This is a genomic window from Agrobacterium sp. 10MFCol1.1, assembly GCF_000381165.1.
GTDB classification, from domain to species: Bacteria; Pseudomonadota; Alphaproteobacteria; order Rhizobiales; family Rhizobiaceae; genus Agrobacterium; species Agrobacterium tumefaciens.
Window position 1 is genome coordinate 227,230 of sequence record NZ_KB906074.1, and the last position, 113,402, is coordinate 340,631.

109 protein-coding genes (2 of these 109 only partly in view) are annotated in these 113,402 nt (G+C 59.1%); 62 read left to right on the plus strand and 47 right to left on the minus strand.

Features of this window, described 5'->3' with window-relative positions; translation table 11 throughout:
- Positions 1–306 carry the beginning of an alpha-E domain-containing protein gene (locus F617_RS0109440; protein ID WP_003513700.1) on the minus strand. The gene continues 636 nt to the left of window position 1, outside the view, so only the first 306 of its 942 coding nucleotides appear in the window; its start codon is at positions 304–306; its stop codon lies off the left edge, out of view.
- Between the two features lie 3 nt (positions 307–309).
- The gene (locus F617_RS0109445) at positions 310–1,719 is read right to left on the minus strand and encodes a circularly permuted type 2 ATP-grasp protein (RefSeq protein ID WP_003513699.1); all 1,410 of its coding nucleotides are present in this window, start codon (positions 1,717–1,719) and stop codon (positions 310–312) included.
- Positions 1,720–2,201: 482 nt separating this feature from the next.
- Here F617_RS0109445 and F617_RS0109450 point away from each other — a divergent pair, with 482 nt between their 5' ends.
- The 4 genes from F617_RS0109450 to F617_RS0109465 all read left to right on the plus strand — a co-directional run bounded on the left by F617_RS0109450 (position 2,202) and on the right by F617_RS0109465 (position 5,497).
- A complete protein-coding gene (locus tag F617_RS0109450; RefSeq protein WP_019565149.1) occupies positions 2,202–3,098 on the plus strand; it encodes a DMT family transporter in 897 nt (298 codons plus the stop codon).
- 78 nt (positions 3,099–3,176) lie between these two features.
- Positions 3,177–3,794 (plus strand): L,D-transpeptidase, encoded by a 618-nt coding sequence (locus F617_RS0109455; RefSeq protein WP_003513696.1) that lies wholly within the window; start codon positions 3,177–3,179, stop codon positions 3,792–3,794.
- A 235-nt stretch (positions 3,795–4,029) separates the two neighbouring features.
- Entirely contained in the window at positions 4,030–4,425 is a 396-nt protein-coding gene (locus F617_RS0109460; protein ID WP_019565150.1) for a DoxX family protein, read from the plus strand.
- A 163-nt stretch (positions 4,426–4,588) separates the two neighbouring features.
- Positions 4,589–5,497, plus strand: a complete 909-nt coding sequence (locus tag F617_RS0109465; RefSeq protein WP_013636669.1) for a DMT family transporter — start codon at positions 4,589–4,591, stop codon at positions 5,495–5,497.
- A gap of 86 nt (positions 5,498–5,583) precedes the next feature.
- On the opposite strand, the gene F617_RS0109470 is transcribed toward F617_RS0109465, so the two are convergent.
- Positions 5,584–7,062: a DEAD/DEAH box helicase gene (locus F617_RS0109470; protein WP_003513690.1), complete on the minus strand. Its 1,479-nt coding sequence runs from the start codon at positions 7,060–7,062 to the stop codon at positions 5,584–5,586.
- A gap of 465 nt (positions 7,063–7,527) precedes the next feature.
- On the opposite strand from F617_RS0109470, the gene F617_RS0109480 reads away from it, so the two are divergent.
- Positions 7,528–11,226: a response regulator gene (locus tag F617_RS0109480; RefSeq protein WP_019565152.1), complete on the plus strand. Its 3,699-nt coding sequence runs from the start codon at positions 7,528–7,530 to the stop codon at positions 11,224–11,226.
- Positions 11,227–11,259: 33 nt separating this feature from the next.
- Here F617_RS0109480 and mnmD read toward each other — a convergent pair whose 3' ends face one another.
- The gene (mnmD, locus tag F617_RS0109485; protein ID WP_013636666.1) at positions 11,260–12,003 is read right to left on the minus strand and encodes a tRNA (5-methylaminomethyl-2-thiouridine)(34)-methyltransferase MnmD; all 744 of its coding nucleotides are present in this window, start codon (positions 12,001–12,003) and stop codon (positions 11,260–11,262) included.
- Here mnmD and F617_RS0109490 point away from each other — a divergent pair.
- The 9 genes from F617_RS0109490 to F617_RS0109530 all read left to right on the plus strand — a co-directional run bounded on the left by F617_RS0109490 (position 12,002) and on the right by F617_RS0109530 (position 17,968).
- Positions 12,002–13,228, plus strand: a complete 1,227-nt coding sequence (locus tag F617_RS0109490; protein WP_026330760.1) for an FAD-binding oxidoreductase — start codon at positions 12,002–12,004, stop codon at positions 13,226–13,228. The genes mnmD and F617_RS0109490 overlap by 2 nt on opposite strands.
- 93 nt (positions 13,229–13,321) lie before the next feature.
- Entirely contained in the window at positions 13,322–14,029 is a 708-nt protein-coding gene (locus F617_RS0109495) for a DUF1045 domain-containing protein (RefSeq protein WP_019565154.1), read from the plus strand.
- Between the two features lie 209 nt (positions 14,030–14,238).
- Complete coding sequence (gene puuE / locus F617_RS0109500) at positions 14,239–15,162, plus strand: allantoinase PuuE (RefSeq protein ID WP_019565155.1); 924 nt, start codon at positions 14,239–14,241, stop codon at positions 15,160–15,162.
- Entirely contained in the window at positions 15,162–15,659 is a 498-nt protein-coding gene (gene uraD / locus F617_RS0109505) for a 2-oxo-4-hydroxy-4-carboxy-5-ureidoimidazoline decarboxylase (RefSeq protein ID WP_003513681.1), read from the plus strand. Before puuE ends, uraD begins: the two co-directional genes overlap by 1 nt.
- Positions 15,660–15,712: 53 nt before the next feature.
- Complete coding sequence (locus tag F617_RS0109510; RefSeq protein ID WP_003513679.1) at positions 15,713–16,003, plus strand: nucleotidyltransferase family protein; 291 nt, start codon at positions 15,713–15,715, stop codon at positions 16,001–16,003.
- Positions 16,004–16,035: 32 nt separating this feature from the next.
- Entirely contained in the window at positions 16,036–16,362 is a 327-nt protein-coding gene (locus F617_RS0109515) for a DUF86 domain-containing protein (protein ID WP_256379940.1), read from the plus strand.
- A 3-nt stretch (positions 16,363–16,365) separates the two neighbouring features.
- On the plus strand, positions 16,366–16,866 hold the full coding sequence (locus F617_RS0109520; RefSeq protein WP_019565157.1) for an ureidoglycolate lyase: 501 nt from the start codon (positions 16,366–16,368) through the stop codon (positions 16,864–16,866).
- Complete coding sequence (gene uraH / locus F617_RS0109525) at positions 16,863–17,219, plus strand: hydroxyisourate hydrolase (protein ID WP_003513673.1); 357 nt, start codon at positions 16,863–16,865, stop codon at positions 17,217–17,219. The genes F617_RS0109520 and uraH overlap by 4 nt, the downstream gene beginning before the upstream one ends.
- Before the next feature lie 5 nt (positions 17,220–17,224).
- Positions 17,225–17,968: a metallophosphoesterase gene (locus tag F617_RS0109530; RefSeq protein WP_019565158.1), complete on the plus strand. Its 744-nt coding sequence runs from the start codon at positions 17,225–17,227 to the stop codon at positions 17,966–17,968.
- A 3-nt stretch (positions 17,969–17,971) separates the two neighbouring features.
- Here the strand turns inward: F617_RS0109530 and F617_RS0109535 are convergent, their stop codons facing one another.
- Positions 17,972–19,249 (minus strand): D-alanyl-D-alanine carboxypeptidase, encoded by a 1,278-nt coding sequence (locus tag F617_RS0109535; protein WP_019565159.1) that lies wholly within the window; start codon positions 19,247–19,249, stop codon positions 17,972–17,974.
- A gap of 190 nt (positions 19,250–19,439) precedes the next feature.
- Between F617_RS0109535 and F617_RS0109540 the strand changes: the two genes are divergently transcribed.
- Together F617_RS0109540 and F617_RS0109545 are read left to right on the plus strand one after the other, a co-directional pair.
- On the plus strand, positions 19,440–20,024 hold the full coding sequence (locus F617_RS0109540) for a TetR/AcrR family transcriptional regulator (RefSeq protein ID WP_019565160.1): 585 nt from the start codon (positions 19,440–19,442) through the stop codon (positions 20,022–20,024).
- Complete coding sequence (locus F617_RS0109545; protein ID WP_019565161.1) at positions 20,021–20,365, plus strand: multidrug efflux SMR transporter; 345 nt, start codon at positions 20,021–20,023, stop codon at positions 20,363–20,365. Before F617_RS0109540 ends, F617_RS0109545 begins: the two co-directional genes overlap by 4 nt.
- Before the next feature lie 203 nt (positions 20,366–20,568).
- Here the strand turns inward: F617_RS0109545 and F617_RS0109550 are convergent, their stop codons facing one another.
- Positions 20,569–21,702, minus strand: coding sequence for an alpha-hydroxy acid oxidase (locus F617_RS0109550; RefSeq protein ID WP_019565162.1), 1,134 nt, complete (start codon positions 21,700–21,702; stop codon positions 20,569–20,571).
- 148 nt (positions 21,703–21,850) lie between these two features.
- Between F617_RS0109550 and F617_RS0109555 the strand changes: the two genes are divergently transcribed.
- Positions 21,851–22,465, plus strand: a complete 615-nt coding sequence (locus F617_RS0109555; protein WP_245260776.1) for a hypothetical protein — start codon at positions 21,851–21,853, stop codon at positions 22,463–22,465.
- Positions 22,466–22,484: 19 nt separating this feature from the next.
- On the opposite strand, the gene F617_RS0109560 is transcribed toward F617_RS0109555, so the two are convergent.
- The 3 genes from F617_RS0109560 to puuD form a co-directional block, all read right to left on the minus strand.
- On the minus strand, positions 22,485–23,207 hold the full coding sequence (locus F617_RS0109560) for a sulfite exporter TauE/SafE family protein (protein ID WP_019565164.1): 723 nt from the start codon (positions 23,205–23,207) through the stop codon (positions 22,485–22,487).
- 209 nt (positions 23,208–23,416) lie between these two features.
- Positions 23,417–24,727: a guanine deaminase gene (guaD, locus tag F617_RS0109565; RefSeq protein WP_019565165.1), complete on the minus strand. Its 1,311-nt coding sequence runs from the start codon at positions 24,725–24,727 to the stop codon at positions 23,417–23,419.
- Positions 24,724–25,986, minus strand: a complete 1,263-nt coding sequence (gene puuD, locus F617_RS0109570) for a urate hydroxylase PuuD (RefSeq protein ID WP_019565166.1) — start codon at positions 25,984–25,986, stop codon at positions 24,724–24,726. Before puuD ends, guaD begins: the two co-directional genes overlap by 4 nt.
- 557 nt (positions 25,987–26,543) lie before the next feature.
- Between puuD and F617_RS0109575 the strand changes: the two genes are divergently transcribed.
- Positions 26,544–26,882: a hypothetical protein gene (locus F617_RS0109575; protein ID WP_026330762.1), complete on the plus strand. Its 339-nt coding sequence runs from the start codon at positions 26,544–26,546 to the stop codon at positions 26,880–26,882.
- On the opposite strand, the gene F617_RS0109580 is transcribed toward F617_RS0109575, so the two are convergent.
- From F617_RS0109580 to F617_RS0109600, 5 genes are all read right to left on the minus strand, one after another.
- Complete coding sequence (locus tag F617_RS0109580) at positions 26,858–27,784, minus strand: LysR substrate-binding domain-containing protein (RefSeq protein WP_013636655.1); 927 nt, start codon at positions 27,782–27,784, stop codon at positions 26,858–26,860. The genes F617_RS0109575 and F617_RS0109580 overlap by 25 nt on opposite strands.
- A 238-nt stretch (positions 27,785–28,022) precedes the next feature.
- A complete protein-coding gene (xdhC, locus tag F617_RS0109585) occupies positions 28,023–28,871 on the minus strand; it encodes a xanthine dehydrogenase accessory protein XdhC (protein WP_019565168.1) in 849 nt (282 codons plus the stop codon).
- An 11-nt stretch (positions 28,872–28,882) separates the two neighbouring features.
- Entirely contained in the window at positions 28,883–31,222 is a 2,340-nt protein-coding gene (gene xdhB / locus F617_RS0109590) for a xanthine dehydrogenase molybdopterin binding subunit (protein WP_019565169.1), read from the minus strand.
- Positions 31,223–31,225: 3 nt separating this feature from the next.
- Complete coding sequence (gene xdhA, locus F617_RS0109595) at positions 31,226–32,695, minus strand: xanthine dehydrogenase small subunit (RefSeq protein WP_019565170.1); 1,470 nt, start codon at positions 32,693–32,695, stop codon at positions 31,226–31,228.
- Between the two features lie 124 nt (positions 32,696–32,819).
- On the minus strand, positions 32,820–33,596 hold the full coding sequence (locus tag F617_RS0109600; protein WP_019565171.1) for a 3-hydroxybutyrate dehydrogenase: 777 nt from the start codon (positions 33,594–33,596) through the stop codon (positions 32,820–32,822).
- A gap of 232 nt (positions 33,597–33,828) precedes the next feature.
- On the opposite strand from F617_RS0109600, the gene F617_RS0109610 reads away from it, so the two are divergent.
- From F617_RS0109610 to sbmA, 4 genes are all read left to right on the plus strand, one after another.
- On the plus strand, positions 33,829–34,890 hold the full coding sequence (locus F617_RS0109610) for an LLM class flavin-dependent oxidoreductase (protein ID WP_003513642.1): 1,062 nt from the start codon (positions 33,829–33,831) through the stop codon (positions 34,888–34,890).
- A gap of 54 nt (positions 34,891–34,944) precedes the next feature.
- Positions 34,945–35,697, plus strand: a complete 753-nt coding sequence (gene map, locus F617_RS0109615) for a type I methionyl aminopeptidase (protein WP_003513640.1) — start codon at positions 34,945–34,947, stop codon at positions 35,695–35,697.
- Positions 35,698–36,021: 324 nt separating this feature from the next.
- Complete coding sequence (locus F617_RS0109620; RefSeq protein ID WP_019565173.1) at positions 36,022–37,212, plus strand: MFS transporter; 1,191 nt, start codon at positions 36,022–36,024, stop codon at positions 37,210–37,212.
- A gap of 192 nt (positions 37,213–37,404) precedes the next feature.
- On the plus strand, positions 37,405–38,673 hold the full coding sequence (gene sbmA / locus F617_RS0109625; RefSeq protein WP_003513636.1) for a peptide antibiotic transporter SbmA: 1,269 nt from the start codon (positions 37,405–37,407) through the stop codon (positions 38,671–38,673).
- Positions 38,674–38,729: 56 nt separating this feature from the next.
- Here the strand turns inward: sbmA and F617_RS0109630 are convergent, their stop codons facing one another.
- Positions 38,730–39,713, minus strand: a complete 984-nt coding sequence (locus tag F617_RS0109630; protein ID WP_019565175.1) for a polysaccharide deacetylase family protein — start codon at positions 39,711–39,713, stop codon at positions 38,730–38,732.
- A 151-nt stretch (positions 39,714–39,864) separates the two neighbouring features.
- On the opposite strand from F617_RS0109630, the gene F617_RS0109635 reads away from it, so the two are divergent.
- The 4 genes from F617_RS0109635 to F617_RS0109650 all read left to right on the plus strand — a co-directional run bounded on the left by F617_RS0109635 (position 39,865) and on the right by F617_RS0109650 (position 43,555).
- The gene (locus tag F617_RS0109635) at positions 39,865–40,449 is read left to right on the plus strand and encodes an NnrU family protein (RefSeq protein ID WP_003513633.1); all 585 of its coding nucleotides are present in this window, start codon (positions 39,865–39,867) and stop codon (positions 40,447–40,449) included.
- A 154-nt stretch (positions 40,450–40,603) separates the two neighbouring features.
- Complete coding sequence (locus tag F617_RS0109640; RefSeq protein ID WP_003513632.1) at positions 40,604–41,275, plus strand: tetratricopeptide repeat protein; 672 nt, start codon at positions 40,604–40,606, stop codon at positions 41,273–41,275.
- Between the two features lie 33 nt (positions 41,276–41,308).
- Positions 41,309–42,739 (plus strand): ribosome biogenesis GTPase Der, encoded by a 1,431-nt coding sequence (gene der, locus F617_RS0109645; protein ID WP_019565176.1) that lies wholly within the window; start codon positions 41,309–41,311, stop codon positions 42,737–42,739.
- 207 nt (positions 42,740–42,946) lie between these two features.
- Complete coding sequence (locus tag F617_RS0109650; RefSeq protein WP_019565177.1) at positions 42,947–43,555, plus strand: DUF2026 family protein; 609 nt, start codon at positions 42,947–42,949, stop codon at positions 43,553–43,555.
- 190 nt (positions 43,556–43,745) lie between these two features.
- On the opposite strand, the gene F617_RS0109655 is transcribed toward F617_RS0109650, so the two are convergent.
- Together F617_RS0109655 and F617_RS0109660 are read right to left on the minus strand one after the other, a co-directional pair.
- Positions 43,746–44,795, minus strand: coding sequence for a bifunctional monoglucosyl/glucuronosyl diacylglycerol synthase (locus F617_RS0109655; protein WP_013636642.1), 1,050 nt, complete (start codon positions 44,793–44,795; stop codon positions 43,746–43,748).
- A 210-nt stretch (positions 44,796–45,005) separates the two neighbouring features.
- Positions 45,006–45,926, minus strand: a complete 921-nt coding sequence (locus F617_RS0109660) for a sugar kinase (RefSeq protein ID WP_003513625.1) — start codon at positions 45,924–45,926, stop codon at positions 45,006–45,008.
- 155 nt (positions 45,927–46,081) lie between these two features.
- Here F617_RS0109660 and F617_RS0109665 point away from each other — a divergent pair, with 155 nt between their 5' ends.
- From F617_RS0109665 to F617_RS0109675, 3 genes are all read left to right on the plus strand, one after another.
- Complete coding sequence (locus tag F617_RS0109665) at positions 46,082–47,746, plus strand: alpha-glucosidase family protein (RefSeq protein ID WP_019565178.1); 1,665 nt, start codon at positions 46,082–46,084, stop codon at positions 47,744–47,746.
- Entirely contained in the window at positions 47,743–48,198 is a 456-nt protein-coding gene (aac(6'), locus tag F617_RS0109670; RefSeq protein ID WP_019565179.1) for an aminoglycoside 6'-N-acetyltransferase, read from the plus strand. Before F617_RS0109665 ends, aac(6') begins: the two co-directional genes overlap by 4 nt.
- Before the next feature lie 376 nt (positions 48,199–48,574).
- Positions 48,575–49,129 carry a hypothetical protein gene (locus tag F617_RS0109675; protein ID WP_026330763.1) on the plus strand — a complete coding sequence of 185 codons (555 nt, stop codon included), beginning with the start codon at positions 48,575–48,577 and terminating at the stop codon, positions 49,127–49,129.
- Positions 49,130–49,198: 69 nt separating this feature from the next.
- Here the strand turns inward: F617_RS0109675 and ade are convergent, their stop codons facing one another.
- Positions 49,199–50,893 carry an adenine deaminase gene (gene ade / locus F617_RS0109680; RefSeq protein WP_019565181.1) on the minus strand — a complete coding sequence of 565 codons (1,695 nt, stop codon included), beginning with the start codon at positions 50,891–50,893 and terminating at the stop codon, positions 49,199–49,201.
- 276 nt (positions 50,894–51,169) lie between these two features.
- On the opposite strand from ade, the gene F617_RS0109685 reads away from it, so the two are divergent.
- On the plus strand, positions 51,170–52,114 hold the full coding sequence (locus tag F617_RS0109685) for an HD-GYP domain-containing protein (protein WP_019565182.1): 945 nt from the start codon (positions 51,170–51,172) through the stop codon (positions 52,112–52,114).
- A 76-nt stretch (positions 52,115–52,190) separates the two neighbouring features.
- Here the strand turns inward: F617_RS0109685 and F617_RS0109690 are convergent, their stop codons facing one another.
- On the minus strand, positions 52,191–54,380 hold the full coding sequence (locus tag F617_RS0109690) for an anthranilate synthase (protein ID WP_003513614.1): 2,190 nt from the start codon (positions 54,378–54,380) through the stop codon (positions 52,191–52,193).
- Positions 54,381–54,662: 282 nt separating this feature from the next.
- On the opposite strand from F617_RS0109690, the gene F617_RS0109700 reads away from it, so the two are divergent.
- Positions 54,663–55,559, plus strand: a complete 897-nt coding sequence (locus F617_RS0109700; protein WP_013636636.1) for an extensin family protein — start codon at positions 54,663–54,665, stop codon at positions 55,557–55,559.
- Positions 55,560–55,614: 55 nt separating this feature from the next.
- On the opposite strand, the gene F617_RS0109705 is transcribed toward F617_RS0109700, so the two are convergent.
- Positions 55,615–57,855, minus strand: a complete 2,241-nt coding sequence (locus F617_RS0109705) for a TonB-dependent hemoglobin/transferrin/lactoferrin family receptor (RefSeq protein WP_013636635.1) — start codon at positions 57,853–57,855, stop codon at positions 55,615–55,617.
- Positions 57,856–58,214: 359 nt separating this feature from the next.
- On the opposite strand from F617_RS0109705, the gene F617_RS0109710 reads away from it, so the two are divergent.
- Entirely contained in the window at positions 58,215–58,736 is a 522-nt protein-coding gene (locus tag F617_RS0109710) for a TIGR00645 family protein (protein WP_013636634.1), read from the plus strand.
- Between the two features lie 100 nt (positions 58,737–58,836).
- Complete coding sequence (locus F617_RS0109720) at positions 58,837–59,553, plus strand: helix-turn-helix transcriptional regulator (protein WP_013636633.1); 717 nt, start codon at positions 58,837–58,839, stop codon at positions 59,551–59,553.
- Between the two features lie 26 nt (positions 59,554–59,579).
- On the opposite strand, the gene F617_RS0109725 is transcribed toward F617_RS0109720, so the two are convergent.
- From F617_RS0109725 to F617_RS0109735, 3 genes are all read right to left on the minus strand, one after another.
- Complete coding sequence (locus F617_RS0109725) at positions 59,580–60,737, minus strand: DUF2333 family protein (protein WP_026330764.1); 1,158 nt, start codon at positions 60,735–60,737, stop codon at positions 59,580–59,582.
- A gap of 238 nt (positions 60,738–60,975) precedes the next feature.
- Positions 60,976–61,428 (minus strand): pseudoazurin, encoded by a 453-nt coding sequence (locus tag F617_RS0109730; RefSeq protein ID WP_019565186.1) that lies wholly within the window; start codon positions 61,426–61,428, stop codon positions 60,976–60,978.
- A gap of 114 nt (positions 61,429–61,542) precedes the next feature.
- Positions 61,543–62,124 (minus strand): thymidine kinase, encoded by a 582-nt coding sequence (locus F617_RS0109735; protein ID WP_003513599.1) that lies wholly within the window; start codon positions 62,122–62,124, stop codon positions 61,543–61,545.
- A 287-nt stretch (positions 62,125–62,411) separates the two neighbouring features.
- Here F617_RS0109735 and F617_RS0109745 point away from each other — a divergent pair, with 287 nt between their 5' ends.
- The 4 genes from F617_RS0109745 to F617_RS0109760 all read left to right on the plus strand — a co-directional run bounded on the left by F617_RS0109745 (position 62,412) and on the right by F617_RS0109760 (position 66,347).
- Entirely contained in the window at positions 62,412–63,314 is a 903-nt protein-coding gene (locus F617_RS0109745; RefSeq protein ID WP_233283658.1) for a choline ABC transporter substrate-binding protein, read from the plus strand.
- Between the two features lie 292 nt (positions 63,315–63,606).
- Positions 63,607–64,458: a choline ABC transporter permease subunit gene (gene choW / locus F617_RS0109750; RefSeq protein ID WP_003513593.1), complete on the plus strand. Its 852-nt coding sequence runs from the start codon at positions 63,607–63,609 to the stop codon at positions 64,456–64,458.
- On the plus strand, positions 64,455–65,501 hold the full coding sequence (gene choV, locus F617_RS0109755) for a choline ABC transporter ATP-binding protein (RefSeq protein WP_003513591.1): 1,047 nt from the start codon (positions 64,455–64,457) through the stop codon (positions 65,499–65,501). Before choW ends, choV begins: the two co-directional genes overlap by 4 nt.
- Before the next feature lie 522 nt (positions 65,502–66,023).
- The gene (locus F617_RS0109760) at positions 66,024–66,347 is read left to right on the plus strand and encodes a helix-turn-helix transcriptional regulator (RefSeq protein ID WP_003513586.1); all 324 of its coding nucleotides are present in this window, start codon (positions 66,024–66,026) and stop codon (positions 66,345–66,347) included.
- Positions 66,348–66,466: 119 nt separating this feature from the next.
- Here the strand turns inward: F617_RS0109760 and F617_RS0109765 are convergent, their stop codons facing one another.
- Entirely contained in the window at positions 66,467–67,642 is a 1,176-nt protein-coding gene (locus F617_RS0109765) for a DUF3095 domain-containing protein (protein ID WP_019565187.1), read from the minus strand.
- A 287-nt stretch (positions 67,643–67,929) separates the two neighbouring features.
- Here F617_RS0109765 and F617_RS0109770 point away from each other — a divergent pair, with 287 nt between their 5' ends.
- From F617_RS0109770 to queF, 4 genes are all read left to right on the plus strand, one after another.
- On the plus strand, positions 67,930–69,036 hold the full coding sequence (locus F617_RS0109770; protein ID WP_013636629.1) for a branched-chain amino acid ABC transporter substrate-binding protein: 1,107 nt from the start codon (positions 67,930–67,932) through the stop codon (positions 69,034–69,036).
- A gap of 69 nt (positions 69,037–69,105) precedes the next feature.
- Positions 69,106–69,534 (plus strand): glyoxalase superfamily protein, encoded by a 429-nt coding sequence (locus tag F617_RS0109775; RefSeq protein ID WP_019565188.1) that lies wholly within the window; start codon positions 69,106–69,108, stop codon positions 69,532–69,534.
- 156 nt (positions 69,535–69,690) lie between these two features.
- Complete coding sequence (locus F617_RS0109780; protein ID WP_003513576.1) at positions 69,691–70,593, plus strand: cation diffusion facilitator family transporter; 903 nt, start codon at positions 69,691–69,693, stop codon at positions 70,591–70,593.
- A 17-nt stretch (positions 70,594–70,610) separates the two neighbouring features.
- Positions 70,611–71,075: a preQ(1) synthase gene (gene queF, locus F617_RS0109785; RefSeq protein ID WP_013636627.1), complete on the plus strand. Its 465-nt coding sequence runs from the start codon at positions 70,611–70,613 to the stop codon at positions 71,073–71,075.
- A gap of 25 nt (positions 71,076–71,100) precedes the next feature.
- On the opposite strand, the gene F617_RS0109790 is transcribed toward queF, so the two are convergent.
- A complete protein-coding gene (locus tag F617_RS0109790; RefSeq protein WP_019565190.1) occupies positions 71,101–71,856 on the minus strand; it encodes a DUF2076 domain-containing protein in 756 nt (251 codons plus the stop codon).
- 100 nt (positions 71,857–71,956) lie between these two features.
- On the minus strand, positions 71,957–72,547 hold the full coding sequence (locus tag F617_RS0109795) for a HupE/UreJ family protein (protein ID WP_003513569.1): 591 nt from the start codon (positions 72,545–72,547) through the stop codon (positions 71,957–71,959).
- Positions 72,548–72,780: 233 nt separating this feature from the next.
- On the opposite strand from F617_RS0109795, the gene F617_RS0109800 reads away from it, so the two are divergent.
- Positions 72,781–73,362, plus strand: a complete 582-nt coding sequence (locus F617_RS0109800) for an ATP-dependent Clp protease proteolytic subunit (protein WP_003513567.1) — start codon at positions 72,781–72,783, stop codon at positions 73,360–73,362.
- Positions 73,363–73,478: 116 nt separating this feature from the next.
- Here the strand turns inward: F617_RS0109800 and F617_RS0109805 are convergent, their stop codons facing one another.
- Positions 73,479–73,727, minus strand: a complete 249-nt coding sequence (locus F617_RS0109805; RefSeq protein ID WP_019565191.1) for a pentapeptide MXKDX repeat protein — start codon at positions 73,725–73,727, stop codon at positions 73,479–73,481.
- 218 nt (positions 73,728–73,945) lie between these two features.
- On the opposite strand from F617_RS0109805, the gene F617_RS0109810 reads away from it, so the two are divergent.
- From F617_RS0109810 to leuA, 4 genes are all read left to right on the plus strand, one after another.
- Positions 73,946–74,461, plus strand: coding sequence for a sigma-70 family RNA polymerase sigma factor (locus F617_RS0109810; RefSeq protein WP_003513560.1), 516 nt, complete (start codon positions 73,946–73,948; stop codon positions 74,459–74,461).
- On the plus strand, positions 74,458–75,102 hold the full coding sequence (locus F617_RS0109815) for an NrsF family protein (RefSeq protein ID WP_019565192.1): 645 nt from the start codon (positions 74,458–74,460) through the stop codon (positions 75,100–75,102). The genes F617_RS0109810 and F617_RS0109815 overlap by 4 nt, the downstream gene beginning before the upstream one ends.
- 88 nt (positions 75,103–75,190) lie before the next feature.
- Positions 75,191–76,378, plus strand: coding sequence for a benzoate/H(+) symporter BenE family transporter (locus F617_RS0109820; protein ID WP_026330766.1), 1,188 nt, complete (start codon positions 75,191–75,193; stop codon positions 76,376–76,378).
- Positions 76,379–76,677: 299 nt separating this feature from the next.
- Entirely contained in the window at positions 76,678–78,387 is a 1,710-nt protein-coding gene (gene leuA, locus F617_RS0109825; protein WP_013636621.1) for a 2-isopropylmalate synthase, read from the plus strand.
- Positions 78,388–78,596: 209 nt separating this feature from the next.
- On the opposite strand, the gene F617_RS0109830 is transcribed toward leuA, so the two are convergent.
- The gene (locus F617_RS0109830) at positions 78,597–79,547 is read right to left on the minus strand and encodes a metallophosphoesterase (RefSeq protein ID WP_013636620.1); all 951 of its coding nucleotides are present in this window, start codon (positions 79,545–79,547) and stop codon (positions 78,597–78,599) included.
- A gap of 66 nt (positions 79,548–79,613) precedes the next feature.
- On the opposite strand from F617_RS0109830, the gene F617_RS0109835 reads away from it, so the two are divergent.
- On the plus strand, positions 79,614–80,105 hold the full coding sequence (locus F617_RS0109835) for an NUDIX domain-containing protein (RefSeq protein ID WP_019565194.1): 492 nt from the start codon (positions 79,614–79,616) through the stop codon (positions 80,103–80,105).
- Positions 80,106–80,122: 17 nt separating this feature from the next.
- Here F617_RS0109835 and F617_RS0109840 read toward each other — a convergent pair whose 3' ends face one another.
- A complete protein-coding gene (locus F617_RS0109840; RefSeq protein WP_019565195.1) occupies positions 80,123–81,115 on the minus strand; it encodes a glutathione S-transferase family protein in 993 nt (330 codons plus the stop codon).
- Between the two features lie 295 nt (positions 81,116–81,410).
- On the opposite strand from F617_RS0109840, the gene F617_RS0109845 reads away from it, so the two are divergent.
- Both F617_RS0109845 and F617_RS0109850 read left to right on the plus strand, forming a co-directional pair.
- On the plus strand, positions 81,411–81,980 hold the full coding sequence (locus F617_RS0109845) for a GNAT family N-acetyltransferase (RefSeq protein ID WP_013636617.1): 570 nt from the start codon (positions 81,411–81,413) through the stop codon (positions 81,978–81,980).
- 242 nt (positions 81,981–82,222) lie between these two features.
- Positions 82,223–83,536 (plus strand): MFS transporter, encoded by a 1,314-nt coding sequence (locus tag F617_RS0109850; RefSeq protein ID WP_019565196.1) that lies wholly within the window; start codon positions 82,223–82,225, stop codon positions 83,534–83,536.
- 33 nt (positions 83,537–83,569) lie between these two features.
- Here F617_RS0109850 and F617_RS0109855 read toward each other — a convergent pair whose 3' ends face one another.
- The 5 genes from F617_RS0109855 to F617_RS0109875 form a co-directional block, all read right to left on the minus strand.
- Positions 83,570–83,983: a GNAT family N-acetyltransferase gene (locus tag F617_RS0109855; RefSeq protein WP_019565197.1), complete on the minus strand. Its 414-nt coding sequence runs from the start codon at positions 83,981–83,983 to the stop codon at positions 83,570–83,572.
- A gap of 87 nt (positions 83,984–84,070) precedes the next feature.
- Positions 84,071–86,158 (minus strand): membrane protein, encoded by a 2,088-nt coding sequence (locus F617_RS0109860; protein WP_019565198.1) that lies wholly within the window; start codon positions 86,156–86,158, stop codon positions 84,071–84,073.
- 1 nt (position 86,159) lies between these two features.
- The gene (locus F617_RS0109865) at positions 86,160–88,970 is read right to left on the minus strand and encodes a DUF4159 domain-containing protein (protein WP_019565199.1); all 2,811 of its coding nucleotides are present in this window, start codon (positions 88,968–88,970) and stop codon (positions 86,160–86,162) included.
- Positions 88,967–89,881, minus strand: coding sequence for a DUF58 domain-containing protein (locus F617_RS0109870; protein ID WP_003513542.1), 915 nt, complete (start codon positions 89,879–89,881; stop codon positions 88,967–88,969). Before F617_RS0109870 ends, F617_RS0109865 begins: the two co-directional genes overlap by 4 nt.
- Positions 89,882–89,992: 111 nt before the next feature.
- Entirely contained in the window at positions 89,993–91,003 is a 1,011-nt protein-coding gene (locus F617_RS0109875) for a MoxR family ATPase (RefSeq protein WP_003513541.1), read from the minus strand.
- A 175-nt stretch (positions 91,004–91,178) separates the two neighbouring features.
- Here F617_RS0109875 and F617_RS0109880 point away from each other — a divergent pair, with 175 nt between their 5' ends.
- Genes F617_RS0109880 through F617_RS0109890 form a run of 3 tightly spaced genes read left to right on the plus strand, consistent with a single transcriptional unit; the run spans position 91,179 to position 93,696 of the window.
- The gene (locus F617_RS0109880) at positions 91,179–91,808 is read left to right on the plus strand and encodes a DUF1285 domain-containing protein (RefSeq protein ID WP_013636611.1); all 630 of its coding nucleotides are present in this window, start codon (positions 91,179–91,181) and stop codon (positions 91,806–91,808) included.
- Positions 91,805–92,443 (plus strand): CoA pyrophosphatase, encoded by a 639-nt coding sequence (locus F617_RS0109885; protein WP_003513539.1) that lies wholly within the window; start codon positions 91,805–91,807, stop codon positions 92,441–92,443. Before F617_RS0109880 ends, F617_RS0109885 begins: the two co-directional genes overlap by 4 nt.
- Positions 92,440–93,696: a CCA tRNA nucleotidyltransferase gene (locus tag F617_RS0109890; RefSeq protein WP_019565200.1), complete on the plus strand. Its 1,257-nt coding sequence runs from the start codon at positions 92,440–92,442 to the stop codon at positions 93,694–93,696. The genes F617_RS0109885 and F617_RS0109890 overlap by 4 nt, the downstream gene beginning before the upstream one ends.
- Positions 93,697–93,722: 26 nt before the next feature.
- Here F617_RS0109890 and F617_RS0109895 read toward each other — a convergent pair whose 3' ends face one another.
- The 3 genes from F617_RS0109895 to hemF all read right to left on the minus strand — a co-directional run bounded on the left by F617_RS0109895 (position 93,723) and on the right by hemF (position 95,328).
- Positions 93,723–93,908, minus strand: a complete 186-nt coding sequence (locus tag F617_RS0109895; RefSeq protein ID WP_003513537.1) for a DUF1059 domain-containing protein — start codon at positions 93,906–93,908, stop codon at positions 93,723–93,725.
- 119 nt (positions 93,909–94,027) lie between these two features.
- Complete coding sequence (locus F617_RS0109900; RefSeq protein ID WP_003513532.1) at positions 94,028–94,294, minus strand: hypothetical protein; 267 nt, start codon at positions 94,292–94,294, stop codon at positions 94,028–94,030.
- 122 nt (positions 94,295–94,416) lie between these two features.
- Positions 94,417–95,328 (minus strand): oxygen-dependent coproporphyrinogen oxidase, encoded by a 912-nt coding sequence (gene hemF / locus F617_RS0109905; RefSeq protein WP_003513531.1) that lies wholly within the window; start codon positions 95,326–95,328, stop codon positions 94,417–94,419.
- 129 nt (positions 95,329–95,457) lie between these two features.
- On the opposite strand from hemF, the gene F617_RS0109910 reads away from it, so the two are divergent.
- A complete protein-coding gene (locus F617_RS0109910; protein WP_019565201.1) occupies positions 95,458–95,733 on the plus strand; it encodes a hypothetical protein in 276 nt (91 codons plus the stop codon).
- 3 nt (positions 95,734–95,736) lie between these two features.
- On the opposite strand, the gene F617_RS0109915 is transcribed toward F617_RS0109910, so the two are convergent.
- The gene (locus F617_RS0109915; RefSeq protein WP_019565202.1) at positions 95,737–97,389 is read right to left on the minus strand and encodes a Na/Pi cotransporter family protein; all 1,653 of its coding nucleotides are present in this window, start codon (positions 97,387–97,389) and stop codon (positions 95,737–95,739) included.
- A 172-nt stretch (positions 97,390–97,561) separates the two neighbouring features.
- On the minus strand, positions 97,562–98,035 hold the full coding sequence (locus F617_RS0109920) for a tRNA (cytidine(34)-2'-O)-methyltransferase (RefSeq protein ID WP_003513525.1): 474 nt from the start codon (positions 98,033–98,035) through the stop codon (positions 97,562–97,564).
- Positions 98,036–98,260: 225 nt separating this feature from the next.
- Here F617_RS0109920 and F617_RS28680 point away from each other — a divergent pair, with 225 nt between their 5' ends.
- The 3 genes from F617_RS28680 to F617_RS0109935 all read left to right on the plus strand — a co-directional run bounded on the left by F617_RS28680 (position 98,261) and on the right by F617_RS0109935 (position 102,879).
- Positions 98,261–98,416, plus strand: coding sequence for a hypothetical protein (locus tag F617_RS28680; RefSeq protein ID WP_019565203.1), 156 nt, complete (start codon positions 98,261–98,263; stop codon positions 98,414–98,416).
- Positions 98,417–98,799: 383 nt separating this feature from the next.
- Entirely contained in the window at positions 98,800–100,650 is a 1,851-nt protein-coding gene (locus F617_RS0109930) for an ABC transporter ATP-binding protein (RefSeq protein WP_003513520.1), read from the plus strand.
- 252 nt (positions 100,651–100,902) lie between these two features.
- Complete coding sequence (locus F617_RS0109935; RefSeq protein ID WP_003513518.1) at positions 100,903–102,879, plus strand: ABC transporter ATP-binding protein; 1,977 nt, start codon at positions 100,903–100,905, stop codon at positions 102,877–102,879.
- 13 nt (positions 102,880–102,892) lie between these two features.
- On the opposite strand, the gene F617_RS0109940 is transcribed toward F617_RS0109935, so the two are convergent.
- Entirely contained in the window at positions 102,893–103,825 is a 933-nt protein-coding gene (locus tag F617_RS0109940; RefSeq protein WP_019565204.1) for an endonuclease/exonuclease/phosphatase family protein, read from the minus strand.
- Positions 103,826–104,135: 310 nt separating this feature from the next.
- Here F617_RS0109940 and petA point away from each other — a divergent pair, with 310 nt between their 5' ends.
- The 5 genes from petA (at position 104,136) to F617_RS0109970 (ending at position 108,024) form a co-directional block, all read left to right on the plus strand.
- Positions 104,136–104,714 carry a ubiquinol-cytochrome c reductase iron-sulfur subunit gene (gene petA, locus F617_RS0109950; RefSeq protein ID WP_003513514.1) on the plus strand — a complete coding sequence of 193 codons (579 nt, stop codon included), beginning with the start codon at positions 104,136–104,138 and terminating at the stop codon, positions 104,712–104,714.
- A gap of 14 nt (positions 104,715–104,728) precedes the next feature.
- Positions 104,729–106,012, plus strand: coding sequence for a cytochrome b N-terminal domain-containing protein (locus F617_RS0109955; RefSeq protein ID WP_019565206.1), 1,284 nt, complete (start codon positions 104,729–104,731; stop codon positions 106,010–106,012).
- A gap of 22 nt (positions 106,013–106,034) precedes the next feature.
- Complete coding sequence (locus F617_RS0109960) at positions 106,035–106,919, plus strand: cytochrome c1 (RefSeq protein ID WP_003513510.1); 885 nt, start codon at positions 106,035–106,037, stop codon at positions 106,917–106,919.
- Between the two features lie 79 nt (positions 106,920–106,998).
- Positions 106,999–107,391 (plus strand): GFA family protein, encoded by a 393-nt coding sequence (locus F617_RS0109965; protein ID WP_019565207.1) that lies wholly within the window; start codon positions 106,999–107,001, stop codon positions 107,389–107,391.
- 90 nt (positions 107,392–107,481) lie between these two features.
- A complete protein-coding gene (locus F617_RS0109970) occupies positions 107,482–108,024 on the plus strand; it encodes an adenine phosphoribosyltransferase (protein ID WP_019565208.1) in 543 nt (180 codons plus the stop codon).
- Between the two features lie 13 nt (positions 108,025–108,037).
- Here the strand turns inward: F617_RS0109970 and F617_RS0109975 are convergent, their stop codons facing one another.
- The 4 genes from F617_RS0109975 to ychF form a co-directional block, all read right to left on the minus strand.
- Positions 108,038–108,673 (minus strand): bifunctional 2-polyprenyl-6-hydroxyphenol methylase/3-demethylubiquinol 3-O-methyltransferase UbiG, encoded by a 636-nt coding sequence (locus tag F617_RS0109975; protein WP_019565209.1) that lies wholly within the window; start codon positions 108,671–108,673, stop codon positions 108,038–108,040.
- 63 nt (positions 108,674–108,736) lie between these two features.
- Positions 108,737–109,204 (minus strand): MaoC family dehydratase, encoded by a 468-nt coding sequence (locus tag F617_RS0109980; protein ID WP_003513502.1) that lies wholly within the window; start codon positions 109,202–109,204, stop codon positions 108,737–108,739.
- Positions 109,201–109,674 carry a MaoC family dehydratase gene (locus F617_RS0109985; protein ID WP_019565210.1) on the minus strand — a complete coding sequence of 158 codons (474 nt, stop codon included), beginning with the start codon at positions 109,672–109,674 and terminating at the stop codon, positions 109,201–109,203. The genes F617_RS0109980 and F617_RS0109985 overlap by 4 nt, the downstream gene beginning before the upstream one ends.
- A 318-nt stretch (positions 109,675–109,992) precedes the next feature.
- The gene (gene ychF / locus F617_RS0109990) at positions 109,993–111,096 is read right to left on the minus strand and encodes a redox-regulated ATPase YchF (RefSeq protein ID WP_003513497.1); all 1,104 of its coding nucleotides are present in this window, start codon (positions 111,094–111,096) and stop codon (positions 109,993–109,995) included.
- 253 nt (positions 111,097–111,349) lie between these two features.
- Between ychF and clpS the strand changes: the two genes are divergently transcribed.
- Complete coding sequence (gene clpS / locus F617_RS0109995) at positions 111,350–111,661, plus strand: ATP-dependent Clp protease adapter ClpS (protein WP_003513495.1); 312 nt, start codon at positions 111,350–111,352, stop codon at positions 111,659–111,661.
- An 11-nt stretch (positions 111,662–111,672) separates the two neighbouring features.
- Here clpS and F617_RS0110000 read toward each other — a convergent pair whose 3' ends face one another.
- The 3 genes from F617_RS0110000 to F617_RS0110010 form a co-directional block, all read right to left on the minus strand.
- Positions 111,673–112,125 (minus strand): GNAT family N-acetyltransferase, encoded by a 453-nt coding sequence (locus F617_RS0110000; RefSeq protein ID WP_026330767.1) that lies wholly within the window; start codon positions 112,123–112,125, stop codon positions 111,673–111,675.
- Between the two features lie 6 nt (positions 112,126–112,131).
- Positions 112,132–112,848 (minus strand): aminoacyl-tRNA hydrolase, encoded by a 717-nt coding sequence (pth, locus tag F617_RS0110005; protein WP_003513491.1) that lies wholly within the window; start codon positions 112,846–112,848, stop codon positions 112,132–112,134.
- A gap of 102 nt (positions 112,849–112,950) precedes the next feature.
- Positions 112,951–113,402: the 3' portion of an ABC transporter substrate-binding protein gene (locus F617_RS0110010; protein ID WP_019565212.1), read on the minus strand. It continues 262 nt past the right edge of the window; the window shows 452 of its 714 coding nt (coding positions 263–714); its start codon lies beyond the right edge, outside the window; its stop codon occupies positions 112,951–112,953.

Sequence of the window (113,402 nt, forward strand, 5' to 3'; positions counted from 1 at the left end):
CGTCAACGCGGTGCGCACCATGCGGGCATTGTTGCGGCCTGCCTCGATGCAGGACATGACGCTCGAAGGGTTTGCCTTGTCCCGCAGGAGATAATCGATCGCATTGGCCGCCGTCACCTTCTCGCGCGTTTCGAGAAAGGCTTCGTGCACGCCGGCACTCTGCAACACGCCGTCCCAGTCCTCATCGCCGCTGCCGCTGCGCGTCAGGGAAACGCGCAGGCCCGCATCGATAAGCCGGGCGATGTTTTCAGCGCGCTCAATATACCGGAACATCCAGTAGAGCCCGTTTGCCGTTCTGCCCAGCATGGCTTAGTCCTCCAGTACCCATGTATCCTTGGTGCCGCCGCCCTGGCTGGAATTGACCACCAGGGAGCCCTGCTTGAGGGCAACACGGGTCAGTCCGCCGGGAATGATCTTCACCTTGTCTGAAACCAGCACATAAGGACGCAGATCGACATGGCGCGGCGCGATGCCGTTTTTCACCATGATCGGCACGGTGGAAAGCGACAGCGTGGGCTGCGCGATGTAATTGGAGGGGCGGGCTTTCAGCTTTTCGGCGAAAAGCGCCCGTTCCTTTTTCGACGCGGTGGGACCGACCAGCATGCCGTAACCGCCCGAACCGTGAACTTCCTTGACGACCAGTTCGGCAAGGTTGTCGAGAACGTATTTCAGGCTGTCCGGCTCCGAACAGCGCCATGTCGGCACGTTTTCCAGAAGCGGTTTGCGGCCGGTGTAGAACTCGACGATCTCAGGCATGTAGGAATAGATTGCCTTGTCGTCGGAAATGCCGGTGCCCGGCGCATTGGCGATGGTGATGTTGCCGGCGCGGTAGACATCCATGATGCCGGGTACGCCGAGCGCCGAATCCGGCCGGAAGGTGAGCGGATCAAGGAAGTCGTCGTCGACGCGGCGGTAAAGCACGTCGATGGCCTCGTAGCCACGGGTAGTGCGCATCTTGACCTTGCCGTCCATGACGCGCAGGTCGGACCCTTCCACCAGCTCCACGCCCATCATGTCGGCCAGGAAGGAATGTTCGTAATAGGCGGAATTGTAGATGCCAGGGGTCAGCACCGCGACGCGCGGCTTGCCGGTGCAGCCTGGGGGTGCAAGCGAGGCGAGCGATTGGCGCAGCTGATAGGGATAATCCTCCACCCGCTGCACCCGGTTTTCATGGAAGAGTTCCGGGAACATCTGCATCATCGTTTCACGGTTTTCCAGCATGTAGCTGACACCTGAAGGCGTGCGTGCGTTGTCTTCCAGAACATAGAACTGGTCTTCGCCTGTGCGGACGATATCCGTGCCGACAATGTGGGTATAAACGCCGCCGGGTGGCGTGAAACCGATCATTTCCGGGAGGAATGCGACGTTCTTCTCAATAATTTCGCGTGGAATTCGCCCGGCGCGAATGATTTCCTGCTTGTGGTAGATATCGTCGAGGAAAGCGTTGAGAGCGAGAACGCGCTGTTCGATACCCTGGGCCAGTTTGCGCCACTCGCGCCCGGAAATGATGCGCGGAATGATATCGAAGGGGATCAGTTTTTCTGAACTGTCGGCGTGGCCGTAGACTGCGAAAGTAATACCGGTTTTTCGAAAGATGTTTTCCGCGTCTTTAGACTTCTGGATCAGGTGTGCCCTGTCCTGCCGGCTGTACCACTCGTTATAGTTTTCATATGGGCTTCGCGGCGCGTTGTCCGCATTTATCATTTCGTCAAATGCCAACTTCGATGTCCCCTTTTTTGCCATATGAATACAACGACAAATGCAATGCAAGAACTATGCGGAGGCCTCCGTGAAGATTTTTTACCGCCCTAGAGTTTTAAAAAAGAAGCGTTTTTTCGCTTTCAGCCTATAAATGCGGCATTGGCAAATTGGTTGCAGGGCAAGGTGGGGTGGAACGGGGTGGTGGCACTGTGTGCGCCGTGGGCGAATGCACAAATTTTGTTCGTTCGCTTTCGGTTGATGGGTTTTGGGTGTGGCATCAGAAAATCTGAAAGATGCGATCACCAAAACACTTTTGACCTTTTGCGGGGATGGGGATACCGGCTAGCTTGGACGGCTGTGTTTCGCCAAGGGGTGCGCGCCGAGATCCGGCCGGGCAGTTCACCGGTTGCTTCAAGTCGTAAAAATGTCAATTCGCCGCATGCCTTATGTCCCGGGCCCATGTCCGGTTGCGGGGCATCACGCGGCACAGGGGAATTCCCATGTCGCTCGACCGTCTGGCTCCGGCCATCTTCGTCTTTCTCTGGTCGACCGGCTGGGTCACCGCGAAATATGCCGTTTATTATACTGGTCCGCTGACCTTCCTCTGTCTGCGTTACCTGTTGGCGGGTGCGATATTGTGGGCGATCTGCCGGTTTTCCTCCATTCAATGGCCTGAACGGCGCATCGATGTTGTCCGGGCAATCTTGTCCGGCGTGTTCCTGCACGGCCTTTACCTTGGCATGATCTGGTGGGCGATAGGGCAGGGCGTGCCGGCGGCGATCGGCGGCATTATTGCCGGTTTGCAGCCATTGATGACGGCGGTTGCCGCCCGTTACATGATCGGCGAAAAGATCTCTCCGGTGCAGCGTGCCGGCTTGCTTCTCGGCTTTGTCGGCATTGCCATCGCCGTGCTGCCGAAGGTCATGGCGTCAGGCGCGCTCGGCCTTTCTGTGCCGCTTTATGCCGTGGCGGTGAATGTGCTGGGCATGACGTCGGTGACCTATGGCACCCTTTACCAGAAGAAATACGTCCATGGCGGAAACATCATGGCGGTCGCCACGCTGCAATATGTCGGCGCCCTCATCGTCACCGTTCCCTTCGCGCTGTTGCTGGAGGATGGTCATGTGGACTGGAGCCTCGGGCTTGCCGCCACGCTCGTCTGGTCGGTAGGCGCGATCTCCATCGGTGCGGTGGCCCTGCTGCTCTATCTCATCCGGCGCGGGCAGGTCTCGCGCGCTGCCTCGCTGATCTATCTCGTGCCGCCGCTTGCCGCCGTCGAAGCGGCCCTGCTTTTCGGGGAAACGCTGACGCCTGCCATGATTGCCGGCACGGTCCTGGCGGTAACGGGTGTGTATCTGGCCAACCGCCGGCCCGCAGCGCCGGTTGAGGCACGTTAATTCCTACAACCTCATATTAGAGATTTGTTAACCATAAAATTATACCTCTCGTTAATCTAGAGATTTGGCGGGGGTTACATGTCTATTTCACGTCGTGGTGTTCTGTTCGGATTGCCGCTGTTGCTGGCCGGCTGCGCAAGTTCCGGCATCGGGCAGCAAAGGCTTAATTATGCGGCGAAGCCGGACGAGAAGTTTCCGCTTCCGGAAATGCATCTCGACAAGGTGAAGCCCGAGCTGCGCCGGCAGGAAGTGGCATACGATACCGCGCATCCGGCCGGAACGGTGATCGTGGATACGCCCGCGCGGCGTCTTTACTACGTACTGGGCGATGGACGGGCAATGCGTTACGGCGTCGGCGTCGGTCGCCAGGGGCTTGCGCTGAAGGGCGACGCCTATATCGGCCGGAAGTCGGAATGGCCTTCCTGGACGCCGACCGCAAACATGATGCGCCGTGATCCGCGCAATCTGAAATACGCCGGCGGCATGGAGGGGGGGCCTAACAACCCGCTCGGCGCACGGGCGCTCTACCTCTATCGCGGCGGCAACGACACCATGTTCCGTCTGCACGGCACCAACCAGCCGCAATCCATCGGCCACGCCATGTCAAGCGGCTGTATCCGGATGCTGAACCACGACATCATCGATCTTTACAGCCGCGTGCCGGTTGGCTCCAGGGTCGTGGTGTTGCAGGCCTGACGGAGAGGCGGATTTTTCCGCCTTTGCCACTCGAAAAAATGCCTGTATCCTTGGGTTGATTTTTTCCACATGAGCGCAGTTTTATGGTGGAAAATCAACCATGTGTAGAATGACTCCCTTTATGTATTTAAGGGAGTTCTGCTATATCGGAAATGTGATTTTCGGTGTTCGAGACGTGTATCCATAAAGGCATGATTGCGCTGTATCGAGCGTCGCACCACTTCAACGGGGACACATGAACATGGCAATTTTAGACAATCTCTCCCGCTACCGCCCGCAGGCACTCGGGGCGCTGCGCATCATGACGGCGCTGCTTTTCATTTCGCATGGAACGCAGAAGCTGTTCGGTTTCCCGGCATCACAGATGGACGGCTCCCTGCCGACGATGCTGCTGGTGGCGGCGCTTCTGGAAGCCGTTGGCGGCATTCTCGTGCTGGTCGGCCTTTTCACGCGTCCGGTTGCCTTCATCCTGTCTGGCCAGATGGCTGTTGCCTATTTCATTGCGCACGGGCCTAAGAGCTTCTTCCCCGCTCTCAATGGGGGCGACGCCGCGATCCTGTTCTGCTTCATCTTCCTTTATCTCGTGTTTGCCGGTCCGGGTGCTTTCTCGGTGGATGAACGCCGGGCCTGATCGGCCGCTGCAATCACCGGTCTGTCATTGAAGCCCCGCATGGCTGGTACCGTGCGGGGCTCCATGCTTTTGAAGCGGTGGAAACTTCGGCCGTCACCGAAGCATAGATGCTTGTTTTCGGGTTAGGAACGGTTCATCCTGAACGCAGTTGGAAAATTGATCCGTGACCAGTCAAAACCCTATCGCCCGCGAATTGCTGCTGCTTGCCCTGTTGTCCACTCTGTGGGCCGCATCCTACACTTTCATCAAGATCGGGGTGGAGACCATACCACCGCTGACCTTCATTGCCGCAAGAACCCTGATTGCCGGTCTGTTGCTGCTGGCGGTCATTCGCCTGCGCGGGCTGCGGTTGCCGCGGGATTTCGCCACATGGCGGCTCTTCTTCGTTCAGGCGTGCATCAACAGCGTATTGCCTTTCACGCTGATCGCGTGGGCGGAGCAGAGCATCGATGCCGGTCTCGCCGTCATCCTCAATGCGACGACGCCGATCTTCACCTTTCTTCTCACCGCGCTGATCATCCGGCATGAGCAGGTCAGCGGGCGCAAGCTGTTCGGCACTGTTGCGGGCATGACAGGTGTCTGTCTCATCATCGGTCTGGATGCGTTGAACGGGGCGGGTGAGGCGCTGTGGAGCCAGATTGCCGTGCTGACTGCGGCCTTTTCCTACGCCTGTGCCGCCATCTTCAGCAAAAACTTCAGGGGTCTCGATCCCGTCATGCCTGCCGCCGGCTCGCTGATCTGCGGCGCCGTGCTTCTGCTGCCGGTGAGCGTGATCGTTGACCGCCCCTGGACATTGTCGCCATCTCCGGCGTCGCTCACCGCACTTGTGTGCCTCAGCGTCTTTTCAACCGCGCTCGCCTTCATGGTCTATTTCCGGCTGATGCAGACGCTCGGTTCGGTCGGTACCACGTCGCAGGCGTATCTGCGGGTTCCGATCGGTGTCGCCATTGGCATGGTGTTTCTTGGAGAAGTGCCGACGCCTGCCATGTGGGTGGGTCTTGTCTGCGTGATTGCCGGGGTGCTGGCCATGACCCTGCCGTCGCGGCGCCGGTCTTTGGCGCAGGGCGGTTGAGAGCAAAAAGAAAACCCCGCAAGCCTGCGCTTGCGGGGTTTGAAGGTAGACACGCGATACCGAGGAATCGGCTCGCGCAGAGTTACTTAGCGGTTACGGCCGCGATTGCCGTTTCCGTTGCCGGAAGCGCGCTTTTCCTGACCGTTGCCGCCAGCAGGAGCGTGACGGTTGCCACCGCTGCCGCCGGGCTTGCGGGCAGGGCGGCGCTGCTTGCGAGGGCCGGCCGGGCGACCTGCGTCACCTTCCGCCGTCTTCACGCGCTTGAAGTCTGACGTGACTTCCAGATCGTTGTCCGCATCACGCGGGGCGTGGTGACGCGAGGGACGGGGCTCGCCATTGTGGCGTCCGCCTTCGCGGGGTCCACGCGGCTGGCCGCCATTGTTGTTGCGACCACGGTTGTTGTTGTTCGGGCGCGTCGGGCTGGCAAGACCGGCCGGACGTTCACCGGATGCAACCGGGATATCGATCTTCATCAGCTTTTCGATATCGTGCAGCAAACGCGTTTCGTCCGGTGCGCAGAACGCGATGGCAATGCCGTCGCGGCCGGCACGGGCGGTACGGCCGATGCGGTGGACATAGGCGTCGGGCACTTCCGGCAGGTCATAGTTGAAGACGTGCGTCACGGCCGGAATATCGATGCCGCGGGCAGCGACGTCGGTTGCGACCAGAACCTTGATCTCACCGTCCTTGAAGCCCTTCAGTGCCCGCTCGCGCTGGCCCTGGCTCTTGTTGCCGTGGATGGAGGCGACCTTGAAGCCGATATGTTCCAGATGCTTGTAGAGCTTTTCCGCGCCGTGCTTGGTGCGCAGGAAAACGATAGAGCGGCCATCCGGGTTTTCGTTGAGCGACTTCTTCAGAAGGTCGGTCTTGTCGTTCTTGCCGGCGACGAAATGCACGTACTGCTCGACCTTGTCGGCGGCCTTGCCCGGAGGTGTTACCTCGACTTTGATCGGGTCCGTCAGGAAGTTGCTGGCAAGCTCGGAAATCGCCTTCGGCATCGTTGCCGAAAACAGCAGGGTCTGGCGCTTGGCCGGAACCATCTTGGAAATCTTGCGCAGATCGTGAATGAAGCCCAGATCGAGCATCTGGTCGGCTTCATCAAGCACCAGATAGGTGACCTTGGAAAGCGAGATCGCGTTGCGGGCGATGAGGTCCAGCAGGCGGCCGGGTGTCGCCACCAGGACGTCCGTGCCTTTTTCGAGCTGAAGCTGCTGCTTGTTGATCGACGCGCCGCCGACAACCTGGTTGATGCGCAGCGGCGTCTTCTTCACGAAGGAGCGCAGGTTTTCGCCGATCTGGTTCACCAGTTCGCGGGTCGGTGCAAGGATGAGGGTGCGGGTGGTGCGGTTTGCCGGGCGGTCGGCTTGCTTCATCAGCATTTCGATGATGGGCAGGCCGAATGCTGCCGTCTTGCCCGTGCCGGTCTGTGCGAGGCCGATGAGATCACGGCCTTCAAGCAGCAGCGGAATGGCCTTTGCCTGAATGGGGGTGGGGGTTGTGTAGCCGAGCTGGGTAACGCTGGCCACAATCTTTTCAGAGAGGCCGAGTTCGCTAAAACTGGTCAATAGTAATGCCTTTCGGGGCGCCAAAAACCAATCGTCCGGAGCAGTTGCTGCTGTCCGGCGGTTTCGGCGTCAAGAACCCCGCGTGAATTGGGAACTTGTGGGTTGGAATAACTTTCTGCGCATCAGTGCGGCAAAACGCCGTCTTCTGTATTCGTTGCGCTTTTCCTTCATGCGGGCCAAGTCATCTTGGTCATGTGCTGCAGCTCACGCGGCTGCCGAAGGTGAAAGCTTGACCGGCATGTGGGCGTTTTATGGCGTAAAGTCAAGCAATAGTTTTGTAACGCTGCCGTCCCGCGGCGCATGGCTGCCATGCAGAAGGCAGGCTGGCGATTACCGGCGAGGCGCGGAGGCTTGCGAATAATTATGGTTAAAAAAGGGTAAAGCGACCATTCCGCACATAGCAAATAGCGGTTTTCTCACATAACGTTTTTGCAACGACGTCTGGAAATATTTGATTCGACAAGGATGGAACTGCACGGTGTGGAGTATCGCTTGACCCAAGGATGCGGGTTGCTGGAAAAAGCTTACGGGGCAATCGCCGCCCTGGATTTGCCCGCGTGCATCAAGGACAGCGAGCTTCGCTACCTCATGGTCAATGCAGCCTATGGCCGGGTCATGGGGCGTCCGCCCGCCGCGTTCACGGGCCACACCAGCCTTGCCCTTTCCGCCGATATTCGCGATGCCGAGCGCGAGGACAGGGAGCGCCGCTCGCTGGTCTTTGCCACGGACGAAGTGATTTCATGCCATGGTGCAGCGTCTTCAGGGCCTTACAAGCTGCGTTGCGAACGTTTCACCGGCGATGACGGCAGTCTGTTCCTGTTTGAGGTGTTCGAAGAAATGCCCTCTGTCGTGAAGGGTGTTTCGGACGGCGGCAGCGCCGACCTGCTGTTCGACAGCGGCGTTATCGACCTCATCGATGCCGGTATCGTAATTTATGACCGTGAAAACCGGCTCGTCTATTGCAATGCGCGTTTCGTGGAATTCTACAGTGATTTCAACCTCCAGCTAAAGCCCGGCACCCGGCTTGAGACGCTGATGGAGGCGGTCTATTTCTCGAGCGGCTACCGCGGCGTGAAATCGGACGATCCGGATTACCAGGCATGGCTGCAGAAGCAGTTGCGGGATTTTTCCCTACCCTATCTCGAAAGGGTGGAGCAGTTTGCCGATGGCCGGTGGGTGCGTATGGTCAACAAGCGGCTGGAAAACGGCATGCTGGTGGGGCTTCGCGTCGATGTGACGGAGTTCAAGGCGCATGAGACCCTGCTTAGCAAGCAGATCCGCGAGACCTGGCTGCTGCGCGCCGCGCTTGAGCAATTGCCCGTGGGCGTGTTCCTGCGGGATCAGGACAGGCGACTGACCTTTGCCAATGCGGCCTTTGAGAAATTCCGGGGCGGCAGCCTCGCCGACTATTTGGGCAAGACCGAATGCGAGATGTTTCCGCAGGAGGGCGCAGAGTTCCAGCGGGAAAACGAGCATATCCTGCAAACCGGAGAGGCGATTGAAAAGACGGGAACCATTCCGCTTTCGGATGGCGGCGCCGTTCCGGTCATAACCCGGCTCGGCCGGGTCACGACGCCCGATGACGAATATTATCTGGTGGGTTCAGTCACAGATGTCAGCCTGCTGAAGGAGCGGGAAAATGCGCTGATCGCGGCGCAGGCGCAGGCCGAAGCGCTGCATCGCCAGTTCGAAACGGTTCTTCATGCCCTGCCGGTTGGCGTACTACTCCTCAACGCGGATCTCGTCATCGAATATGTCAATCCGTGCTTCGACACGTTATGGGGCGAAATCGGCGGCGAGAAGTCGCTTGTCGGTAAAAGCTATCGCGAATTCATGGAGGCGAATTTCGAAAGCGGCCTTTATGACTATGGCGATATACCCTTCGAGGAGCTCTACAACCAGCGCGCAGAACGGCTGCTCAACGACAAGGTCTTCACGCCGCGCGAGGTGCGCAGCAAAAGCGGCAAGGTCACCGTCATTTCCAAGACCCGCCTCGACGGCGGAAAAATCCTCAGCACCTATGCCGATGTGACCGACGTGCGCATGCGCGACGCCGAGATCAGTGAGGCAAAGGCCGAACTTGAGCGTGTCGGCGAATATATGCAGGGCGCCACGCGCGCCATGGCGCAGGGGCTGGTGCTGGTCGAGCAGGGAACCATCATCATGTCCAACGAGGCTGTGGCGCGAATGTTCGATGTGCCGCCGCAGCTGCTGGAAAAGGGCTGCAACTGGTCGGGGTTCTTTGCCCATTGTGCCGGGCGCGGAGATTTTGGCACCAAAGAGGAGGCGGCCGCGACGCTGACCGCCTGGAGAGAGCACATAGCCGCCAACAGGCCGTTCTCCTGGCTGATCCATATTGCCGGAAAGACGTGGCTCAATCTGGAAGCGACCAACAGTTCCGGCAATTACTGGCTCATCATCGTCACCGACGTCACCGAGATGAAGATGCGCGAGGAGGAGTTGCAGCGGCTGCTTTCCCGCGCGGAAGCGGCAGATCGCGCCAAATCTGAATTCCTTGCCAATATGAGCCATGAAATCCGCACGCCGATGAATGGCGTGCTCGGCATGGCGGAACTTCTGGCCAAATCCAATCTGGATACACGCCAGAAAACCTTCACCGATATCATCGTCAAATCCGGCAATGCGCTCCTGACGATCATCAACGACATTCTCGACTTCTCCAAGATCGAGGCCGGGCAGATGAAGCTGCGCAGCGTGCCTTTCGATCCGGCGGAAGCGGTGGAGGATGTGGTTTCCCTCCTGTCCTCAGCGGCGCTGGAAAAGAACATAGAACTTGTCGTCCGGATCGATCCGTCGGTTTTCGGCAAGGTCATGGGGGACGCCGGGCGGTTCCGCCAGGTCGTCACCAATCTTGTTGGAAACGCCGTCAAGTTCACGGAAATGGGGCATGTACTGATCGAACTTTCGGCGCAGTCGGCAGAAGCGTCGGAGACCATTCTGTCGCTGCGCGTCGAAGATAGCGGCATTGGCATTCCCGCAGACAAGCTCGAAACCATCTTCGACAAATTCAGCCAGGTCGACGGCTCAGCGACACGGCGGCACGAGGGAACGGGATTGGGACTGGCGATCACGGTCGGTCTTGTCGGTCTTTTCGACGGTACGATCAATGTGGTGAGCGAAGTCGGCAAGGGATCGACCTTCGAGGTCAATATTCCGTTTCACGTTACGGAAAAGCGGCGCGACGCTCCGCTTCTTGCCATGGCGATCGAGGATATACGCGTACTCGTCATCGACGATAACGACGTCAATCGCCGCATATTGGCGGAGCAGTTGAAGACATGGGGAATCGACGGCCATGCTGTGCAGGACGGGCCATCAGGCATTGCCGTGCTGCAGGAGGCTGCATCCCTCGGTTTTGCCATCGACGCCATCATTCTCGATTATCACATGCCTGTTATGAACGGGCTGGATGTGGTCGAGCGGATCAGGGCGGATAGCCGTTTCGACGATATCGCCATCGTGTTCCTGACGTCTATGGATGTCGTGGGTGACGAGAGCCTTTTCACCGATCTCAGCGTGCAGGCGCATCTGATGAAGCCGGCGCGGGCGCGTCTGTTGCGTTCCACCCTGTTCGATGTGGTGCGGGATGTGCGGCAGAAGCGCGCCCGGCAGGATCCGCAGGGGCTGGCGTCAGGCGGCAGCGATGCGCCGGTGCAGCCAGACAATGGCCCCACGGACAAGAAGCGGCGGGTTGTGTCACCTCCGACGACGGTTCCAGACCGGCGCCGACCCTGCCTTGTCGATGTGCTGGTGGCCGAGGACAACGACGTCAATCAGATCGTCTTCACCCAGATATTGCAGCAGGCGGGTTTGCGGTTCCTGATCGTCGGCAATGGCAAGAAGGCCGTTCAGGCGTGGGAGGAGCACAATCCCGCCGTCATCCTTATGGATGTGTCGATGCCGGTGATGAACGGGCATCAGGCGACACTGGCAATCCGCGCCGCCGAACAGGCGGCTGCCGACGGCCGGCATGTTCCGATCATCGGCGTTACCGCGCATACACAGGACGCGGACCGCGAGCTCTGCATCGCAGCAGGCATGGATGATTATCTGTCGAAGCCCATCAGCCCCGAAATTCTCGAGGACAAGATCGCGCAATGGCTGGGAGACGCGATGCCACGTCGCGACGTGCCGACCGCCTGACAGTGAAGGCCGGTTGCTGCTGTGGGAGCCGTCTCAGCGGGATGGCTTGGTGCCGCACAGCATCTCACGCTTTCCGGCAAACCCTTTGCGGCGCTCCAGTTCAAAACCGGCGGCTATGAGGTTGCGGCGGACGAAGCCAGCGGCGGCATAGGTGGCGAATGTGCCCCCCGGTACCGTTTTGCCGAACAGCGTCTGCATGATTTCCAGCGACCACATGTCGGGATTGCGGGCAGGGGCGAAACCGTCCAGAAACCAGGCGTCGAAGCCTTCGCTTCTGCCGGAAATGCCGGTGAGCGCTTCGCCGCACACCACTGTCAGGCGCGTCTGGTCGTCCAGTTCGATATCGACCTCGCCTTTCGGGTCCGCCGGCCAGCGGGCGACCAGTGCCTTGCGTTCGGTATCAACTTCCGGCCAGCGGGAAAGCGCCCGGTCAATCTCGTCCGCCTTCATCGGGTAGAGTTCGAAGGACATGAAATGCAGCTTGGAGTGGCCGTTGCGCACCTCTTTCCATTGACGCCAGGTCTCGCAGAGATTGAGACCGGTGCCGAAGCCAAGTTCGCCGATGCGGAAGATGCTCTCTCGCTCAAGCCAGCGCTGCGGCAGGCCGTTTCCGGACAAAAAGACATGGCCGCATTCCAGCCTGCCATCCGTCTGGCAATAAAAATGATCGTCAAAGGCTAGCGAATAGGGCATATCCCCCTCACGCCAGTCGAGCGCGGCGGGCGGATTGTCGGCTGCCGAACCGATATCTGCGGTGTTTTCCTTGGAATGTGTCATGACTAATGCCGATAGTCCCGCTTTCGAATCTGGTCAATCACCAAGATTGCGGGCACCAAGATTGCCTGGCTCGGTGCCGCTCCTCATCGTCGGTGGCGGCATTATGGGGCTGTGGGCTGCCGTCAAGGCAGAGAGGATGGGCATAAACGCCCTGCTGCTGGAAGCGGGCCGTCTTGGAGATGGTGCAAGCGGCGGGCTGTTGGGCGCACTGATGCCGCATATGCCGGACCGCTGGTCGGACAAGAAGCAATTCCAGTTCGACGCTCTCGTTGCGCTGGAAAAACAGATCGCCGAGTTGGAAGCCGAGACCGGGCTTTCCGCCGGTTATCGGCGCTGCGGCCGGATCATTCCCCTGCCGAAACCACATTTGCGCAGCATTGCCGAACGGCACGAGCGGGATGCCGGGGAAAACTGGGTTTCAGACGGGCGCCGGTTCCACTGGCATGTCGGTGACAGCCCTTCCGTTGCCGGATGGGTGGACGATGCGGCGGGACAAGCGGGCTTCGTGCTGGATACGCTGGCTGCAAGGGTTTCTCCCCGGGCGATGATCGCCCTTCTGTCGGCTTTCCTCCGCAACGCCCGGCATGTGCGGGTGGCGGAACAGTGCCGCGTCGTCTCGCTCGATCCGGATAAAGGGCGGGCGGTGCTGTCGTCGGGCGACGAGGTCGCCTTTGATCATGTCATCGTCGCGAACGGCCATGGTTCCTTCGCGCTGATCCGCGATGCCATCGGTCTGGAACCCGGCATTGTGCTTGGACAGGCGGTGAAGGGGCAGGCCGCCCTTCTGGATGCTGCGGCCGATCCGGCCATGCCGGTCGTGTTTCTGAACGGTCTCTACATCGTGCCGCATGAGGATGGCACCGTCGCCATCGGCAGTACCAGCGAAGATTGTTTTTCCGATCCATTCAGCACCGACGAAAAGCTGGAAAAATTGCTCGCGGATGCATGCGCCGTGGTGCCGTCGCTTGGCCGTGCGCCGGTGATCGAACGCTGGGCCGGGTTGCGGCCGAAGGCGGTTGGACGGGACCCGATGGTGGGTACACTTTCCGAATATCCGCGGCTCGTGGCGTTATCGGGCGGCTTCAAGGTCAGCTTCGGCCTTGCCCACTATCTTGCCGATGCTGCGTTGCAGGCCGTATGTGGCCACACGCCGGACGTGCCTTCCGGTTTTCGCCTTCAAGAACACGTGAGTATTGCTGTCCGGACTTTAGAAACTTCTGATTAGTTTGGTCCACGTCGTTAATCTGTCACGCAAATCGCTTACTTGCTGGCCTGCAAAGAGCCCCGTTTGGCCGCATTTGCGGCGAGGTGATAGCGCATGCGATACGCCATCCATTTCACGCCTTCCCCCAACGACCCGCTGACGCAGGCGGCTGCCGCGTGGCTGGGACGCGATGCCTATTCAGGCCATGCGGTGGAGCCGCCGGGCATGATCGATCTCGGCATGCAGGAGATTTCCTACCATACCGCCCTGCCGCGCCGTTATGGTTTCCACGGCACCATAAAGGCCCCGTTCCGTCTTGCCGAAGGTCATTCCGAGGCCGCCTTGTTGCGCGACCTGATGTATTTTTCCGGCAGGCAGGACCCCTTCACGCTGCCACAACTTATAGTGGCGCGGCATGACAATGTCTTCAGCCTCGTTCCCGAGCGCCCCTGCGAAGTGCTGAATTTTTTCGCAGCCCGTGTGGTGCAGGAATTCGACCGCTACCGCGCGCCGCTCTCCGAGGCGGAAATCGAGCGGGCGGATCCCGACCGGCTTTCGGCTTCGCAGCTGACCAATCTGCATCGCTGGGGCAGCCCGCATGTGATGGACGAGTTCCGTTTTCAGATGTCGCTGACGGGCGGTGTCGAGCCTTCCAGCAGCCAGAGGATCGAGCGTGCCGTGCGCAAGGTTTTCGAGCCGCTGCTCACCCGGCCTCTGTCATTTTCCAGCCTTGCGCTTTTCATCGAGGATGAACCCGGTGCGCCTTTCCGGGTGCACTCGCTGCACCCCATGGGTCGTGTTTCCGCCCGAAAGATCGCCTGAGAAGCGCCCCGCAGAAATCGTACACAAAAAAGCATCGGAATGTCGGCAAAATTGCTCTCGACATTCCGAATGCGGATGCTACCGTCCGTGCATCGCATGTCTGAAGCGTGTCGTGTTTACCCGTGTCGGGCAGACACCTTCGGATGGTTGTTTTGCTCATGTCTTCCAGAAGCGGGTTCCGCTTCGGGAGAGGTGTTTTGGGTGGCTGAATGATTTCCGAGAATTACTCCCGCAATCTGGTGGGCTACGGCCGCAATAGTCCCGATCCGAAATGGCCGGGCGGCGCGCGCATCGCCGTGCAATTCGTCATCAATTACGAAGAGGGCGGCGAAAGCTGCATTCTCGACAACGACAAGGCGTCGGAATCGCTGCTGTCGGAAATCGTCGGCGCGCAGCCGTGGCCGGGCCAGCGCAACCTGAACATGGAATCGATCTACGAATATGGTTCACGCGCCGGTTTCTGGCGGCTGTGGCGCATGTTCACCGATCTCGGCGTCACCACAACTGTTTATGGCGTGACCGCTGCCATGGCGCGCAACCCGCAAGCCGTTGCGGCAATGAAGGAAGCGGGTTGGGAAATCGCCAGCCACGGTTATCGCTGGCTGGAATACAAGGATTTTTCCGAGGAGGAAGAGCGCAAGCATATTGCCGAAGCCGTGCGCCTGCATACGGAGCTGACGGGCGAGCGCCCCTTTGGCATGTATCAGGGCAAGCCTTCGGACAATACGTTGCGTCTCGTCATGGAAGAGGGCGGTTTTCTCTATTCGTCCGATTCCTATGCCGACGATCTGCCCTATTGGGTGAAGGGATTGCAGGATGAACCGTTCCTGATCATTCCCTACACGCTCGACACCAATGATATGCGTTTCGCCACGCCGCAGGGTTTCAATTCCGGCGACCAGTTCTTCGCCTATCTGAAAGACGCTTTCGACGTTCTTTATCAGGAAGGGCTTGAAGGCGCGCCGAAGATGATGAGCGTCGGCCTGCATTGCCGTCTCGTCGGCCGTCCCGGCCGCGCCGCAGCCCTTCGCCGTTTCATCGAATATGTGCTGGGCCATGAAAAGGTGTGGATCCCGCAGCGTATCGAGATCGCTCGTCACTGGCATGAAAACCACAAGCCGGGAGCGCTCTGATGCTGACGCGAGATGAATTTGTCAGCCGTTTCGGCGGTGTGTTCGAACATTCGCCTTTTATCGCCGAACGGGCCTATGATGTCGGAGGCGCAGGTCTGGAGTTAACAGCGAAGGCGGTTCATGGCGGATTATGCGCGCAGTTTCGTGCCGCCTCCGAAGCGGAACGGCTGGGTGTTTTGCGCGCGCATCCTGATCTTGCCGGCAAGCTCGCAATAGCAGGTGAGTTGACCGCCGATAGCCGCAATGAACAGGCGGGCGCAGGGCTTGACCGGCTTTCGCCCGAGGAGCATGCGCGCTTCACCGAGCTGAACTCCGCCTATACGCAAAAATTCGGCTTTCCATTCATCATTGCAGTCAAGGGGCTGAACAGGCACGATATTCTCTCCGCCTTCGAGACGCGTATCGGCAATGATGCGGCGACAGAATTTGCGACGGCGACGGCGCAGGTGGAAAAGATCGCCTGGCTGCGCCTTTCCTCGATGCTGCCCGAGGGTTGAATTGGCGAGCGGCGGTCGTTCCGCTATACTCGTGCTATCTGGAGACTGAGGCCATGAGACCCTCCGAGGTGCTGGAAAAGAACAGGGAAGCGATCCGCGAAGCAACGAAGCGCTTCAACGCGGCAAACCCGCGCGTGTTCGGTTCCGTCGCCCGTGGCGAAGACAGGCCGGACAGCGATCTGGATATTCTGGTGGATGCGTTGCCGGGGACCACTCTGTTCGATCTTGGCGGATTGCTGGAGGAACTGAAGACTATCCTCGGTGTCGAGGTTGACGTCGTCACCTCAGGCGGCCTGCACTCGGATATCCGGGCGCGTGTTCTGATGGAAGCCAAAGCAGTATGAGTACGGATCGGCTTCTGCTCTACCTGAAGGAGATGGACGTTGCCGCCTCCCGAATACGGGATTTCATTCAGGATATGGATGAGGCCACTTTTTCTTCCGATACGCGAACCCAGATGGCGGTGATGATGTGCCTTGCCCTGATTGGCGAGGCGGTCGCAAAACTGGACAAGTATTACCCCGCGTTTTTACAGCAGCACCCGGAAATCCCCTGGATTAAGATGAAGGGTATGCGCAATTTGATCGTGCATGATTATTTTCGGGCGGAACTCTCGGTCGTCTGGAAAACGATAACGCAGAGCATTCCGGATTTGCAGGCGCGTCTCTCACTCCTCCGAAACTGGCATGCCCAAGGTGAATGACATTTGACTGATTTTCTCGAGATCAAGCCTCTCACCAAAGAGGCGTTCGCATCCTTCGGTGATGTGATCGAAATTACACCCTCTTCCATGCGCCACATCAATGGCGGCCAGACCGAGCGGCATCATGCGCTTGCGGCACCCGAGGCAGCGGGCGAGGGTGCGCGCATCATCCTCAATATTTTCCGCGGACAGCCGCGTACCTTTCCCCATACTATCGAGATGATGGAGCGGCATCCGCTCGGCAGCCAGAGTTTCTCGCCGCTGTCCGGCAGGCCTTTCCTTGTCGTCGTTGCCGAGGACGAGGGCGGTAAGCCTGGTCGGCCGCAGGCTTTTCTGGCGGGCGGCGATCAGGGCGTGAACTACCGCCGCAACGTATGGCATTATCCGTTGATGCCGCTGCAGGCGATTTCGGATTTTCTGGTTGCCGATCGCGAGGGGCCGGGCAACAATCTGGAAGAGCATTTTTTCGATGCGCCCTACATGATCGCGGAGCCTAGCCTATGACCGGTTTGACCACCCACGTCCTCGATGCCGCCCATGGCACGCCCGCCGAAGGGCTGACGATCGAGCTTTACCGGCTCTCGGGTGATCGTCGCGAGAAGATTAAGACGGTTAAGACCAATAGCGATGGCCGCGTTGATGGCGGGCCGCTACTTGTGGGCGACAGTTTCAAGGCCGGGGAATACGAGCTGGTTTTCCATGCGGGCGATTATCTGCGTGGCAAGGGCGTCACCCTGGCGGAACCCGCCTTTCTCGACATCATCCCCATCCGTTTCGGCATTGCCGACGAGAGCGGCCATTACCATGTGCCGCTTCTGCTTTCGCCCTATAGTTACTCCACCTATCGAGGAAGCTGACCGCCATGATCTTTGCCGCCATTGCCGATATTCATGGAAACTGCGCCGCACTGGAGGCCGTGCTTGAGGATATCGCGAGGCTGGGCATCAAGGACATCGTCAATCTCGGCGATTGCTTCAGTGGTCCGCTGGAAGCGGGTTTTACCGGCGATGTGCTGGTTGGCAACTGGATACCCAGCGTTCTCGGCAATCATGATCGCGAATTGATCGAGCGCGCCCCGGAAGAGATGGGCAGCTGGGAGAGGCCGGCGCATGCGCAGCTGACCGCCGCGCATCTGGACTGGCTGCACACCCTGCCGTTCAGCATGGTGTTCAAGGACGTCGCCTATTGCTGCCACGGCTCGCCGCGCCGTGATCTGGAGTACTGGCTGGAGACGCTTTCGACGGAAGGGGTGCTGAAATTGCGACCGCTTTCCGAAATCGAGGCCATGGCTGATGGCATCACCCAGCCGCTGATGTTGTGCGGCCACACACATATCGCCCGCACCGTGCAGCTCTCCGATGGCCGCCTGATCGTCAATCCCGGCAGCGTCGGCTGCCCCGGCTGGAAGGATGACACGCCGTTTGACCATCATGTCGAGGTTGGTCATCCGCTTGCTAGCTACGCCGTGCTCGAAGAAACCGCACGCGGCTGGCAGGTCTATTTCCGGCAGATACGCTACGATAATCTTGCCATGGCCGAAATGGCGAAGGTCAACGGCATTCCGTATCTGGCCGATGCGTTGGAAAACGGTTGGCTCAAGCGGTAGAACTCACCCTTCGCTGTTCATGACAACGCAGGCATAAGACTGCGCCTTCAACTCCTTACAGGCGGAAACCGCCGAAGACTGGTCTTCAAAGCCGGTAAAGCGGGCGCGGTAGAGCGTTGCCGATCCGCTTTGCACCGCTTCGGTATAGGGCGCGATGCCGGAGTAGCTGCCGGCGATGTTGGAGCGGGCATTGGCGAGCAGCGAGCGGGCGGCAGCTTCGCTGTCGGTGGCGGCGATCTGCACTTCCCAGCGGCTGCGTTGGCCGGTCATTTGTGCAGCGGGTGCGGGTTTCGGAATGGCAGAGACCTGGATCATATCCGCCATCTGGCTGTTCGCCGTGGCGATCTGCATGGCGATCGGATCGGCGCGACGCTCGGCAAACATCGGCAATGGTACGGTTGCCGGAGGGACGGCTGCGGGCGGCACGTCGAAGGTGCGGCTGACATTGGCGCTTGCCACCAGCTGTTCGGTATTACGGTTTCTCGAGGCCTGCGGCATCGCCTTGTCCAGCAGAGCAGCCATCTGCGCATCGCGGCTGCGCGCGGTCTTGCCGCCCAGCACGACGCCAACGACACGGCGGCCATTGTGATTGATGGCGCTGACGAGGTTGAAGCCCGACGCATTGGTGTAACCGGTCTTGATGCCGTCCATGCCCTGATAGCGATACATCAGATTATTGTGGCCACGGATGCGCTTGCCCCGGAAGCTGAAGGATTCCATGGCAAAGAGGCCGTATTCTTTCGGAAAGTCGCGCTGCAGCGCAAGGCCGAGTTTTGCCATGTCGCGCGCCGTCGTCACCTGCGATTTGCTGGGCAGGCCGGAGGCGTTGCGGAAAACCGTCTTGGTCATGCCAAGCTGGCGGGCCTTACGGGTCATCATCTGCGCAAATTGTGCCTCGGACCCACCGAGATGGTCACCCATGCCTTCCGCCATGTCATTGGCGGATTTGACGATCATGCCGTAGACGGCTTCGCGCACCGTAAACGTCTGGCCCTCACGCACATAAAGCTTCGAGGGGATGACGGCTGCGCCGTTCCTGGACATCCTTATCTTCTGGTCCCAGCGAATTCGGCCGGCGTGCAACGCCTCGAAGGTCATGTAGAGCGTCATCATCTTGGTCAGCGATGCCGGGTGGTTCAGCACATCGGCGTTCTGCGCGGCGAGGACCTTGCCGGTATTGGCATCCATGATGAAATGGGCATAACCGGCCTGCGCAGGCGATGCCTGCAATGAGAGGATCGCGCAAAAGAAGGCGAGTGCGAATACCCATGCGCCCGCCATTCCCCGTTTGATCGTTCCCGACATGGTCCACCCCTTTATGTTCGATCGCCGCGATGGGCGAAGTTTTACTGACACTTTCCGGCAACAAAACCGCTAAAACTTTAGAGATCGCTTTCATGCTTAATTAAGTATGAAATTCAAGTCGGCCGTCGCCCTCACAATTTCCTTGCAAAGAAACCAACCATCCGGTATGTTTGCGACCATGACAAATGCACATGAACGCAAAAAGCAGCCTGAGATCGTGCGCCGCAATCTTCTCGATTGCGCGGCGAAACTCGCTGCCGAGCAGGGGGTTGCGGCGCTTTCCGTGCAGGCAGTGGCCGATGCCGCCGGGGTGACGAAGGGTGGGTTGTTTCATCATTTTCCCTCCAAGCAGGTGCTGCTGGAAGCGGTGATGACTGACCTTCTGGCGGCTCTGGACACTGAGATCGACGACCTCATCTCACAGGATTGTGAAGCTTTTGGGAGCTTCACAAGGGCATATGTGAACGCGGTTTTCTCGGATCGGGGCAGGGATTCGGGCAGGCAATGGGCAGCGATCTCGGTTTCCATGGTCGGTGAACCGTCGCTTCGGCGCATGTGGAACAGCTGGATTGAGGGGCGCCTTGCCCGTCATAAAGAAACGGATGACGGGGTGGTCCTGGAGATGGTGCGGCTTGCGGCTGACGGCATCTGGTTTGCCGATCTACTGGCCGACGACGGTAAAGCGGGTGGCGACAGGGCGGCTCTGAGGGCCCGGATGATCGCCCAGACGAAAAAGGAAGTGGAACGATGAACGCGGCTGTTTTGACTTATGGGGCGCTTGTCGCGGCTATCGTCTGCGAGGTCATCGCAACTTCCTTTCTGCAGCAATCGCAGCAATTCACCAAGCTGTTGCCGACGGTGCTGATGGCTCTGTTTTACGGTGCGGCCTTTTATCTCCTGTCGTTCACGCTCCGGGCGCTGCCGGTCGGCGTTGCCTATGCGATCTGGAGCGGGCTTGGCATCGTACTCATTTCCAGCATTGGCTATTTCGTGTTCCGCCAGACGCTCGATATTGCTGCGGTGGTTGGTCTTGGGTTCATCGTGACCGGGGTGGTGATCGTCAATGTGTTTTCGAAGACGATTGGGCATTGAGCGGACTTCTCCACCTCATTCCTGTGCTTGTCACAGGAATCCAGCCGGCGCGCGTCTGCGCGACGAGAATAGTCATTTCAGCCCAAGGGCTTGGGCTCGCTGGATCCCTGTGACAAGCACAGAAATGAGGGAGGCGACGTAAAGGCGATATTCTTACCGAAGCATCGGCTTCGATCTTTACGTTGTATGCCGTGTCGTCACCATCACGCCAGAATGCTGCGGTCGACGTCCGTAATCAGCCGCTTCCCGCAAAGCGCCATGCTGATATCCATTTCCTTGCGGATGATCTCGAGCGCCGTCGTCACGCCCTGCTTGCCATCCGCGCCGAGGCCGTAGAGGAACGGGCGGCCGATGTAGGTTCCCTTGGCGCCGAGTGCTACCGCCTTCAGCACGTCCTGGCCGGAGCGAATGCCGCCGTCCATATGCACCTCCACCCTGTCGCCAACGGCATCGACGATCCTCGGCAGCATGGCGATCGAGGAATGCGCGCCGTCGAGCTGGCGACCGCCATGGTTGGAGACGATGATGGCGTCCGCGCCGGTATCGAGCGAGGCGCGCGCATCTTCCTCGTCAAGGATGCCCTTGAGTATGAGCTTGCCGCCCCAACGCTCCTTGATCCATTCGACATCCTTCCACGACAAGCGCGGATCGAATTGCTCGGCCGTCCAGGAGGAGAGCGACGAGAGGTCGGAGACGTTCTTGGCGTGGCCGACGATATTGCCGAAGCTGCGGCGTTGCGTGCGCAGCATGTCGAGGCACCATCTTGGCCGTGTCGCCATCTGCCAGATGTGTTTCGGGGTGAATTTCGGCGGGGCGGAGAGGCCGTTTCGCAGGTCCTTGTGGCGCTGGCCGAGAATTTGCAGGTCGAGCGTCAGCACCAGCGCCGAGCATCCCGCTGCCTTCGCCCGGTCGATCAGATTATTGACGAAATCCCGGTCCTTCATCACGTAAAGCTGGAACCAGAAAGGTTTGGAGGTGACGGAGGCGACATCCTCGATGGAGCAGATGCTCATGGTGGAAAGCGTGAAAGGGACGCCGAATTCTTCCGCCGCTTTTGCCGCCAGCATCTCGCCATCGGCATGCTGCATGCCGGTTAGTCCAGTGGGGGAGAGCGCCACCGGCATCGAAACCTTCTGGCCGATCATTTCGGTGGCGAGCGACCGGTCGGTCATATCCACCAGCACACGCTGGCGTAGCTTTATCTTGGAAAAATCCTCCTCATTGGCGCGGTAGGTGCCTTCCGTCCAGGCGCCGCTATCGGCATAGTCGAAAAACATCTTCGGCACACGGCACTGAGCCTGTTTCTTCAGGTCCGCTATGGTGAGGATTTTGCCCATGGATAAAGCCTTCACATTTGAATGATGGCTTCACATAACATGGTAATCGCGTTTACGCGATGGCAATCGTCTTTGCAGCAGTGCTTTTTGCACTCGCAAATGGCTAGGAATTATGCTTGAAATATACTGTATTTCGATAATAATTCAGATGGTTTCTCAAGTAATAGCGTATTTTAATATGTTAAATTATTTACTCAGATTATTTATCGCAGTTCTTATTTCGCCCGCGATTGTTTTCGCCGCCGAGTGCCCCTCCGGTAAAAATGATGGAGATGAGTTTGTTCTTGCCCACGGTCAGGTGCGCAGCGAATTCAGGCGATCCGGACCGATCGTCTTGGTGGAGAATGATTTTCAAGGCGCAGGCAAACAGAGGCTTTTTCTCTTTCGGGGGTTAATCGAGCTGGCGCGTTCGGGCGATGACGGCAATTACAGCCAGCACTTTACGTCAAATCTGGAAGCATTCTGGCCTCTGAAAGTTGGCGCTCGACGCACTTTTGAATTTCTGCCCCTCGAAACTACCAAAATCGAGGATAAGTGGTCACTGACCCTTGCAGTTACGAAGCGGCGCGCCTTTCCGATTAAATTCTGCAATTACGAGGTGTTTTATGTGACCTACGACATTCGTAAAAACGGCAAAGAGGAAGAACGATGGACAGCGGTTTATTCGCCGGATCTGCGCGCCACGGTGGCGAAGATTTACGATGAGGGGACGGAAGACGAAGAAATTGTCGCCTATAATCTGATTGCGCCTCTGAAGCAGTGACGGTTCGACTGCGCTTGAATCAACTCCAGAAAGCCCGCAGGAACAATTCACCACCTAGCATAAGCAGGCAGATGAGGAACCAGCGCCTGAATGTCGCGGGAGTGACGATGCGGCGGATATTCTGGCCAAGCCACATGCCGAGAAGCGCTGGCAGGACGGCGAGTGCGGAAAGCGACATGTGCTCGACGCGGAAGGCGTCCTGAGAGGCAAGGCCGGCGGCAAGCGCAACGGTGGAAACGGTGAAGGACAGGCCAAGCGCCTGCACGAGATCGTCGCGGCTGAAGCCAAGCGACTGGATATAGGGCACGGCGGGGACCACGAAAATTCCGGTGCCGCCGGTCAGAAGGCCGGTCGCCAGCCCGACGGCCGGGGAGAGTTTCGGTTCCAGCCTTGCGGGAACGGCGAAGGGCTTTGCAAGAAGGCTGTAGGCTGCGTAAGCCGCGAGGCATAATCCGAGCGCCGAGGTGGTCCAGACGCCGGTGCCTGATGTCATCAGCCGGATGCCAAGAAGCGTGCCGACGGCAATGGCGATCATCATCGGCCATAGTCGCGAGACAATCGCCTTGAAATCGGGTCCGGCCAGCAATTGCCAGATATTGGTGATGAAGGAGGGCAGAATGAGCAGGCCAGCGGCAACGACCGGCGGCATGAAAAGGCCGAGAACGCCCATGGCAACGGTCGGCAGGCCCATGCCGGTGACGCCCTTGACGACGCCCGCGACGATGAATGTCGCGACAATCATGAGCGTTGTAGTTGTCTCAAAATCCGGCACGGCGCACTCCAGAGGTCATTCGCATTTCGGCTGACTTGGGCTGTCAGGCGATCATATGAAACGGGCGAGTGCGGCCTGTTTCTTTTCCCGGCGGCGAGAGAAAAACAGGCGACGCCCGCTCGTTTCAATATGTACTGATATAGATGAGGCCACGACCTGATGTTTCGGCCTAAACCGAACTATGCAAGCGCGCTTTTCATCGCCTTGCCGGCCACGTAGGTTTCGACGACGGTGCGGTCGTCGCCCATGGTCAGCATCAGGAACAGTTCTTCGGTCAGGCTTTTCACCACTTCCATCTTCAGCGCCATGGCGGGCGTGGAAGAGGCGTTGAGAACCGTGATGTCGGCATCCGTGCCGGCGTCCAGCGTGCCGATGCGGTCGACCATGGAAAGCGCTTCGGCGTTGCCGCGCGTCATCAGATACCAGCTTTCCAGCGGGTTCAGGCGTTCGCCCAGCAATTGCTGGATCTTGTAGGCCTCATCCATGGTGCGCAGCATGGAATAGCTCGATCCGCCGCCGATATCGGTCGCGACTGCGATGCGCACCGGCTTTTCGCGCCGTTGCAGCTTTTTCATCGGGAAGAGGCCGGAGCCGATGAAGAGGTTCGATGTGGGGCAATGCACGGCGACTGCACCGGTTTCCGACAGCACGTCCGCCTCACGTTCCGAGAGGTGGATGGCGTGGCCGAGCAGGGTCTTGTTGCCCATCAGGCCGTAACGCACATAGATGTCGGTGTAATCGGTCGCTTCCGGGTAGAGCTCGCAGGTATATTTGATCTCGTCCAGATTTTCGGAAAGATGCGTCTGGATGAAGAGATCGGGAAATTCCTGCGCCAGCGCCTGGGCTGCTTCCATCTGTTTCGGCGTAGAGGTGATGGCGAAGCGGGGCGTGATGGCGACGTGGTTGCGGCCCTTGCCGTGCCAGTCGGCGATGACGGCCCTGGTCTCGTCATAGGAGGTTTCCGGCGTGTCCAGCAGGCCCTGCGGGGCGTTGCGGTCCATCATCACCTTGCCGCCCACCATCAGCATGCCGCGCTTCAGGGCCTCAGTAAAAAACGCATCGGCTGAGGTCTTGTGCACGGAGCAATAGGCGACAGCCGTGGTGGTGCCGTGGCGCAGAAGCTCATCGTAAAAATGTGTGGCGATGCGCTGGGCATGCGCGCTTTCGACGAAACGGCATTCTTCCGGGAAAGTATAGGTATTCAGCCATTCCAGAAGGTTGGCGGCATAGGAGCCGATGACCTGCATCTGCGGGAAATGCAGGTGCGTGTCGATCAAGCCCGGCACGATGAGATGAGGGCGGTGGTCCTTCTCCTCAATGTCATCAGGTGCCTGCTTGCGAATATCGGCATAGTCGCCAATGGCGGCGATCTTGCCGTTTTCGATAAGCAGGCCGCCATCCTCGATGTAGAGATAGCTTTGCGTATCGTCGATTGCGAGCGGCGCGCGGCGGAAGCTTAACAGGCGGCCACGCAGCAGAACCATGCTCATTCGGTTTTTTCCTTGGCGTCTTTGCCCGAGGAAACGGCGCTTTCGTACCATGCGGTCAGCACTTTGCGCTCCTGCGGGGTGATGGCGGTGATGTTGCCGGGAGGCATGGCATGGCTGCGGCCGGCTTGCAAATAGATTTCGCGGGCGTGTGCGGCGATCTGCGCGTCGGTTTCGAGCTTCACAGATTTCGGTGTGAAGGGCACGCCTTCCCACACCGGCTCGGCGGCGTGGCACATGGAACAGCGACCTTGAACGACATCGCGGGCGCTCGCGAAATGGGCGTCGCTGACGAATTGCTGCTGCATCGGCGAAAGCGTTGCCGCCTTCTGTTCTTCTTCGCCGGTCAGCACCTTCGGCACGGTGGAAAGCCACATGATGACGATGAAGATGAGCGCGGTCAGCAGCCAGGTCCATGTCGGCTTGCCCTTGCGGGCATGGGTGGTGTTGAACCAGTGGCGGATGGTGACGCCCATCAGGAAGACGAGTGCTGCGATGATCCAGTTGAACTCGGTCGCAAAGGCCAGCGGATAGTGGTTCGACAGCATGAAGAAGATGACGGGCAGCGTCAGGTAGTTGTTGTGCAATGAGCGCTGTTTGGCGATGCGGCCATATTTCGGGTCCGGCGTGCGCCCGGCGATCAGGTCGGCAACGACGATCTTCTGATTGGGAATGATGATGAAGAACACATTCGCCGACATGATGGTGGCGGTAAAAGCGCCGAGATGCAGGAAGGCGGCGCGGCCGGTGAAGACCTGCGTATAGCCCCACGCCATCGCCACCAGCGCGACGTAAAGCACCACCATCAGGCCCCAGGTGTTGTTGCCAAGCGGCGATTTGCAGAGGAAATCGTAAAACAGCCAGCCGACAGCAAGCGATGCCAGCGACAGACAGATGGCCTGGAACTGGGTGAGCGCCAGCACCGAATGGTCGATGAGGAAAAGGTCGGCGCCGCCGTAATAAACGATGCACAGCATGGCGAAGCCGGACAGCCAGGTGACGTAGCTTTCCCATTTGAACCATGTCAGGTGTTCGGGCATCTGGGCCGGGGCGACCAGATATTTCTGGATGTGGTAAAAGCCGCCGCCATGCACCTGCCACTCCTCGCCATAGGCCCCCGGCGGCAGATGCGGCCGTTTGACCAGCCCAAGATCGAGCGCGATGAAATAGAAGGACGAGCCGATCCAGGCGATGGCGGTGATGACGTGGAGCCAGCGGACGGCAAAGGCCATCCATTCCCACGCAATGGCATATTCGTACATTCGGTTCCCCTGATCCTTGTGCAGCGCACCTTGCGAGAAATTTGACCGTTAGGAAAGGGAAAAGCAAACACCGCACGATGATTGTTCACAATCCCGTACGCTCGTGTCCACAACTTTGGCGCAGGCGCTGCGACGCCCGGCTTCCGGCCCCGCCCAATCGTAAAGGAGCCGTCCTGCCGCTGAGTTTGTGCTTAGCTGGCTAACGCGACTCAGCTATTATCCGCTGAGCAGTCTGCTGATGTGCAAAACTATCGGGCTGCGGGGCCTTGGAGCGACCTGCGTCCGAAAGGACGCTTCGAAGGGCACTCTGACACATTTATGTTGCGCATGTTCTTTCCGGTTTTCGGTCAGAGGCGCAGGGCTTCAATGACATGTTTTCGCTGGCGGTTCATTCCGAAAGCGGGTGCTGCGAACCCTGGGGGCGGGGGGCAGATCAGGGGCAGGTGTTGCAGTTCCCGGTGCCGTTGCGTCCGGGTATGCGTTGATGCTTGGATTTTGAATGAAGTGACGCAATGACCTTCCGGCAGCCGCCGTTGTTTTCAACGGAGACCGTGCCGATGCGCCTTGTTCTGACAGTTCTTTTCCTGCTGATGGCGTTTAGCGCCACGGCGCTTGCGCATGAATCCCACAAGGGGTTCAAATATGAAAGCTACTGCTGCAATGGCGACGCCGAAACCGGCGATTGCCAGATGATCCCTACGCGAAGTGTTCGTGTCACGCAGGATGGTTACGAGGTCTCGCTTGCGCCCGGCGATCATCGTCTGGTGACGCGGCGCCATGTCTTCAGCTGGTCGCAGCGTGAGGCAAGACGATCCGAGGATGGAGAATATCATCTCTGTCTGTTCCCGGACGAGGACACGCCGCGCTGCTTTTATGCGCCTGATATGGGGTATTGAGATGTTTGCGGCCGGTTTTCGTCGATCCGCTTCAGTATCCAGTCGCGAAAAAGCCTTATCTTGCGAATGTTCCTGCGGTTTTCAGGGTAGACGAGCCAGTAGTTCTTACCTTCGTTGCTGAGGTGCTCGAAGGGCTGATAAAGGCGGCCGAGGGCAATCTCGTCCGCATAAAGTTCAGGGGTGAGCATGGCTACCCCCTGGCTGGCAATTGCCGCCGCGGCTTCGAAAGCCTGCACGCTGAGGCGGCTGCGCGGATAACGGTCGAGGCCCGGATTTTCGATGCCGACTTCCCGGAACCATTGGCTCCACCAGATGTCACCCGGATCGATGATACGCAGGCGCAGAAGATCCTCCGGCTTATTCAATCCACCGATGCTTTCGGCGAGGTTCGGATGCAGCATCGGCGTGTAAACGCCCCGCAGCAACTGATGATAGATCAGTCCTTTGCCATCGTCGCTGCTCCAGCGGATGGCGACATCGCAATCGGACTGCGTAAAATCGATCAATGCGCTTGATGTGTCGAGCCGCACGGCGATCGAGGGATGTTCAAGCTGGAAAGCTCCCAGATGCCGCGAAAGCCAGCGCGATGCGAAGGTCGCGGTGGAGTGAATTGTCAGGGTGGTGTCAGAGGTGTCACGGACATTGTCGACGGCCTCCCGTAAAGTGTTGAAGGCTTCCGCAACTTTCGGCGCCAGTTTCTGCCCGGCCTCGGTCAACACAACCTGCCGCGCCTTTCTGATGAAAAGCGGCTCGCCAACATTTTCTTCCAGCAGTTTCACCTGATAGCTGACCGCCGTCTGCGTCATACCCAGTTCCTCACCGGCCTTGGTGAAGCTGAGATGCCGGGCGGCGGCTTCGAACACGCGCAGGGCGTTCAGAGGGAACTGGCGGGACATTTTCATGGATAAGTTCTCTTTATGCCAACTGCCAAAGGTTTCATTGGTTTTTATCCGGAAAACAGAGCATTTTTAGCTCAATTCATCAACTGAGCTTCTGACATTTTTTAAATGGAGACGAACATGCGCACAGCACTCTTGCGCGCGTGGTCCCGCCTGCGCGCGGGTCTGCGGACCGCGGAACGGTTTTCCCTTGAAAGCCTTCGACCGGATAATCTGGTGGATGAAAGCCTGCCCGACGGGATCAGGCGTGATCTTGGTCTTGAGGATGGCCGCGCTGATTTTCGGTGCGACGGGTTTCGGCAGCGGAAAATGCTTGCAGCAACTCGGCTGCCACAAGGGCCGCTATGACGGCGGGGCGCTTGTCCCTGACGCTACTTCCACCGATCGGCAGGATGAGTTTTTCAAGGCGGGAAGGGGGTTCTCCCTCCCGCTCAAGCCAATGGGCGAAGGTGGCGCGTTTGGTTTTCGAGCCGATCATGCCAACATAAGCGAGATCGTCGCGGGCAAGCGCTTCCTTTGCAATCAGGAAATCGAGTGCGTGATCGTGGGTGACGATGATCGCAGCGCCGTTTGCGGGAATTTTCGCGATCAGCGCTTCCGGCATGGGGGTCAGCACGGATACGACACCGGCTGAAAGATCGCGCAACTCGTTTTCACGGGTTTCCACCACGGTCAGTGTCAAAGGCAGAAGCGACAGAGCATCTGTCAGCGCCTTGCCGACATGGCCCGCCCCGAAAATGAAAACGGCCTGCTGCTGCTCGGTTTCAGCCTTAAGCCTTGCCTCGAGTGCTGCCGCGATGTCCGGCGTTACCAGCCGGAAGCGGAGCAAGGTGCGGCCGCCGCAGCACTGGCCGATTTCGGGGCCGAGCGGAATATCCATGCCGTCTTCGGTCGTACCGTTCTTCAACATGGCACGGGCATGGTCTATCGCCATATATTCGAACTGCCCGCCGCCGATGGTCTCCCACAGCGCCTTCCGGCTTACCAGCATGAAAGTTCCCGCCTCGCGCGGCGATGACCCTTTCACGGCCTCGATTTCCACGAGGATTGCAGGTCCGGAGCTGGCGAGGAAGCGGGAGAGGGACGTCATTATGTCTCCCCTCACACCTTCTTCAACCGTTCCACCGCCATCAGCACCCGCTCGGGCGTTGCCGGCGCATCGAGGCGTGGGCAGACCTTGTAGTCGGCGATGGACGCGACGGCCATGGAGAGTGCTTCGAGAACCGAGATCGCCAGCATGAAAGGCGGTTCGCCCACGGCCTTGGAGCGGCCGATGGTGGGCTCGGCGTTTTCCGACCATTCCGCCAGTTGAACGTTGAAAATCTTCGGCCGGTCGGAGGCAAGCGGGATCTTGTAGGTGGAGGGAGCGTGGGTGCGCAGCCGCCCCTTGCCGTCCCACCATAATTCCTCCGTCGTCAACCAGCCCATGCCCTGTACGAAGGCGCCTTCCACCTGCCCGATATCGATGGCCGGGTTCAGCGACTTGCCGACATCGTGGAGAATATCGGTGCGTTCCATCATGTATTCGCCGGTCAGTGTATCGATCGACACTTCCGAACAGGCCGCGCCATAGGCGAAATAATAAAACGGCGTGCCGCGGCCTGCGGCACGATCCCAATGGATTTTCGGCGTCTTGTAAAAACCGGCGGCGGAAAGCTGGACGCGGGCGAAATAGGCTCGTTTGATGAAATCGTTGAAGGCGATTTCCTCAAGCCCGATGCGCACCCGGTTTGGCAGGAAGACAACCTCTTCTTCCGGCACGTTCCAGTTCTCGGCGGCGAATTTGATAAGCCTTTCACGGATCTGGCGGGCAGCGTCATAGGCCGCCATGCCATTGAGGTCCGTACCGGACGAGGCGGCCGTGGCCGACGTATTGGGCACCTTGCCCGTGGTCGTGGCGGTGATTTTCACCCGGCCAATATCCACCTGGAAGGCATCGGCCACCACCTGCGCCACCTTGGTGTAGAGGCCCTGGCCCATTTCGGTACCGCCATGGTTCAGGTGGATCGAACCGTCATTATAGATATGCACCAGCGCGCCCGCCTGATTGAAGGCGGTCATGGTGAAGGAGATGCCGAATTTGACAGGGGTGAGCGCAATGCCCTTGCGGATGATCGGGCTGGTCTTGTTGAACTCGACAATTGCCTGCCTGCGCGCGCGGTATTCACTGGATGCTTCCAGTTCCTCAACGATGCGGGCGATGATGTTGTCCTCGACCTCTTGATGATAGGGGGTCGTGGTGCGGCCCGAACCGGTCTCGCCGTAGAAATTGAGCTTGCGGACATCGAGCGGGTCCTTGCCGACGGCATAGGCGATTTCCTCGATGAAACGCTCAGCCCCGAGCATGCCCTGCGGGCCGCCGAAACCGCGAAAGGCGGTGTTGGAGACGGTATGGGTTTTGAGCGGCCGAGAGGTCAGATGCACATGCGGATAGAAATAGCTGGAATCGGCGTGAAACAGCGCGCGGTCGGTTACCGGGCCGGACAGGTCGGAGGAAAAGCCGCAGCGGGCCGCATAGGTGGCGTCGACGGCGTGGATGCGGCCTTCCTCATCGAAGCCTAGCTCGTAATCGACGCGGAAATCGTGGCGTTTGCCGGTGGCGGTCATGTCTTCGTCGCGGTCGGGGCGGATTTTCACGGCCCGGTTCAGCTTCTTGGCGGCAATGGCGCAAAGGGCTGCGAAATGGTTTCCCTGGGTTTCCTTGCCGCCGAAACCGCCGCCCATGCGCCGCACCTGCACCGTGACGGCATTGGACGGCACCTGAAGGATGTGGCTGACAATGTGCTGGATTTCGCTCGGATGCTGGGTGGAGCTCCACAGCGTCACCTCATCGTCCTCGCCCGGTACGGCCATGGCGATGTGGCTTTCGAGATAAAAATGCTCCTGCCCGCCGATCCGCATCGTACCGGTCAGGCGGCGGGGTGCCACGTCCATTTCGAGCTTCGCATCACCACGCTTCAGCGTCATCGGATCGATGACGAGCGCGCCGCCATTTTCAATCGCCGTGTCGATATCGGTGAAATGCGGCAGGTCCTTGTAGACGATTTTCGCCTTGCGGGCGGCCTTGCGAGCAATATCGCGGCTTTCAGCGAAGACCGCGAAGATCGGCTGGCCGTGAAATTCAACCTTCGTTTCGGCCAGTAGCGGCTCGTCATGACGCCCGCCGGAGGAGACGTCGTTTTCGCCGGGCACGTCTTTACCTGTCATCACCCATAACACGCCCGGCGCAGCTTCCACTTCCGAAAGGTCCATCGAGACGATTTCGGCATGGGCCCGGTCGGAAAGGCCAAGCGCACCGTGAACGAGGCCGGCGGGTTCGGGAATATCGTCGATATATTCGGCGCTGCCCGTCACATGTTTATGGGCAGAATCGTGCCTGAGCGAGGCGTGTACAGGGCCGTCGATTTCGGTCTTGGTCTTATCGAAGCTTGTCGTGTCCATGGTTCAAGCCTCCTCCAGCGAGAAGCGGGCAAGTTCCTGCTTTTCCCCTGATGTCTCGAGGAAAAACCGTGTCAGCAAATTCTTGGCTGTGAGTTGCCGGTATTCGGCGGTCGCGCGCCAGTCGGTTAGCGGGGTGAAATCATCGTCCAGCGCATCGCGTGCCGCATCGATCGTTTCCTGAGACCAGGGCTTGCCGAGAAGTGCCGCCTCCAGATGTGCGGCGCGTTTCGGCGTGCCGGCCATACCGCCAAAGGCGATGCGGATGTCTTCGACCGTGCCATCGGCCTCGAGCGTCAGATTGAAGGCGGCGCAGAGAGCGGAGATATCCTCGTCCCGGCGCTTGGAAATCTTGTAGACGGCGTAGTGACTTCCCGGCGTCTGGAACGGAATGAAAAGCTTTTCGACGAATTCGCCGCTCAGCCGGTCCTGTTTGCCATAATCGATGAAATAGCTTTCCAGCGGAAAGGTGCGGCTGCCGGAAGACGAGCGCAAGGTGAGCGTGGCGCCGAGCGCGATCAGGGCCGGGGGCGTGTCGCCGATGGGCGAACCGTTGGCGATGTTGCCGCCGATGGTTCCCATATTGCGCACCTGTTCGCCGCCAAGACGATCGAACAGCCGGGCAAGCGGCGGGAAATGTTCTGCAATGGTCTTGAAGGCCTGGCTGTAGGTGACACCTGCACCGAGCGTCACGCCGTTCTCATCCACGGCAATACCCTGCAGATCGCCGAGGTTGTTGATGAAGATGACAGGGTTAAGCGCCCGCATCTGCTTTGTCACCCACAGGCCGACATCAGTGGAACCGGCAACGATGGTAGCCTTCGGCTCGGCGGCATAGATATCGGTCAATTCAGCAAGCGTTGCCGGGATGATGGTCCGATCTTCGCCGCGGGTAACCGTAATGGTTTCATTGGCGCGGATCGCCCAGAGCCTTGCCATGATATCGGTGCGGTCGCGTTGCAGCGGGTCGAACAGCGCACTCGGGCGGGCGGCTGCAATCTTTTCGGCAGCCCGTACAATCGGCTCGTAACCCGTGCATCGACAGAGATTGCCTTGCAGTGCCTTTTCAATATCGGCGCGGGACGGGTTTTCGCTGGCAAGCCACAGGCCGTAGAGCGACATGATGAAGCCCGGCGTGCAGAAACCGCATTGGGAACCGTGGAAATCCACCATTGCCTGCTGCACGGGGTGAAGCGTGCCATCGCGGCCGGCCAGATGCTCTACCGTCACGATATGGGTTGCATGCAGCGAGCCCAAAAAGCGGATGCAGGCATTGACGCTTTCATAACGCAGCGAGCCATCAACAAGCCGCCCGACCAGCACCGTGCAGGCGCCGCAGTCACCTTCAGCACAGCCTTCTTTCGTCCCGGTCAGCCGTCTTTGAAGGCGGAGATAATCGAGAAGCGTGTCTGTTGGTCCGAAACCCTTAAGCGAAATGGTTTCGCTGTTGAGGATGAAGCTGATCGCGTCGTTCATGCACTGCCTTGCTTTTTGTCCGGTTGAGCCGGTTCCCAATCTGCTATCTATGCACGCCCGCGCGCGCATATCGATTTCCGTTTTGGCAATTCATTGTTTCCAAAACGGAAAGAGATGTCATCGATTATTGCGCTGTCCAGCCGCCATCGACGGAAATATGCGTGCCGGTAATGTTGCTGGCGGCATCGCTTGCCAGAAACAGCGCCGCTGCCGCCACGTCATCGATGGTGACGAATTGCTTTGTCGCCTGCAATTCCAGCATCAGGTCGTTCTTCACCGCCTCTTCGCTGATGCCGCGCACCTTGGCCATTTCCGGTATCTGCTTTTCGACGAGCGGCGTCAGCACATAACCGGGACAGATGGCGTTGACGGTGACGCCCGTCTGCGCAAGCTCTAGCGCCGCCGTCTTCGTCAGGCCCATGATGCCGTGCTTGGCTGCCACATAGGCCGATTTGAACGGCGAGGCGACGAGACCGTGGGCAGAGGCAATGTTGATGATACGGCCTTTGCCGGCCTTCTTCATCAGGGGTATCGCAACGCGCATCGTATGGAAGGAACTGGTCAGATTGATGGCGATCATCCAATCCCACTTTTCCGTCGGAAGCTCCTCGATCGGAGCGATATGCTGAATGCCGGCATTGTTGACGAGCACATCGACCGAACCAAGCTTTTCATGCGCGGAATTGATGAGATCGGCAATCTCGTCCGGTTTCGTCATATCTGCCGGGTGGTAGAGCACACGCCCGCCACTTTCGGCTTCCAGCAAGAGGCGGAGTTTTTCAATTTCGTCTTCGTCGCCGAAGCCATTCAGCACGATATTCGCGCCCTCCCTCGCAAATCTCTGTGCGATGCCAAGGCCGATGCCACTTGTGGAGCCTGTCACGATAACTGTCCGATGCATGCTTTCCCCTTTTTGCATTACTTCGCACATATTTAAGCAGGTTATGCCCAAAGGGGGCGGGCTGGCAATCGCGATTTCGGGCGCGATTTCGGGGGAGGCCGGCATGGGGCATAATGCGCCGGCGTCCATCCACTTTTTCGAAGCTAAGCATCCAGATTTTACGCCAGATTTTGCATTTGTCTGAAGGGCCGTCCGTGCCTATCTCTCAGACAATCAAACAGAGGTATCGTCTATGGAACTCGGTCTTTACACTTTTGCGGATGTCAATCCCAACCCCGCCGATGGCCGTGGGCCGGAAGGTGCGCGCCGGCTGCGCGAACTGCTTGAGGAAATCGAGCTTGCCGATCAGGTCGGACTGGATGTGTTTGGGCTGGGTGAACATCACCGCCCGGACTATGTCGCGTCCTCACCCTCCACCGTGCTTGCGGCGGCGGCGGTGAAGACGAAGAATATCCGCCTGACGAGCGCTGTCTCGGTTCTGAGTTCGGATGATCCGGTCCGGGTCTTCCAGCAATTCTCCACCGTCGATCTCCTGTCGAACGGCCGAGCCGAAATCATGGCCGGGCGCGGTTCCTTCATCGAATCCTACCCCCTGTTCGGTTACGACCTCGAAGACTATGACGTGCTGTTTGCAGAAAAGCTCGATCTGCTCTTGGCGCTGCGCGAGAACGAAATCGTCACCTGGTCCGGCACCAAACATCCGGCCATCAATGGGCGCGGGGTCTATCCGCGTCCTCTTCAGGAGCGTCTGCCGGTCTGGATCGCGGTTGGCGGCACGCCGCAATCGGTGGCGCGGGCCGGCGCCATGGGGCTGCCGGTGGCGCTTGCCATCATCGGCGGCGAATATCGCCGCTTCGCGCCGCTGTTCGATCTCTATCACGAAGCTGCACGCCGGGCGGGGCAGGAAAAGACCAGGCTGCGCACCAGCATCAACGTGCACGGCTTCATTGCCGACACCACCGACAAGGCAGCGGACCAGTTTTACGGACCGCAGGCAGAGGTGATGAACCGCATCGGCCGCGAGCGCGGTTGGGGTCCGACAAACCGCGCGCATTTCGATGCGGCGCGTGGGCCGGAGGGCAACCTCTTTCTTGGAGAACCTGAGCTGGTGGCGGAAAAGATCATCAAGGCGCATGGCGTTTTCAAGAACGACCGTTTCCTGTTGCAGATGGCAATCGGCCTGATGCCGCATGACCAGATCATGCGCGGCATCGAGCTTTATGGTACGAAAGTCGCGCCTGTTGTCAGAAAAGAATTGACGGGGAGTGCCGATCCGGTGAAAGCCACGGCCTGATTATTACCAAGGCGGGCGTCTTCAGACCCGCCATTTAGAACGACGGACAGAAACATGGTCATCTCCACCGACGAAGAACTGGTTTTGCTAAAGGATATCGGTCGCATCTGCGCCGTGGCCATGCAGACCATGGCGGATGCGCTGGAACCCGGTATCACCACGGCCGAACTGGATGCGATCGGCCGAAAGGTACTGGAGGATAACGACGCGCAATCGGCGCCGGAGTTCTGCTACCAGTTTCCCGGCGCGACCTGCATCAGCGTCAACGAAGAGGTTGCGCATGGCATTCCTGGCCCGCGCATCATCAAGGCGGGCGATCTCGTCAATATCGATGTCTCGGCGGTGAAGAGCGGTTTCTTCGGCGATACGGGTTCGTCTTTCGCCGTGCCGCCGGTGAAAAAGGAGATCGAGCGGCTGTGCCGCGATGGCAAGCGCGCCATGTGGACGGGCTTGCAGCAGGTGAAAACCGGTCGGCCCTTTGCCGATATCGGCAATGCCATCGGCTCCTTTGCAAAAAAGAACCGCTACACGCTGATCACCAATCTGGCGAGCCACGGCATTGGCCGCTCCCTGCATGAGGAGCCGAAGGAACTGGCGACCTGGCCGGACAAGGGTGAGCGGCGCATCATGCAGGAGGGCATGGTCTTCACCGTTGAGCCCTTCCTGTCAACGGGTGCCTATTGGGCTGAAGATGGCGACGACGATCCGTGGACGCTCTATAGCGATCCGAGCGCGCCGACCGTGCAGTATGAACATACCGTGGTTGCTACGAAGAACGGCCCGCTGGTGCTGACGCTGGTTGAGTGAGGGGTGAAGACCGCCACTTTACGAGACACCAAGTTTCGTAGCTGAGTGCGCCAATTGCGACGTTTGCCGCATTCGTTGACCTTTCTCCTCCCTCATCCCTGTGCCTGTCACAGGGATCCAGCCAGCCCAAGTCCTTGGGCTGAAAGGACTTCTCTCGCCGCGCGGACGCGCGTCGGCTGGATTCCTGTGACAAGCACAGGAATGAGGGTGGATAAGGATGCGCAGGCAACAAGGTCCTTGCATCTCGTACCAACAAAGACGGCTTATGCTGCCGATCAAAATAACTCGCTTGTTCCGTGGCAGTGCGGTTGCGATAAGCCGTACATGAGCATCGACAAGCCACTTTCCCCCAAACATCTGACTGCACTCGGTTTCGCCGGCGCCTTGATGATGGCGTCCGCCATGGGCTTCGGCCGTTTTTCCTTTACCCCCATTCTTCCCGGCATGATGGCTGATGTTCCGCTATCGGCGGGGGATGCGGGTATCGTCGCGGCTGGAAATTTCGCCGGTTATCTCGCGGGGGCGGTTCTCGCCGCCTATTCATGGGGCTCGGGACGGGAACGGCTGGTCGCCCTTTGCGGCTTGTTTTCCACGGGCGCGTTGCTGCTTGCCATGGCCGCCTTCAACTCCGTTGCGGCCTTCACCCTGATCCGGTTTTTCGCCGGCGTTGCCAGTGCGATGACCATGATCTTCACGTCGCAGATCGTCATCGGCCACGCCATGAAAGCCGGCAAGGACCATATTCAGGCGCTGCATTATGGCGGCGTCGGTGCCGGCATCGCGATTTCCTCGCTTGTGGTCTATCTCATCGGCGTCGTTTTTGATGGCGGCGGTGCCTCCTGGCGGGAGGAGTGGATTGCCGGTGCCGTCTTTTCCTTCGCTACGTTTCTTCTCGTCTGGCGGGTGCTGCCCGCCGGGCCACCCCGGCATGCCTCTGCGCTGTCGGAGCCGCCGCTCAAATGGACGAAGCCGCTTTTTCTGACGACGCTCGCCTATGGGCTGTTCGGCTTCGGTTACGTCATCACCGCCACCTTCATTGTTGCGATTGCCCGCATGGCTGCTGCTGGCGCTTTCGTGGAGTTTCTGGCCTGGTTCGTGACGGGATGTGCCGCCGCCATTTCGCTTTTCCTCTGGAAGCCAGTCTTGAAATCGCAGGGGCTGAAGCGCGCTTTCGTGATCGTGCTTGCTGTGGAAGCCGTCGGCGTCTTCGCTTCCGTCATGCTGCCACCCGTTCCGGGCGTGCTTGCCGGCGGTCTGCTTCTGGGGCTGACCTTCATGGTCATCACCGCCTATGGCCTTCAGCTCGGCCGGGAATTCGCAGGCCCAAGCCCACGCCGCGCCTTTGCCCTGATGACGGCAGCTTTCGGTACTGGACAGATCGTCGGACCACTCGCCGCCGGCTGGATTGCCGAGGTGACGGGAAGTTTTACTGCACCAAGTATTCTAGCCTCTGCCGTGCTTGTCGCCAGCATTCTCCTGATGCTGCCGGTTCTCGCCACGGAGCGGCGGCGCTAAATCCGCCCGGGCATTTTGCGCCTCACAAGGGGCGATTTCAGGGGTTCCTTGCGGGATCGATCCGCCGTTTGCGCCTTACATCTTGTTAAGGTCGTCGCTTCTTCGTTGCTGTGCACAAATTTCTGCCCTAGGTTCGGGCCATCTAGTGCTTCGCCAATAATGGCTGACTTCAAACGCGCGTGAGTTCGAAACGTGTTTCATTCTTTCTTTCCCAAACCTAAATTGTTCTTCACCTCCGCCATCGTCTGGGCTTTTGTCGCCATTCTTGGATGGTACTTCATCGTTGAAGGGCTAGGCAGGTCTTGGGGCTACGTGATGCCCGAGCAAGAACCTTACGATCTCAGCTATTTTCTGGTTCCCGCCAATCTGTTCTTCTACGCCTATCTGGCATTGTGCCTGGTGTTGTTCGGGGCTGTCTGGACCGTTCTCGCCAAGGATCACCCCTGGAAGTTCTGGTCCATATGGGGATCGCTGCTGATTATCGCGGTGACCTATTTCGGCGTTCAGATTTCCGTCGTCATCAACAATTTCCGGCGGCCTTTCGGCGATCTCCTGCAAAATGCGCTGTCAAAACAGCCGGGTATCGAAGTCTGGGATTTTTACAGTCTTCAGATTGTCTTCGCCAAGATCGCCTTTCTCAGCATGGCTGTGTCGATCCTCACGGATTTCTTCACCAGCCATTATATCTTCCGCTGGCGCACCGCGATGAACGACTTCTACATGTCAAAATGGGAAAAGCTGCGCCACATCGAAGGTGCCTCGCAGCGCGTTCAAGAAGATACGATGCGGTTCTCCTCCACGCTGGAGGGGTTGGGTATTACCCTGATCAATTCGGTCATGACGCTTGTTGTGTTTCTGCCGATCCTGTTTGCGCTGTCGTCCTACGTCTCCGAATTGCCGATCCTTGGCGAAGTGCCGCACGCGCTGTTCTGGCTGGCGATTGTCTGGTCCGTGTTCGGCACCGTGCTTCTGGCGACGGTCGGCATCAAGCTGCCCGGCCTGAATTTCCGCAACCAGCGTGTGGAAGCGGCCTATCGCAAGGAACTGGTCTACGGTGAGGATCACGCCGACCGCGCCCAGCCGCCGACTGTCAAGGAGCTTTACTCCAATGTGCGGAAAAACTATTTCCGCATGTATTGGCACTACCTCTACTTCAACGTCGCGCGGTATTTCTACATTCAGGCCGATGCCGTGTTCCTGCTCCTGATGCTTGTTCCCACCATCGTGGCGGGCAAGATCACCTATGGTATCTACCAGCAGATCGCCACGGCCTTCGGTCAGGTCAGTAATTCGTTCCAGTATCTGGTTAATTCCTGGACCACGATCATCGAGCTGCTGTCCATCCACAAACGTCTTGTGGCTTTCGAGGCCGCGATCGATGACAAGCCCCTGCCTGAAATCGACGAGCGTTATCTTCAGCGGGAAGCGGAAGCCGGAGAGCTGGCGGCCAACAAGCCCTGAGGGAAAACAAAAAGGGCGGCCGACTGGCCGCCCTTTTGCATTATACCAGGGGAACCTTAGCCCTCGGTCTTCTGCTTCCTGCGCGCCTTGATGATCGGCATGGCCTCGGCGTAACTCACGCAGGCGACATCGTCCCTGCGGCAGACTTCGCGCAGCAGCCGCTCATAGGCGTTCCAATAGGCGCCGCCATTCATCTTCACGAAATGGAAGCCCATCTGCAGAGGGATGCGTTCGCCATTATACTGCTTGTCGAAAGCGGTGCGGAACGCCGCATAGGCGCGGTCCTCGAATTCCTGCGCGCGGTCCGGCGTCTCGATGCCGATGGAGTGGCGGATGAAGAGGTTGTAGTCCATGGCGATGATCGGGCGATTGCCGGGGCCTTCCGGAACCAGCGGCAGGCCGAAATGTTCGATGCCGTCGCGCTCCACCGGCCAATCCGGCCCCTTGGTGATGCTGGTGGCGTCATAAACGAAGCCGTGTTTCTTCTGGGCTGCGGTCAGCGCCGGCCCCTGCGAAAGATAGGGCGCGCGGAAACCGTCGATGTTTTTCACCATGTCGCGCCAGCCTTCGGGTTCCTCACCCTTCTTGCCAATCATCTGCCAGGCATTTTCCAGCGTGCTGGTGAAGGTGGTGAACTCGCCGTCCCATTGCTCGGCGGTCCATTGGCCGCCATCGAAATGCCCGCAGGTGTGATTGCCGATTTCGTGACCTTCGCGATAGGCCGACCAGATGTTGCGCAGCCGCGTCTCCACCTCTTCCGGCGACTGGCCAAAGCCGACATTGGAGCGCCCGGCCTTCTGGCCGGGGCCCTGATAGGTCTTGGCGCTGGTCTTGCGGTCCATCACCAGCGTGCAGGCAAGGAAATAGGTGAAATGCGCGCCGACCTCCTTCGCCGTCGCACGACTTCTTTCCCACAGCGAATTGTCGCCCGCACCGTCGAAAGAAACGATGACGAGTTGCTTCGGCTTCTCCGCATTTTCGGCAAAAGCGGGAAGGGCAAGGCATAGCGACAGGGAAAAAGCAGTCAATGGGCGAAACATCAGGCATCCGTCATGTGAAACACCGCTGCCTTTTGCGGGTGGAATAAGGCGAAGCTTTGAATAAACTGGCTTTTTTACGTCTTTCAGCCTAATTCCTTTTCTGCGTCGCGGTAATGAGGCCGCATTCCGTTCCACCGGGGGACCGTGTTCCATGCTTTTTCTCGTACTCTGTCTTGCCTTGTTTTTCCTGACGCATCTTTTGAAGGTGTTTGCGCCGCGATTTCGCGCGCAGATGATCGCGAAGATGGGAGAAGGACCGTTCAAGGGCGTCTATTCTCTCGCAAGCCTCATAACGCTCGGTCTCGTCATCTATGCGTTTGGCGAGGCGCGACAGGAAACCGGCGTTCTGTGGAACCCGCCGGTCTGGACGAGCCACCTCGCCGTGACCCTGATGCTGCCCGCGATGATCTGTCTTATCGCCAGCCTCATCCCGGCTGGCCACATCGCAACCAGAACAAAACATCCGCTCATTCTGGCGGTCAAGATCTGGGCGCTCGCCCATCTTCTGGCGAATGGAGAGACCTCTTCGATTCTTCTCTTTGCATCGTTCCTCGCCTGGGGTGTGGTGATGCGGATTTCGCTGAAGCGCCGGGAAAGAGCGGGTGAAAAAGTGGTCCGTCCCTTCGTCTCGGGCCGTTACGATCTGGTGGCCATCGTCGGCGGCATCGTTCTCTGGGGCGCTTTCATCCTGAAACTGCACGAATGGTTGATCGGCGTTCAGCCCATCGCCATGTAGGAAATCAACGTTTCCCCCTTACATATCAGGCAAAATAGGCTAGAAGGCCGACCATGACCCGTCGGCCGGACTTTTGCTGACCCGGGTAAGCGGCTTGGTATGTCTGCGAACGGATGGATCGGCGACGATCTCCGCGCGGGTAACGGAGAATTTGATGGCAAACGAAAATGATACCTTTATCCGCGAAGTGAACGAGCAGATCCGTTCCGAGCAGCTTTCCCGTTTCTGGGGCCGCTACGGTATCGTGGTCGTTGGCGCCGCCGTTCTCGTGGTTGTAGGCGCCGCCGGTGCCGGCATCTACGAATACTGGAACACCAGCCGCGCTTCCAATTCCGGCGACCAGTTCATTGCGGCGCTGAAGCTTGCTTCCGACAACAAGACGGACGAAGCGCTGAAGGCCTTTGCCGATCTTGAAACCTCCGGTCATGGCAATTATCCGGTGCTGGCGAAGTTCCGTTCTGCGACGCTGCTTTCGCAGAAGGGCGATGCGGCCGGCGCCATCGCTGCCTTCACCGCGATCGGCAACGACACGTCTGCCCCGCAGGTCTTCCGCGATACGGCGAAGGTGCGCGCGGCTTGGCTGCTGGTTGACAACGGTACGTATGATCAGGTCGTTGCACTTGCGGAGCCGTTGAGCGGCGAAGGCCAGACCATGCGTGCATCGGCTCGCGAAGCCCTTGGTCTTGCCGCCTACAAGGCTGGCGATTTCGCCAAGGCCAAACAATGGTTCGAGCAGATCGTCAGCGACGCGCAGGCGCCACGCAATGTGACGAACCGCGCGCAGATCATGCTCGACAATATCACTGCTTCGGGCAAAGCTGTCTAACACGGCTTTCCCACCTCCAAGGATTAACAATCAATGAGCTTCACCGTCGCCATAGTCGGGCGCCCCAATGTCGGCAAGTCAACGCTTTTCAACCGTCTGGTCGGAAAGAAGCTGGCGCTTGTCGACGATACGCCGGGCGTGACCCGTGACCGTCGCCCGGGCGACGCGAAGCTTGTCGACCTTCGTTTCACCATCATCGATACCGCCGGTCTGGAGCAATCCGGGCCGGAGACGCTTCAGGGCCGCATGTGGGCGCAGACCGAAGCGGCGATCGACGAAGCCGATGTGACGCTTTTTGTCGTTGACGCCAAGGCAGGCCTGACGCCCGCCGATGAAACGCTGGCCGAAATGCTGCGCCGTCGTGGCAAGCCAGTGGTTCTGGTGGCCAACAAGTCCGAGGCGCGCGGTTCCGATGCGGGCTTCTACGATGCCTTTACGCTTGGTCTTGGCGATCCGTGCGCCATCTCGGCCGAACATGGCCAGGGCATGATCGACCTGCGCGACGCCATCGTCGAGGCGATTGGCGAAGACGTTGCCTTCCCGCCTGAAGTGGATGAGGCGGAGACCGATATCGTTCTTCCGCGCACTGAGCCCGGCAGCGAGGAAGAGGAAGAAGAAGAGCCTGTTTATGACGAGACCAAGCCGCTGCGCGTCGCCATCATCGGCCGACCGAATGCGGGCAAGTCCACCCTAATAAACCGTTTCCTTGGTGAAGACCGTCTGCTAACCGGCCCGGAAGCGGGCATTACCCGCGACAGTATTTCCGTCGAGTGGGACTGGCGCGGCCGCACCATCAAGATGTTCGACACGGCCGGCATGCGCCGCAAGGCCAGGGTGACGGAAAAGCTGGAGAAGCTCTCGGTCGCGGATTCCCTGCGCTCCATTCGTTTCGCCGAAACGGTGGTGATCGTGTTCGACAGCACCATTCCGTTCGAAAAGCAGGACCTGCAGCTGGTCGATCTCGTTATCCGCGAAGGCCGCGCCGCCGTGCTTGCCTTCAACAAATGGGATCTGGTTGAAGATCCGCAGGCGTTTCTGGCCGATCTGCGTGAAAAGACCGAGCGGCTTCTTCCGCAGGCCCGCGGCATTCGCGCCGTGCCGATGTCCGGCCAGACGGGCTATGGCCTTGACCGGTTGATGCAGAACATCATCGATACCGACAAGATCTGGAACCGCCGCATCTCGACCGCCAAGCTCAACCGCTGGCTCGATGCGCAGACCACGCAGCATCCGCCGCCGGCCGTTTCCGGCCGCCGCCTCAAGCTGAAATACATGACGCAGGTAAAGGCGCGCCCTCCGGCCTTCATGATTTCCTGCACCCGACCGGAAGCCATTCCGGAGAGCTACACGCGCTACCTCGTGAACGGTCTGCGCAAGGATTTCGACATGCCGGGCGTGCCGATCCGCTTGCATTATCGTGGCTCGGACAATCCATTCGAGAGCAAGGCGAAGAAGAGGCGGTAATCGGCTGCTGAAAACCTCTCCTCCGTTATTCTCGCGCTAGTCCCGAGAATCTGCAAACTTTCGATTTTGCGACTCGGGAGGTAGATTCTCGGGATAAGCCCGAGGATGACGTCGCGTGGGGCCGAGGTCTCACCAATATCGAGATCGACGGTGAACCGGTCTCTCCCGTTGCCTTCCGATAATCATAAAACTGGCGAGTAAAAAACCATGTTGATCAAGCAGACCGACTATCACCGGATTTACCGCGTCATCAACAGCCTGCTCGTCAACGACAATGCTGACCCGGCTACGGCCTGCATGTATTTCAGCACCTTCGGCGCCTTCATCCTTCAGCAGCATTACAAGGTGAAAGCTGTGCCGAAGGGCGGGCTTGCCGCTTATAATCTTGGTGGAACGGTCATGCTTTTTGCGGACCATCGTGACGATGGTTACGTAACGGGCGCTGGCGATAATTTCCATTGCTGGGTCGAAGCGGAGGGATGGGCGATCGATTTCATGGCGCCCGCTTTTTCGCAGAGCGCACGCGAACTTTCCGTGCCCCCGAAGATGTTTCAGCGTCCGCTATCGGCCATGTCGGCTTCCATCAACGATCTCGATCATTCCGGCGATTTCTTCTACCGCTCCGAGCCGGAAGCCACCGCGCGGCGTTTTGCCGACTGGCACAAACAGGCGATGATCGGCGATCTGGCAAGCGTCGCCGCAAACTGGTTCCGCAAGTCGCCGAAACAGATGTCCCCGTCGCTTTCGGTCACGGAGCGGAACGGCAAGGCGCGGACGGTGCCGCTTTCCGGCCAGGCGCTCGTCGGCGCGTGGTGATCTGAGACGGGATAAGTCTTTGTGAAATTAGGACGGCCAGCGTGATCTCGCGGCAGCCGCCTGACGTCAATCAGCAGCCCGACCCCGTTCTAAAGATAACGGCGGTCGCGTCCAGATCGTCTTGTGACACTCCTGCTTTGTTTCGTCCACCGTTCCCCGATAAAATGTCGGGGATCAATGTGTCTCAACGTCAGGCAAGTCGTGAGCGGGACAAAAGCGGCAGGGATTTTCCGGCGGCGTGAATGACGTTGTCGAGGAATTGCCGCGATGCCTTTTCCCAGCTGTAGCTTTTGGAAAGCGCCAGGGCCTCCTGCGATGAACAATGGAGCGCTGCAAGACACGCGTCGCGAAGATTGTCATTCAGCGCGCCTGCCCCGGGATTGCCGCCGAGAATGTCGATCGGCCCGGTAACGGGGAAGGCGGCCACCGGCACACCGCTCGCCAGCGCTTCCAGAATGGTGTTGCCGAATGTGTCGGTCTTGGACGGGAAAACGAAGACATCGGCCTGCGCATAGGCAGCCGCGAGTTCTTCTCCGGTCTTGATGCCGGTAAACAGCACGTCCGGATATTTTTCCTGCAATTCATGGCGGGCCGGGCCATCGCCGATCACGACCTTCGATCCGGGCAGCTCGAGGTCGAGGAATTCAGGCAGGTTCTTTTCCACCGCCACACGACCGACCGTCATGAAGATCGGTCTTGGCAGATCGAAAGGCAGCGACGTTTTCGGACGTGGATGGAACAGTTCGGCATCGATGCCGCGGCTCCAGCGCTTCAAGTTGCGAACCCCGCGGGCCTCAAGCTCGGTCTCCAGGCTTGGCGTCGCCACCATGCAGGTGTTGCCGCCATTGTGAAACCAGCGCACGAAAGCGTAAAGCCAGCTTTCCGGGATGGGGAAGCGCGCCGCGACATATTCGGGAAAGCGGGTGTGATAGCTGGTGGAAAAACGCATCCTGTTCTTCACGCACCAGCGCCGCGCCATGAAACCCAGCGGACCCTCGGTGGCGATGTGGACGAAGGAGGGCTGGCTTTTTTCAATCTCCGCCGCGACACGGCGATAGCCGGCGACTGACAGGCGGATTTCCGGATAGGTCGGGCAGGGGATGCTGTAGAAACTCTGCGGTGTCACCATGTGCACATCCACGCCCAGCCGCGCGAGTTCCGTATTGGTATTTTCGATGGAACGAACCACGCCGTTGACCTGCGGGTGCCAGGCATCTGTGACAATCGTGATTCTCGTCATGAAACACCGATCCTGCTCGACTGCGCGCGGGCGATTCCCCACCACCCGGCTTCCGCCCGTATATGCGGCGTGCGTGTTACAGGATCATGTCAGGGCGGATAAGGGTAGAGAAGTGTCCTTTGCACACACAAGCTTGCTCTTGTCCGTAATGCCCGCTCCTGGTCATCCCTGTGACAAGCACAGGTATCAGGAAGCCGGTTCCGTCTGGCATCATCCGACCAACGGAAGAAGCTCGGGGCTGATCAGCGCGCCGTGATGGCCGATGACGGTTGCCGCTGCCCGTGCGGCAAAGACGGCGGCGTCATGCGGCGAACTGCCGGTTACATATCGGGCGAGAAACGCGCCGTTGAAACTGTCGCCTGCACTTGTCGTATCCACCACATCCACGGCTTCTACCGCCGGAGCGTGGCTGCGTGCGCCGCTGAAATCGAGTGTCGCACCCTTTGCGCCATCCTTGACGACGATGTTGGCGACGCCGAGCGCACGGTAACGCTCGATTGTGGCCTCGACGGATGTGTCACCGAAATGGCTGGCTTCGTCATCGAAACTTGGCATTACCAGCGTTGCGGCGCGTGCGCCGTTGGTAATCGTCTCCAGCATCGTGTCCTTGTCGGACCAGAGGCGCGGGCGGATGTTCGGGTCGAAGACCACGGGCTTGCCCGCTGCCTTGGCGCGGCGCAGTTCCGCAAGGAAAGTATCTACATCGTGGGGCGAGGCGAGAATGGCGAGCGTGATGCCAGAAAAATAGATGACGTCGGCGCTTTCCACCGTCTTGCGCAGGTGGTCCGCATCTGCTGCGAGTTGCCTTGCTGCGGCTGCGTTGCGCCAATAGCTGAAGGTGCGCTCACCATCCTTGAGGTTGATGAGGTAAAGGCCGGGTGTGCCGCCCTTGATGCGGCGGATTTTTTCCGTGCCGATACCGGCATCTGCAATGAAGGCCAGCATGTCCTGCGAAAGAGGATCGTCGCCGAGTGCCGTGAAATAATCGACGGACCAGTCTTCTGGCAGACAGGCACGTGCATACCATGCCGTATTGAAGGTATCACCGGCAAAACCCTTGCGCAGCAGCCCGTTTCCGGCCTGCGACAGTTCCACCATACATTCGCCAATCGACAGAAACCGTCCGCCCACGCCGTCATCCTCCACTTGCTTTACCTTCGGGATTACGACGACAGGAGGTGCCTGACAAGCCCGCTTCGAGGTGATTTTGGGCATTTGCGAAGTTCCGGTTTACGCAGGGACAGCTGCTTTATATTCTCGGACCAACCCTCATCAGGAGATCGCTCATGCCGACAACCCATGCCCCGGTCCACAAATCCCAAGCGCAATCGGACTGGTGGAAGGGGGCGGTGATCTATCAGGTATATCCGCGATCCTTTCAGGATACGACCGGGGACGGTTACGGCGATCTTGCCGGGGTGACGAAGCGGCTGTCCTACATCGCCTCGCTCGGCGTCGATGCCATCTGGCTCTCGCCTTTCTTTACCTCCCCCATGGCCGATATGGGCTATGACGTTTCCGATTATTGCAATGTCGATCCGATGTTCGGCACGCTTGCCGATTTCGATGCATTGATGGCCGAGGCGCACCGGCTGGGGCTGAAAGTTATCATCGACCAGGTGATTTCGCATACATCCGATAAGCACCCCTGGTTCGTGGACAGCCGTGCAAGCCGCATCAACAGCAAGGCGGACTGGTATGTCTGGGCCAATCCCAAACCGGATGGCACGGCGCCCACCAACTGGCTTTCCGTGTTCGGCGGGCCGGCATGGGAATGGGATGGCGTGCGCAAGCAATATTACATGCACAGCTTTCTCGCCTCGCAGCCGGATCTCAATTTTCACAATCCGGATGTTCAGGATGCGCTTCTGGAAACCGTACGGTTCTGGCTCGATCGCGGCGTGGACGGTTTTCGTCTCGATACCGTCAATCACTATTTCCACGACAAGCTGTTGCGCGACAACCCGCCGCTTTTGGACGACGAAAGCTTTGGTCTCGATGCGTCCGACGTCAATCCTTACGGCATGCAGGATCATCTCTACGACAAGACGCGGCCGGAAAACGTGGCCTTCCTCCAGCGCTTCCGCGCGCTTCTCGATGAATATGAGGGCCGCGCCACCGTGGGCGAGGTGGGGGACGGCGCACGCTCGCTGAAGACGGTCGCGGCCTACACATCCGGCAATGACAAACTCAACATGTGCTATACCTTCGATCTGCTTGGCCCGGATTTCAGCGCAAAACACCTGCGGGGCTCGGTCGAGACCTTTGGCAAGGTGGTGACGGATGGCTGGGTGTGCTGGGCCTTTTCCAACCACGATGTGGTGCGCCATCTGAGCCGGTTTTCCGAAGGCTCCGAGGAGCAGACGCGGGTTGCGAAGCTCGCCATCTGCGTTCTCGCCAGCCTGCGCGGCTCTATATGTCTGTATCAGGGTGAGGAGCTGGGCCTGACCGAGGCCGAACTGGCCTTCGAGGATTTGCGTGACCCCTACGGCATTCGCTTCTGGCCCGCCTTCAAGGGGCGTGACGGGTGCCGCACGCCGATGGTGTGGGAAACCGGCAAGCCGAATGCGGGTTTTTCAAGCGCGGAAAAGCCGTGGCTGCCGGTGCCCTATGCCCACGCCATGCAGGCGGCGGATGCGCAGGAGCGCAAGCCGGACTCGGTTCTTAACCACTACCGCGCGGTCTTGTCCTTCCGCAAAACCCATGGAGCATTGCGCGACGGCGATATGGACTTCATCAAGACCAATCTCGATGTGCTGGCCTTCACGCGCCACAAGGGTGACGAAAAACTGCTGTTCGTTTTCAACCTGACCCGTGAGGCGGTGGAATTTCCTATCCCGAAGGGTATGGAGGTCACGGATATCCTGCCGATGCCGGGTTTTGAGCCGCTGTTCGACGCCGGGATCGTGAAGCTTGAGGGGTTGGACGTGTTTTGCGGGGTCGTCGCTTGAGCCTGAAATTTTCCATCAGGGACGCCGCAGCATCTCTGGACGACTGGTCCCTTTTGCGCCACCGTTTATGGCCCGATGCCTCTGTTGCCGAACATAGGGCTGAATTGCAGAACCTCTCCGACAACGACGCCGGTTTCATTGCCTATGATCTGGTCGGAATGGCCATCGGTTTCGCCGACGTCAGCCTCCGGCGGGATTATGTCAACGGATGCGATACATCGCCTGTTGCGTTTCTCGAAGGCGTTTATGTGGAAGAAGAATTCCGCGGTCAGGGCGTTGCCGCGGCATTGATCGCCGAGGTCACCCGCTGGGCGATCAGCAAGGGTGTGAGCGAGCTTGCCTCCGATGCCGATATTGCCAATATCGATTCACACCGCATGCATGCGGCGCTGGGGTTTGAGGAGACCGAACGGGTGGTTTATTTCCGCAAGCTGCTGCCATCGCATTCATGACTTGCCGATGCTGTAAGTCAGCCGATTTAGCAATCCGTCCGTTTCGCCTTGTCTGAACCGGCATTTTCATGCGGACGTCGCTCGGCTCTTTTATGATCATTCCGGGAGCTTGCGCCACGCTGGACTTGGTGACGCGATGCAAATTGCCCATAGGCGATAGTACATATTTTCATACTAATTAATGTATTAATTTATTTAAAAATATGAAAATTTGAATTAATTTATGTAATTCATCATTTTTAATCTAATAAAAACGAAATATTCTGTTCATTTTTATTTCTTATGAATTTGGCGAGCTTTGCGCAAGTTTGGATTATTATTGACTGAATAGTTATATATTTTCGGATAATAACTATAAAGCGAAGTAGGGATTGTCATGTCCGTTTCGATCAAGAATTCGAGTCAACTTACCACCGCTAGTTCCGCATCCTCACGTTCCAAGGTTCAGACTGCCCCCGCGACATCCATCAGAAGCGTTTTCGCTTCCGGACAATCGTCAGTCCGCGCATCCACAACGAATGCAACGCCAAAAATGTCGTCAATCGAATATCTCGCGTCATCAGGCTTTATGCGAAATCTGAAGGTCAAGCTTTCGACAGCGGGGGACGACCCGGCGCAATACCTGCGTTCCCAATCGATGATGAGTGCTCTTGCGGGCGGGCGCTTGCAGATCTCGGACCCCACGCAGGGCAAATCTATAAGCGCATGGGATCCGAGTCAGAAAAACGCCAGGTCGACAACTGCTACGGATATCGCCAAGACCAACTGGGCGGATTTCCTGAACTCGCAGCTCAAACGTAACGAAAGCGGCCTTCTTTCCAAGGATGCAAGTGGCAGCTATGTCGACAAGACGACTGGCAACCACGCCTATTTTGGCAGGGTCGCGGGCAAATATTACTATGTGACCTGGCCTGCAGAAACGAAAACCTGAGACGGCTCGCGCCGTCTCAGAAACGCGGCATAAGTAGATTACGCTGTTTCCGGCCGATAAACTCCATCGTCAGATCAGTGCAAACCGATCCACATCCACCATGCCCATGTCGGAAATCTTCAGGTGCGGGATGACGGGTAGCGGCAGGAAAGCCACCTGCAGGAAAGGCTCCTCGAGCGTCGTGCCGAGCGCATAGGCTGCCTTTCGCAGGGTGTGGAGCGTGTCTCGCACCGTTTCGTAAGGTTCGAGGCTCATCAACCCGGCCACCGGGAGCGCAATCTCGCCCGTCACCTTGCCGTCTTCGACTACCACAAAACCGCCCTTGATTTCGCCGAGCCGGTTGGCGGCCAGCGCCATGTCGTCCTCGTTAACGCCGACAACGCAGATATTGTGGCTGTCATGACCGACAGTGGAGGCGATGGCACCCTTCTTCAGCCCGAAGCCCTGCACGAAGCCGTTGGCGTGGTTGCCGTTCTTGCCATGGCGCTCGATGACGGCGACCTTGATGATGTCGTTTGCGAGATCGACAGTCGTCTGGTTGCCGTCCGTCGGCAGCGTGTAGCGGCGATGTTCGGTGATGATCTTGCCGGGGAGCACGCCCATCACCGGGGTCTCGCCTTGCGCGACCGGCACGCCGAAATGGGCGGCGAGCACGGGTCTTGCCTTGACGCTGTCAAGACCGACGGGCGCGACCGGCTTGCGGGTGGCAAACAGCGCGTCATCGACGATACGGCCGCCGGAGAAGACCATGCCGGCCTTGCAGTTCTGCAAGGTATCGATCACCACGAGGTCGGCGCGCCAGCCCGGTGCGATAAGACCGCGATCGCGCAGGCCGAAGGCCTTTGCGGCGGAAATCGAGGCGGCGCGGTAGATGGCGAGCGGTTCCACGCCGTTGGCGATTGCCGTGCGGATCATATAATCGAGATGACCCTGTTCGGCGATGTCGAGTGGGTTGCGGTCATCGGTGCAAAGCGCAAGATAAGGCGACAGACGCTCGGTGATAACAGGCATCAGGGCGTGCAGGTCTTTTGAGACCGAGCCTTCGCGCACGAGAATATGCATGCCCTTGCGGATCTTTTCCAAAGCCTCGGCAGCACTGGTGCACTCATGTTCGGTGCGGATGCCGGCTGCCAGATATCCGTTCAGCGCCGTTCCCGACAGAAGCGGCGCGTGTCCGTCGATATGCTGTCCCTGAAAGGCTTCGAGTTTTGCCATGCATACCGGGTCTTTGTGGATGACACCCGGAAAATTCATGAATTCGGCAAGGCCGATAACCTTCGGATGATCACGGAACGGCAGCAGTTTTTCGATCGGCAGATCGGCGCCCGAGGTTTCCAGATGGGTTGCGGGCACGCAGGACGAGAGCTGCACGCGGATGTCCATGATGGTTTCCATGGAACTGTCCAGGAAGAACCGAAGCCCCTCCGCGCCCAGAACATTGGCGATCTCATGCGGGTCGCAGATGGCGGTGGTAACGCCGTAGGGCAGAACGCAGCGGTCGAATTCGTGCGGCGTCACCAGCGATGATTCGATGTGGAGATGGGTATCGATGAAACCTGGAACGACGATTTTCCCCGAAATGTCGATTTCCCGGCGACCCTTGTAGCTTTCGCAAGTTCCAACGATGGTATCGCCGCATATGGCGATGTCGGAGGCAACAAGTTCTCCAGTTACGAGGTCGAAGAATCGTCCGCCCTTGAGAACTATATCTGCCGGTTCACGGCCCGTACCCTGATCGATGCGCGTTTCAAGTTTCGAATTCATGCGGCTTTTCTTCGGCTCCTGGTTTACGTCGTTCGCGAGAATTTTCAGTATTTACATTCTTAGGTTGTTTCTTGGCTTAATCGAATTGATTCTTTGCGTTTTAAATATATCCAGAGTAAAAAATTTTCATATTCGTGCTATCTTATGTTTAAGTTCCAAAATTGAACAATGTTAGGAATGCGTAACTTACCCTTGCAGGGATACCGGTTGGTTCCGGTCTTTTCAGCATTTGCCAGTGCAGGTTACCATTCCCGGGAAGGAAAATAAAAGCGTCTGATGCTCAAACGAATTTCTACCCAGCAATTGACGGTTGGCATGTTTATCGAAGCGGTCGAGGGAGCGCTTTCGAACAGCGGATTTTTGCAGCGATATCGATTTCTTCTGCGCCATGAAGAGTTGATGCGTCAATTGAAATTGAGCGGCGCTGAAAGCATCATCATCAATACGGCCAAGGGAAACGATATCGAGGGTAGGCCGTACTCTGGAACCGTCCCGCCGCGATTAAACAATGGCCCCGAAACCATGGCTGCCATTACCCATGCCGTGCGCTCTGCCGCCGATGCCATTGCCGAGACATTTGCCGTTGCCGAAGCCGGTGGCTGCGTGTCCCTCAAGGGCATGACTGCGGCGGCCGGCAAGATTTCCGATGCGGTCCAGTCGAACCCGGCGATTTTCATCGGGGTTACCCGGTTGAAGTCGAAGGACGAGACGACCTTCGTGCATTCGGTTTCCGTCAGCGGGTTGATGATCCATTTTGGCAATTATCTCGGGCTGGAGAAGGAAACGGTCGATCTGCTCGGCATCAGCGGCCTGCTGCACGATATCGGCAAGGTGGAAATTCCTTCGTCGATCCTCAACAAGGCGGAAGGTTTAAGCGCCACCGAGCGGGAAATCATCAATCTTCATCCAACGTTCGGCCGGGATATCTTGTCGCGCAACGAGCAGATGCCGGCCATGGTTCTGGATGTCTGCTTCAATCATCACGAGCGCATTGATGGCGGCGGTTATCCCAGCGGCTGCGCCGGAAACGAGATCAGTCTTCACGCGCGCATTGCGGCGATCTGCGATGTCTATGACGCCGTAACCTCGGTTCGGCCCTACAAGAAGCCTTGGACGGCAAACGAAGCGCTGACGTGGATGTTGCGCCGGGAAGGCCACTTCGACATGCAACTTTTGAAGAAATTCGCGCTGTGCATTTCCACATCGCTGCCGCGTAGCTAGGCAGCAGGCGATCTCGAAGTCGCGCTGTTTGAGGCTTGCCCGGCGGCGCCGAAGTGACGCCGCCGATGCAGGATGTTTACGCTGCCTTGGTTTTCGCCTTGCGGGTCAGATGCACCACGACGTTCTCGATCATGCGCATGCCGGCATCCTGGCCGAGAGTCATGATCGATTCCGGGTGGAACTGAACGGCGGCTACCGGTTCCTTGGCGTGTTCGATGCCCATGATCGTGCCGTCTTCACTTTCAGCGGTGATGATGAAATCACGCGGAAGGGTGGAAGGGTCGGCGAAGATCGAATGGTAGCGACCGACGGTCACTTCCTTGCCGAGACCGGAGAAGACCAGGCCTGGCTCCAGCACGCGGATGCGTGAGGGCTTGCCGTGCATTGGTACCGCAAGTTGGCGAAGTTCGCCGCCATAGGCTTCCGCCAGCGCCTGAAGACCGAGGCACACGCCGAAGATCGGCAACTCGCGGGCGCGGGCGGCCTTGATCGTCGCCTTGCAGTCGAAATCCGTCGGGCTGCCCGGTCCGGGCGAAAGCACGACGAGATCGGGCTGGAAGCGGTCGAAGACCTCCGCTGCGACCGGCGTTCTGACGGTGGAAACTGTGGCACCCGTCTGACGGAAATAATTCGCCAGCGTGTGCACGAAACTGTCTTCGTGATCGACCAGCAGGATTTTGACGCCGGTGCCGACCTTGGCGGCATCGCGCTTGGTGGCGGCCGAGTTTGTGGCTTTTGCATCGCGAATGGCCGCGATCATGGCGGATGCCTTCAGTTCGGTTTCGGCTTCTTCTTCCTGCGGATTGGAATCATTGAGAAGCGTCGCACCGGCGCGGACTTCCGCGATGCCATCCTTGATACGGATGGTGCGCAGCGTAAGCCCGGTATTCATGTCGCCGTTGAAACCGACCATGCCGATTGCACCGCCATACCAGGCGCGCGGGCTCTTTTCATGGCTTTCAATGAAGCGCATGGCCCAGAGCTTCGGTGCGCCGGTGACGGTGACGGCCCAGGCGTGGCTGAGGAAGCCATCGAAGGCATCCATGTCGTCGCGCAGACGGCCCTCGATGTGGTCGACCGTGTGGATGAGGCGCGAATACATCTCGATCTGGCGGCGGCCGATGACCTTCACCGAACCCGGCTCGCAGACGCGGCTCTTGTCGTTGCGGTCCACATCCGAGCACATGGTCAGTTCGGACTCGTCCTTCTTCGAATTCAGCAGCTTCAGGATCTGCTCGCTGTCGGCAATCGGGTCGTCGCCACGCTTGATGGTGCCTGAAATCGGGCAGGTCTCAATGCGACGGCCGGAGACTCGCACGAACATTTCCGGCGAAGCACCGACCAGATATTCCTGATGACCGAGATTGATGAAGAAGGAATAGGGCGAAGGGTTGATCGCCTTCAGGCGGCGGGAGATCGCCGATGGATTGCTTTCGCAGCGCTCCATGAACTTCTGGCCGGGAACGACCTCGAACAGATCGCCGCGTCGGAAGCTTTCCTTGGCCTTCACCACCAGCTCGGAATATTCGCCGGGACGGTGATCGCCCTTGGGCGGGATCGTGTCGGTGGTCTTGAAGGGATCGGGCGCGATCTCTGAGGACTTGCCGTCCGTCGTTACACCGTCCTTCTCGAAATCGTAACGGTCGATCCAGGCCTTGGCGGAATAATGGTCCACGACGAGAATTTCGTCGGGCAGATACAGCACCATGTCGCGCTGGTCTTCCGGGCGCGCGAGCGAAAGCTTGATCGCGTCGAACTGGAAAGCGAGATCGTAACCGAAGGCGCCGAACAGGCCGATGGCCGAATCCGCATTCGAATAGAACAGGTCGACGATGGCGCGCAGCGCCGTGAAGACGGTCGGGATTTTCGAGCGTTCTTCTTCCGTAAAGACGCGGTCCGGCTCGTTGACCGTGAGGTCGAGACGGCGGACGGAGGATGCGCCCAGCGTCAGATCGGGCGTCGCCTTCAGCTTTTCGGTGATGAAGTCGAGCAGTACTTCGCCGCGGCCGTTATAGGCTTCGATCCACATCTGGCGACCGAAGCAGGAAATGCCGAGCGGCGGATCGATGATGGCCGTATCCCAGCGCGTGTAGCGGCCCGGATATTCGTAGTTGGACGAGAAAACCGCGCCGCGATGGGCATCGAGCTTTTCGATGTAGTTGTCGATGGCGCTGGCATATTCGGCGGCGCGACGCTTTCGGCTGACCTTTATGCCGCCTTTCGTCTCGTAGGTTTCCGCTCCGTCATCCTGAATGATCGTTACCATTTCTTTCGCACTTCCCGTTTTTCAGGCCCGATGACAGGCGGCAGAATAACAAAAAAGCCGCCTGAAAATTCGGGCGGCTTGGACTTTGTCTGAAGACATGACTGGTCAAGGCCGCGTAAAGCTGCTCCACCACCAGTTAGCAATGTTCATAGACACGATGTTCATGGGAAAATTGTTAGCCTGCACAATTCGCCTTGGCAAGCGGATTCCGGCGACGGAATGAACCTTACCGGCGCGAGTTGCGTTCCTGTCCTGCCGAAACAGTCAGGAGTGCCCCGGAAAATGCTTCATCGCCTGTGTCTTCTGATGACGAGTCTCGCCCTTATTTCCGCTTCCGAACCGCCGCCACAGGTGCCGGTGCCACAGCCGAAGCCTGGCGAACAGCAAGCACCCGCCACAACGGAAAAGCCGGCCGATAAGGGCGCGCAAACGCCCGAAGACACACCGAAGCCGACCCCCAAGCCGCAACCACCTGAAGAAGGAAAATCCGACGCGGAAGGGAAGGGTGCCGAGGACAAGAAGAAAGACGACAAGGGGCAAAACGGCGGTGAGACGGTAGCTCCAGCTGTCGAAGCAACGAAACCCGAGGAAAAACCGCCGGAGCCTGTGAAGCCGGAAGACCCGGCAAAGCTTCAGGCCTGCCTTGGCGCATTGAAGGAAATCGGCGCGGAATTCAAAGAGCTCGAGCCGATCCGCGACGAAGAGCAGGGGTGCGGTATCGAAGCGCCGATCGAGCTTTCCGTGGTGCTGCCGGGCATCAAGCTTGAACCATCTGGCACCATGCGCTGCGAAACCGCCCTTGCGCTATCGCGCTGGACAAAGGAGATGATGCTGCCGGCTGCGGCTCTCGCCCTGCCGGACAAAAAGGTAACGGCGATTGCCAATGCCTCGACCTATATTTGCCGCAACCGCAACAGTGCCGAAACCGGCAAGATTTCCGAACATGCCAAGGGCAATGCTGTCGATATTTCCACCATCGCCTTTGACAAGGGCGATCCGCTGGTGATGAAGCCGCGCGGCGAGGATGGAACGGTGGAAGGTGCCTTCCAGCGGACGATCACAGCCGCCGCCTGCCTGTTCTTCCGAACCGTTCTTTCCCCCGGCAGCGACGCGACCCATCAGGATCACCTGCATCTCGACGTGCTGGAGCGAAAGGGAGGTTATCTCTACTGCCGCTGATAAAAAGGGGGCGACCCGAAGGCCGCCCCGACTGGAGATGATGTTCCGACCGGGTTCAGAATTTCTGGGTCAGAGAGATTTTGAAGGTGCGTCCCGCTTCCGTATAGAAGTCGACAGGCTGGTTGACGGTGCTGACGGCATTGGGGTTGACGTCACGAACGCCGACGGCGTTCCAGTATTGCTTGTCGAACAGGTTATAGACGCCGGCCTGAATACGCAGGCCCTTGGTCTGTTCCGGTTCCCACCAGCCGGTCAGGTTGAAGATGCCGTAACCGGGTGCGTCGTAGGTTGTGGCCACCTTGTCGTCACGCATATGCGAGGAGAAGATGCCGGTGAATTCCGTGCCCCAAGTCTCCTGTGCGTAGCCGACGCCGAGGACGGACTTGAACGGCGCCACCGTGCGGATGAATTCGTTGCTGTCTGTATCTTTGCCATAAGCATAAGCAAGCGACGCATGGGCGAAGAAGCCGTTTGCGAGTTCCTTGCGGACCCTGGCTTCCACGCCGGAGATTTCAACATTGTTGCGGTTGCGATAGGTGAAGAGCGATCCGTTGCCCCTGCCGCCGAAGCCGGGGAACAGCGTCGTCGAGGTCGTGTATTGCTCGATGAAGTTCTTGTACTTGTTGTGGAACAGCGTCAGGCTCCCCGTCAGATCGCCGGATGCGTAATTGGCGCCGATTTCAAAGCCGTTGCTGGTTTCGGGGTTGAGCGCGGAGTTGCCGACCACGGCATAACCCGAGCTGATATTCGAGAAGTTCAGATAAAGCTCGTTGATGGTCGGAGCGCGATAGGCCATCGACCATTGTGCGAAGAGCTGCAATTCCGGTGTCACGTCGTATGTCGCGAGCAGCTTCGGCGAGAAGCGCGAACCGCTATTGCCGCTTGGCAGGCCGAAGGTGTTGTAACCGCTGTTGCTGGATACCGAGCCATCCGGATCGTAATCGTAGGAATCGAAGCGCAGTCCGGGGGTCAGCCTGAAACCGTTTCCAAACGCGATTTCGTCATCGAGATAGAGGCCAAGGCTCTTGCCGCTCACGTCAGGCATGTCCGACTGTGACGATGAGGTCACTCCGCCTGTGTTGGCATAAAGCGCCTGGCTGAAATCGGTTGTCATGGCGTTGCCGCCGAAGCGCACGGTGTGCTGCACGCCGCCGAGTTCGAAGCCGGATTCAAGGCCGCCGACGATGCCGAAAGCGCTGTTGCGCATGCTGTCTTCGCGGATATAGAGCGAGTTGTTGGTCAGCCGGTTGCCAGCGCCGGATTCCTTGGAGAGGCGCGTCCAGTAGAGCGACAGATTGGCTGCATCGATCAGGCTGTCTGTCGACGGCGCTTCATATTCGTAATCAAGCGATACGCGGTCGCGCTCCGTATCCTCGTAGCCGCTGTAGTCGCCAATGCGGTAAGTCGATCCCGATACGCTGACGCCTTGCAGGGTTCGCATGTCGCTGCGATCTCTCAATGAATAACGCTCGGCCGTAAGTCCGATGCGGTGGCCGCCTTCCAGATCCTGGCGGATCTTGAACATCAGGTTGCTTTCGTAGGTATCTGCCGGGTTGGGCTTGGTGCGGCGGGTTCCGTAGATATCGGCGAAGCCCTTATTGTCCGTTTCGTTGCCGCGCTTGTAGGAGCCTTGGAACAGAACCGAGGTGTTTTCGATCTTCTTTGCAACGGCGAGCGATCCGCCGACGCTTCTGTCCTCGCTGTCATAGGTGGTCTTGGCAACACCGCCCCAGTCCTTGCCTTCACCGATCAGGTCTTCCGGCTCAAGCGTGCGCAGAACGAGTGCGCCGCCAAGGGCGCCGGAACCGATGCGGCTGGAATCGGCGCCGCGTACAACGTCAACCGTGGAAAGCGATGAAAAATCAAAGCTCGAACTGGTATCACTCAGGGTCGTCGTGGCCTGTCCCTGACGGGCGAAATTGTTGAAGTATGGAACGGGAATATTGTCGATCAGGGTCACGACACGGGCGCCGCCCAGACCGCGAATGAACAGGCCGCCGGGCCTGCCGGGCTTGGCATCCACATAATCGACACCCGGCTCGGTGGAGTTTCCGAGGTCCTTGATGCTGCCGATGTCTTTCTTCCTGATGTCTTCCGCCGTCGTCTGGCTTGCAAGCGGTGTGTCGGCGGCTGCATTCGCGCTTTTGACGCGCTTGCCCTTGACCACGATCTTCTCCAGCGTGGTGGTGTCGTTCGTCTGCGACGCGGCATCCTGCGATTGCGCAGGTCCGGCAAAGGGCAGAAGAGACATGGCAGTGCACAAAAACAGCGCCGAATGTGTGCGCGAGATGGACATTAAATACCCCCGGATAAGGCGCGCGCAGAAGCTATGGCGCGCAAAAACGCGCCGCGCTTGCTGTCGCGGCTGAAACTGTTTTGATTTGTTACGGGCAAGCCGATTGCTGAGGACTAAAAAACATGATCATAACTGTCAACATATTATATATGACTTTTATCATCATGTTTTAAAGCATAACGGTGCGTGGCAAAAATGTGACGCCCCGTGAGACTGCATCCGGACCGGTGGAGAGGCCCGAAAATGCCGGGTTCCGGCCAAAGTCCCGACATTGACGCTTGCTAGGATATTCGCAGCCAGTTTAGATGGCGGAAGAATGCATGCTCCAACAATATACAAAAAAGTAATCGGATACGGAAATGAAGTCACTTGAACTGCTCGTCGAGCGGATCATTCTCTCCAGCCGCTGGCTGCTTGTCGTGTTTTATCTCGGGCTCGTTGCGGCGCTGGCCGTTTATGCATTTTCCTTCGTGCTGAAGTTCCTGAAGGTCGCCAAAAACGTTTTCACTTACGACGAATCGGACATGATCCTCGCCATGCTCGGGCTGATCGATGCGGCGCTGGTCGCGAGCCTTATCGTCATGGTGATGATCTCCGGCTATGAGAATTTCGTCAGCCGTTTCGATGAGGCGGATGACGAGGTTTCGTTTCTGGGCAAGCTTGATGCCGGCAGCCTGAAAATCAAGGTCGCATCGTCGATTGTGGCGATTTCGTCGATCCACCTGCTACAGATATTCCTCAACGCCAGTCAGTATACGGATAGCCAGTTGATGTGGTTCACCATCATCCATCTGGCCTTTGTCGTCTCGGCGGTCATGCTCGGTTTCCTGGAGAAACTGATGGCCAAGCCGAAGGATAAACCCGAAAAACCGGCACTTTAGTCAAGGTGGTCCGCCCGATATGAAGGTTGCAACACTGTTTGCCCATGCCGCCTGGTCGTCGCTTCTGGGTGTCCTGCGCCCACCGCCGGGTGGCGCCTGAATGCCAAAGACGGAACGCCAGGCCAGACTTTGCCGCGACCTTTCGGCTGCCATTGACAGACCCCAATGGCTGGCGGCGCTGCAGCAGGTGATGCAGGCGTTCAGTTATTCCTACGTGACCTTGCTGAAGCTGCCGAGCATTCGCAATGCCTATGCCCTGCCGATAGTGGTGGAAAGCAGCCTGCCGGTGTGGGTGGTGAATGCGATGACCCGGGACGGTGAACTTGCAGATTGTCCCGTCATAAAGCGCGGCGCTTCATCGATGATGCCGCAATACTGGTCTCTTGACGATAAGGACATCAACTGCGGCTCGCTGCTGGAAGTCTCAACCCTGCTGCGCGGCATGGGCATCACCTCCGGTCTTCTGGTGCCGGTGAACGGCATGGACGGAAACCGGCATCTGATGAATTTCGCGGGCGATTGCGATGTCCTGTCGCAGGGTTCGCTGAACGAGCTGTGCATGATCGCCCTTCACGCCCTGGAGGCCTATGACCGGCTTTGTCGTGCAGGCTCAAAACTCCCCTCACCACTGACGAAGCGGGAACTCGACGTGGTTCGCTGGACTGCGCAGGGCAAGACCTCCGTGGAGATTGCCGAGCTTCTGTCCATCTCGGAGCACACCGTCAATACCTATATGAACAACGCCATTCGCAAGCTCGATTGCGTCAACCGCGCGCAGCTGGTGGCCAAGACAATACGCCTTGGCCTGATAAGCTGATTTTCATGCCGGTCCAAGCTGTTGACTTACCTGTCGAGAACGGAGCGAAGCTCGACGAGGTTGGAGCGAACGCGCAGAACATAAAATCCCATGGTGGCAAGGTGCGAGGGCATGATCCAACCGCTTTCGTCGCCGTTGGAAATGATCGCCGGCTGGATGCGTAGCGCCGCACGGGTCTGTCCCAGGGTGTCGTTCCAGAGATTGGTCAGATTGCGTTCGCGAATAACCTGCGCGAAGTCCGATCCGGCTGCTGATAGCACGCCGTAATAACCATAGAGCTGGCCATAGGCGAACCAGAAACGGTCGTCCGCGCGAGTGTCGAACCAGCCGCCATTATAGTTTTCCGAACGCTCGCGCAGAATGGCCGATGTCGAGCCGATATCGCCGGCAATGCGGTCGATGAACTGGATGAGGTTATCGGCGCGGGTATCGAAGACGGCCTTGCAGGCGGTGAGTTCACCGTTAAATGCCTGGAAGCTGCGGATGGCGGCGCGATAGTAGCTCGGTGTCGGTGTTTTGGGGCCAAACGGATCGAGGCCGAAATACCAGGAATATTCGCTGAACTGCATGTTCCCGCGCGCTTCCTGGAGATTGTTGTTAATACCGGATGTTCCGCGAACGCGACCGAGGGTATCCACCAGTTCCACCGCGGTGCGGCGCACCGCCTGGTTCACGCCGCGCTGGAAGGACGCCTTGTTGTCCAGAAATGGCGTGCTGTCCCAGTCCACGCCGAAAAGGCCGAGACGATAGAGCAGCATGGAGGAAATCCATGCATTCTGATTGACGTTGAAATCGGTAAGATCGGCGGCGGCATCGACGATAGCCGAGCGCTGGCATACCGGTGCGGAGGTGTTTGCGGCAGCACCGGTGGCGCCGGCGGCGGCCGTTGGTGTTGCAGCCGGCAATTCCTGCCCGGGCGGCACCGTGCGTTCGGCAAGCTTGTAACGGGAAATATAATCCGGGTCGAAATTCGTCCAGACCTGCGTTTGCCAGAAGAAGTATCCGTAAAAGCCGGCCAGAAGGATGAGCACCAGAGCGATCGGACCCTTGATGATCCAGTTGCGGTCGCGATACCAGCCGTGGGCGGCCATGAAAGGCCACAGAAGCCAGGCGACGACCAGACCGGCGGCCTTGCCGATGGCGTTGAAGGCTGCCTGAATCAAAGCGGTTATCCGGTCGATCATGTCGTCATAGTCTCCTCTGCCCGTGGGGCTGAACGCCGGAAGGAACAACCGCGGTTCGGCCATGCGCCTTTTGGCGCTTCGCAACAACCGCGGTCGTTTACTGTCTTCCAGATATGTCCCTACCCACCGGGATACAACATGATTGCGAAACTTTTCTCAACCTGCGGTCCGCGCGGGTCGTTCCCGTGTTCCGGAACTACGCGTGGAGCATGTATCGCCCGGACAAGGTGACAGGCGGTTACAGACCGAGCTTGGCAATTTCGGCGTCCAGCCGCTCCCGCGCTTTTTTCGGCAGCTTGCCGGTCTTTATGGCATCCAGATTGGCCGGTGCGGCATCGCCGACCACAACGAGGGCGACCATGCCCATGCCGAGATGCGGCGTGCATTTGACGACGTATGCGCCGTCCTTCTCGACGGTCAGTTTCACCGTCTCGTTCATCTTGCCCTTGAAGTCCGCAACGCCCTCGGGAAGCATTTCCTTGACGGCAGCCGCATCATGACCCTTGTCGACGGGCACGAAGGAAATGACGTCGCCGACAGCTGCCTTGACGGTTGCCGGTTCAAAGACCATCGCCTGACCATCGCTGCCCTTGTTGAGCATCTTTACCTCGATTTCGGCCGACAGGGCGGGAAAGGCAAGGAGGGCAGCAGCGATGGCAAGGCTGGCGACGGTGGCAGTTTTGTTCTGCATATCTTTTACTCCTGAGAGAAAGCACATCCACGCGAATGTGTCCGCATGGTCTTAGCGCAGGAGCAGGGGAGCCATCCTTGCGAAAAATCAAATGCGGCAACCGGCCGCAGACGGTCAGTCGCCCTTGACCGTTTCTACCCAGTGGCGGCGGCAGAAGGAGACGTATTTTTCGTTGCCGCCGACATCGATCTGCGCGCCTTCCTTGACCACATTTCCTTCATTGTCGAAACGGGCGACCATCGTCGCCTTTCGGCCGCAATGGCAGATGGTGCGGATTTCGCGAAGCTCGTCGGCAATGGCGAGCAGTTCCCTGGAGGCCGGGAAAAGCTTGCCCTGAAAATCCGTGCGCAGGCCGTAGGCCATCACCGGAATGTTCAACCGGTCGGCAATACCGGCAAGCTGCCAGACATGGTGTTCGGACAGGAAATTGGCTTCATCGATGAAAACGCAGGCAACGGGCGCTTCGGCATGCAGGGCCTCCACTTCGGAGAAGATATCGGTGTTTGCGTCGAAGGTCCGTGCGTCGGACGACAGGCCGATGCGCGACGCGACCCGGCCGAAGCCGGCCCGATCGTCAAAGGCGGCCGTGAAAATCAACGTGCGCATGCCGCGCTCGTGATAATTATAGGATGCCTGTAACAACATGGTCGACTTGCCGGCGTTCATCGCCGCATAATTGAAATAGAGTTTTGCCATCGTCCACTCCCTTTACACCTTCGCGTCTTTTGACGGCGAAGGGTCGGGTTGAAAAGTGCCGCAACGGGAAAAACACAGATTTCCGCATGCCGCAGCTGTCCGTATCGCGGACTAAAAAGCCGGAGATTTTCATCGTCGTGTCGCAAACGGCGGGCCAAAGCACGCAAATGCACGCGAGTTGATTGTGTCCGGCAGATATTGATAATGGCAAGGGAACGAAAAAAAGGGAGCAAGCGATGTTTGCAAATAGAAGTCGCTGTCTGGCTTTGGCCGCAGCAATCTCCGTCATGACGTTCAATGCAGCCGGCGCTGCGGAGCCGGCAAGTTGTGGCAAGGTTCGTTTTTCCGATGTGGGCTGGACCGACATCACTGCCACCACAGCGACTGCCACGGTGCTGCTGAAGAGCCTCGGTTATGAAACCGACGTCAAGCTTCTCTCGGTGCCCGTTACCTATACATCCCTGAAAAACAAGGACATCGACGTCTTCCTCGGCAACTGGATGCCGACCATGGAAGGCGATATCGCGCCTTACCGCGACGACAAGTCGGTTGAAACGCTGCGTGAAAACCTGACCGGCGCGAAATACACGCTCGCGACCAATGCCAAGGGTGCTGAACTCGGCATCAAGGATTTCAAGGATATCGCGGCCCATAGCGGCGATCTCGGCGGCAAGATCTACGGCATCGAGCCCGGCAATGACGGCAACCGCCTGATCCTCGACATGGTCGCCAAGGACACCTTCGGGCTGAAGAGTTTCGAGGTGGTCGAATCCTCCGAACAGGGCATGCTGTCGCAGGTTGCCCGCGCGGGGAAATCCGGCGAACCGATCGTGTTCCTCGGCTGGGAACCGCATCCCATGAATACGAATTTCAAGCTGACCTATCTGACCGGCGGTGACGAGGTTTTCGGCCCCAATCTCGGCGGAGCGACGATCTACACCAATGTCCGCAAGGGTTACACCGAGGAATGCCCGAATGTTGGCGTCTTTCTCAAGAACCTGGAATTCTCCCTGCCCATGGAAAACGAGATCATGGGCAAGATCCTGAATGATGGCCTCGAGGGCGAAGCGGCGGCGACTGCCTGGCTGAAGGCCAACCCGGCCGCGATCGAACCCTGGCTTGCCAACGTCAAGACCAAGGATGGCAGCGCTGACGCCTTGCCCGCCGTCAAGAAGGCCTTGGGCCTCTAGGTTGCAGACAACGCATGTATCCGGCCTAACCTTGTAAACAGGCCGGATACTGCAGGAAATTACGATGTCCTTTGCATGATCTCGGTCCGCGAATTTTTCTCGCATCCGGGGTCACGCGCGATCCCGGTGTCCGGCAATGCTGTTGCCGGCCGTCTTTTCTGCATTAGCGGCATTTCCGGTGAAACGGGATCACCTTCAATGCCTGTCTTCTTATTTTTTTGCAATTCCGGGCCCAAAACCGTTACGCATTTTTACTGGAATTGCTCTGGTTCACGAAAGGTCTTGTCTTACCGTGGAATGGCTCAGCGCTCCTGAAAACCGCCTGCCCGTCGGCCGATATGCCAAGGAGGCCATTGACTGGCTGACCGGCAATCTCGCTTTTTTTTTCGATTGGCTTTCTTTCATTTTCCAAAGCGTCATTAACGCCCTGCTTTACGTTTTGCAGGCGCCGCATCCGCTGGTCATCGTCGCGATTGTGACGGCTCTTTCAGCCTGGACGAGGCGGTCGGTCGGCATGCCGGTCTTTACGGCGCTTGGTCTGCTGTTCATCATCAATCTCGGGTACTGGAAGGCGACGACGGAAACGCTGGCGCTCGTTCTCGCCTCCAGCGCGGTCTGCATGATCATCGGCATACCGCTTGGAATACTGGCGGCGCGGCGCAAATGGATCTATGCCGGCATGCGCCCGGTGCTGGACCTGATGCAGACCATTCCGACCTTCGTCTATCTCATTCCGGCGCTAGTGCTGTTCGGCCTCGGCATGGTTCCCGGGCTTATCGCCACCGTCATCTTCGCCATTCCCGCGCCCGTGCGCCTGACCCGTCTCGGCATCGTTTCGACGCCGCCGGCGCTGGTGGAAGCGGCCATCGCCTTCGGTGCCACGCCATCGCAGGTTCTGCGCAAGGTGGAGCTTCCCTTCGCTGCGCCGCAGATCATGGCGGGTCTTACCCAGACGATCATGCTTTCGCTCTCGATGGTGGTCATTTCCGCCCTCGTCGGAGCCAACGGCCTGGGGGTGCCGGTGGTACGCGCATTGAACACCGTCAATATCGCCATGGGCTTCGAAGCTGGGTTGTGCATCGTCATATTGGCGATCGTTCTCGACCGACTTTTCCGCCTTCCCGGCACGGAGCATGATCTATGAGTGACGCAATCATCTTCGGAAATGTCGATATCGTCTTCGGCGACCGGCCCGAGGCGGCGCTGGCGCTGATCGACAAGGGCAGCACGCGTGACGAGATCAACGAGCAGACCGGACTGGTCCTCGGCGTTGCGAATGCCTCGCTTTCGGTAAATGAGGGCGAGATACTCGTGCTCATGGGGCTTTCGGGCTCCGGTAAATCGACGCTGCTCAGGGCCGTTAACGGCCTTGCGCCTGTGGTGCGCGGCAATGTCAGCGTGAAGACGGCGTCCGGTTTTGTCGATCCCTATCGGGCGACGGCGAAGGCGCTGCGCGATCTGCGCATGCATACGGTTTCGATGGTCTTCCAGCAATTCGGCTTGCTGCCCTGGCGAAACGTTGCCGACAATGTCGGTTTCGGGCTGGAGCTTTCCGGAACGCCGGAAGCCGAACGCAAGCGCATGGTGGCCGAGCAGCTTGAGCTGGTGAACCTGTCCGCCTGGGCTGACCGCAAGGTGGGGGAGCTTTCCGGCGGCATGCAGCAGCGCGTAGGGCTGGCGCGCGCCTTCGCAACCGGAGCGCCCATTCTCTTGATGGACGAGCCGTTCTCGGCGCTCGACCCGCTCATCAGAAGCCGCCTTCAGGACGAACTTCTGGAGTTCCAGAGCCGGTTGAAGAAAACCATCCTCTTCGTCAGTCACGATCTGGACGAGGCATTCCGCATCGGCAACCGCATAGCCATGATGGAGGGCGGGCGTATCATCCAGTGCGGCACGCCGCAGCAGATCGTCAAGCAACCGGCTACGCAATATGTCGCGGATTTCGTGCAGAACATGAACCCGATCTCCATGCTGACCGCCGCGGACGTGATGAAGCCAGGCGTGGATGAACAAAACGGCCGGTTGAACGTGGCCGCCACCGCCCGTCCGACATCGCCGCTGATCGATATCCTCGATGCGCTCTCGAAACATTCCGGCGCGATCGGTGTTGTCGATAATGGCGCAATTATAGGCACGATTTCCGCAGACGAAATTGTGACAGGCCTCACTCGCCACCGCAAGAAATGAGAAACACTCGCATTGGTCGAGAAAACGAAAGGCCTTCCTCCCCGGAAGGCCTTTTTGTATTACCTAATGCTGGTATAAAGAAAAAGAATACCCAAGACATTATAAGTTATGCATTAAAATAATTACGAATAAAAAGCATATTGCAAACTTTGAGAAAATTGCGCAAAGTAAAACTAGATTCTGTACCTCCTTGCTAAATTTAAGGTGGTGTAAGGTAGTGGTCACGAAGCCAGGCATTGGAAGACAAGATTTGTGTGCTCAATTTTTGATTGTTTTTTGCTCCAAATACTACTGAGAATGTAGCAGTTTGTTGCTAAAATGACGAAAAACAGGCGAAAGTCTGAAAATTTGATCAAGATGTCCAGGTAAATGATCAATGAAGAATAGTCTTGGAGGGGGACACGATATAAGCAAGATTTAGGTATATACAACGTATCGACTGAATTATAAAAAACACCTTTTGGACCACCTATAATAGCCACCATGACGGTCTTTCCGACTGTCATCAGGAGACTTGAGCGTATGGATAACCAATCTCTGTCGGAACATAGCATCGCCGCTGCAGACTTGCTCTCAGCGATGGCAAATCCCAAGCGCCTGATGATCTTGTGCACGCTGGTGGATACGGAAGTGCCGGTCGGTGTTCTCGCCTCCCAAGTTGGTCTCAGCCAGTCCGCGCTCTCGCAACATCTTTCGAAATTGCGTGCCCAGCGGCTGGTGAAAACAAGACGGGATGCTCAGACCATCTATTATTCCAGCAATTCCGAATCCGTCAAAAAAATCCTCGCTTCCCTCGAGGAGATTTATTGCCAGGTGCAGAAGAGCAGCAAGACTGCTGCCGCTTGATCTAACGGCCATCCCACGGCCCGGCGGTGCCATTCCGTTGAAACCGGCGCATGACGCCGGTTTTTTCTTTTTTTGGCGTGTGGCTCGCATGTAATGCGGTGAAAAGTCGGCCGCGCCACTCAGGGCGAAGACGCAGCCTGTATCTGTTGCTTTAGGCGGCTTGCCGCAGCCGCATATCCACCGTCGGCACCATCGACGAAATGCATATGGTCCTTCGAAAGCGGGGAGGGCACGATACAGGTCATCAATGCGGCGTCCTGCTCGTGCAGGCCGAAATAGCAGGTGCCGGAAAGGCGCCCCAGCTCCAGCCGCGCACTGATCTTTTCGAGCCTCTCGGCGTCGATATCAACCGTCATTTTCAGGCCATCGTCGAATTTCCGGAAATCGGTGTTGCTGGCAACCGAGCGCCGATAGCGATCCGCATTAAACCGTCCGAGCGACAATCCCGTCATGCCTAGGAAATTCACGAGGAAGCTCTCGCCGAGAATGCGCAGCGAACGGCGCACCTTGCCCCAGCTATCGTGATAGGCCGCACCTGCCCTGGCTTCCAGACCGAGGCCTTCCCGCACGAAGCCCAGTTTCGGCCCATCCTCCGGTACGGGGTGGCCTTGTCTTGCGTCCTGCGTGGCCAGATCGACGAGATCGATGACCAGCTGGCGGAATGCCGGCATATCCAGTGAGGGTCCAGGCATGGCGATGATCGACACCACCTTGCCATGGGTTGCCGGAATGGGGTTCCAGCGGCATGAAAGGCCGGTCAGGTCCGGCCGACTGCCTGTCGCAACCGTAGGCAGGGCATATTGCCCCTCCTTCATCCGCGCCTCGGCCCAGCTGTTGCCGCCGCCCGAAAACATGGCGTAGGAAACATCCTCGCTTGCCTGAAAGCGCGCGACGCGAACATCGAAGCCGTTGTTGCGTATGTCCTCCACCGGAACAAGCGCCACACGCATCGAAAGGTCGAGATCGTCCTTCACCCAGCGCTGCACGTTCGAAAGGGCGGTGCGCGCAAGGGATATCCCGTTCGGTGGCACCGCAACGGCGGCTCCATCGCCACCGAACACGAAGGGCAGGTCGTGACGCCCGAGGCTGTTCGATATGCCTGAGATGACCGCAGCGCCCGCCATGTTGACGGACTTATATCTGCCGGTGCCGATCGCCCCTGTCGAATCGATGATATCGGCAATGGCCAGCGCCCATCCCGGCGGCAGGGCGCGATAAAGCGCCGGGTCGGCCACGTCCTCGAAATGTCGGAAGACGGGCAGACCCGTCAGAAATTCGTCATCTGCTGTTATCATGCCGCCATTATCCTCCTGCGGCGACCAAACGCCAAGCGTTTACGCCGTTGCGCTCGCCCGTTTCGATGACACGATCGAGCCTGGCCTGACGATAGATTTACCGCGAATAGACCTTATCCAGCAAAGGTGACTTGCATAAGCCATCAAACCTTCCGTATGAGTTGAAATGAAGGCTCGGAATTCAAAAATGGAACGGGTTTTCGCCGGGAGGCGTCCGCGAAGTTTCATTCGGTCGGCGCCCAAGGCGCTCATCGGGGCTGAGACCCCATTTCCAAGGAGACACCAGGATGAAACTGAAGACATTGACCAGCGTGACGCTTGCAGCGTCCTTCGCATTCGCACCGCTTGCCCATGCCGAAATCGTCATCGGCCTGATTGCGCCGCTTACCGGTCCCGTCGCCGCCTATGGCGACCAGGTCAAGAACGGCGCCCAGACGGCAGTCAATGAAATCAACAAGAAGGGCGGCATTCTCGGAGAGCAGGTCGTTCTGAAGCTTGCAGACGATGGCGGCGAGCCGAAGCAGGGTGTGTCGGCTGCAAACCAGTTGGTTGCCGAAGGCATCCATTTCGTCGTCGGTCCGGTCACGTCAGGCGTTGCCATTCCGGCATCGGACGTGTTTGCTGAAAACGGTGTCCTGATGATCACCCCCACGGCGACCTCGCCGGGCCTGACGAACCGTGGCCTTACCAATGTTTTCCGCACTTGCGGTCGGGACGACCAGCAGGCAGAAGTTGCGGCGAAATACGTTCTTGCCAAGCTTAAGGACAAGAAGGTCGCCATCATTCACGACAAGGGCGCTTACGGTAAGGGTCTGGCGGATGCCTTCAAGACCACGCTGAATGCCGGTGGCGTTACCGAAGTTCTCTATGACGCGCTGACACCAGGCGAAAAGGATCTCGGCGCGCTGACGGCCCGCCTGAAGTCTGAAAATGTCGATATCGTTTATTTCGGCGGTTACCATCCGGAAGCCGGTCTTCTGGTGCGTCAGTTGAACGATATCGGCGCCAAGGCTGCCGTTATCGGCGGTGACGGCCTGTCGAACAGCGAGTTCTGGAACATCGGTGCCAAGGCTGGTGAAGGCACGATCTTCACCAACGCCTCCGACGCCCTGAAGAACGCGGATTCCAAGGCTGCTGCCGAAGCTCTAAAGGCCGCCAACATTCCTGCGGAAGCCTTCACCCTTAACGCTTACGCTGCCGTCGAAGTGCTGAAGGCCGGCATCGAGAAGGCTGGAAGCGCAAAGGATTCCGAAGCGGTCATCACGGCTCTGAAGAGCGGTGACGCTTTTGCCACGGCGATCGGCAAGGTCACCTATGGCGAGAGTGGCGACCTGTCATCGCAGGCTTTCTCGCTCTACAAGTGGCAGGACGGCAAGATCGTCGCAGCCGAATAAGGATAAGGCGTACCGGCCGCATCCGTTGCGGCCGGTACCATCTCCGTTGCGTGACTAGGGGCAAGTAGAATGGGCAGTGACCTGGACGCCCGGGATGCAAGCGCGGCGGGTGGGGAAAACCTTCCTCACATTGGCTTTGCGCGGATATTCCCGATTCTCAGAATTTTCGATGAGGCCAAGGCGCGGGAATTCTATGTTGATTTTCTCGGTTTCAAGGTCGACTGGGAACACCGCTTCGGCGAAAACTTCCCGCTCTACATGCAGGTTTCGCGGGCCGGAATGGGGCTTCACCTCAGCGGCCATCATGGCGACGCGACGCCGGGCTCCAATATCTTCGCCACCATGCACGGCGTTCATGCCTTCCAAAAAGAGCTGGTCGGCAAAGACTACCGCTTCCTGAAGCCTGGTGTCGAAGAATTGCCCTGGGGCGATGTCATGGAAGTCATCGATCCATTCGGCAACCGTATCCGTTTCTGTGAGCAGAAAAGCGAGGGGTGACGTCTTCGACGTGACCTCATGGGTCTTGACCTCGGCTGCGGTTTGAACGATAGGAAGCGCAAATAACGAACCGCGTGCACGGAGACCCCGTGCGCGCGGTTCGTGCGTTTTGGCGGTCAGTTCTGCAATTCGTTCGCATCCGCACGGGGGCAAAAAATGAACACTGAAGGCAATGCACTGGTAAGGAAGCTCGCATTCTGGGGCATTCCACTTTCTTTCGGCGTGCTTGGCCTCAAGCTCGTGGCCTGGTGGGTCACAGGGTCGGTAGCGCTGCTGTCGGACGGTCTGGAATCGACCGTCAACGTTGTTGCGGCCTTCATTGCCTATTTCGTCATCCGTTATGCGCAGAAGCCCGCAGATGACGATCACCAGTTCGGCCATCACAAGGCGGAATATATCTCGGCTGTCGTCGAGGGCGTGCTGATCGTCGTCGCCGCACTTCTCATCGTGCAGGAAGCCTGGGGTGGTCTCTTCAACCCGAAGCTGCCGGAAGCGCCGGTTCTCGGTCTTGCCATCAACGCGTCAGCGGGCGTAATCAACGCCGTCTGGGCGACAATCCTCATCCGCGTCGGCCGGAAATACGCTTCTCCCGCCCTCAAGGCGGATGGTCATCATATCATGTCGGATGTCGTAACGTCGGCAGGCGTGCTGGTCGGCCTGGTTCTGGCGCTTCTGACGGGTTACGCCATTCTCGATCCGCTGCTCGCCATTCTGGTGGCCATCAACATCCTGTTCCAGGGATCGAAGGTCATTTTGCATTCGCTCGGCGGGTTGATGGACCGGGCGGTGGAACCGGAAGAAGACGAGGCGATCAAGAAGGCGATCGCCGAAAATTCCGTCGGCATCATCGGCGTGCATGATCTTAGAACCCGCCGCGCCGGTTCGGCCGCCTTCATCGATTTCCACGTCGTTGTTCCCGCCCCGATGACGGTGCGGGAGGCGCATGATATTTGCGACCGCCTTGAAGATGCCATAAGGGAAGTCATACCGGGTGCCAGCCTTGCCATTCACGTCGAGCCGGAAGGCGAAAAGGCGCATGGCGTCAAAGTGATCGTTTGAATAAGCAGGAGTTTTCCATGTCCGTGACGGATGTTTCCAGCCTGTCGCAGCTGGGCGCGAAGGTCGATACGCCCGAGAGCCCGGAAAAGGCCATTCTCGAAAAGGTGCCGAACGGCAATGCCGGTACCGATTATGTGGTGCGGTTCACAGCACCCGAATTCACCTCGCTTTGCCCGATGACCGGACAGCCGGATTTCGCCCATATCGTCATCGACTATATTGCCGGTGATTTTCTGGTGGAATCGAAGTCGCTGAAGCTGTTCCTGCAATCCTTCCGCAACCACGGCGCATTTCACGAGGATTGCTCGGTCTATATCGCCAGGCGGCTGGTGGAGCTGTTGCAGCCGAAATGGCTACGCATCGGCGCTTACTGGTATCCGCGCGGCGGTATTCCGATTGACGTTTTCTGGCAGACCGGACCGGTGCCTGAGGGCGTGTGGTTGCCGGATCAGGGTGTGCCGACCTATCGCGGCCGCGGCTGATCCGGCTTTTCACGGTTGAAAACGTTCAGGCGAACGATCCGTCGTCGCCTTGATCGAAATCGTCATCGGCGCTGTCGTCGTAGTCGGCCTGCTGGACATCGTTAATATTGTCCGGCTGGGAGGAACTGTCGCCGTAGTAGTTGTTGATGACGGTTTCTTCGACCGGTGCATTGTTGCCCAGCGGATTGCCGCCGCCGAATGGCGAGCCAATGCCGAGCGACGATGCGTGGTTGCCGAAAATACCGCTCAGCGAATTGGCGAGCAGCATGCCGCCGGCAACACCTGCAGCAGCGCCGAGCGCACCTTGCAGGAAACCGCCGCCGGACCGTCCGGCTGCTGCGGGTTGCTGGCTCCAGAGGCCACCGGGCTGCTGATCAGGTGCGCGGCCTGCTGGTGAGCCCCAGGGACCGGCTGTCTGGCCTGCGGTATCGTTGCGCCATGATGTCTGGGGCGGTGGAGAGACGGGCGCCGGAGCAGGTGATTGCTGTTGGCCGGTGCCGAAGATCGAACTCAGAAAACCACCCTGTGCGGCTGCTTGCGGGGCCGCATTACCGCTTTCCAGCGCATGGATGCGGTCTTCGAGCTGTTGGATGTGTGCTGCTGCCGCTTCCAGACCCTTTTCCTGAACAATCACCGCCTGGGCGAGATAATAAGGGGCTGCGGGCTGATCGCGCACGGCATCTGCGATCAATATTTCCGCCTCGCGGTCGCGCGGAGTGGCGGATGCGGCTTTTGTCCTGTCGAACAGGGCCTTGAGAAGTTGGCTTTCTTCCGGTGACATATGATGCCTCCTTACCGTGAAGCGGAAATCAACGATAAGGAGGTAGGTCCAAATTCAGGCTTTTCAAAGCGGCCGAAACTTTAAATTTCGGTAATGATCGTCACCCGCCGAAGGCAAGCGAAAGGCCCGCTATTGCCGTCAGCGCGCCGGCGGTACGGCTTGCGGCCGAGCCGAAACGGGCAATGCGCAGGCCAAGCACGATGCCTGCGAGATGCAGGATCGCGGTTGCTATCATGAAACCGATGCCGAATTGCAGGGCGCCGGCGCTGCCGAGTTCACCGCCATGGGCATGGCCGTGGAAAAGGGCAAAAGCGCCGACCACGGCCGCAGCGGCTGCCGTCGGCAGCTTTGCCGCAATCGTGACCAGCAGGCCGAGGCCGATGACGGAGGCCAGGATGGCCGGTTCAACAAACGGAAGGCCGATGCCATAAACGGCCATCAGGAAACCAATGGCCATGGTGCCGACGAAGGCGGCAGGCACGATCCACAGCGCCTTGCGGTCATTCTGCGCCATGGCGATCTGCGATGCCCAGAGACCGACGGCAACCATTGCCAGAATATGATCCGCACCGAAGAAGGGGTGGGAGACGCCAGCCATGAAGGAGCCGTGTTCTTCGGGGTTCAAATGGGCGAAAGCGGGCAGGGCGGTGGCGCCGAGCGCTGCGGCAGCAAGGCTTAGTCTTTTCAGCATGATTCCCTCTTTTGATTATCGCCGCCAGCAAGGGGATCTTGGGGTTCCCGCAATCGGCGGCACTGCAATGAGGACCTGACGATACCGCGAACCCGGAGAGGCTGTCCATGCGTCATCTGCCGGGGGCGATGTTTATTGTTGGGGCGCAAACCTTGCCTTTTTTGCTCATTGCCTTACGTAACAAGTCGCACTATGTCCGAAGGGCATGCATGAATTACGCTGGAGAGCCGCTGATGAACGAAGACGAAGACGACAAGAGCAAGGAACTGCCGATCGGCAAGGAAACGGAAGCGAATCTTTTCAAGTCGCGTTCGATCTTCATCTATGGTGGCATCACGCAGGAACTGGCGCAGAAGGTCTGCACGCAGCTCGTGGCACTTGCCGCCGCCAGCGACGACGACATTCGCGTTTACGTCAATTCGCCGGGCGGCCATGTCGAATCGGGTGATTCGATCCATGACATGATCAAGTTCATCAAGCCGAAGGTTTATATCATCGGTACGGGCTGGGTCGCTTCCGCTGGCGCGCTGATCTATGTTTCGGTGCCGAAGGAACGTCGCCTTTGCCTGCCGAACACCCGCTTCCTGCTGCACCAGCCCTCCGGCGGCACGCGCGGCATGGCATCCGACATCGAAATCCAGGCCCGCGAAATCATCAAGATGAACCAGCGCCTGATCAAGATCTTCGCCAAGGCCACCGGCCAGAGCGAAGAAAAGATCGCCAAGGACATCGATCGCGATTACTGGCTCGGCGCTGAAGAAGCCAAGGGCTACGGCCTCGTCGGCAAGATCGTCGAGAGCCAGTCGGAAGTCTAAGGTTTTGATTTTTAGTTGAGAGAGCCCGTGCCGGTGGAAACCGGCACGGGCTTTTTTCATTCAGGCCGGATGATACGTGCCGCTTCCGGTCATGTGCATTGAATGTTCGGCCGGCATCACTTCATCGTGTTGCAGGCCTTCATCATGTCGGCTTTTTTCATCTTGTTCATTTCCATGTCAGCCTTGTGCATGCAGTCCTTTTTGGATGCCATGGACATGTCGCTTTTTTTCATCGTCTGCGTCTTCATGGTGTCGTTGTGCATTTTCGTCATATCGGTTTTCATGCCGTCGGCATGGGCGATGCCTGCGAAAGAAAGAACAGACAGCATGGAAGCGGTGGTGATGGCGGTGAAAATGCGGGTCATGAAAGATCTCCTCTGGACGTCATTAAATGTCCGCCGGCGTTTCACCGGGGCTCACGATTGTCCATTCGGTGGGGGCCCGTGTGTCGTTACACGCTCACGCGTTTGTGACATCATATTCGGGCGAGATTCTTTTCACGCCATTATGTAACAATATCCCGCCGATTGCGAATAACCCGATAGTGACGATGACAGGCAGCCTTTCGGAAGAGACATTAAAAATGCTGATGCTGCGTTCCCTCGATGGGGACGAGGGCGCTTACAGGCATTTGCTCCATGCCCTACGCAGGCTGCTGACAGCCTATTTCGACCGGCGCATGAGGGCCGCTTCACGGGGGGATGTGGAAGATCTCGTTCAGGAAACCCTGTTGTCGCTTCACGCCAAACGCGAGACCTATGATCGAGCAAGGCCTTTTACCGCCTGGTTCTTTTCGATAGCGCGCTACAAACTCATCGATCACTACAGGGGCAGGGGTGCGCGCCAGCTTTCGGAAGTGGAACTTGATGAGACGCTGGAAGCGGGATCGTCCGTCGATCAGGTCACGGCACGTATGGATGTGGAACGGTTGCTCGACGAGTTGCCGCAGCGGCAACGCGACCTCATTCGCAGGGTAAAACTCGAGGGTCAGTCAATCGCCGAAGCGGCCCAAAAATCCGGCCAGACCGAGCTTGCGGCGAGGGTCGGCATTCACAGGACGCTTAAAATGCTGGCGGCAAAGTTGCGAGGCGAAACGTGAGGAAGACGGAAGACATCATTGAACAACTGGCAAGCGGCCTCAAGCCCGTGCCTGCCTTGTCACTGGAGCGTCGGCTGGCGCTGGCCGTCCTGCCCGGCCTTGGCGTTTCGCTGTTGCTGATGCTTGCCATTCTCGGGCCGCGGGTCGACATGCACGACGCCTTGACCGAGCTGGGTTTCTGGATCAAGTCCGCCTATAACGCCCTGCTGGCCCTGACTGCGTTTTTCGCGGTCGGCCGCCTTACCCGCCCCGAGGGGAACAGCGGCTGCCTTTTCGTTTGGCTTGCGCTAATTTTCGTTGTGATGGCGGCGATAGCGCTCGTACAGCTGGGGTTTGCCTTTCCGGACAATTACAGGACGCTTGTTCTGGGGTCGTCCGCGCTGCATTGCCCGTTTTTGATCGTCGCTTTCGCGCTTCCGGTATTCCTGGCGAATTTTTCAGTTCTCAAACGCTCAGCCCCGGCTGATCCAGCCCTGGCAGGTTTTGTGGCTGGCATTGCGGCGGGTGCAGCCGGAGCCTGGGTTTATTCCTGGTTCTGCACCGAAAACGGCATGGCTTTCGTGCTGATCTGGTATTCGCTTGGCATTTTCATCACCGGCCTGATCGGCGCTTTTGCCGGTTCGCGTTTTCTGCGCTGGTAAAAGGCGTACCTGTTCAGCCTGCGGGCATCTTGCCAGCGGTTGGGTTTTTTGATCTTCAAGGGAAACAGAAGATCCGGGAACCGCCATGTTGATGAGAGATTTTTCCGTACAGAGCCTGTTCATGGGGTGCCTGACCGCCTTTGTCGGCTTTGCCAGTTCTTTCGCCGTGGTGTTGCAGGGCCTGAAGGCTGTGGGTGCGACGGATTTCGAGGCAGCGTCTGGGCTGATGGCGCTTTCGGTGGCGATGGGGGTTTGCGCGATAGCGCTTTCAGTCGCGACGCGGATGCCTGTCAGCATCGCATGGTCGACACCTGGTGCAGCCTTGCTGGCGACCACGGGCGTGATCGAGGGCGGTTTTCCGGCCGCCGTGGGCGGGTTCATCATCTGCGCCATATTGATCATCATTGCCGGCCTGTTCCGGCCGCTCGGAAAGGCGGTGGCCTCCATTCCAGCGCCACTTGCCAACGCCATGCTCTCCGGGGTCATCATCGGCCTGTGTTTTGCGCCGATCAAGGCGATCGGCTTTAACCCGGCGCTCGGATTGCCGATCATTCTTGCCTGGATCGTGGTGGGAGCCTTTAAACGACTTTTCGCCGTGCCTGCGGCACTTGCCGCTTTCGTGCTGGTGATGATCTTCGGTGTCGATATTCCGGCGGGGGCGCTTGACCGTGTGGCGCAATCGCTGACGCCTCCGATGGAGTGGGTAACGCCCGTCTTCAGCCTGCACGCTGTCATTTCCATCGCGCTGCCGCTCTTCATAGTCACCATGGCGTCGCAGAATATTCCCGGTATCGCAGTGCTGAAGGTCAATCACTACGATCCGCAGCCCGGACCGCTTTTCGCGGCGACCGGGTTCTTCTCATTGCTTTCCGCACCCTTCGGCGGCCATGCGGTCAATCTTGCCGCGATTACGGCGGCGATGTGCGCTGGCGAGGACGCCCATCCTGATCCGAAACGGCGCTATTGGGCGGCGATCATCGGCGGTTTGGGCTACATCGTCTTCGGCCTGCTGGCGGGCGCGGTCACGGCTTTCGTGGCACTGGCGCCGCCTATCCTCATTCAGGCGGTGGCGGGGCTTGCACTGGTGGGCGCCTTTTCCGGCTCTGCCGTTGCGGCTTTCAAGGATCCGGAAACACGCGAGGCAGCGGCGATCACCTTCCTCATCACCGCCTCCGGCCTTTCCTTCGCCGGTGTCTCCGGTGCCTTCTGGGGGCTGATCGGTGGCGGGTTGATGATGGCGTTGACTGGTTTCGTAAAAGGATTGAAGCGACAATAGCCCTTGCATCCAAATATTTCGCCGATTATAAGCTTGCCCATGAGCAACAGCATCGCAACCATTTCCGGCATGAGCGCGCAGATTTCTGCGATTGCCTCTCCGTGCGGTGCACTCTCGCTTCTTAGCCTCGACCTTACACGCGGTTGCCGGGTCCAGTGAGGAGCGCCCGGCGGCCGAAAGCCCGCTGGCGCAAATGCTCCTCATCTCGAAATCTCATTTTATACTGGATTTAGGCCCTTGAGGGCCGCGCATCCGCCGATGGCTCGAGAAGCCCGCGGAATGCGCAAGGAGGAAGCGAAATGGACGGCAAGATCACCAATATTTCCAAAGGCATGTCGGACGCGAACGTCAAGTATCGCCCTTACCCGACCATCAATATTCCTGACCGCACGTGGCCGGGCAAGACCATCACCAAGGCGCCGATCTGGTGTTCGGTGGACCTGCGTGACGGCAACCAGTCGCTGGTCAACCCCATGGGCCATGACCGCAAGGCCCGCATGTTCAAGCTGCTGCTCGAAATGGGCTTCAAGGAAATCGAGATCGGTTTCCCTTCCGCTTCGCAGACGGACTTCGATTTTGCCCGCTGGTGCGTGGAGCAGGGCAATGTGCCTGAGGATGTTTCCCTGCAGGTGCTGGTGCAGTGCCGTCCGGAACTGATCACCCGCACCTTCGAAGCGCTGGAAGGCGCCAACAAGCCGATCATCCACTTCTACAACTCCACCTCGGAATTGCAGCGCCGCGTGGTATTCGGCAAGGATGTACACGGCATCAAGCAGATTGCCGTCGATGCCGCCAAGATGATCACCGACATGGCGGCCAAGGCCGGCGGCGGTTTCCGCTTCGAATATTCTCCGGAAAGCTTTACCGGCACCGAGCTGGAAGTGGCGCTGGAAATCTGCAATGCCGTGGTCGAGGTGGTGAAGCCGACGGCGGATAACAAGCTGATCCTGAACCTGCCTTCCACTGTCGAAATGGCGACACCGAACATCTATGCCGACCAGATCGAATGGATGTGCCGCAATATCGATAATCGCGAAAACGTCATCATTTCGCTGCATCCGCACAACGACCGCGGCACTGGCATCGCTGCGACGGAGCTGGCTCTGATGGCCGGTGCGGACCGCGTCGAGGGCACGCTGTTCGGCAATGGCGAGCGCACCGGCAATGTCGACGTCGTGACGCTGGCGCTGAACATGTATACGCAGGGCGTCGATCCTGAGCTGGATTGCCGCGATATTGAGCGCATCAAGGCGGTCTACGAATATTCGAACGAGATGACGATCCCCGAGCGCCACCCTTATGTCGGCGAACTGGTCTATACGGCGTTTTCCGGCTCGCATCAGGATGCGATCAACAAGGGTATGAAGGCGATCAAGGTTGCCAATCACCCGGTATGGGAAGTGCCCTATCTGCCGATCGATCCGAAGGATGTCGGCCGCTCCTACGAAGCGATCATCCGCATCAATTCGCAGTCCGGCAAGGGCGGAATCGCCTATATTCTCCAGCAGGATTACGGCATCAACCTGCCGCGCAACCTGCAGGTGGAGTTCCGCGAAGACATCCAGCGCATCACCGATGAAGAGGGCGTGGAACTGCCGGCCAAGCGCATCTACGAGCGCTTCATGGAGCGTTACGTGACTCAGCCGAATGCGCGCATCAAGTTCGTCGATCACCACACCTATCCGGCGGGCGATTTCAAGGGCGTGCGCATTGTCGCCGCCGAAATCACCGATAACGGTGAGGTGAAGCGCATCGAGGGCAAGGGCACCGGTCCTATCGACGGGTTCATCAATGCGCTGTCGGTCTATCTCGGCATCGATCTGTCGGTGAATGATTATTCCGAGCATTCGCTGCAACATGGGTCCAATGCTTCCGCCATTGCCTATGTTGAGATGGAGCATCCGGGCGGAAAATTGTTCGGCGCCGGGGTGAATACGAATATTGTTGGCGCTTCGCTGGAGGCGATTGTTTCGGCGGCCAATCGGGTGCTGGAAGAGCGGGTTAAGTAAAGTTGGCGTTTGGGGGTGGGGCTACCCCCTCTGTCCTGCCGGACATCTCCCCCACAATGGGGGAGATCGACCTGAGGCACGGTCTCGCCCATCTCAACGTTCAGAATGAATTGACGAAAGAGCGTCTTGCCGATCTCCCCCTTGTGGGGGAGATGCCCGGCAGGGCAGAGGGGGGTGAGCCACAGACTCTAACCTCAACACTCCGGAGTTTATCGCCCCAGCCGCGAGAACCCCAACGGCCTACCATTCTCATAAAATACCCTGATATCTTCAAGCCCGATACCCGTTCCGGTATCGTTGAGGCTGTGGCGTTCACAGGCGACGTTCCAGGTGCCGGGGCCACCGGAAATATGGAAGAGATTATAGGCCGCGCGCGGTTTTTCGCCGCCCGGTCCCTGGCTGGCGGAGGCGATGCCGACGACCGGGATGTGCTCTTGCCCGTGGTGAGTGTTCAGCCAGTATACGGTGTTCAAATGGGTGTGGCCATGCAGCACGAGCTCGGCGCCGCCAACGCCAAGCGCTGCCGCGAAACGGCGAATGCCGAACATGCGCTTGTGCGCAGCCGCCGCACCGCGGATCGGTGGGTGATGGATCATCACCACGCGGAACAGCCCCTGTTCACCGGCTTTTTTTAAGAGTTCCGCGGTTGCGCGTGCTTGACGGTTGCCGAAATAGCCGGTGGCCGAGAAGGGCGGCGTTGCAATCGAGGTGGAGCAGCCGATCAGTGCGACGGGACCGCGCACGCGCATATAGGGGAAAATCTTGCGGTCATCGTCCCATTCCGCCGGGTCGCCATCGCCCCGCACATAAGGATACCAGGCGCGCATGGCCTTGTCGTGCGCGCCGGAAACATAGGCGTCATGATTGCCGGGAACGACCGAGATCTTTTCAGGGTCGCCGACTTCTTCAAGCCAGTCGGCGGCGGCGCGAATTTCAATGCCTGTCGCAAGATTGACGAGATCGCCGGTAATAGCCAGATGATCCGGCGATTTGGCTTCGAGATCATCGAGCAGCTTTTCCAGTGTGTCGGTGAAAAGGTGCTTGCGGCGGTTGCGGTGCCAGTTGACGAAACCGGTGATACGCTTGGATGCAAGTTCCCGGAAAGTAAGTTTTGGCAATGGCCCGAGATGGACGTCTGAAATATGCGCAAGTTTGAACATGGCGGCAGAGATAACCTATGATATGCGGCACGTCCAATAAAAGCCTGCCGGCAAGGAGAAACCAGGGTGAATGACGAGAGAACCGAGCGGCAGGCCCGTCCGTTCCACACGCGTATCCTTATCCGCCTGCTTCATTTCGTTTTTCTGTTCACACGCGGTGCCACCCTCGGTGTGCGTGCGCTCTGCTTCGATGATGCGGGACGGATTTTTCTGGTGCGGCATACCTATCTGCCCGGCTGGTATCTGCCCGGCGGCGGGGTGGAACGCGGTGAAACGCTGCTGATGGCGCTCAACAAGGAAATCCGCGAGGAAGGCAATCTCGAGGCTGCGTCGATCCCCGAGCTTGTCCATGTCTACCTCAATCTGGAAGGCAGCAACCGCGATCATGTGGCGCTCTACCGGCTTCAGGTCACCCAGACCACGCCGAAAAAACCGGATCATGAAATCACCGAAAGCGGTTTTTTCGATCTCTCGGACCTGCCGGAAAATGTGACGCCCGCCACCCGCCGCCGCCTTGCCGAACTTTCCGGCAAAGCGGCGATTGCCGACTACTGGTAGCGGCGGCGTCTCTGCCGTCAGGTAAGCGTCTCACGGCCATGGGCCATGGTCAGGTCCAGGTCCGGGCCAACGGGCACGATACCTGTCGGGTTGATGGTGAGGTGGCTGCGATAATAATGTTCCTTGATGTGGCGGATATCGACTGTGTCCGGCACGCCTGGTGTCTGGTAGAGGTCGCGGAGGTAACCCGTGAGATGCGGGTAATCGTGAATGCGGCGGATGTTGCACTTGAAGTGGCCGACATAAACAGGGTCGAATCGCACCAGCGTGGTGAAGAGACGCCAGTCAGCTTCCGTCTGTCCTGCACCGAACAGGAAACGGCGGTCCTCCAGCCGGTCTTCCAGCATATCAAGCGTTTCAAACACCTTCACGGCATTTTGCTGATAAGCATCCTGGGTGGTGGCGAAACCGGCCTTGTAGACGCCGTTGTTGACGGTGTCGTAGATAACGTCGTTCAGTGCATCGATGTCGGCGCGCAGTGCTTCGGGATAATATTCCGCCGCCGATCCGGTGAGGTCGTTGAAGGCCACGTTGAACATGCGGATGATTTCGGCCGATTCATTGGAGACGATGGTGCCGCGTTCTTTGTCCCACAGTACCGGCACGGTCACCCGTCCCGAATAGTTGGCATCCGCTTTGGTATAGACCTGCCACAGTGTGGAGAAGCCGAAGAGGTGGTCCTCGGTTGCACCCGGAGTGCGTTCGCCTTGCGGTCTGAACTCCCAGCCGTTTTCCAGCATCAGCGGATCGACGACGGAAACGGAAATCAGGTCTTCCAGCTTTTTCAGTTTACGGAAAATCAGGGTGCGATGCGCCCAGGGGCAGGCGAGCGACACATAGAGGTGGTAGCGATCCTTTTCGGCCTTGAAGCCACCTTCGCCGGAAGGCCCGGGCGCGCCATCCACCGTTACCCAGTTGCGAAATTGCGAGGCGCTGCGCTTGAAGTGCCCCTTGGTTTCCTTGGTGTCGTACCAGACGTCTTTCCATACGCCTTCCACCAGCATGCCCATGATGATCTCCTTGATTGTTTCCTTGACCGCAATCCTAACCGTTTAGCGCGGTGCCGCGAACCCGTGGCGCATTGAACAATGCGTTTCCGGTCTCGCATGGGCTGAATGGGATAGTGCCGAGATTTGTTCTGGACGGGTGGGAATTTTCCTGATAATTGCGATTTTCACAAATCTGAGGAAATTGTAGATTATGATCGAAACACGGATGCTCCGACGACGCTGACGCTCCTGACGCCTTTACCGGCGCAGCCGTCATCTATTGTCGCATCCGCATTTTGGAAGTTTCGGTCTCTTCATGTCCAAGCACGATCTTGTCTACCTCACAGAGGACGCGTCGCACGACGCCATCATCGAAATCATCAACGAAGAAGCATTCGGCCCCGGTCGGCACACCCGTGCCGCCGCGCGTATTCGCGAGCAGGGTCCGCATGACCGGTCGCTGTCCTTCGTCTGCGCCGATGATGGCGAGACGATCGCTTCGGTGCGCATGACGCCGGTTCTGGCCGGTGGGGTGAAAGGCCATATGCTCGGCCCGCTTGCCGTGCGGCCTTCGCACAAGAACATGGGCATCGGTCGTGAACTCGTCCGGATTGCTATCGCTGCCGCCCGGCGGAAGGGTTCGGAGGCCGTCATTCTGATCGGCGATCCGCCCTATTACATGCCGCTCGGTTTCGAAAAGGTCGCCTACGCCGCGCTTGATTTTCCAGGCCCGGTGGATCCGAACCGGGTGCTGGTCGTGCCTGTTGGTGACGACGTGCACCAGCGGCTGAAGGGCAAGATCGGCTGGCGCAAATGCGAGGCCGCCATGCCTGCAGCCCAGGCGGAAGACGACGGCTTCGAAGAGCCTCTTCGGGTTTACGGCTGACGGATTTCGTTACGTCGGATTTCCCGCCCCTCACCAGTGCGTCCTTTTCCCTCATTCCTGTGATAGGCACAGAAATGAGGGACGGGGCGTTGAGTCGCCCATATACTGGCCGGTTATTTCGCTAAAGACGACGGGATGGTGTTCTGCCTTGAAACCATGCATCGTACTTCGCAAAATTCAATTCCGTTTCTTTCCCCTATGCGATAGCACTCGTTAGTCGATTTCGGCACGGGGGCGAGCATATGACGGCAATCACCATGAACGATGCGCTGGAACGCGCAGGTGCGGGCGCCTATCAGCGGCGGTTGATGGGTATTTTCGGCCTCGTCTGGGCAGCGGATGCCATGCAGGTGCTTGCGGTCGGCTTCACTGCCGCCTCGATTGCCCTAACGTTTGGCCTGACTGTTCCGCAGGCCCTTCAAACCGGAACGGCCTTCTTCTTTGGCATGCTTTTAGGTGCTGCCGGTTTCGGGCGTCTGGCGGACCGTTATGGTCGCCGCCGTGTGTTGATCGTCACCGTGGCCTGCGATGCCGTGTTCGGTGTACTTTCCGTCTTTGCGCCGAACTTTGCCATTCTTCTTGTCCTACGCTTTTTGACGGGTGCGGCTGTCGGCGGCACCCTGCCGGTGGATTATGCGATGATGGCGGAATTCCTGCCCGCAAAAAACCGGGGGCGCTGGCTGGTTATGCTGGAAGGCTTCTGGGCCATCGGAACCCTGATCGTGGCGCTTGCAGCGTGGGGCGCCAGCCTTGCCGGTGTTGCCGATGCCTGGCGTTATATTTTCGCGGTTACGGCTTTCCCAGCCGTTGTGGGTCTGGGTTTACGGTTCATGGTGCCCGAATCGCCGCTTTACCTCGTGCGGAGAGGTCGATCGGACGAAGCCAAGGTCATCGTCAACCGCATGCTGGTGGTAAACGGCCGCGCGCCACTTGATGCCGGGACAGGGCTTTTTCAGCCCGAGGTTTCAAAAGGGCAGGGGATATTTTCGCCGGCGCTCAGACAGCGCAGCATCATGATCCTTGCCATCTGGTTCCTTGTCTCCGTTTCCTATTATGGGATCTTCACCTGGATGCCGGCAAAACTGGCGGGAGACGGTTTCGGCTTCGTGCGCGGTTATGGTTTCCTCGTGCTGGTGGCACTGGCGCAGATCCCCGGTTATGCGCTTGCGGCCTATGGCGTTGAAAAATGGGGCCGCAAGCCGACGCTGATCGGTTTCTGCCTGCTGTCCGCCCTCGGTTGCCTGCTCTTCACGCTCGCTACAGGCGGCGCAATGATCGCCACATCGCTTCTGATCATGAGCTTTGCGCTGCTTGGCACCTGGGGTGCGCTTTATGCCTTCACGCCCGAATTGTACCCGACGGAATCGCGTGCGACCGGCATGGGGGCTGCGGGCGCCATGGCAAGGCTGGGCGGCCTTCTGGCGCCATCGTTGCTGGGTTATGCCATCGCGCAGGGCTTCGGTTTCGCCATCGGCATTTTCGCTGCGCTGCTGGTGCTGGCTGCGATTGCCGCAACGATGATCAACGCGGAAACGCGGCGGGTGGCGCTCTCCTGACACTGCTGCGCCAACCGCTTTCTTTCGAACGGATTAGAAACGCTTTTCAAGCCATGTGATCGCCTGGCCGCTGGAGAGCGGGGCAAGCGAGCCGATCCTGGTGAAACCGCAGCGCTCATAAAGCCTCAGCGCATCCGGGTTCATCGTGTCGATGTAAGCGCCCATGCAGCCGCGCTTTTTCGCTTCCTCTTCCGCCATGCCGAGAAGCTTCGCGCCTGTGCCTTGACCGCGTAAGGTCTCGGGAATGAAGAGAAGCTGCACATAAAGCCAGCCGCGGCCGGTATAGCCGACAAGACCGCCGGTGACGGTGTTCTCATCGTCGCGGATTGTGATGATGAGTTCGCGTTTGTCGCTTTCGCCAAAACGGGCGAGATTATAGGCCACCAGGGGATCGCGGATGGCCTTTTCAGCTTCTGCATCCGCGATGTCGCTCAAAACGAAATTCATGATTATCTTTCCCAGGTCGCCGAGCGGCGGCCGTTTCTCGTTTCCACTGCGAGACGTGAAAGCGCCTGAGCTTCCACCGGAAAGTTCCTACCGGCCCTCACGCCACCAGAGCGCGGAGAAAGCAAGGAGCAGGGCGGCAAGCCCGGCAAAACCGGCAAACAGCGGTAGGGTGTTGACACCTTTCAGCACAGTCTCGTCGGTCATGCGTATCAGCATGCGATCCTCATCGGCAACCCTGATATTACCCCTGACAGGCAGGATATCGGGCAGTGCCACGCGGCCCGAATTGTCGGCGACACGGTGCACGCTGCCCTTGGTGGCGTCGGCAAGCGGCTTCAGCGTTTCGGTTGTCGAAATCATTGCCTTGAATTCCGGCGCATCCACCGCGCCGACATGGACGAGCGTAGTGAAATCGCCGTTCTTGATTTCGAACAGGCCGGTCTCGTCCATGCGACGCTCGATCTTGTAGAGACCGGGCTCGGTATTGTTGAAGGCCATGTTTTCGGTTTTGCCCGAGGGGAAATGCACGCTTGCCTGACCGGGGTCGTCGCCGATGGTCTGGCGGGTAATTTGCAATGTGCGGCCGTTGGCGCGCGCCGTCAGCGCCTCTTCCTCAAGCTCCGGTTCCTTCATCAGCCAGTGGGCGATGCGCCGGTAAAGTGCCACATGCGGGCCGCCGCCTTCGTAGCCACGCGCCCAAAGCCAGCCTTGATCGGAAAGCAGCATGGCGACACGGCCTTCACCCTGGCGGTTCAGCACCAGCAGCGGGTCCTGCCCGTCACCCAGCATCACGGTCTGGCCCTGCGGCGGCTCGACGCTGACGGTGCGGAACCAGCGGCCCCAATGCGGCGGCTCATCGCCCGACCCTTCCAGCCCACGGGTAACGGGGTGTTTCTTGCCCGCTTCCGAGAGGCGGGGATAAAAGGCGGACTGATGCACTTGGCCTGTCGGCTGGGCCGGCAGCACGGATGCAAGCGGCGTCATGGCGATCGAATCCTGACCGGCATGTTCCGGGCCAGCTGCGATCAATAGCGCGCCGCCCTTTTCGACATATTGCGCGATGTAATCGTAATAGAGGATCGGCAGCACGCCGCGATGCTGGTAGCGGTCAAAGATAATGAGGTCGAAATCCTCGATCTTTTCCACGAACAATTCGCGTGTGGGGAAGGCGATCAGCGACAGTTCGTTGATCGGCGTACCGTCCTGTTTTTCCGGCGGCCGCAGAATGGTGAAATGCACCAGATCAACCGAGGCGTCGGATTTCAGGAGGTTGCGCCAGGCGCGCTCGCCCGCATGCGGCTCGCCGGAGACCAGCAGCACGCGCAGGTTCTGGCGGATACCTTCTATCAGGTGAACCGCACGGTTGTTCGCGGCCGTCACTTCGCCGGGAAGCTCGGCGACGGAAAATTCCATGACATTGTTGCCGCCGCGCGGAACCTTGAAAGTAAAGGGTGTCGGCTGGCCGGGTGTGGCCTGCAAGGTGGCGATTTCTTCGCCGTTCATCTTCACGGTTACTTCCGCCGAACCACCGCCTGCGGCTGCACGGCCATCATCGAAGACGCGCAGCGTCAGTTGCTGTTCCTCGTTGACGATGCCAAAGCGGGGCGCGCGGACAATCTCGATACGGCGGTCGAATTCATCGGCCTTGCCGGTGATCAGCCCGTGGAGGGGAGCGCGGAAACCAAGCGCCTGTTCGGCATTGGGCAGAGCATTCGGAATATCGTGGATCTGGCCATCGCTGAGGAAAATCGCACCGCCGACGCGGGAGGGTGAAACATCCGAGACGGCAGAGGAGAGGGCCGAGAAAAGCTGCGTCGAAGGTGAATCGCTCTCACCATCATCACGCACTTCCACGATGCGCGGTTCGATGCGCGGGAAGCGCGACAGCCGGTCTTTCAGCGCGGCAAGCGCCGTATCCGTCATCTGCGGTCGGTCCTGCACGTCCTGGCTCTGCGATCGATCGACGATAACGGGGACGATTGTGGAGAGAGGCTCGCGTTCCTCCTGCGTCAAAAGCGGATTGGCGATGGCGGCAAGCAGGGCGACAAGCGCCAGCCCGCGCAGCCATGCGCCGCGCACGCCGCGCCACAGGCCGATGAAGGAGAGAAGAAGGGCGGCGACGGCCAGAACGGCAATAACGATCCACGGCAGGAAGGGGGCGAATGTCAATGTCATGTCACTGCCCCAACCGTTCGAGAAGTGCGGGAACGTGTACCTGATCGGCCTTGTAGTTGCCGGTCAGCATATACATCATGATGTTGACGCCAGAGCGAAACGCATGTTCGCGCTGCAACTCGTCCGGCGGCACAGTGGGCAGCACCGGCGCGCCCTGCGCATCGACGGCCCATGCGCCGGCAAAATCATTGCCTGTTATCATGATCGGCGTCACGCCATCGCCGGAGGAAGAGAGGCCGGAGGTAGTCTTCGCCGCCCCCTGGCGCGATTCCACCCAGAGCGGCGAGCCGTTGTAACGGCCGGGGAAATTGGTGAGCAGGTAGAAAGACCGCGTCAGGACGTGGTCTTCCGGCACGGGCTCCAGCGGCGGAATATCGATATTGGCGAGGATCGCCTGCAAACGTTCGCCATTGGGGCTGGTCGCGCCAGTGTCGAGCGACGAAAACTGATCGCGCGTGTCGAACAGAACGGTGCCACCGGCGCGCATATAGGCATCGATACGCGATATGGCAGCGCTCGACGGCATGGGGGCGGAGGCCGACACCGGCCAGTAGATGATCGGGTAAAAGGATAATTCGTCCTTGGATATATCGAGGCCGACCGGCTGGCCGGGCTCCAGCGTCGTGCGCCAGGTCAGGAATTCGCTCAATCCCTGCAAACCCTGTTCGGAAATGCGGTCGACATCGTCCTCGCCGGTGCGGACATAAGCGAGATGCGTCGTGTCCAGCCGCTCGAAAATCTGCTCGTCACCGGGTTTGGGGTCGTCGGCGCGCGCATCGCTCGAGGACATTGCGGCGAAGGCGCCAATGGCCAGCAGCACGGTGGCAGCTGTGGCGCTGCGGGCTTTCGGCAGGCGTGCGAAGGCGCCGTTCATAAAGAGCACGATGAGACTGTCGGCAATCAACATCAGGAAGGCGGCGATGAACAAGGCCGGGCGCAGCGATTTCGCCGTTTCGCCGATCAGTGCTTCGCTGGTGGTGTTGACACCCGCGACCGAGGTATCGAGCGGGCGAAGCGTGGCGCCAGCCGGTAGAAGATTGAGAGCCACGAAACCATCCTCTGTGCCATAAAGGCCGGGGGGATTGTCGAAACCGGTGCGGGGAGCCTGACCGGGGCGCATTTCCAACGGCCGGGCGGAGCCGACATCGGCTGACAAAGCACCTTCGGCCGTCAGTAGCCGGAAGGGCGGCAATGCTGCGGCGGGGGCATTCGCGGAGGTGGAAGCACCGCCTGCCTTGGACAATTGCACGATACGGCGCAACATATCGACGAAGTGGCCTGATATCGGCAGGTCGGACCAGCTTGCCTCGGCGCTGACATGGAACAGCACGATGCGGCCCGCTTCGACATTGCGGGTGGTGACGAGTGGCGTGCCGTCGGCAAGGCTCGCCCAGGTGCGCTCGGCAAGGTCGGGTGTCGGTTCGGCCAGAACCTGCCGTTTTACGAGCACGCCATCGGCCTTCGGCATTCCGGCAAAGGCGCCGAAATTCGGGAAATCGGCAAGCGGCTGTGGCTCGGCCCATGAGAGCGCGCCGCCAAGTGCGCGTTCACCCTGCCGCAACGTCACCGGCACCAGCGGATCATTGGTGGGGGCTGCGGCAAGGCGCGGTCCGGCAAAACGGATCAGCGTGCCGCCGGCGGCAAGCCAGCGCTGCATCGGCTCATAGGTCTCCTGCGGCAGACGTCCGATATCGGCCATGACGATGACGGAAGGATTGGATTGCAGGATTTCCGGGATCGCCTGCGCAAGATCTGCCTGTCGTTGCGGGATGAGATCGACAAAAGGCTGAAGGGCGCGGCTGATGTAATAAAGCGGCTGCAGCAGCGGCTGGAAATCATTGCCGGTTTCACCGGCCAGCAGCGCCACGCGGCGGCGGCGGAAACCGTCATCCAGAAGATGCACCGCGCCCGCCGTCGAGACTGCCTCGATGGAGAGGCGGGCGAAGTCGTTGCGCAATTCGAAAGGCGCTTCCACCGTCGCCGTCGTTTCCGCTTCGCCGGGGGCGAAACTGGCGGTGCCAGTGGCAAGGATGCGGCCCTGGCTGTCCTGCGCATTGACGGTCAACCGGCTGGGGGAGGCCGTGTCGAGCCGCGATAGCGTGACGCTCATCGCATCGGCATTGTTGGTGGCGCCGGTAATGGCGGCGATGGATTTCCCATCACCCGTGACGATGCGGAACTCGGCAGCTGAGAGGCTGGCCAGCGTTTTGAGTGCGCTTTCATCCTGCGCGGTGGCAACGCCGTCGGCAATATAGGCGAGCGTGCCGGGGGAGGTGCCGTTGAGCGCCTCGGTAATGGCTTCCGCCGTGCGCACGCGGTCCGGCGCAAGCGGCTTCGGCTTGGCGGCGGCGAGCTTGTCCAGCGCCACCGCCGTGGTGGCAGGCACGGCGTCATGTTCGGCATCTGCGGTGAAGCTGATGGAAACGGGGCGATCGGCCCTTTCCGCATCGCCGATCAGGGCCTGAGCGGTTTCGACGCGTCTCTGCCAATCAGTTGCGGAGGCCCAGCTATTATCGACCACAAGCACCAGGGGACCAGTGCCGGCAATGCTGTTGTTGCGGGGGTTCACCACCGGATCGGCCAGCGCGAAAATCACGGCGGCGGCGAGCGCGATGCGCAGCAATGTCAGCCACCACGGGCTTTTCGAGGGCGTTTCCTCGCGCTTCAGCACGGTGGCCAGAATTTTCAGCGGCGGAAAAACCTCTGCCTTGGGGCGCGGCGGGGTGAGCCGCAGCAGCCACCAGATGGCTGGAAGCGCCAGAAGGCCGAAGAGAATATAGGGGCTGGTGAAGACGAAGGGCAATGCGCTCATCGGTTGCCACCGCCTTGCGCGGGCGCACCCGATAAATACATGTGAACAGCCACAAGCGCCTCGGAGGCGAGATGATCGGTGCGGTGAAACACGAAATTCCAGCCGAGACGGCGCAGCGACGAAGACAGCGCTTCGCGGCGGGCGAGATAGGCGCGGGTATAATCCTCGCGAATGGTTTCCGCGCGGCCGGAGACGAGTTTTTCACCGGTTTCCGGGTCGGTAAATTCGGTGCGGCCCGAATAGGGGAAGGTTTCTTCGGCCGGATCGGCGATTTCCACCACATGGCCGCGCAAGCCGCGCCGCGCGAGTGGCGAAATCCGCTCCATAACGTTTTTCGCATCGTCGAGAAAATCGCCTATGAGGACGATGTCGCTTGCACCGCGGATCATGCCCGTTTCCGGCATGCCTGTGGTGAGCGGCGCGTGCATGATGGCGGCAGCCAGACGTTCGGCGGCGTTTCTGGCCGAGATGGGCTCCATGATACCGGGACAACCTATGCGCTCGCCCGAGCGCGCAAGGATTTCCGCCAGCGCCAGCATCAGCACCAATGCGCGGCTTTCCTTGGAAACAGAGCCGAGTGTGGATTTGAACATCATCGACGGCGACATGTCGGCCCACAGCCAGATGGTGTGGGCAGCTTCCCATTCGCGATCGCGCACATAGGTGTGGTCGTCGCGGGCCGAGCGTCGCCAGTCGATGCGCGACAGGCTCTCGCCTTCGGCATAGGGGCGGAACTGCCAGAAATTCTCGCCAATGCCACGCTTGCGGCGGCCGTGCCAGCCGGCGGTGACGGTGTTGGCGATGCGCTTGGCTTCGACCATGCAGTCCGGCACCAGTGCGGCACGCTGGCGCGCGCGCGCCAGGACTTCGCTACCCGGTGTCTTATCTACGATCTGGCCGATGGATGCCACAGGCACTCCTTTCGAGAAAGCTTAGGCAGATGTCAGAGCGGCGGGCCGCTCCGAGTTTTTGTCGAGCATCGGATTTTCCGAAAACAGCGTCACACTTTTCGGTCCGATGCCTTAGTTCTTCGCCTGCTCCACAAGGGCTGCGATGACATCGCGCACTGACATGCCTTCGGCGCGGGCGGCGAATGTCAGCGCCATGCGGTGCTCCAGCACCGGTTCGGCCAGCGCATAGACATCGTCCAGCGACGGCGCGAGCCTGCCTTCGTAAAGCGCACGGGCGCGTGCCGTCAGCATCAGGGACTGGCCGGCGCGGGGACCCGGGCCCCAAACAACGTGTTTGTCGGTCAATTTGTTGCCGTGGCCGGGGCGGGCAGAGCGGACAAGCGAAAGAATCGCGTCCACCACCTTGTCGCTGACCGGCATCTGGCGGATGAGGGCCTGGATTTCCATCATGCGTTCGGCGTCGATAACCTTGCGTGCCTCGCCCGATGCGGTGCCTGTCGTGTCGAGCAATATCTGGCGTTCGGCGGCAAGCTCGGGATAGCCGACATCCACCTGCAGCAGGAAGCGGTCGAGCTGCGCTTCAGGCAGTGGATAGGTGCCCTCCTGTTCCAGCGGATTCTGGGTTGCGAGAACGTGGAAGGGTTTCGGCAGGTCGTAGCGCTGGCCGGCCATGGTGATGTGATATTCCTGCATGGCCTGCAGCAGCGCGGACTGCGTGCGCGGGCTGGCGCGGTTGATTTCATCCGCCATCAGCAATTGGGCAAACACCGGACCTTTTATGAAGCGGAAGGAGCGCCGCCCGTTTTCATCCTGATCCATGACTTCGGAGCCGAGAATATCCGATGGCATGAGGTCCGGTGTGAACTGGATGCGGTTGGCATCGAGCCCGAGAACCGTTCCGAGCGTGGTGACGAGCTTGGTCTTGGCAAGCCCGGGAACGCCGACGAGCAACGCGTGGCCGCCCGAGAGTATTGCGAGAAGCGTGTTCTGAACCACTTTTTCCTGGCCGAAGATGACCTTGGATACCTCCGCGCGGATCGCGGCAATATCCGAAAGCGCCTTTTCGGCCGAGGCGACGATGGCTTTTTCGTCGAGGGTTTCGCCGGTATTCATCACGCCCATGTCGCTCTCCTCATACCTTTGCCGCCGACCCATTCCTGCCCCGATCTTGATCGCCATTGGCCGGGGCGGATTTCGCGCTGCAACTAGCTTATTGCTCTCTTGGCCGCTGACAAGCGCCATTCGAATGACTATGTCGTGACTTAGTATTTCCTTATCGGCAAAGCGAGACTCGAATATGGCAGCGGAGACGATAAATTCGGCAAGCGATGCAGCAGGGCTGGCGGCGATGATTTCCCGCGCCGCCGAGCAGACCGGCGACGCCAAACGTGGACCTGCCCCGGTGGAGCGCTGGAATCCCCCCTTTTGCGGCGATCTCGACATGGAAATCCGCGCAGACGGCACCTGGTTCTATATGGGTACGCCCATTGGCCGGGCGCCGCTTGTGCGGCTGTTTTCCACGGTCCTGCGCAAGGATGACGACGGCAAGACCTATCTTGTAACTCCTGTGGAAAAAGTCGGCATCCGCGTGGTGGATGCACCTTTCGTGGCCGTCGAGATGAAGGTGACGGCGGGCGAGAAGGATGGCGGACCGCTGCTGACCTTCCGCACCAATGTCGGCGATGTGGTGGAGGCCGGGCCGGAGCATCCGCTACGCTTTACGATTTTCGGAGAAAACCGCGAATTGAAACCCTATATTCTGGTGCGCGGCAGGCTGGAGGCGCTCGTCTCGCGGGCGGTGATGTATGATCTCGTGGCACTCGGCGAGGTGATCGATGTGGACGGTGTCGAGATGTTTGCCGTGCGCTCGGGCGGGGTTGTCTTTCCCGTGATGCCCGCCAATGAACTGGAACGGCTTTCGCAATGACAATGACGACAACCCGCCTTGAAACTTTTACCGCCGCCGATTTCCGCCGCCGGGTGCTGGAGGAAGGCGAGGGCGTGGCGGAACGCGAGAATGGCGATCATCTGCTCAATCCGGGCGTGGTGCTTTCGGGAAACGGCATAAGGCTGAAGGACGCCGCCGTGCTGGTGCCTGTCATCGACGACGGCAACGAAGCGCGGGTGATCTTCACCCAGCGCACCGCAACCCTGCGCAAACATTCCGGCCAGATTTCCTTTCCGGGCGGTGGCATCGATGCTGGGGACCGCACACCGGAAGAGGCGGCCCTGCGCGAGACGGAAGAGGAGATCGGCCTCTCGCGATCTTTCGTGGAAACAGTCGGGCGTCTGCCGGATTATATTTCCGGTACCGGTTTTCGCATCAAGCCGGTGCTGTCGGTCGTTCGTCCCGGCTTTGACCTGACGCTCAATCCCACGGAAGTGGATGAGGTTTTCGAGGTGCCGCTGTCTTTCCTGATGGACCCAGCCAATCACGGGCGCGGCAGCCGCATCTTTCAGGGGAAGGAGCGGTTTTTCTACGAAATGCCCTATGGCGAGCGCTACATTTGGGGCATTACGGCGGGCATCGTACGGACGATTTACGAGAGGTTTTATTCATGAGCAGCCTTGCCGGGCGGGACTGGTTTGAAAAGCCGGCGCTGAAGCGCATCTTCGCGCTGTTGAACGCCGATGGCGGCGAGGTGCGGATCGTCGGCGGCGCCGTGCGCAATGCGCTGATGGAACAGCCGGTCGTTGATGTCGATATGGCGACGACGCTTACCCCCGATGTGGTGGTTGAGCGCGCGAAGGCGGCGGGCATCAAGGCGGTACCGACCGGCATTGAACACGGCACGGTGACGCTGGTGATCGACGGCGAGGGTTTCGAGGTGACGACGCTGCGCCGCGATGTCGAGACCAATGGCCGCCATGCGCAGGTCGCTTTTGGCACAGACTGGCAAACCGATGCCGAGCGGCGCGATCTCACCATCAACGCACTTTACGCCGACGAGAAGGGCGAGATCATCGACCTCATCGATGGCCTTCCCGACATTGAAACCGGCACGGTGCGTTTCATCGGCGATGCGGCAATGCGGATTTCGGAAGATTATCTGCGGATTCTTCGGTTCTTCCGCTTTTTTGCCCACTATGGCTCCGGTCGTCCTGATGCCGATGGCTTGCGCGCCAGTGCGCGGGCCAAGGACAAGCTTGGGACACTCTCGGCCGAGCGGGTGTGGAGCGAGCTGAAAAAGCTGCTTTCCGCGCGCGATCCCTCCCGCGCCTTGCTGTGGATGCGGCAATCCGGCGTGTTGGCGGAAATTCTTCCCGAAACGGAAAAATGGGGTATCGACGCAATTCACGGGCTGGTGGCAACCGAACAGGCGCTTGGCTGGACAGTTGACCCGATGCTGCGGCTTGCTGCCATAGTGCCGCCCGACAGGGAGAGGCTAACGGCGCTTGCTGGGCGGCTGCGGCTGTCGAAGGCTGAAGCTGCATATCTCGCCCACTGGGCTTCCGCGCCGGTGATCGATCCGGAGATGAAGGAGACGGCGCTCGACCGGCTGCTTTACCGGCAGGGCGTTGACGGTGTGAAGACGCGGCTGAAACTGGCGCTTGCCTCGGCCCGCGCCGACCTTTCGGGCGGTGAGGCGGCGATGCAGAAAGTCGCGCGGCTTTCGACGCTGCTGACGAGAGCGAACAAGTTCCACAAGCCCGGCTTTCCGCTGAGCGGCGCTGATGTGATGGCCGCGGGCGTGGAGTCCGGTCCGAAGGTAGGCGAGGTGCTGAAAAGCCTCGAAGAAAAGTGGATCGACGTCAATTTCTCGCTAGACCGGGCAGCGCTGACCGCCCGGCTGAAGGAAATGCTGGAGAATTGAGATCACAGTGTCGGAGGCGTTGCGGCTCAGGCCGCATTTGCCTCGTCGCGGATGCGGGATTTGATGTTTTCGATCATGTTTTCGCGGATGATGGTTTCGCCGTGGGCCGATCGCATATGTTCCACGGTGCGGCGCACGACTTCCGCGTCGTCATCCGCGCGGGTGTGCCAGGCACAGCCGGGCACGAGCGTTCCACATTCAAACAGTCTCATGGTCTTGCCTCCCTGTTTTAGACAGAGGGACAGCCTGCAAATGCCTGCTGTCCCTCTGACAAGAAACGAACGGTCGCCGCTAATGTTCCAGAGCGGCGTCCGCTGACCCTGTTCAGGCCCTATTCGGGCATCGCCCAGCACTGGAAAACAGAGGATGTGCCGGCTGCCGGGATTTTTGTACGAGGCATTTCGTCATTGTCGGCCCGCGTCACCGCTTTTCCGGCAAGCGTGCGTTTTACTTGTTCGACATAAAAGGAATGCGGCAGTTCGCGATCGCCGGTGGCACGCATTTCCGCTGCCATGCGGTCGATCAAATCAGGTGTATCGATGGAATGCGAGGCTCCCTCAGCGGAAGCGGATATAGGCATGCTGTTCGAAGTAATCATGACGATAGCTCCTCCAGTACGTCTGCACGCAGGAGATTATCATTGCCTTTATTTTTCCATAAGTCCTAATTTGCGCGATTTGCGCCCAAATTCCTGACGGGCGTCAAATTTACGTGAGTATTTCAGGGCCACCGGACCACGGGTGGCAGGGAAGACAGAATCGATTCGACATTGCCGCCGGTCTTGAGGCCGAAGATCGTGCCGCGGTCGTAAAGCAGGTTGAATTCCACATAGCGGCCACGGCGAATGAGCTGCTCGTCGCGGTCCTCTTCCGTCCAGGGCTGGTTGAAATTGGATCGCACGATTTTTGGGTAGACCAGGTTGAAGGCGCGGCCAACATCCTGCACGAAGGCGAAATTGGCGTCCCAGCCGCCCTTTTCCTCTTCCGGGTGCAGCCAGTCGAAAAAGATGCCGCCGGTGCCGCGCGGCTCGTTGCGGTGCTTGAGGAAGAAGTACTCGTCGCACCACGACTTGTAGCGCGGATAGTCGGCCACGGGATGGCGGTTACAGGTGATCTCGAAGCCGCGGTGGAAAAGCTGGGTGTCCGGATCCTGTTCCGTCCGCCGGCGTCCAAGGACGGGCGTCAGGTCCGCGCCGCCGCCGAACCAGTGGCTGGTGGTGACGACCATGCGGGTATTCATATGAACAGCCGGCACATTGGGATTGACCGGATGGGCGATCAGCGAAATGCCCGAGGCCCAGAAGCTGGGGTCTTCTTCCGCACCCGGTATCTGCTGGCGGAATTCCGGCGAGAACTCACCATAGACGGTGGAGGTGTGGACGCCGACCTTTTCGAAGACGCGGCCCTCCATCATCGACATCTTGCCGCCGCCGCCCGCGCCATTGTCGCGCAGCCAGTCCTTCTGCACGAAGCGTCCCGGTTCCTGATCGGCGAGCGGGCCGCTCAGCTCGTCTTCAAGGGTTTCGAAGGAGGTAACGATGGTGTCGCGCAGATGCTGGAACCAGGCCTGGGCGGCGGCCTTCTTGTCTTCTATGTCCTCGGGCAAGCCCTTCGGCAAAGATGGCCGTTCCATGCATGTTCTCCTTTGGTGAAGTCGATTCCCTGTCGCATCTAGCAGGTGCTGGCCTTGCGCACAAATTCGACTCGCCAAGTTCACATGCGGGCACTATCTTTAGCGATGTAGGTGCCAGAGGTGAATATCATGACGAAATTTGCCGGACCGCCGCCCCTGGACGGGCTGAAGCGCAGGATCGCCAATCACCGCAAGGCGCGTGAAAGTGACGGCGGCGATGCGATGCGCAACGGCATGTTCGTGCGGCAGACCTTTTGTCTCGACCGTGAAGAAGCCCGTGCCAAGGCGCGCGAGTGGTTCGACAGTTTTCCGAAGGCCGCCTATTGGACCGAAGTGGAAAGCTGGCGGCAGCTGGAAGGCGACCGCATCGAATTCACCATGCGGCGGCTTCCTTCGGCAGACTAAGCTTTAAGCACGCGGTTCGGCGTAACGCAGGCGGCTTTCGATCAAAACGCCGCTTTCATCCAGAATGGGATGCGCCACAGACACGATATGGGCGTTTATGCGCTTCAGGTCGCGCAGCATGTCGAGATGCAGTGAACTCGTCTGCATGCTTTCCGTCAGCCCATCGCGCAGCCGCTCCAGATGGCGGTTGGACGACTGTTTTTCGAGGCGGCGTATATCCACCTTGCTTTCCATCAGCCGGCGGGCGAGATCGAAATCGCCGGTCACCAGAATGCTCTGGGCGGCCCGCAGATTTTCGATTGTCATGTCGAACAGCGTCTTCAACTCCTCATAACCGTCGTCGGAAAATTTGAAGCTGTTCAGCACCTTCTTGCGGATCTGCTCGCAAATGCCTTTTTCGATGATGTCGCCGATATGTTCGAGATTGATCGCGTAATCGATGATGGCGATCGAACGGCGCGCTTCGTCGTCTGCAAGCCCTTTGCGCCCCAGTTGGGAAAGATAGACCTTCACCTCCTGCTGACGGCGATCGACCTTCTTTTCGAGCAGGGACACCTCCTGAAGGGGTGCCAGATCATTATGCTTGAAGGCGTTTTCGGCGCGGATCAGCATGCGCTCGATAGCATCGCCGACGCTCAAGACCTCACGCGTGGCATTGGCGAGCGCCACAACAGGCGTATCCAGCGCCTGCTGATCGAGGAAATTCGGGCCATCTTCGGTTTTCGGATCGCCCGGCACCAGCTTTGCCATCAGGTCGGATATGAGGGCTGAGAAGGGCCAGGCAACCGCTGCTAGAATGACATTGAAGATGAGATGCGCATCAACAGGCAATTTGGCGGGCGAAAGCGGCAATTGCTGCAAAAGCGTTGCGCCATAGGATGCTAGTGGCATGGCGATGAGGCAGCCGATGGTGCGCACCACAAGGTTGCCGATGGTGATGCGCCGCGCCGAGGCCGGACCGGAGAGCGTGGCGATGACCGGCGGAATGGCGCCGCCGAGATTGGCGCCGAGAATGAGAACGATGATGAGACCGGCGGACAGCGTGCCGGTAGCAGCAAGCGACAGGATAAGCACCACGACAGCGAGGCTGGAGGAGGAGACGAAGGCCAGCACGGCGGAGAAGATCAGCGCGACGGGCCATGCGCCATCAAGCAGACCGATGAAGACGCCAAGGGCTGGCGAGGCACGCATCGGTTCGGTCGCGCCGCTCAACAGATGCAATGACAGAAGCATCAGGCCGATGCCGATGACCGCGGTTCCGCCACCTTGTCGGGCGTTTGAGCTACCCTTTTTGAGCACGATACCGGAGAGGATCAGCAGCGGCGACAGCCACTCCACACCGGCCGCGACAATCCAGGCGGTGACGGCGGTGCCGACATTGGCGCCGAGCAGCACGACCTGCGCCATGCGCGGCTTGATGAGATCGCGTTCTGCGAAGGAGGCGACGGTAAGCGCGGTTGCCGTCGAGCTTTGCAGCGCGACAGTGGCGAAAAAGCCGGAAAAGAAGGAACGCGGGCCGCTCTGGGTGCCCGTCGCCAATACACTTCGCAGTTTCATGCCGAAGGCACGGGTAACCCCATCCTTGACCTGGGCAAGACCAAAGAGCAGCAGCGCGACTGCGCCGAGAAGGTTGACGATGACAATGGTGGATTGCATGCGACGTCTCCTCACACCCGCCGGCGGATGGCTGCGGCGAGGGCGATTTTTGTTGTCCGGCTAATAAGTATAGGAGCCTGAACGCCTTCGGTACAGGCCGGGTTGCGACAGTTTTGAAGCAAAAACGGTCAATTTTTGTATTTGCATGAAAAAATGGCGCTAAAAAAGGCGCTTAAGACCATGCGGTCTGGCGCAAAGCCTCGCCGGTGATCATCGCGGCGGACATTGCGACGTTGATGGAGCGCTGCCCCTCGACCATCGGGATGATGATTCGCTCCTGCGCCTTCTCATGCACGTGGTCTGGCACACCAGCACTTTCACGGCCGAAAAGCAGGATATCGTCGTGGCGATAGGCGATTTTCGTATAGGGCAGGGCGGCCTTGGTGGAGGCGAGAACGAGGCGGCGGCCGGTGGTTGCGCGCCACTCCTCAAACCGGTCCCAGCTGACGTGGCGCGTCAGCGCCGCCGCTGCGATATAATCCATGCCTGCCCTTTTCAGGTTGCGGTCGGAAATATCGAAACCGGCCGGCTCGATGATATCGACGCCGAGGCCGAGACAGGCCGCCAGCCGCAGGATCGTGCCGGTATTGCCGGGAATATCCGGCTGGTAGAGGGCAATCCTGATTTCGGGTCTGATATCGCTCATGGTCTTCTCACCGCATTTGGAATGTCGGAGCGCTTATCACGGGCGGCGGGTTTGTGACAGATGCAGCCGGAGAAGACCGTTTCGAAGAGTGCCGTATTCATTCGCGTGACACACAGTCGGGCTACCCATTAACCAACGTGTCGTCAGGCCGATCCGGCACATCCGGTTGCGTCGGATCGGCGTTGTTTCGATCCGGATCCCGCGCAGCAAAAACAGGAAGATATCATGTCCGAACGGGCGAATTTCGTCCATTTGACCGACCTGCATGTGGGCAATCCGCAGGTGCAGGACGATGATATTTATTCCGACACCTCGGCCACGCTGGCCGATACTCTGGCGCAGATCAAGGCGCTCGGGCAGGCGCAGGACGCCGCCGAGTAAGCTGCGTATCCAGGCCTTACAACGGGCGGAGACCTTTGCCGGGTCTTCTCCGCCCGTTCGGCAGAATCGGTCGCAATCGAGAGCTTTTCTGACGCGTTCGGTATCTTTGCGGCTGGTCAACGATTAATTTTTGCGCTACAAGGCGACATCTTCAACACCAGCTAGGGAGGTTCTGATGCAAAATGACATTCGTATTCGCCTCCCGGCCCCAGTAGTGCCGCTGCTGGCCTAGGTGTTACCCCCGCGGTTCGACCGCGTTTCCCATAGTCTGATTCGTCATGTGGCTGTTGCGGCCATATCCAATACTTTTCTGTTCCGTCGTGAGCCATATTTGCGTTTGCTCACGTTTCACGATGGGGCGATTGCTTGCCGGAGCTTGGCCTATGTTTGGCTGGTTTGAAAAACGCCTTGATCCTTTTCCCTCTTCGGCGCCGTCTGTGCCGCCGAAGAAGCTTTTGCCGTTCGTGTGGCATTATGTGCAGCCCGCATGGCCGTGGCTCCTGCTGCTCGGCCTGATGTCCATGGGCATCGCCGTTGCGGAAGCCATGCTCTACAAATTCCTCGGCAGCATCGTTGACTGGCTTTCCACGGCCAATCGAGAGACGTTCTTTGCCGATGAGGGCTGGCATCTGATGGTCATGGCTGGGCTCGTGCTCTTCCTGCTGCCACTGATGGGCGCTATCCACACCATGACGATGCACCAGACGCTTGCCGGCAATTTCGGCATGATCGCGCGCTGGAAGATGCATCGTTTCCTGCTGCGCCACTCCATGAACTTTTTCGCCAACGAATTTGCAGGCCGGGTTTCGACCAAGGTGATGCAGACGGCGCTGGCGATCCGCGAAGTGGCGCTGAAGGTGATCGACGTGTTCGTCTACGCTATCAGCTTCGTCGTCTCGATGCTGTTCATGGTTGCGGCCGCAGACTGGCGGCTGGTCATTCCGCTGCTGGTGTGGCTCGGCATATATATGGGTATCCTCACCTATTTCGTGCCGAAACTCGGCCGGCTCGCACAGGAGCAGGCCGATGCGCGCTCGATGATGACGGGGCGTATCGTCGACAGCTATACAAACATCTCGACGATCAAGCTGTTTTCGCATGCGGGTCGCGAGGAAAGATATGCGCGTGAGGGCATGAACGTGTTTCTCGGAACCGTTCACCGCCAGATGCGCAAGATTTCCGGCTTCAACATCCTGATCGACCTCAACAATGCGGTCGTGCTGTTTTCCACGGCCTCGCTCGGTCTTTATTTCTGGATGCAGGGTTCGGTCACGGCCGGCTCGGTTGCCATTGCCATAAGCCTTGCCATGCGCGTCAACGGCATGTCGCAATGGATCATGTGGGAAGTCACCTCGCTGTTCGAAAACATCGGCACCGTCTATGACGGCATGTCGATGATGACGAAGCCGCACGATATCGTCGATGCTCCGAAGGCGCCGCAGCTTGCGGCACCGCAGGGCGCGATCCGTTATGATAACGTCCGCTTCCACTACGGCAAGAACAAGGGCGTGATCGACGGGCTGACGCTGGATATCAAGTCGGGCGAGAAGGTCGGTTTGGTCGGGCGTTCCGGTGCGGGCAAGACGACGCTGATGAACCTGCTCCTGCGTTTCTACGATCTGGAAGCGGGCAAGATCACCATCGACGGGCAGGACATCTCCAAGGTGTCGCAGGACAGCCTGCGCGAGTTGATTGGTGTGGTGACGCAGGATACTTCGCTGCTGCACCGTTCGATCCGCGACAACATCGCCTATGGCCATCCCGAGGCCACCGACGAGCAGGTGATCGCGGCGGCAAAGCGGGCGAATGCCTGGGACTTCGTGGAAACGCTTGTCGATATGCATGGCCGCCAGGGTCTCGATGCCCAGGTGGGCGAACGCGGTGTAAAGCTGTCCGGTGGCCAGCGTCAGCGTATCGCCATTGCCCGCGTGTTCCTCAAGAACGCGCCGATCCTGGTACTTGATGAGGCGACCTCGGCGCTCGACTCGGAAGTCGAGGCGGCGATTCAGGAAAACCTGTTCTCGCTGATGGAAGGCAAGACGGTTATCGCGATCGCCCACCGCCTGTCGACGCTGACCGAAATGGACCGGCTCATCATCCTCGACAAGGGCCAGATCGTGGAATCGGGCAGCCATGCTGAACTGGCGGCGATGGGCGGTATCTATGCCGATCTATGGCGGCGCCAGTCCGGCGGCTTCATCGCCGACCACGAAGCGGAAGTGGCTGCCGAGTAAGGAGAGCTCGAAGGGCGGGAAGCATGGTTTCCCGCCCTTTCGTTTGCGGTTCACGTTTATCTATGTAGGCGAGTTAAACCTCTCCTCCGTCATGCCGGCCTTGAGCCGGTTTCCAGTCACGGCGCGTCTGCGCCGTGACTGGAGTCTCCGCGATCAAAGACTTGAATCGCGCTTTATCCCGGATCTAGCCCTTGGTGACGGAGTGAGGATGCTGCGAGTGCGCAAAATCCAGGTGGATCTATCCAGAGCCCGGTGGAACATTCTTCGCCCTTTTTCATTTCCCGAACGTTACCGAAATATAATCTCTTCCCGAACGCTCTGCGGCTGTTCCCGCTCCGGGAATCCGCCTATATCCGGATCATGGTCATTACCCGCATCTTCGAGTTTTTCGAGAACTGGATAAAGCCCTTCGCCCGCAAGGACGATTTGCGGCCGCCGGAAAAGACGTCCGGTTTCATCTGGTTCTATATCTCGCAGGCCAAGGCGCCGTTTCTTGCCATGCTGGTGCTGGGCGGGTTGACGGCTGCCATTGAGGCTGCGCTTTTCTGGTTCGTCGGGCGGCTGGTCGACATTCTCTCGACCGTCAAGCCGGAAGAGGGCTGGGCTGGACTGCTGGCAGCCCATGGCGGCGAACTCGTCGGCATGCTGGTGTTGATCGGCATCGTGCGTTTTATCGTCACCATGGTGACCGCGCTGGTGGACCAACAGATCATCACGCCCGGCTTTTACAATCTGGTGCGGTGGCAATCCTATATGCATGTGGCGCGGCAATCGCTGACCTTTTTCCAGAATGATTTTTCCGGCCGCATCGTCACCAAGGTCTGGTCGGGCGGGCAGGCGGCAGGCGATCTTGTCACGTCGCTGATGGAAAGCGTCTGGTTCGTCGGCATCTACTCCGTCTCGATGCTGCTGCTGATCGGCGGACTGGACTGGCGGCTTGCCGTCGTCGTCCTCGTCTGGGTGCTGATCTTCTCGCTGCTGGCGCGTTATTTCGTGCCGCGCATCCGCTCCCATTCGAAAGAAACGGCGGAGGCAGCCTCCATGCTTTCCGGCCGGATGGTGGATGCATACAGCAATATCCAGACGCTCAGGCTGTTCGGGCGCGACGATGCCAATGACCGCTACATGCGGCAGGGCTTCGATATCTTCCAGAACGCCACGATGACGTTCACGCGGTTCATCACCGGTGTGCGCGCCTCCATGGCGCTGCTGTCTGGTGTGATGATCACGTCGATGGCGGCGCTGTGTATCGACCTTTGGCTGTCCGGCAAGATCAGTTCCGGCGCTGTCGCCTTCACGCTGGCACTGGTTCTGCGCCTCAACTTCCTGCTCGGGCGATTGATGACGCAGTTCAACGGCATCATGCGCAATTTCGGCACGGTGCAGAATGCGGCGGAGCTGATTTCGCAGCCGATCGGCCTCGTGGACGCGCCGGATGCGACAGTGCTGGACGTGAAAAGTCCAAGTATCCGCTTCGAAAACGTCAGCTTCCATTATGGGCGGGCGAACGGGGTCATCGACAATCTTAATCTCGATATCAAGGCGGGGGAGAAGGTCGGTATCGTCGGACGCTCCGGCGCGGGCAAATCCACCCTCGTCAATCTGCTGTTGCGGTTTTACGATGTCGAGAAAGGCCGCATCCTCATTGACGGGCAGGATATCGCCAAGGTCACCCAGGAATCACTGCGCGCCCATATCGGCATGGTCACGCAGGATACGTCGCTGCTGCACCGTTCTATCAGAGACAACATCATGTTCGGGCGCACGGATGCCACCGAAGCGCAATTGCTGGAGGCGACGCGCCGGGCCAAGGCGGATGAGTTCATTGCACGGCTGGAAGACCAGCGCGGCCGCACGGGTTTCGACGCGCATGTCGGCGAACGCGGCGTGAAATTGTCCGGCGGCCAACGCCAGCGCATCGCCATTGCCCGCGTGATGCTGAAGGATGCGCCGATCCTCGTCCTCGACGAGGCGACGTCTGCGCTTGATTCGGAAGTAGAAGCGGCGATCCAGAGCAATCTGGATGAGTTGATGCAGGGCAAGACAGTGCTGGCCATTGCCCACCGTCTTTCAACAATTGCTGCTCTCGACCGGCTGATCGTCATGGATCAGGGCCGTATCGTCGAGCAGGGCAGCCATTCAGATCTCGTCTCGCAGGGCAGACTTTATTCGGAACTCTGGGCGCGACAGTCGGGCGGCTTCCTTGCTGTGGACGAGGCGGCCCAATAGGGTCTTTCGGCAGCTATTTCCCTATCATGAAATCCGCCATCAGGCCGAAATGATTGGAACCGAGGCTGTCGGGCAGACGGGTGGTTTTCAAGAGCGTGGCCGGTTCGCGGGCGAAGATATGGTCGATGGCGATGCCGAAGCGACCTGCCTTCGTCGGCCATGTGGCGGGTTCCCATGGCGCTTTCTTCAGGTCGTTGGCGGCGAGGAAGTCGCGCATGTCGGGAGCGATGCTGGCCGAATTGAAATCTCCGGCCAGAATGAGCGGCCCGGTGACACGAAAGAGAATTTCGCTGACTTCGTCCAGCTCGTCCCGGTGATAGTCGTCGAAATAGGGTTTGGTGATGTGACCTGCAGCGAGCGTCAGCTTCGTGCCATCTAAATCGATGCTGGCGATGGCGAAACGGTCGCGGCGCAGATCGCTGAGGCTATGGAAACGGCCCTCCAGCAGCGGCCGCTTCGACAGGATCAAAAGATCACAGGTCGGTGTTCCCGTATAGCAGCCAAGCCTGTGGGGGTAGGTTTGCTGCAGACGCGGCAGAACCGATTCCAGCGCAGCCGCCTCGAACAGATAGACAGCATCCGCGTCTGATTCGAGAATCCTGTCGGCAATCGCATCCGCATTGGCGGCGTTATCCATCAATACGTTGAAGGACAACAGCCGGAAGGGTCTGGCGCCAGGTGCCGCATTGGCGCTTGTCGAGAATTCCATGAGCATGGCGACGGCGTGGATGGCGAGTGCAAGCGACCAGATGATGAGGAAAGCGGAAATCGCGTCACGCGTCAGCCAAAATACCAGGCATGACAGCAGGATACAGACGAAGGCGATGTGAAGCTGGAAACTTGTGACGAAGGCTAAAAGCCAGAAATCCGTCACATAACGCAGGCTGGCGATGAAAAGTACGGCAGCCACGACCGTGGAGACCATGCACGAGAGCTTCGCCGTCATCCGAATCCCTGCTTTCCAAGCTCTCCCTTGATGTCTCGTAACATGCCGCAAGGGTGGGCACAATGTTGCCCGCTTGCCGGGGCTCAGGAAAAAATGAGAAACAAATCCGCCCCTTCTGGCAGAATTACGGCAGCTTTGTGTGCTTTGCTCTTGCCAAGTCAGTCAATATTTTGCGATCAAACAGAATGACGCGGTTTCTCAAACGCCGCGAGGATGACCGAGACGGTGGGACGGAGATTGTCTTGGATCAAATCATAGCGGGAGGACTCATGCGATTTACGGCAAAAACAGCGCAGAGGATGGTGTAGCGGTGAGCGAGCACGTAACCAATCACGACGCCTCGGGTGAACCGACCCGTCGCGATTTTCTTTATCTAGTAACCGGAATGACGGGCGCCGTTGGTGCCGCCGCAGTGGCGTGGCCCTTTATCGACCAGATGCGTCCAGACGCATCGACGCTGGCGCTTGCCTCCATCGAGGTGAATGTCGCGGCGGTCGAGCCGGGCATGTCGCTGACCGTAAAGTGGCGCGGCAAGCCGATTTTCATCCGTAACCGCACGGAGAAGGAAATCGGCGAAGCCAATGCGGTCGCTCTTGCCGATCTCAAGGATCCGGTGGCGCGCAACGCCAACATTGCCCCCGACGCGCAGGCGACGGACATTGACCGTTCCGCCGGTCAGGGCAAAGAAAACTGGATCGTCATGATCGGTTCCTGCACCCATCTCGGTTGCGTTCCGCTCGGCCAGGCCGGCGATTTCGGCGGTTGGTTCTGTCCCTGCCATGGCTCGCATTACGATACGGCGGGCCGCATACGTAAGGGCCCGGCGCCGCAGAACCTCGCCATCCCGACATTTGCATTCACATCCGATACCGTGATCAAGATCGGATAAGGGGACAGATATTTATGAGTGGTCATTCCAGTTATCAGCCGTCCACCGGCATCGAGAGGTGGATCGATTCGCGGCTTCCCTTGCCGCGCATGATCTATGACAGCTTCGTTGCCTATCCTGTCCCGCGTAATCTGAACTACGCCTACACATTCGGCGCGATGCTGGCTGTCATGCTGATCGTGCAGATCCTCACCGGCGTCGTGCTTGCCATGCATTACGCCGCTGAAACGACGGTTGCCTTCAATTCCGTCGAAAAGATCATGCGCGACGTCAACCACGGCTGGCTGTTGCGCTACATGCACGCCAACGGTGCGTCGTTCTTCTTCATCGCGGTTTACCTGCACATCGCCCGTGGACTTTATTACGGCTCCTACAAGGCGCCACGCGAAATCCTCTGGATTCTCGGCTGCGTGATCTACCTCCTGATGATGGCGACGGGCTTCATGGGCTACGTGCTGCCGTGGGGCCAGATGTCCTTCTGGGGCGCCACGGTCATCACCGGCTTTTTCTCGGCTTTCCCGGGTATAGGTGAGTGGATTCAGCAGTTCCTGCTCGGCGGCTTTGCGGTGGACAATCCGACGCTCAACCGCTTCTTCGCGCTCCACTACCTGCTGCCCTTCATGATCGCGGGTGTCGTCATCCTGCATATCTGGGCGCTGCATGTGACCGGCCAGACCAATCCGACCGGTGTGGAAGTGAAGAGCAAGACCGATACGGTACCCTTCACGCCCTATGCGACGTTGAAGGATGCACTCGGCGTTTCGGTGTTCCTCATCGCTTATGCGTGGTTCGTCTTCTACATGCCGAACTTCCTCGGCCACCCTGATAACTACATCATGGCGGATCCGTTGAAGACACCGGCGCATATCGTGCCCGAATGGTATTATCTGCCGTTCTACGCGATGCTGCGCGCCATCACCTTCAATATCGGGCCGATCGATTCCAAGCTCGGTGGCGTTCTCGTCATGTTCGGCGCAATCATCGTGCTGTTCTTCCTGCCCTGGCTCGATACCTCGAAGGTTCGCTCCGCCGTCTATCGTCCCTGGTACAAGCTGTTCTTCTGGCTGTTCGTGGTCAACGCCATCCTGCTCGGCTGGCTGGGTTCGCGTCCGGCGGAAGGCCTTTATGTCATCATGTCGCAGATCGGCACGCTTTATTACTTCGGTTTCTTTCTCGTCATCATGCCGATCCTCGGTCTGGTCGAAACGCCGCGGCGTATTCCGAATTCGATTACCGAGGCCGTTCTGGAAAAGAACGCCGCCAAGAAGACTGCCGCGCCAGCGGCCGCCCAAGTCTGAGCGCGAAGGAAGGATGACGACAATGAAGAAGCTTGTAACGAGCATCGCGCTTATCGCTGCCATCGGCTGTTCCGCCGCCGCTTTTGCGGCGGAGGAGAGCCACGATCTCGCCACCAAGACCGAGCATGCGATCGCCGGCGGTCACTTCCCGGTCATCAAGCCCGAGGAGCAGAGCTGGTCTTTTGCCGGACCTTTCGGCAAATACGACAAGGGCCAGCTGCAGCGCGGCCTGAAGGTCTACAAGGAAGTCTGCTCTGCCTGCCATTCGATGAGCCTCGTTTCCTTCCGCACGCTGGGCGATCTCGGTTATTCGGAAGAGCAGGTGAAGGCCTTTGCTGCGGAATATGAAGTGCAGGACGGGCCGAACGCCGACGGCGAAATGTATAATCGCAAGGCTGTGCCTTCCGACCATTTCCCCTCGCCATTCCCGAACCATGAGGCGGCTGCTGCTGCCAATGGCGGAGCTGCACCACCGGACATGTCGCTGCTTGCCAAGGCGCGCGGCGTGGAGCGTGGCTTCCCGCAATTCGTCATCGACATGATTCCGATCATCGGCGGTTATCAGGAAGGCGGCCCGGACTACATCCATGCGCTGCTGACCGGATACCAGGACGCGCCTGCCGGCGTTGAAGTGTCGGAAGGCACGCATTTCAACCCGTATTTCGCCAGTGCCGTGGCGCTGAAGATGGCGCCGCCGATCAGCGCCGATCAGGTGACCTATGACGATGGTGCACCGCAGACGGTGGATCAATATTCCAAGGACGTGTCCGCTTTCCTGATGTGGGCCGCAGAACCGCATCTGGAAGCACGCAAGCGCACCGGCTTCATGGTCATGGTGTTCCTGTTCATCTTCACGGCGCTGATCTATCTTACCAAGAAATCGGTCTACGCCAACAAGGAACATTGAGCGGCTTCAAATGCCTGCAATCGTTGGCCCCCATGGTCCTGCCCTGGGGGCCTTTTCATGTGTCGAAGGAGGATGAGAAATGGCGAAAGTCCGGAGCGGTGGCTGCCTGTGCGGTTCCGTCCGTTTCGAGGCCACGGGTGAACCCGACAATCCGCACCGCTGCTCCTGCGATATCTGCCAGCGGCATTCCGGCGCTTCCAGCCTTGCCTGGGTGGAGTTTGCGAGCGATGCAGTGGTCTGGACGGGAGAGGGCGGTGCGCCCATGGTTTTCCGGTCTTCAGATTATTCCAGCCGCGCGTTTTGCGCGGTCTGCGGCAGCACGCTTGGCGCCATCGACGATTCACCGACTGTCGCCCTCGTTTCCGGCTCTTTTGACGACAGAAATGACGAGGCGCTACGGCCTCTGTCGCATTCCTTCGCGGATGTATGCCCGGTCTGGGCGCGGATCGAGGGAATGTCGGGGCAGGATTGAGCGGCGGTCCTTTTTAGTTGGTCCGCAGCCACCAAGTTGATAGGGTGGCCCGAACCTTCTGATCCATTTCCCAATCTAACTGGAAATACCATGACCGTTATCGCTTCGGAGCTTTCCGCTGCTATCCGCTCCATTCCCGACTATCCGAAGCCGGGCATCATCTTCAGGGACATCACGACTCTGCTTGGCAATCCGCGCGCTTTCCGCCGTGCCGTGGACGAGCTTGTGCAGCCCTATGCGGGAACGAAGATCGACAAGATCGCCGGCATGGAAGCGCGTGGCTTCATTCTGGGCGGAGCGGTGGCGCACCAGCTTTCCGCCGGTTTCGTGCCTATCCGCAAGAAAGGCAAGCTGCCGCACACCACCGTGCGCGTGGCCTACAGCCTTGAATACGGCGTTGACGAAATGGAAATGCATGTGGATGCCGTGCAGCCGGGCGAAAAGGTCATTCTGGTCGACGACCTGATCGCGACTGGCGGCACCGCCGAAGGTGCGGTGAAACTCTTGCGGCAGATGGGCGCGGAAATCGTTTCGGCCTGCTTCGTCATCGACCTGCCCGATCTCGGCGGCCGCAGGAAGCTGGAAGACCTCGGTGTGGAAGTGCGGACACTGGTGGAGTTTTCGGGGCATTGAGGCCGGTTTCCGGCTAGGAATGTTGCGACAGGCCGGTGTTTTGTCCGGTCTTTCGTAGTGCGATCCATGTCCAGTGGACGCCCATGGCGCGATTACCCGCCTGAATGGAGGCAACTTCTACCTGTCGTATCAACGTGAATCCCAGACGGGCTGCATTGCCCGTCGTTTCCGCTGGTGAAATGGAAAAAGCACGGCGGCCTTCGGGTGCGGGGCCGTGACGCAGGGACATGATCAGCAATCCGCCCTCTGCCGTCATCTCCGAGAGGCTTTCCATGGCGGTCTGCCGTGCCTCGTCATCGATATGGTGCCAGACGCCGCACAGCGTAACCAGATCGAACGGGCCGTGACGGCGCGCTTTCATCAGATCGGGCAAACAGTCGTCAAGCCAGGTTATCTTGTGCGAGAGGTGCAATCTCTTTCCGGGTTCACGCAGTTCCTTGACCGGCTCTATCGCCAGAACATCATGGCCGCATTCGGCAAACCAGGCGGCATCGCGACCGGTGCCGCTGCCAATATCCGCGACGCGGGCCGGTGTGACCGGCAACAGATCGATGACCGGTGCGTAGATTTCCCGGCAATCCAGTCCATCGAACCTGGCAATCAGGTCCGGCGTTGCCGCTTCAGCATAACCCTGTAGGATATCGTTCATTCTTGCCTTCCCGCCTCGATGCCGATTCCGAGGGTATCGCGAGCGGGCTATCTCGGCCAGCCGCTATTCGAACTCCAGAACCCCGCTCTGGAAGGTCATCACGGTTTCTCCGGACTGGTTCACGCCCTCGTTGAAGGTGGTGTTCAGCCAAACCCCGGCTCTTGATTCCAGCGGTCGGGCATCGAGCAAGGTGACGAAATAGGTCACGTCGTCTCCGGCGAAAACCGGCTTTTTCCATTTGAGTTCACGAAAGCCGGGGGAGGGGCCGAGTTTCGGCGGCTCAAGGCCAAGTTGTTTCAGCCTCTTCACTTCCTTGCCCCAATGGGAAAGGAAACATTTCATCCAGCCAGCGCCGGTGTGCCAACCGGAAGCGCAGAGCGCTCCGAAGACGCTGTTTTTCGCCGCTTCGGCATCGAGATGAAAGGGCTGCGGATCGAAATCGCGGGCGAAACGGACAATGTCTTCGGCGGAAAAATGCAATGTGTCGAGGGTGACGCGTTCGCCGATCGGGGAAAGTTCTGCCAGTCTCATGCCGCAAGGCCTCCGTCCGCACGCATCAGGAACATCACGGTGTTTTCGCCGTGCGATACCAGAACGCCGCGCTGGTTATAAAGCTCATGGCGAAACTTCACGAGGCCGATGCCGGGGCGTGAGCTGGAGATGCGCTGTTCCAGAACAATGGATTTTCCCGAAAGCGTATCGCCAGCCAGAACCGGCTTTTTCCAGTCGACATAATCGATGCCGGGGCTGCCTTGTGATGTCGAATCGCTGATATAGCTCTCTGCCATCATTCGCATCAGCAGGGCGCAGGTGTGCCAGCCGGATGCCGCCAGCCCGCCGAGAATGCTCTGGCGGCCAGCCTCTTCGGACAGGTGCATGGGCTGGGGGTCGAACTCGCTGGCGAATTCGATGATTTGTGCTGCAGAAATCGATTGCGGTCCCAGGGGAAATTCCCGTCCGACGGAAAAATCCTCATAGGCATATGTCGCGACCGGCGCCATGGCTTCCTCCCTTGCCTAGTCGATGTCACCGGCATCTAAAATGATTTTTCCCTTTACGTAAAGGTCAAATCGAGAGTGCGTTTGCGGTGTAGGGAGATGCTATTGAGAGAGCGAGTGCGGCATGCTGCCTTCTCGAAGAGGAGGAGAAGGTCGCGATAGCGGAATGAGGGCAAGGGTCGTGTAATTCGCCAGCCTTGCCCCCTCATCCGATCCTCCGGGCTATCTTCCCCCGCCGGGGAGAAGAAACAAGCCACGGTGTGTCACTTCGGTCAGCGAGTCAAAAGACGCGATGTGACCGCCGCCGCGCTCAAGACTAGATCAGGTATTAAAGCGGAAGTGGATGACGTCGCCGTCCTGGACGACATATTCCTTGCCTTCGTCGCGTCCCTTGCCGGCTTCCTTGGCACCAACTTCGCCCTTGTAGGCGATGTAGTCGTCATAGGCGATGGTAAAGGCGCGGATGAAGCCGCGTTCGAAATCGGTATGGATGACGCCGGCGGCAGCGGGCGCTTTGGTGCCGCGCACGATCGTCCAGGCGCGCGTTTCCTTCGGGCCGACGGTGAAATAGGTGATGAGGTCGAGCAAGTGATAGCCGGCGCGGATCAACCGGTCGAGACCGGCTTCGGTGAGCCCGAGGGCTGAGAGGAATTCTTCGGCTTCATCGGCCGGAAGCTGCGCGACTTCGGCCTCGATCGCCGCCGAGATGATCACGCATTCGGCGCCCTGTTGCTTTGCCATCTCCGCGACAGCCGCGGTGTGCTCGTTGCCGGTGGATGCGTCGGCTTCCGAGACGTTGCAGACATAAAGCACCGGGTGCGACGTCAGGAGATTGAGGCCCTTGAGGATTTCGATTTCCTCGTCCGCCAGTGTCTTCAAAAGCAGACGTGCCGGTTTTCCGTCGTTTAGCAGAGCAATTACGGCTTCCATCACCGGCAGTTGGGCCAAGGATTCCTTGTCCTTGCTGGTGGCGCGCTTGCGCGTCTGCTCGACACGGCGTTCCAGGCTTTCGAGGTCGGCGAGCATCAGTTCCGTCTCGATCGTGTCGGCATCGCCAACCGGATTGATGCGGCCTTCCACATGGGTGATGTCGTCGTCCTCGAAGCAGCGCAGCACATGCACGACGGCATCGACTTCGCGGATATTGGCGAGGAACTTGTTGCCGAGACCTTCACCCTTCGATGCGCCGCGCACCAGGCCGGCAATGTCCACGAAGGAAATGCGGGTCGGAATGATTTCCTTCGATCCGGCAATGGCCGCGAGCTGCTGCATGCGGGGGTCCGGCACGGCAACTTCGCCGGTGTTGGGCTCGATGGTGCAGAAGGGATAGTTGGCGGCCTGCGCGGCCGCCGTTTTCGTCAGCGCGTTGAAGAGGGTGGACTTGCCGACATTCGGCAGCCCGACGATACCGCATTTGAAGCCCATGGCTTGAAACCTGTCCGTTTGAAAGAATTCGTTGAGGAGCCTTTTGCGGAAAGGGCAGGGCAAGGTCAAGCCCGGGGGCCGATTTGGGCGGGCAAAGCCCCGCGAATGGCGCGGAATTCTGCGCGAGTGCGGGGCCGGGGTTGTCGATGCTGCGGTTGCGGCGCAATATGCGCCGGTCGAGCAACCGATCTTTCGTCATCAACGGGGATTTTCCCCATGGGCTACAATTGAGTGACAATCACGGGCGACAATGATGAGTGACAGTCCTGTTGATCTCAAACCGAAACCGAAAGTCAAACCGAAGCTGGAGCGGCCTAAGCTCTACAAGGTCATTCTGCTGAATGACGACTATACGCCGCGCGACTTCGTCACCCTGGTGTTGAAGGTCGTCTTCCACATGGGCGAGGACACCGGCCACCGGGTGATGATGACGGCGCATCGCTTCGGAAGCGCGGTCGTCGTTGTCTGCGAGCGCGACATTGCCGAGACCAAGGCCAAGGAGGCGAACGATCTTGGCAAGGAGGCCGGGTTTCCGCTGATGTTCACCACCGAGCCGGAGGAGTGACGGCTTTATGCTCAATCCCGCCGGATCTGAAAACCCGTCTTGTTCTGAATGAAACCGCAGCTTTCGTAGAAGGCATGTACCTCAGGACGCTGCCGGCCGGTCAGCAGCATCACCTTGTAGCAATTTGCGGCAAAGGCGGTCTCGATGGCGTGGCGCACGACTGCGCGGCCATATCCCCGGCCGCGACGGCTTTCCAGCGTCACCACATTTTCGATGAAGGCATAGGGACGGGCAGCGCGCGTCAGGTTCGGGATGACGAGAAGCGTGGCGGTTGCAACGGGTTCCTGGTCTTCCATGGCAAAGAACACGGTGAGGCCGGGTTGGCCGAGCATGGCGACGAAAACCGTGCTTGCCTCTTGCGTCGTCAGTTGCGGGTCCGAAGGGTTCAGCGCCTGGTAAAGTTCGAGCAGTTTCGGCAGATCGTCCGGGCCAGCTTTGCGAAGGCTCATGGTCTCTGAAGACATCTGCGCTCAATCCTTCTTGCCGAACATCCGCTTCAGCATCTCCGCCATCGGCCCGGTTTCCGGCAGTTTTTTCGGTTGGGCGTTGTTGCGCGCCTGATGGATGTGGGATTGCGCGGCGGGCTTGGCCGCCTTGGCCGGTTTTTCCGTTTCCGGCTTGCTGCCGGTGGCAAGCGCCAGCTTGTTCATCAGCTGCGAATCCTCTGATTTCACCAGCATGGCGGCATTGTCGGCAATGGCGTCCAGCAGCGGATCGAGCCAGACCCGGTCGGTCTTGGCGAAATCACCGAGAACGTGGCCATGCACCCGCTCCTTGTCGCCGGGATGGCCGATGCCGAGGCGCAGGCGGCGGTATTCCTTGCCGCAATGGGCGTCGATCGATTTCAGGCCATTATGGCCGCCATGGCCGCCGCCGGTCTTGATGCGCGCGCGGCCTGCAAGCAAATCGAGTTCATCATGGATGACGATAATGTCTGCCGGTGCAAGCTTGAAGAAACGCATGGCCTCGCCGACGGATTCACCCGACAGGTTCATGTAGGTGAGGGGCTTCATCAGCAGAACTTTCTCACCGCCTATTTCGCCTTCGGAAATCTCCGCCTTGAATTTCCGCGCCCAGGGCGAGAAGGAAGGCAGGCGCTGCAGCGCATCCACGGCCATGAAGCCGATGTTGTGACGGTTTCCCGCATATTGGGCGCCGGGGTTACCAAGGCCTGCGATGATCTTCATGGGGCATGTCCGCTTTTTTGCCTGACGATGCTGTTGTCACCACCCCGAAATGTTCCGGCTGTCAATCTTTTTATGGATTTTTTGGATGTGGCGAGCGGGCGCTCAAGGGCTGACGAGTTTGTAGCGGTCGAATATGCTCTGTTGCGTTCCATCGGCGATCAGTCTGTCCAGGCGCGCCTGCAATTTTGCAATGACCTCGTCTGGAACGCTTTTGTTGCATGCAAGACCCAGCTGTTGCCGCGCCAGCGTTATCACTTCCCTGAACGTGCCTGGGGGTTGGCTTTTGAAAGTGCTTTCCGACATGGGCATCAGGTCGATGCGGCCTGCGTTCAGCTTGTGAAGCGTGATCTGGAAATCAGCACCGACATCCACATGCTCGAAACCGAGGTTGCCAAGAAGGACCTCGGTGTAGTCGCCACGCTGGGTGCCGACCCGGTATTTCCTCGCGTCTTCCAGACTGGAGACGTTGATATCCGCATTCTGGCGCGCCACGAGGATGTTGCGGTCGCTATGGATCGGTGAGACCCATTTGAAAAGCTTTTCCCGTTCGGGCG

Excerpts from the sequence above, each read along its gene's own strand:
- F617_RS0109450 (WP_019565149.1), top strand. The coding sequence starts at position 2,202 with ATGTCGCTCGACCGTCTGGCTCCGGCCATCTTCGTCTTTCTCTGGTCG.
- F617_RS0109455 (WP_003513696.1), top strand. The coding sequence starts at position 3,177 with ATGTCTATTTCACGTCGTGGTGTTCTGTTCGGATTGCCGCTGTTGCTG.
- F617_RS0109460 (WP_019565150.1), top strand. The coding sequence starts at position 4,030 with ATGAACATGGCAATTTTAGACAATCTCTCCCGCTACCGCCCGCAGGCA.
- F617_RS0109480 (WP_019565152.1), top strand. The coding sequence starts at position 7,528 with ATGGAACTGCACGGTGTGGAGTATCGCTTGACCCAAGGATGCGGGTTG.
- F617_RS0109490 (WP_026330760.1), top strand. The coding sequence starts at position 12,002 with ATGACTAATGCCGATAGTCCCGCTTTCGAATCTGGTCAATCACCAAGA.
- mnmD (WP_013636666.1), bottom strand. The coding sequence starts at position 12,003 with ATGACACATTCCAAGGAAAACACCGCAGATATCGGTTCGGCAGCCGAC.
- F617_RS0109495 (WP_019565154.1), top strand. The coding sequence starts at position 13,322 with ATGCGATACGCCATCCATTTCACGCCTTCCCCCAACGACCCGCTGACG.
- puuE (WP_019565155.1), top strand. The coding sequence starts at position 14,239 with ATGATTTCCGAGAATTACTCCCGCAATCTGGTGGGCTACGGCCGCAAT.
- uraD (WP_003513681.1), top strand. The coding sequence starts at position 15,162 with ATGCTGACGCGAGATGAATTTGTCAGCCGTTTCGGCGGTGTGTTCGAA.
- F617_RS0109510 (WP_003513679.1), top strand. The coding sequence starts at position 15,713 with ATGAGACCCTCCGAGGTGCTGGAAAAGAACAGGGAAGCGATCCGCGAA.
- F617_RS0109515 (WP_256379940.1), top strand. The coding sequence starts at position 16,036 with ATGGACGTTGCCGCCTCCCGAATACGGGATTTCATTCAGGATATGGAT.
- uraH (WP_003513673.1), top strand. The coding sequence starts at position 16,863 with ATGACCGGTTTGACCACCCACGTCCTCGATGCCGCCCATGGCACGCCC.
- F617_RS0109530 (WP_019565158.1), top strand. The coding sequence starts at position 17,225 with ATGATCTTTGCCGCCATTGCCGATATTCATGGAAACTGCGCCGCACTG.
- F617_RS0109535 (WP_019565159.1), bottom strand. The coding sequence starts at position 19,249 with ATGGCGGGCGCATGGGTATTCGCACTCGCCTTCTTTTGCGCGATCCTC.
- F617_RS0109540 (WP_019565160.1), top strand. The coding sequence starts at position 19,440 with ATGTTTGCGACCATGACAAATGCACATGAACGCAAAAAGCAGCCTGAG.
- F617_RS0109545 (WP_019565161.1), top strand. The coding sequence starts at position 20,021 with ATGAACGCGGCTGTTTTGACTTATGGGGCGCTTGTCGCGGCTATCGTC.
- F617_RS0109550 (WP_019565162.1), bottom strand. The coding sequence starts at position 21,702 with ATGGGCAAAATCCTCACCATAGCGGACCTGAAGAAACAGGCTCAGTGC.
- F617_RS0109555 (WP_245260776.1), top strand. The coding sequence starts at position 21,851 with ATGGTTTCTCAAGTAATAGCGTATTTTAATATGTTAAATTATTTACTC.
- F617_RS0109560 (WP_019565164.1), bottom strand. The coding sequence starts at position 23,207 with ATGATTGTCGCGACATTCATCGTCGCGGGCGTCGTCAAGGGCGTCACC.
- guaD (WP_019565165.1), bottom strand. The coding sequence starts at position 24,727 with ATGAGCATGGTTCTGCTGCGTGGCCGCCTGTTAAGCTTCCGCCGCGCG.
- puuD (WP_019565166.1), bottom strand. The coding sequence starts at position 25,986 with ATGTACGAATATGCCATTGCGTGGGAATGGATGGCCTTTGCCGTCCGC.
- F617_RS0109575 (WP_026330762.1), top strand. The coding sequence starts at position 26,544 with ATGCGCCTTGTTCTGACAGTTCTTTTCCTGCTGATGGCGTTTAGCGCC.
- F617_RS0109580 (WP_013636655.1), bottom strand. The coding sequence starts at position 27,784 with ATGAAAATGTCCCGCCAGTTCCCTCTGAACGCCCTGCGCGTGTTCGAA.
- xdhC (WP_019565168.1), bottom strand. The coding sequence starts at position 28,871 with ATGACGTCCCTCTCCCGCTTCCTCGCCAGCTCCGGACCTGCAATCCTC.
- xdhB (WP_019565169.1), bottom strand. The coding sequence starts at position 31,222 with ATGGACACGACAAGCTTCGATAAGACCAAGACCGAAATCGACGGCCCT.
- xdhA (WP_019565170.1), bottom strand. The coding sequence starts at position 32,695 with ATGAACGACGCGATCAGCTTCATCCTCAACAGCGAAACCATTTCGCTT.
- F617_RS0109600 (WP_019565171.1), bottom strand. The coding sequence starts at position 33,596 with ATGCATCGGACAGTTATCGTGACAGGCTCCACAAGTGGCATCGGCCTT.
- F617_RS0109610 (WP_003513642.1), top strand. The coding sequence starts at position 33,829 with ATGGAACTCGGTCTTTACACTTTTGCGGATGTCAATCCCAACCCCGCC.
- map (WP_003513640.1), top strand. The coding sequence starts at position 34,945 with ATGGTCATCTCCACCGACGAAGAACTGGTTTTGCTAAAGGATATCGGT.
- F617_RS0109620 (WP_019565173.1), top strand. The coding sequence starts at position 36,022 with ATGAGCATCGACAAGCCACTTTCCCCCAAACATCTGACTGCACTCGGT.
- F617_RS0109630 (WP_019565175.1), bottom strand. The coding sequence starts at position 39,713 with ATGTTTCGCCCATTGACTGCTTTTTCCCTGTCGCTATGCCTTGCCCTT.
- F617_RS0109635 (WP_003513633.1), top strand. The coding sequence starts at position 39,865 with ATGCTTTTTCTCGTACTCTGTCTTGCCTTGTTTTTCCTGACGCATCTT.
- F617_RS0109640 (WP_003513632.1), top strand. The coding sequence starts at position 40,604 with ATGGCAAACGAAAATGATACCTTTATCCGCGAAGTGAACGAGCAGATC.
- der (WP_019565176.1), top strand. The coding sequence starts at position 41,309 with ATGAGCTTCACCGTCGCCATAGTCGGGCGCCCCAATGTCGGCAAGTCA.
- F617_RS0109650 (WP_019565177.1), top strand. The coding sequence starts at position 42,947 with ATGTTGATCAAGCAGACCGACTATCACCGGATTTACCGCGTCATCAAC.
- F617_RS0109655 (WP_013636642.1), bottom strand. The coding sequence starts at position 44,795 with ATGACGAGAATCACGATTGTCACAGATGCCTGGCACCCGCAGGTCAAC.
- F617_RS0109665 (WP_019565178.1), top strand. The coding sequence starts at position 46,082 with ATGCCGACAACCCATGCCCCGGTCCACAAATCCCAAGCGCAATCGGAC.
- F617_RS0109675 (WP_026330763.1), top strand. The coding sequence starts at position 48,575 with ATGTCCGTTTCGATCAAGAATTCGAGTCAACTTACCACCGCTAGTTCC.
- ade (WP_019565181.1), bottom strand. The coding sequence starts at position 50,893 with ATGAATTCGAAACTTGAAACGCGCATCGATCAGGGTACGGGCCGTGAA.
- F617_RS0109685 (WP_019565182.1), top strand. The coding sequence starts at position 51,170 with ATGCTCAAACGAATTTCTACCCAGCAATTGACGGTTGGCATGTTTATC.
- F617_RS0109690 (WP_003513614.1), bottom strand. The coding sequence starts at position 54,380 with ATGGTAACGATCATTCAGGATGACGGAGCGGAAACCTACGAGACGAAA.
- F617_RS0109700 (WP_013636636.1), top strand. The coding sequence starts at position 54,663 with ATGCTTCATCGCCTGTGTCTTCTGATGACGAGTCTCGCCCTTATTTCC.
- F617_RS0109705 (WP_013636635.1), bottom strand. The coding sequence starts at position 57,855 with ATGTCCATCTCGCGCACACATTCGGCGCTGTTTTTGTGCACTGCCATG.
- F617_RS0109710 (WP_013636634.1), top strand. The coding sequence starts at position 58,215 with ATGAAGTCACTTGAACTGCTCGTCGAGCGGATCATTCTCTCCAGCCGC.
- F617_RS0109720 (WP_013636633.1), top strand. The coding sequence starts at position 58,837 with ATGCCAAAGACGGAACGCCAGGCCAGACTTTGCCGCGACCTTTCGGCT.
- F617_RS0109725 (WP_026330764.1), bottom strand. The coding sequence starts at position 60,737 with ATGATCGACCGGATAACCGCTTTGATTCAGGCAGCCTTCAACGCCATC.
- F617_RS0109730 (WP_019565186.1), bottom strand. The coding sequence starts at position 61,428 with ATGCAGAACAAAACTGCCACCGTCGCCAGCCTTGCCATCGCTGCTGCC.
- F617_RS0109735 (WP_003513599.1), bottom strand. The coding sequence starts at position 62,124 with ATGGCAAAACTCTATTTCAATTATGCGGCGATGAACGCCGGCAAGTCG.
- F617_RS0109745 (WP_233283658.1), top strand. The coding sequence starts at position 62,412 with ATGACGTTCAATGCAGCCGGCGCTGCGGAGCCGGCAAGTTGTGGCAAG.
- choV (WP_003513591.1), top strand. The coding sequence starts at position 64,455 with ATGAGTGACGCAATCATCTTCGGAAATGTCGATATCGTCTTCGGCGAC.
- F617_RS0109760 (WP_003513586.1), top strand. The coding sequence starts at position 66,024 with ATGGATAACCAATCTCTGTCGGAACATAGCATCGCCGCTGCAGACTTG.
- F617_RS0109765 (WP_019565187.1), bottom strand. The coding sequence starts at position 67,642 with ATGATAACAGCAGATGACGAATTTCTGACGGGTCTGCCCGTCTTCCGA.
- F617_RS0109770 (WP_013636629.1), top strand. The coding sequence starts at position 67,930 with ATGAAACTGAAGACATTGACCAGCGTGACGCTTGCAGCGTCCTTCGCA.
- F617_RS0109775 (WP_019565188.1), top strand. The coding sequence starts at position 69,106 with ATGGGCAGTGACCTGGACGCCCGGGATGCAAGCGCGGCGGGTGGGGAA.
- F617_RS0109780 (WP_003513576.1), top strand. The coding sequence starts at position 69,691 with ATGAACACTGAAGGCAATGCACTGGTAAGGAAGCTCGCATTCTGGGGC.
- queF (WP_013636627.1), top strand. The coding sequence starts at position 70,611 with ATGTCCGTGACGGATGTTTCCAGCCTGTCGCAGCTGGGCGCGAAGGTC.
- F617_RS0109790 (WP_019565190.1), bottom strand. The coding sequence starts at position 71,856 with ATGTCACCGGAAGAAAGCCAACTTCTCAAGGCCCTGTTCGACAGGACA.
- F617_RS0109795 (WP_003513569.1), bottom strand. The coding sequence starts at position 72,547 with ATGCTGAAAAGACTAAGCCTTGCTGCCGCAGCGCTCGGCGCCACCGCC.
- F617_RS0109800 (WP_003513567.1), top strand. The coding sequence starts at position 72,781 with ATGAACGAAGACGAAGACGACAAGAGCAAGGAACTGCCGATCGGCAAG.
- F617_RS0109805 (WP_019565191.1), bottom strand. The coding sequence starts at position 73,727 with ATGACCCGCATTTTCACCGCCATCACCACCGCTTCCATGCTGTCTGTT.
- F617_RS0109810 (WP_003513560.1), top strand. The coding sequence starts at position 73,946 with ATGCTGATGCTGCGTTCCCTCGATGGGGACGAGGGCGCTTACAGGCAT.
- leuA (WP_013636621.1), top strand. The coding sequence starts at position 76,678 with ATGGACGGCAAGATCACCAATATTTCCAAAGGCATGTCGGACGCGAAC.
- F617_RS0109830 (WP_013636620.1), bottom strand. The coding sequence starts at position 79,547 with ATGTTCAAACTTGCGCATATTTCAGACGTCCATCTCGGGCCATTGCCA.
- F617_RS0109840 (WP_019565195.1), bottom strand. The coding sequence starts at position 81,115 with ATGGGCATGCTGGTGGAAGGCGTATGGAAAGACGTCTGGTACGACACC.
- F617_RS0109845 (WP_013636617.1), top strand. The coding sequence starts at position 81,411 with ATGTCCAAGCACGATCTTGTCTACCTCACAGAGGACGCGTCGCACGAC.
- F617_RS0109850 (WP_019565196.1), top strand. The coding sequence starts at position 82,223 with ATGACGGCAATCACCATGAACGATGCGCTGGAACGCGCAGGTGCGGGC.
- F617_RS0109855 (WP_019565197.1), bottom strand. The coding sequence starts at position 83,983 with ATGAATTTCGTTTTGAGCGACATCGCGGATGCAGAAGCTGAAAAGGCC.
- F617_RS0109860 (WP_019565198.1), bottom strand. The coding sequence starts at position 86,158 with ATGACATTGACATTCGCCCCCTTCCTGCCGTGGATCGTTATTGCCGTT.
- F617_RS0109865 (WP_019565199.1), bottom strand. The coding sequence starts at position 88,970 with ATGAGCGCATTGCCCTTCGTCTTCACCAGCCCCTATATTCTCTTCGGC.
- F617_RS0109875 (WP_003513541.1), bottom strand. The coding sequence starts at position 91,003 with ATGGGCGTGATGAATACCGGCGAAACCCTCGACGAAAAAGCCATCGTC.
- F617_RS0109880 (WP_013636611.1), top strand. The coding sequence starts at position 91,179 with ATGGCAGCGGAGACGATAAATTCGGCAAGCGATGCAGCAGGGCTGGCG.
- F617_RS0109885 (WP_003513539.1), top strand. The coding sequence starts at position 91,805 with ATGACAATGACGACAACCCGCCTTGAAACTTTTACCGCCGCCGATTTC.
- F617_RS0109890 (WP_019565200.1), top strand. The coding sequence starts at position 92,440 with ATGAGCAGCCTTGCCGGGCGGGACTGGTTTGAAAAGCCGGCGCTGAAG.
- F617_RS0109895 (WP_003513537.1), bottom strand. The coding sequence starts at position 93,908 with ATGAGACTGTTTGAATGTGGAACGCTCGTGCCCGGCTGTGCCTGGCAC.
- F617_RS0109900 (WP_003513532.1), bottom strand. The coding sequence starts at position 94,294 with ATGATTACTTCGAACAGCATGCCTATATCCGCTTCCGCTGAGGGAGCC.
- hemF (WP_003513531.1), bottom strand. The coding sequence starts at position 95,328 with ATGGAACGGCCATCTTTGCCGAAGGGCTTGCCCGAGGACATAGAAGAC.
- F617_RS0109910 (WP_019565201.1), top strand. The coding sequence starts at position 95,458 with ATGACGAAATTTGCCGGACCGCCGCCCCTGGACGGGCTGAAGCGCAGG.
- F617_RS0109915 (WP_019565202.1), bottom strand. The coding sequence starts at position 97,389 with ATGCAATCCACCATTGTCATCGTCAACCTTCTCGGCGCAGTCGCGCTG.
- F617_RS0109920 (WP_003513525.1), bottom strand. The coding sequence starts at position 98,035 with ATGAGCGATATCAGACCCGAAATCAGGATTGCCCTCTACCAGCCGGAT.
- F617_RS28680 (WP_019565203.1), top strand. The coding sequence starts at position 98,261 with ATGTCCGAACGGGCGAATTTCGTCCATTTGACCGACCTGCATGTGGGC.
- F617_RS0109930 (WP_003513520.1), top strand. The coding sequence starts at position 98,800 with ATGTTTGGCTGGTTTGAAAAACGCCTTGATCCTTTTCCCTCTTCGGCG.
- F617_RS0109940 (WP_019565204.1), bottom strand. The coding sequence starts at position 103,825 with ATGACGGCGAAGCTCTCGTGCATGGTCTCCACGGTCGTGGCTGCCGTA.
- F617_RS0109955 (WP_019565206.1), top strand. The coding sequence starts at position 104,729 with ATGAGTGGTCATTCCAGTTATCAGCCGTCCACCGGCATCGAGAGGTGG.
- F617_RS0109960 (WP_003513510.1), top strand. The coding sequence starts at position 106,035 with ATGAAGAAGCTTGTAACGAGCATCGCGCTTATCGCTGCCATCGGCTGT.
- F617_RS0109965 (WP_019565207.1), top strand. The coding sequence starts at position 106,999 with ATGGCGAAAGTCCGGAGCGGTGGCTGCCTGTGCGGTTCCGTCCGTTTC.
- F617_RS0109970 (WP_019565208.1), top strand. The coding sequence starts at position 107,482 with ATGACCGTTATCGCTTCGGAGCTTTCCGCTGCTATCCGCTCCATTCCC.
- F617_RS0109975 (WP_019565209.1), bottom strand. The coding sequence starts at position 108,673 with ATGAACGATATCCTACAGGGTTATGCTGAAGCGGCAACGCCGGACCTG.
- F617_RS0109980 (WP_003513502.1), bottom strand. The coding sequence starts at position 109,204 with ATGAGACTGGCAGAACTTTCCCCGATCGGCGAACGCGTCACCCTCGAC.
- F617_RS0109985 (WP_019565210.1), bottom strand. The coding sequence starts at position 109,674 with ATGGCGCCGGTCGCGACATATGCCTATGAGGATTTTTCCGTCGGACGG.
- ychF (WP_003513497.1), bottom strand. The coding sequence starts at position 111,096 with ATGGGCTTCAAATGCGGTATCGTCGGGCTGCCGAATGTCGGCAAGTCC.
- clpS (WP_003513495.1), top strand. The coding sequence starts at position 111,350 with ATGAGTGACAGTCCTGTTGATCTCAAACCGAAACCGAAAGTCAAACCG.
- F617_RS0110000 (WP_026330767.1), bottom strand. The coding sequence starts at position 112,125 with ATGTCTTCAGAGACCATGAGCCTTCGCAAAGCTGGCCCGGACGATCTG.
- pth (WP_003513491.1), bottom strand. The coding sequence starts at position 112,848 with ATGAAGATCATCGCAGGCCTTGGTAACCCCGGCGCCCAATATGCGGGA.